We start from the raw sequence: 109,900 nt of genomic DNA on the forward strand, positions 1-109,900 counted from the left end.
GCTGGCCGCCGGCGTGAAGGACATGGTGCGCATTTCGGACGCGCGCATGAGCGGTACCGCCTACGGCACCGTGGTGCTGCACGTGGCGCCCGAAGCGATGGCCGGTGGCCCGCTGGGCATCGTGCAGGATGGCGACTGGATCACCCTGGACTGCGCCGGTGGCCTGCTGAACCTGGACATTACCGATGAAGAAATGGCGGCGCGCCAGGCGGTGCGCGTGCGCGGCAGCGCGCCGGGTCCGAAGACCGGCTACCAGCAGCTGTATATCGAACACGTGCTGCAGGCCGATGAAGGCTGCGACTTCGACTTCCTGGTCGGCCCGCGCGGTTCCGCCGTGCCACGCCATTCACACTAAGCGAGAGAACTGACATGTTGCTGATTCAATTCAAGAACGAAAACGGTGGCCGCCAAGTTGGCCTGCTGCAAGACGACAGTATCCGCGTCATCGACGGCTACGACACGACCTATGCGCTGGCGCGCGCGGCGATTGCTCAAAAGACCGGCATCGCCGAACTGGTCAATGCCAGCGTTGGCAGCATCACGCATTCCTATGCGGAAGTTGCCGCGGCTGGCCGCGTCTTGCCGCCGCTCGATCACTTTGATGAAGCCCACTGCTACGTGACGGGCACGGGCCTGACCCACCTGGGCAGCGCCGGCGCGCGTGACGCCATGCACAAGAAGATCGGCGGCGACGCCGAGTCCTTGAGCGACTCGATGAAGATGTTCCGCCTGGGCGTCGAAGGCGGCAAGCCTGCCGACGGCACGGCCGGCGCCCAGCCCGAATGGTTCTATAAAGGCGACGGCTCGATCGTGCGCGCCGGCGGCCAGCCGCTGGGCATGCCCGACTTTGCGCTGGACGGCGGCGAAGAGCCGGAAATTGCCGGCCTGTACGTGATCGGCGACGACGGCCAGCCGTATCGCGTCGGCTACGCCATCGGCAATGAATTTTCGGATCATGTGACCGAACGCCAGAATTATCTGTACCTGGCCCACTCGAAACTGCGCATGTGCAGCGTCGGCCCGGCCCTGCTGGTCGGTGAGTTGCCCGAGCATATCGACGGCACCTCGCGCGTGCTGGACGCTGCCGGCAAGGTGCGCTGGGAAAAGGCCTTTGTCAGCGGCGAAACCAATATGTCGCACACGATCGCCAACCTGGAACACCACCATTTCAAATATCCGCTGTTCAAACGCCCAGGCGATGTGCATGTACACTTCTTCGGCACGGCCACCTTGAGCTTTGCCGATGGCGTCAGTGTTGCGCCGGGCGAAACGTTTGAAGTCGAGGCACCGGCCTTTGGCCCTGCGCTGTCGAACCGCCTCGAAATCTTCCCTACCGAATTTGCGAAAGTGAGCACATTATGAGTTTCAATATCACGGGCGAAGCCCTGATCGGCGGCGTCGCCGTCAAAGCCAACGGCGCGTCCTTCGAAGCATGGGACCCGGCCGCGCGCGCGCATGTCGCGCCGTCGTTCCAGACCGTCGACGCGGCCCAGATCGATGAAGCCTGCCGCCTGGCAGAAGCCGCCTTCGACACCTACCGCGCCACCAGCGACGCCGAGCGCGCCGACTTCCTCGACACCATCGCCGAGCAGATCCTGGCCATCGGCGACGACCTGATCGTGCGCGCCATGACCGAAAGCGGCCTGCCGCGCGTGCGCCTGGAAGGCGAACGTGGCCGTACCGTGGGCCAGCTGAAACTGTTCGCCGGCCTGCTGCGCGAAGGTTCCTGGACCGACGCCCGCCTCGATACCGCCTTGCCGGAACGCACCCCGCCACGCCCTGACCTGCGCCTGCGCATGATCGGCCTGGGTCCGGTGGCCGTATTCGGCGCCAGCAACTTCCCGCTGGCCTTTTCGGTCGCCGGCGGCGATACCGCCTCGGCCCTGGCCGCCGGTTGCCCGGTAGTGCTCAAAGCCCACCCGGCCCACCCTGGCACCTCGGAACTGGTGGCGCGCGCCATCGTCAAGGCGGTCGAGATCGCCAAGCTGCCAGCCGGCGTATTCTCCCTGCTGACCGGCATCGGCAACGATCTCGGCCAGGACCTGGTGGCCCATCCCGCCATCCAGGCCGTCGGTTTCACGGGTTCGCGCGTGGGTGGCCTGGCGCTGATGAAAGTGGCGGCCAGCCGTCCGCAACCGATTCCTGTCTACGCAGAAATGAGCAGCATCAACCCGGTGTTCGTGCTGCCGCAGGCGCTGGTCGCCCGTGGCGCCGCGATCGCCGCCGGTTTTGCCGGTTCGCTGACGATGGGCGTGGGCCAGTTCTGCACCAATCCCGGCCTGGTGCTGGGTCTGGAAGGTCCTGAATTCACGGCTTTTGCCGCCGCCGCCGCCGAAGCGCTGGCGCCAGCGCCAGCCGCCACCATGCTGACGGCCGGCATCGCCAGCAGTTACGTGAAGGGCGTGGAAGCCCTGGCGCAGCATGCCGACGTGAAACCGCTGGTGCAGAACGCGGGCGAAGAAGGCAAGGGCGCCGCCGCCCTGTTCGTCACTTCGGGCGAGGCGTTTTTGGCCAAGCACGACCTGCGCGACGAAGTGTTCGGCCCCGTCTCGCTGCTGGTGGCCTGCCGCGATATCGCGCAACTGGTCGAGATCACGGAAAGCTTGGAAGGCCAGCTGACGGCCACCCTGCAAATGGACCAGGGCGACCTGGAAGACGCACGCCGTCTGCTGCCGGCGCTGGAACGTCGCGTGGGCCGCATCCTGGCCAACGGTTTCCCGACCGGCGTGGAAGTGTCGACCGCGATGGTGCACGGCGGCCCGTTCCCGGCCACCTCGGACGGCCGCAGCACCTCGGTCGGCACGGCCGCGATCAACCGCTTCCTGCGTCCGGTGTCGTACCAGAACCTGCTGCAGGACCTGCTGCCGGAATCGCTGCGTGACGGCAATCCGCTGGGCATCTGGCGCCGTAAAGACGGTGTATTGGGCAAAGAATAAGCGTCAATCGGTAAAACAGTGGAGAACAGATGAAGCAGTTGGCAAGGTATGACAGCCTGCGCGGCAAGCGCGTATTCATTACGGGTGGCGGCAGCGGCATCGGCGAATCGATGGTGGAGGAGTTTGCCGCCCAGGGTGCGCAGGTGGCGTTTGTCGATATCGCCCGTGATGCCAGCGAGGCCCTGTGCCGCCGCCTGGCAGAGGCTGGTTTGCCCGCGCCGCTGTTTCGCCACTGCGACATCACGGACATTCCCGCCTTGCAGGCCGTGATGGCCGGCTTTGTGGCCGAGATCGGCGACTTCGACGTGCTGGTCAACAATGCCGCCAACGACCAGCGCCACCAGGCCGAGGACGTCACCCTGGAATACTGGAACGAACGCATCGCGATCAACCAGCGCCCGATGTTCTTTACCTGCCAGGCCGTGTTCGAAGGCATGAAGCGCCGGGGCGGCGGCTCCATCATCAATGTCAGCTCGATTTCCTGGCACATGAAGTCGGGCGGCTATCCCGTCTATGCCACCACCAAGGCGGCCGTGGTGGGCCTGACGCGGGGACTCGCGCGCGACTATGGCGCGCACCATATCCGCGTCAATACCGTCACCCCCGGCTGGGTCATGACGCAGCGCCAGATCGACCTGTGGGTCGACGACGCGGCCGAGCTGGAAATCAGGAAAAGCCAGTGCTTGCCCAGTAAATTGATGCCGCAGGATATCTCGGCCATGGTGCTGTTCCTGGCCGCCGACGATGGCGCGATGTGCTCGTCGCAGGAATTCATCGTCGACGCCGGCTGGGTGTAAGTTCTTTTTTAATCCCCCGCAGCAAACGTTCGCTCCTGCCGGCCTCGCGCCGCAGGAGCTTTTTTTCGTTTACCCCGGACAGGACTTTGTATTTTCGATACCGATATATAAATCGATATCACAAGCGAAAAAGAATTGATTGGATGGCTATGTTGCTTTCTCCTACCATGGGTTCATAAAAAAACGCCCAGCCGGCATCCCGCTGTGTTGGTATTCCGATAATAATGGAGACTACAATGAAATTGACACGCCGCACACTGCTCGCCAGCGCCATCCTGCTTGCCCTGTCCAGCACGACGTCCGCCTTTGCCGCCAAGCCGCTGGTGATGGGTTTCTCGCAAGTGGGCGCCGAAAGCGAATGGCGTACCGCCAATACCGTGTCGATCAAGGATGCGGCCAAGAAAGATGGCGTCACCCTGAAATTTGCCGATGCCCAGCAAAAACAGGAAAACCAGGTCAAGGCTCTGCGCTCGTTCATTGCCCAGAAAGTCGACGTGATCGCGTTTTCGCCGGTCGTCGAATCGGGCTGGGATACCGTGCTGCGTGAAGCCAAGGCCGCCAAGATTCCCGTCATCCTGACCGACCGCGCCGTCAATGTCACCGACAAATCGCTGTATGTCACCTTTATCGGTTCGGACTTCGTGGAAGAAGGCCGCCGCGCCGGCCAGTGGCTGCTCGAGCACGCCAAGAAAACCCCGGACGCGCAACTGAACATCGTCGAATTGCAAGGCACGGTCGGTTCGGCGCCGGCCATCGACCGCAAGGCGGGCTTTGCGGAAGTGATCGGCAAGAATCCGAACATGAAGATCATCCGTTCGCAAACGGGCGACTTTACGCGCGCCAAGGGCAAGGAAGTGATGGAAGCGTTCCTGAAGGCCGAAGGCAAGAAGATCAACGTGCTGTACGCGCACAATGACGACATGGCGATCGGCGCCATCCAGGCCATCGAAGAAGCGGGCATGAAACCGGGCAAGGACATCATCATTATTTCGATCGATGGCGTCAAAGGCGCGTTCGAAGCGATGATCGCCGGCAAGCTGAACGTGACTGTCGAGTGCAGCCCGCTGCTGGGCCCGCAACTGATGTCGATCGCGCGCGATGTGGTGGCCGGCAAACCGGTGCCGAAACGCATCACGACGGTGGAAGGCGTGTTCCCCGCCGAAGTGGCCGCCAAGGAATTTCCTAACCGTAAATACTAAGCTTGCCGATGACTACGCAAGTGAATCATGACGCCGCGCCAGTGCCGTTGCTGGAACTGCGCGGCATCAGCAAGTCATTTCCCGGCGTCAAAGCCCTCAGCAATGTCGCACTGCGCCTGTATCCGGGCGAAGTGCATACCTTGATGGGGCAGAACGGCGCCGGGAAGTCGACCCTGATCAAGGTGCTGACGGGCGTCTACACGCCCGACAGCGGAGAAATCATGCTGGATGGCCAACCCATCGCGCCGGCCTCGACCTCGGACGCCCAGGCGCTGGGCATCAGCACCGTGTATCAGGAAGTCAATCTGTGCCCGAACCTGTCGGTGGCTGAAAACATCTTTATCGGCCGCTATCCGCGCCGCTTCGGAGCGCGCTTTGGCCCGATAGACTGGCGTTCCATGCAGCAGCAGGCGCGTGCCTTGCTGCAGCAATTGCAGATCGATATCGATGTCACGGCACAACTATCTGCTTATCCGCTGGCGATCCAGCAGATGGTGGCCATTTCGCGCGCCCTGAATATTTCGGCGCGCGTGCTGATCCTCGACGAACCGACCTCCAGCCTCGACGAGGCGGAAGTCAACCTGCTGTTTTCCGTGCTGCGCCGCTTGCGCGAGCAGGGCATGGCCATCCTGTTCGTCACCCATTTCCTCGAGCAGACCTATGCCATTTCCGACCGCATCACGGTGATGCGCAACGGCGAGCGCGAAGGCGAATACCCGTGTAGCGAACTGTCGCGCCTGGCGCTGGTCAACAAGATGATCGGCGTGGCGGCCGATACGCAGGCGCTGGCCGACGAACCGCTGCACGATGGCGCCGCCACCTTTGGCCCGAATGTGGTCGAAGCGCAGGGCCTGGGCCGCAAGGGTGCGCTGGCGCCGATGGATTTTCGTATCCGCCAGGGCGAACTGCTGGGCCTGGCCGGCTTGCTGGGCTCGGGCCGCACCGAACTGGCGCGGCTGCTGTTTGGCGCCGACAAGGCCGATACGGGCAGCATCCGCATCAATGGCAAGGAGAAGCACTTTGCCGTGCCGCGCGACGCCATCGGCGCCGACATCGGCTTCTGCTCGGAAGACCGCAAGCACGAGGGCGCCATTCTGTCGCTGTCGGTGCGCGAAAACATTATCCTGGCCTTGCAGGCACGCACGGGCTTGCTGCGTGCGATCCCGTTCAAGCGCCAGCAGGCGCTGGCCGATGAATACGTGAAGGCGCTGGGCATCAAGACGGCCAGCATCGAGACGCCGATCGGCAGCCTGTCGGGCGGCAACCAGCAAAAAGCGCTGCTGGCGCGCTGGCTGGTGACCAATCCAAAAATGCTGATCCTGGACGAACCGACGCGCGGCATCGATGTGCGCGCCAAGCAGGAAATCATGACGTATGTCACCAAGCTGTGCCGCAAAGGCATGGCGATCCTGTTCATCTCGTCCGAGCTGCCCGAGGTGCTGCGCTGCAGCGACCGCATCGTTGTCATGCGCGACCGCAAAGCCTGCGGCGAATATGCGCGTGGCGAACTCGACGACACCACGGTGCTGCAAGTGATCGCCGGCGACACCCACGCTGCGGGAGAAACCGCATGAGCATCTCCACACCGGCCGGCGCCGCGCGTCCGGCCTCCACCACGGATGGTTCCCCTTTGCATAACGTCCTGACGCATCCGCTCGGCCGCCCGGTGGGCGCGCTGGTCCTGCTGCTGCTGGTGGCCTTTTTCACCATCCCCGGCTTTTTCCACCTCGAAGTGCGCGACGGCCATCTGTACGGCAGCGTGATCGACATTATCAACCGCGCCGCGCCCCTGATGCTGGCGGCGCTGGGCATGACGCTGGTGATCGCCACGCGCGGCATCGACATTTCCGTCGGCGCCGTGGTGGCCCTGTCGGGCACCGTGGCCGCCATGCTGATCGGCGGCACCATGGTGATGGACAACGGCGTGCCGACCTACGTCAGCAATATGCCGATGGGCTGGGCGCTGGCCGCGGCCCTGGGCGCAGCCTTGCTGTGCGGCGCCTGGAATGGCGTGCTCGTCGCCGGCCTGGGCCTGCAGCCGATTGTCGCCACCCTGATCCTGATGGTGGCCGGGCGCGGCCTGGCCCAGCTGCTGACGGACGGCCAGATCGTCACCGTCTACTACCAACCGTTCTTCTTTATCGGCAGCGGCTATCTGTTCGGTCTGCCGTTTTCCCTGTACCTGGTGGCGGCGGTGTTCATCATGACCGCCTTGCTGATGAAAAAGACCGCGCTGGGCCTGTTTATCCAGGCGGTCGGCATCAATCCGGTGGCCGCGCGCCTGGCCGGCATCAGGACCGCCACCCTGATCTTTTTTGTCTACGTGTTCTGCGCCGCCTGCGCGGGATTGTCGGGCCTGATGATCAGCTCCAATATCAAGAGCGCCGACGCCAATAACGCCGGCCTGATGCTGGAGCTGGACGCCATCCTGGCGGTGACGCTGGGCGGCACCTCCCTGGCCGGCGGCAAGTTCAGCCTGGTGGGCAGCATGATCGGCGCGCTGATCATCCAGACCCTCACCTACACCATCTATTCGCTGGGCGTGCCGCCGGAAGTGAACATGGTGGTCAAATCGGTGGTCGTGTTCCTCGTCTGCATGTCGCAATCGTCGGAATTCAAGCAATTGCTGCAACGGAGGAAAGCATGAAGGGCTTGCTGCATACCCCTTATTTCACCTCGCTCGTCACCGTGCTGTTGCTGGTGGTGATGCTGGGCCTGGGCGGCGCCCTGTATCCGGGCCTGCTGTCGACGCAAGTGATTTTCAACCTGCTGATCGATAACGCCTTTCTGCTGGTGATCGCCGTCGGCATGACCTTCGTCATCGTCTCGGGCGGCATCGACCTGTCGGTGGGCTCGGTGCTGGCGCTGTCGACCATGATCGCCGCCTGGCTGCTGCAGGTGGCGCACTGGCCGCCGCTGCTGGTGATCGCCACCGTGCTGGCGCTGGGCTGCGTGTTTGGCGCCAGCATGGGCGCCTTTATCCACTACTTCAAGCTGCAGCCATTCATCGTCACCCTGGCCGGCATGTTCCTGGCACGCGGGCTGTGCTACCTGATCAGCATCAATTCGATCACCATCGACGACCCGCTGTACGTGGCCATGTCGCAGACGCAGTTGCAGTTCCTCGGCGGCTTTGTCTCGCCCGGCGTGGTGATCGCCGTGATCACTCTGCTGGTGGCCGTGTGGCTGGCGCACGCCACGCCGTTCGGCCGCGCCGTGTATGCGATCGGCGGCAATGAGCAGTCGGCGCTGATGATGGGCTTGCCAGTGGGCCGCACCAAGGTGCTGATCTATGCCTTCAGCGGCTTTTGCGCCTCGCTCGGCGGCGTGCTGTTTTCCTTCTACATGCTGTCCGGCTACGGCTTGCATGCGCAGGGCACGGAACTGGACGCGATCGCCGCCGTCGTCATCGGCGGCACCCTGCTCAGCGGCGGCTACGGCTATGTGGCCGGCGCCTTGTCCGGCGTGCTGGTGCTGGGCACCATCCAGACCCTGATCGCCTTCGACGGCACGCTCAGCTCGTGGTGGACCAAGATCGTCATCGGCGGCCTGCTGTTCGTGTTTTGCGTGGTGCAGCGCCTGATGGCGATGGGACAGAAGAAAACCGTCTGACCGCAGCTGATTTACATATGGCCATCGGCATCACCGCCGGTGGCTTTTTTTTGACCGTACCGGAGCTATAGCGATATCTATAATATCGATATCGATATCGAATAATTTCCGATATCGATCATGATATGATTTATTCATGGATACTCTCAACCCCAACTGGTTCTTGCGAGCCCGCCTGAAGACGCGGCAATTGCTGCTCCTGATCGCCCTTGACGAGCAGCGCAATATCCATCGCGCGGCCGAAGAATTGCACATGACCCAACCGGCCGCGTCCAAGCAAATCAAGGACCTGGAAGAGATGCTCGACGTGCGTCTGTTCGACCGCTTGCCGCGCGGCATGGAGCCGACCATCTTCGGCGAGACCATGATACGCCACGCGCGCATGGCGCTGACCAGCCTGTCGCTGGCGCATGACGATATCGTCGCCCTGAAGTCGGGCCTGACAGGCCAGGTCGAAGTGGGCATCATCATGACGCCGGCCATGGCCCTGCTGCCGCGCGCGATCGCCCGCATCAAGCAGCAGGCGCCCTTGATGCGCATCGGCGTGCATGTGGAGCACAGCAATACCCTGATGGACATGCTGCAGCATGGCAAGCTCGATTTCATGATCGGGCGCATCCTGGAAAAGGAGGGCAGCTCCGGCCTTGTGTACGAGGAATTGACGGAAGAGCCGGCCAGCGTGGTGGCGCGCAACGGCCATCCGCTGATGGCGCGCAAGAATTTGCAGTTGAAGGATATCTCGACCCATCCGTGGATCCTGCCGCCGCAAGGCAGCATCCTGCGCCACCGCTGCGACATGATGTTCCGCCGCGCCGGCCTGGAGCCGCCCGTCAACACGGTCGACACCACCGCCTTGCTCCTGATTACCTCGCTGCTGCAGCAAACCGATTCGCTGCACGTGATGCCGACCGAGGTGGCGCACTACTACCAGTCGCTGAACGTGCTGAGCATTCTGCCGATCGACCTGCCGTGCAAGATGGACGCCTTCGGCATCATCCGCCAGCGCGACCATCTGCTGTCGCCGGGGGCCGACATGCTGCTCAATGCGGTGCTGGCGGCGGCCAAGGACATGTATTAGTCGGGCACTTCGAAGAAAAACAGCTGCACCAGCCGGCCATTCTCGGGCGTGTCGCCAAACACATTGCTGAGCGAATGGAAATAATGGCCCTTGTACATGATCAGCCGGTTGTGGCGCATCGGTACTTCCAGCAGGGCCTGCCAGCTGTCGCGCCGTTCCTGCAAGTCATTGAATTTTTGCACGGTGCTGTTCGGCAGCCAGCGTTTCTGGAAATCCTTGAAGCTGGCGTAGCCGCCTGCCTTCACCTGGGCTTCGGGCAATCTGCGGTACCAGCCGCTGGGCTGGTGGCGCCAGAACGTGGTGCCGCCCTGGCACTGCTCGGGCGGATTCAGATACAGCACGCCCGCATAAAAATTGAAATTGCTGCCCGTTTCGTTGTCGACATGGATGTCGGTGCGCGCCATCGCGTCGGCATAGCTGAGGCGGTACGAGCCGTTGTCCGGTGAAATGAAGCGGATCTCGCGCCCCAGCGCGGTGGCGATGCGCTCCATGATGGCCTGGCAGGGCTGGCCGTCGGTCTGGCTGCCCGGATAATTCTGCCCCGCATAGCGCTGCTGTTCGAACGGCAGGGCCAACGCCTGGGCGCGCCAGGCGGCGGGGTCGGGCAGGAAGTCGTCGATGATATGCAGGTCGGTTTCACGCACAAAGTCGCGCAAATCGTCGGCCACCTCCAGTTCGGTCAGGCGCTCGGGCTGCTCCGGATTCGGGCTGGCAAAGCCGACCTTGCACACCTGCGCCAGCGCCGGGTGCAGCGCCAGCGCCTGTTCGTAGCGCACCAAAGCCAGTGCGCGCTGCCCCGTGCGGTAGTACAGCTCGGCCAAGCCCTGCAGGGTTTGCCAGCGTTCCGGGCGCAGGGCGCGCGCCCGTTCCAGTTCCGCTATCGTTTCCGGCACGCGCTGTTTGGCCAGCAGCAGCTCCGCGTGGACAATCGCATAGTCGTGTTCCTGCGGCGCCAGCCGGGCGGCCTGGGCGTAGCTGGCGAGCGCCGCGTCGTTGTCATTGCCGCGCATCACATTGCCCAGGTTATGGTGGAACAGGGCGTTATCGGGCTGCTGCTTGAGCGACAGCTTCAGCAAGCCCAGCCCCATCGCCGGCTGGCCCAGTTCCAGCATCGCCAGGCCCTGGAAATGCTGGGCTTCGGCCAGCGCCGGCTGTGCTTTATACGCCGCCTGGTAGGCATTGATCGCCTCGATCAGCTTGCCTTGCTGGTGCAGTTGGCGGCCCTTGCTCAGTTGCTGTTCGGCCAGTGTGTGTTTGCCCGTTTGTTCGCCCATTTCCCGCGTCTCCTTGAGTGTGGCGAACAGTGTAACCGAGCGTGCTTTTACATGGCGGGGCTGACGGGAATTTCTTCGCCGTTCAGCTTGATCGCCACCTTGACGATCTGTGCCTTGACCTGGCGCGCCGACATGTCCGCTTCCTGGGCGTAGGCATACACGACGATGGCGAAATTCTTGTAGCTGCTGCGCGCCGCTTCGATCTTGCGCGCCGCTTCCTGGTCGACTTTGAGCATGCTGTAGCCGTCGCCATTGCTGAAGCCCAGCTTGTAGTCGCCATTGTCGTACATGTAGTAGTAGGTGCCGGCCTCGGCGAACTTGGCGGGGAAGGCGCCCTTGTCCATCGCGTAGGGCGACAGCGCGCCCTGGCCGTTGATCTGGTAGCGCAGGTAGCGGCGGGTCTTCGCTTCGTTGACCTTGGCGTCGATCTGCGGCTTGATGGCGTCGAGCACTTCCTGCTTGCGGAAGGCGTCGTCGGTGCTCGTGTATTCACGCGAGATGCGCTGCGCCACGGCGGCGTAGTCGGGCGGCACGCCGGACAGGGCGATATAGCTGTACATCAGCTGGTTGCCGCTGGTGATGTCGACATAGCTGGCGCTTGGTGTGGCCGGGTCGGCTTGCGGCAGGCTGGCGGCCGCCGCTTTTACTTGTGCCTTGGCGGCCAGGTCGGCGGTGCTGGTGGCGACCGGAGCCGAGGCATCGGGCGTGGCGGTATCGGTTTCTTTCTTGCCGCAGGCGGACAGGATCAGGGCGATGGCGAACAGGGCGGGCAGGGTGCGTTTCATGATGTGGTTCCTTGTAAAAGTGGAGTAAGAGAAGAGTGGGTCAGACGATGCTTTTGCGTTTGAACTCGCCGTAGCCATAGGCCGCCAGCACGATGCTCGATGCCAGCACCAGGTAAAAGCCGATGCCGAACGACATCCCCTGCCACACCTGGCCCAGCATTTCGCTGGCCATCTGCTGCGCCATGCTGGCGGCGCGTGCACCGGCAATGCCGCTCATGGCGTCGCCCGCCTCGCTGATGGCGCCCTTGATCTTGATGTACAGCATGCCGGTGTGGACGACGATAAACAGCAGCGGCGCGCACTTGCCCAGCGCCGCTTTCGGGTGGCTGCTGGCCATGGTGGCAAAGCAGGCGGCGATCGCCAGCAGGAAAAAGAATTGGGCCGAGGTAAAACCACCGCCACCGCCGCGGGCAAAGCCTTCCAGGCTGTCGGCGGACAGGCCCAGCAGCTGCCAGTAGGAGCGCGAGACGGCGGCGAACAGCCGGATATTGATGGTGTTGAAGACAAAGGCGCCGGCCACCAGCACACCGACCGCGCCCAGCGCCTTGACGCCCAGGGTGGCGACGGCATTGCCCCACACCTGCTGGCCTTTTTCGCGCGCCAGCTTGGCGGCGGCGGCCATGTCTTCCTGGGTGATCTGCTGCGTGCTGACGAGTGTCAGGCTGTCGACCGCGCCAGCCTCAGTGAAACGCACGTCGACCGCGGCATTGATGGCGGGCGCCGTGTCGGAGCGCCAGTGGCTGGCGACGTCGAACGGATATTGCACGCCGGCGACGCTGACGGAACCTTGGCCGCCCGGCTGGTAGGCGAGGATGCGGCCCCGTGCGGCCGGGGTGGATGTTGCCGTGGTGTGCGGTGCTGTGTGCATTCTGTACTCCCTGGGAATTGGCATGCTTGATTGCATGTACCCTCCCTCAACGAGGGCGGTCCCGGGAAATACAAAAGTATTTTGAACTTATTTTTTGGCGCTGTCATCGAAACATGTGGGAACGCTCTGGAATTGCCGAGGTCTAACTGCTCAGATCTTTCCCTTCAGGAGTTCACCATGCGCCCAGACCAGTGGCAGGCATTTATCCGGCAATGCACGCAACTGTCGCACCGCCAGCGCCTGGCGGGCATGGCGCTCCTGCACAACGCAGCGTCACAAAATGCGGCCATCATCTTGATCGAGCAAACAGCGCAAGCGGACTTGCATTGCCCTGCCTGCCGTGCGACGCATTTCCACCGGCACGGCCAGGCACATGGACTGCAGCGTTATCGATGTGTACCCTGCGGCAAAACCTTCAATGCACTGACCGGCACGCCGCTGGCGCATCTGCACCATAAAACGCAATGGCTGGCCTATGCGGATTGCTTGCTGAATTCGTTTTCCGTGCGCAAGGCGGCCCAGCAAGTGCACATCCATCGCAACACCAGCTTTCGCTGGCGCCACCGCTTCCTGGCGCTGGCCAAAACCGACAGGCCGCGCTGCCTGCACGGCATTGCCGAAGCCGATGAGATGTATCTGCTGGAATCACAGAAAGGGTCACGGCACATGACGCGCCCGGCACGCCAGCGGGGTGGTGCTGCCGGCCAGCGCGGCATTTCGAACGAACAAGTCTGTATCCTGGTCGCGCGCGACCGCACCGGGCAAACCGTCGATTTCGTGACCGGCAGGGGCCAGCTGACCAAGGCAAAACTGCACGCTTGCCTGCCGCCGGTGATCGACCGCGACATCCTGCTGGTGAGCGATGGCCATCCCGCCTATCCCGTGTTTGCCAGGGAAATGGGCATCCTGCATGTGGCCGTCAATTTACGGGCCGGCATCCGTGTGCGCGGCACCGTCCATGTGCAAAATGTCAATGCGTATCACAGCCGCCTGCGGGAATGGCTGCGTGTATTTCACGGCGTGGCGACGCGCTATTTGCCCAACTACCTGGGATGGCGCTGGATACTCGACGCCCGGAGAATATTGTCGCCGGAAAGCTTGCTCAGAGCCACCTTGGGCTCGTTCCCACATTTGATGGTGACATAGCCTATTTTTTCGGTGGCTGCATGATGTCCTTGGCCGCGCCCTGGTAATCCTTCATCAGGCCCATGAAAGCGTCCTGCAGATGGCGCGCCGCTTCCTGCGGTGGCGCGCCGGTGCGCCGCGCCAGGTCGAATTTATAGGCGTGCGCGGGGCTGTAGCCGGCTTGCGAGGCGGCGTCCAGCAGCACGCCGGCGCGTTTCAGCGAGGCCGGGTCGCCTTTCACCATCAGCAGTTCGGCCAGGTAGGTCTGCGCCACCGGAAAGTCTTTCGCGGCCGCTTTTTCCAGCCACTGCATGCCGGCCTTCGGCTGTTTGACGCCGGCGTCTCCGCCGCCGATGCCGTAGCCCAGCGCCGTCAGCGCCACCAGGTCGCCGGTACGGGCGCGTTTTTCCAGCTGTTGGCGCGGAAATGGCCGCGCCGCGATCTGCATGCGGATTTCATAGTTGATGTCTTGCAGCACATTGCCGGGCCAGACCTTGGCGCCATTCGCCACCGCCGGCTTGCTTGCCGTGACCGCAGGGATGTCTGGCGCCGGTGCGCGCGTGCCGCCGTTGCCATTGGCCGCCAGCACGGCCGGCGATGGCTCGGGCGTGACCTTGCCGCTGCCCATGTTCAGCACCAGGCGCGCCGAGGTTTCGCCAAATGACACGCGCGGCTTTTGCACGTCGTGCGTCATGGTGGCCACGCGCGAGGCCACTTGCGAGAACAGTTCGCCCATCGGCAGGCCCGGTGCGTCGAGTGCGTCGAGCAGGGCGCTGGTATAGGGGCTGTTGCGCGAATCGGGTGACCAGAAGTCGCGCGCCAGCGCGCCGGGGCCGGCCGAATAGGCGATCACCACGCCGCGCGGCGCGCTGGTGTCGGCAAAGCCGTGGCTGGCGGCGCCGCTGCCATTGACGGGCAGTTGCTGGCCGCCGCGCGTGTATTCCGCGCGGCAGGCGTCGAGGATCAGCACGGCGCCGCGCGCGCCGCTGCGCTGCAGGTCGCCTGCCAGGCTGGCCACCGCGACGCCCTGCGATTGAATCGCCGCGCTGCTGAGCGCGTTCATGTTGGCGCCGATCGGCAGCACGTAATTGGCTTCGCCCGCCTGCGCGCCGTGACCGGCATAGAACACCAGGGCGATATCGGCGCCGCGTGCCTGGATGGAAAATTCGGCCGAGGCTTTTTGCAGCTGCGCGCTATTGATGTCGGTGCGCAGCAGCACTTCGAAGCCGAGCCGGCGCAAACGCTCGGCCATGGCGCGCGCATCGTTCACGGGATTTAACAGTGGCTGGGGATAGGCGGCATTGCCGATCACCAGCGCGATACGCTTGCCCGTGGCAGCGTGCGCAGCCATGGATTGCAGGAAAACCAGCGTCAGCAACAGCAGGAAAAGACGGCGCATCGCTCTCTCGGGGTTGTTGTGTGAGTAACAAAAAGTTAGCGATTTTCACATTGGTATGAGAAAATTGCCTCTGTGCATTTTACCTGACTGACAAGTTTTATTTGTCTGCAAGCGTATTTCTTCCCGGCCGCATGCAGGCGTTCCTGCTGCGGCGCGCCCCCCACACACGATCGGACCGGCTTTGCAATCGGAACAATTTGAACGTATCCAGGATTTCTGGAGCCGCCGCCAGCAGCTGACCCAGCACGAACTGGCGGAGTTTTATCAACGCACCATCGCCGCCCTGGCGCCCTGCCGTCCGCGCGAAGCGGCGTCGCTGGGCGACACCCTGGCCGACCTGCGCCACCATTTCTTTGTCGAAAAAGTCCTGGGCAGCGACAGTAGCTCGGTGCCGATCCATATCGGCGCGCTGTTCCTGTATTTCAAGCGTTTCATCATCGACCAGCTGCGCAAGCTGCCCGAGGGCGGCGGCGAGGACGATACCGCCTGCGACTTGCGCGCGCCCGACGACTATGCGCAAGTGCTGCGCGACTACCAGCTGACGCCGCAACAGGTGCGGGCCGCCGCCGAGACTTTCATCACCACCTTGCCGGACGACCTGGTCCTGCTGCTGCGCCATTGCGGCTGCGGCGGCATGCCGGTCAAGGAACTGGCCGAACAGATCGCCTCGGCCCATTACCACGGCGGCAAGCTGGGCCTGGTCCACAAGCAGAAGGGCGACGCCGGCAGCGCGGGCCGCCAGATCGTGCAGGCCTCCCACCGCGCCACCTTGCTCGGTGCCTGGGTCTTCAATCTGCTGAAACTGCGCGTCGGCGACAGCTTGACCGAGCTGGACATCGACGCGGCGCAAATAGTTTTGGATATCTTGTGCCTGGCTGCGTTAAACCAGCATGTGGATCCCGCATCCACCCAACCGAATTTGAATGAAAGGCCACCGGCATGACCGCGCTGACGCCCTCGCTGGCCATTGTTGCCGCCCGTCTGGAAACGGCCCCCGCCAGCACCGAGTTGCTGGCGGGCGAAGTTGCTGATGGCAATCCCCCCGACTGGCGCGGCATCGCCGTGCCGCCCCACCTGCTGGAACGTTTTGCCCGCCGCAGCGACGCCGCGCCCCTGGCGAACCGTCCCATCGGCGGCGGCCAGATTCATTTATTGGCGCGCCGCCCGGGCTTTGGCGCGGTGCTGCTCGATGCCTGGCAGCCAGCGCTGGGCCAGTGGCGCGGCTGGCTGGTGACGCCCGATACGTCCTATGCCGACGCCTGCGGCCTGGTGGTCGAAGAGCGCGACGCGCCCGCCGATCCGCGCGCCGGCCTGGTGCTGTGCGACATGCCGGTGACCGTGGCGGTGGCTGAGCTGGGCGCCTGCCTGGGTGTATTCAGCCAGGACCGCCTGCAGGCGGCGCGCTGGATCGAACTGCATGGCCAGGACAATGCGGCCGCCGCAGCCCCCGGCGTGGTGGCGCGGGTGGCGCTGCCGGACGGCTACGCGCTGACCGGCACGCCACTCGGCATGGCGGGCAAGGACCATCGTCATGCTTACCGCGAGCTGCTGCGCCAGGGCTTGCAGCAGCTACAGATTGGTCGGGCCACGCCAGCCACGCGCACAGCGGCAGCAGAAGCAGCAATTCCGGTGCTGCCGGCAGCGCCTGTCAAAGCGGCGAATGCCTCGCGCTGGCTGAAGATGGCGACCGCCGTGGCCGCCAGTGTGATGGTGGCGCAATCGGTCTGGATCTTCCTGCCGAGACAGGCGGCCATCGTCGACAACGCCGAATATCGCGGTGGCGGCAGCGGCGTCGAGACCGGCGTGCGCATCCGCGTGCTGTTCCGGGCCGACGCCACCGAGGCGGAAATCCGCACCTGGCTGCAGCGCGAGCGGCTCGATATCGTCAGCGGTCCCGACACCCTGGGCGCGTTTACCCTGCTCACGCGCGACCGCCAGAAAGTGTTGCCGCCGCCAGGTCCGGGCAATCCGCTGGCCGTGATCAATCCATAATATTGCACAAGACAACAGAAAGCCATCCAGCATGAACACGACTGAAAAATTTGCCTCCGCGCACTGGCGCAAACTGGCCGCCGGCATCGCCGCCGGCCTGCTGCTGACGGGCTGCGCCATGCAGCCGAATGGCCGTGGCGGCGTGCTGATGAGCGTCGATACGGCCGAGCTGTTCGGCACGCCGATCTCCACGTTCAAGCTGCGCGACGGCACCGAAGGCACCTTGCGCAAGGACCCGCAGGGCAAGTTCTCGATCAAGCTGTCGCAGGCGTTTCGCGTGGTGCCGCTGGCCAATGCCATCACGGCCCGCGTGGCGCGCGTGGAAAATGTCGGCGAGCGCACGGTGGTGATCGTCGAAACCCAGGAACGCGGCTGCGCCTACCGCTACGAGGTGCTGGCCTTCCAGGGCACCGACGTGCTGCAATGGACCATCGGCAACTGCAAGGACCGCCCGCGCGTGGAACTGGCGTCAGACGCCAGGTCGCTCAATATCGACTTCCCGAACTACAACCGCCTGTCGCGCCAGATCTATACCGACAGCCGCTTGCTCAATACCAGCGTGCCGGTGCCGCCCGGCGTCGATACGCGCACCGTGCCGTTTGCCGACGACGCCTTGCGCGGCACGGCCCCGGCGATCGTCAACATGCCGATCGGCGATGCTGCCGGGCGCGTGATTCCGGCGCCGCCGGCGCCCGCCGCCGCCCCGGTGGCCGCGCCGAAAGCCACCACCCGCAGCACGGCCAAGGCGCGCCGCCAGGAAGCGCCGGCCAAGGCCGCCGCGCCGGCCGCCATCAGCCTGCCGCTGCCGCGCGCCAGTACGCCCGCACCGGCGGCCGCGCCGATGATCTTCCAGACCGAAGAAATCAAGCCGGTCGTGATCGACCTGAGGAAATAAGATGGCGGCGAGCTTGCGCAGTCTGCAGATCCGGCAGACCCTGATCCTGATCGTCCTGACCATCGTCTACCTGTGCTTCGAACTGGGCTTCAATGCCCGCCTGCTCGACGTGGTCGGTGGCGACGTCAAGCCGCATGACGTGGAAGACGTGGAGTTCTACGGCCGCAGCCTGTCCGGCATCGCCGCCGCGCTGGTGGTGCTGCAACTGATGTGGCGCCGGCGCCTGAAGAATGGCGGCAAGGACGGCAGCGGCCCCAGCTGGAAGAAAATCATGCTGTGGTGCACGTTCACGGCGGTGCTGGTATTCATGGTGCTGAAGACCTTCGTGACGGTGCTGGTCAATACACGCGATGCCGAATTTCGCCGCATGGCCTTCAGCACCACCCTGATGCAGCGCTCGCTGGTTGGCGGCAGCCTGCAACTGAAAGGCCTGGTCGACGATCCCACGCTGTTTTCCAAGCCGGAAGGCAAGGCCTTCCTGGCGCTGTTCCCCATGCTGGCGGTGTCGGTCGGCCATCTCGACGAACGCATGGGGCCGGCCAAGGAGCAGCTGGTACGCGCCAATGTGCGCCGGCTGGCCGGTGGCGCCGGCGGCTATTACAAGAATTACGAAGACGCCATCAAGGAAGTGAACGCCAAGTGGAAGCTGTATTCCGGCATTATTCCAAATGACGATCCCGGCTTGCAGGCAAAGCAGCAATCGTCGTGGGACGACTATCGCCAGAGCCTGTCGCGCCACGGCTGGCAACCGACCAGCGTGCCGGCGCGCCGCCGCGCGGCCGTGGTCAGCAATGTGCGCAAAAAAGTGCCGGTGCCATCGAACTGGCATCCGGCCGACCAGCTGACATTCCGCATGGCCGTCAAGCAGCGCTATGCGTCCGAAGCGGCCAGCAAGGGCGTGACCGTGAAAGGCGACCGGATTCCGCCTGGCCTGTCTTTCCCTGCCTTCGTGGCGCGTCCCGGCATCCAGGCCGAATTGCGCGATGGCCTGAAGCTGCCGGCCAGCGCCAGCGTGCAAGCAGCCTATTCCAGCCCGGCCGAGTTCGGCATCCTGTTCGAGAAATTCCTCGACCGCCAGACGGCCGAAAAGCTGGTCGAATACCTGGCCAGCCGGCAGGACTTCGACGGCGGCGGGAAATACTTTGAAGAAGGCAAGGAAGCTTCGCGCGCCGCCATCGTGCCGCCGGTCGCCCTGTTCTTCTCCCTGCTGGGCGCCATCGGCCACTTCTCGAAACTGCTGTACCTGGTCGCCACCGTGGGCCTCTTGGTGCTGGCCGCGCGCCGCGGCGAACAGGCCGGCGAGGATGGCCAGCTGAGCCGCCGCTCGGCCTGGATCGCCACCGGCGTGCTGGCCGGGGCGTTCCTGGGAACCTGGGGCATCTTTACCCTCTCGGACAATAATGTCACGCGCAGCGAGCTGTTCCACCAGATGCTGGACTGGAACCGCCAGGCCGACGCCGACAGCACGCGCTGGAAAATCGCCGGCAAGGGGCTGCTGGCCAATTTCACGCATGTGGTGGCCGTGGGGCAGGGCTATAGCTACCCCGTCAATGAAGCAATCCGCATCAATATTTTGCAGGGAATGGAATATGGTTATCACCCGGAAAAAAAATAAGGCGGCCGCGCTGGCGCTGCTGCTCGGCATGCTGGCCGGCGGCGTACAGGCCGAATGCCTGGGCATGAAGCTGCAGGCCCACCGTGGCGCCGGCAATGCGCCGGAGAATTCCCTGAGCGCCTTGCGCAACGCCTATTTCGGCACCTGGGATGGCGTCGAGACGGACTTGCAGCTGCTGGGCGACGGCAGCTGGGTGGTGCACCACGACGTGCTGACGGGCCGGGTGGTCGATACCGGCCAGCCCTTGCCGGTGCGGCAGATGAACGCCGGGCAATGGCGCGCGGCCAGCATGAAAAACCGCGGCGTGATCACGGCCGAAACGCCGCCCTTCGTGACGGACATCGCCGACCTGGCCACGCCGTTTCCCGGCAAAACCCTGAATGCGGAAATCAAGGACGTGGTGCCCTCGTGCGCGCCGATCGAAGGGCTGGTGAGCCAACTGCGCGGCGGCATCGCGCACGGCAACTGGTTCCTGACCTCGGGCGTGCCGAACAACCTGGTCTGCGCGCGCCGCGCCGATCCGCAGGGCTACCTGGGCCTGATCGTGTTCGACGCGCGCAATGCGCAGGCGGCCGGCGCCAACCGCGTCAGCCGCTTTATCGCCAGGAATGCCCGCGCACCGAAACTCGACAAGCCCTGGCTGCAGCGGGTGCAGCAGCAGATCGGCATGCCGGTCGGCGTGCACGTCGACGCGCGCAGCCTGGACGCCAATCCCACCCTGCTGGCGGACGCGGCCGGCCTGAACATGCCCGTGTTCGTGTATGCGGTCGACGGCGATTCGGCGCTGGCGGCGTCCCTGTTGCGGGCGCAGAAGCGCAGCCATCGCTGGCCCAGCGGCGTCATCCTTGACGGCAGCGGCGATGCGTTTTGCGGCATGCTGCAGTAACGGATCCAGGCCGCCAAAAGCACACTGCCGGGTCGTATCCTGAGGCTGCGACCGGCTGACTCTCCCGCACCGCAACATCGAAAATGTTTGCATCCTGACGCACGCTGGCTTATAAATGTAATCGATTACATTTACTGAAGAAGCCCATGCCGCTCATCGTTCCGATTCCACCTGCGCCGGAGACCACCGTGTCGATCAGCGCCGTCGCCGCCCATGCCGGCGTGTCGGTGGCGACCGTGTCGCGCGTGATGAACGAGCACAGCAGCGTGCGGGCGCCGACGCGCGACAAGGTGCTCGCTTCCGTGGCGGCGCTGGGCTACCGCATGAACCACCTGGCGCGCAGCCTGCGCACGGCCGAGAGCCGCATGCTGCTGACCATGGTGCCCGACGTCGGCAACCCGTTTTATGCGCAGATCGTGCGCGGCATCGATACGGTGGCGCGCGAGCACGGCTATTTCGTGCTGCTGTGCGACACGGGCGCCGACGAGGGCCGCGAACGCTCGTATTTCGATTTGCTGCGCATGCATCGCGCCGACGGCGCCATCTGCCTCGACCCCGATACGGTGCAGCATGCGCTGTCGCATGAATCGATCAGCCTGCCATGGGTGGCCTGCTGCGAATTCGATCCCGCCGTGGCCGTGCCCTATGTCGGCATCGACAACCACCGCGCCGCCTCCGATGCGGTCGCGCATCTGCTGGCGCAGGGGCACACGCGCATCGGCCTGATCAATTCCGACGAGCGCTATCTGTATGCGCGCCAGCGCCGGCAGGGCTACCTGGATACGCTGGCCGCCGCCGGCGTGCAGGTGCAAGCACAATGGATGCGCACCGTGCAAAGCCTGGACTACGAGGCCGGCACGCAGGCGGCGCTGGACCTGATGGCGCAGAAAGATGCGCCGAGCGCCATCTTTGCCGTCTCCGATACGCTGGCCATTGGCGTGCTGAGTGCGCTGCGCCAGCTGAACAAACGCGTACCGCAAGACGTGGCCGTGATCGGCTTCGACGATATCGCGATTGCCGCGCAAATCGATCCTGGCCTCACCACGATTGCGCAGCCGATGCGCGAACTGGGCGAGACGGCCGCGCGCTTGTTGCTGCAGCGCCTGGCCGACCCTTCCGCGCGCGTACCGGGGGTGGTGCTGCAACATAATTTGGTGTTACGGGGGAGTGCATAGTGAGCGTTGCCGTCAGATTTGAAGCGATCTGCAAGGACTTCGGTCCGGTGCGGGTATTGCATGGCGTCAGTTTTGAACTGTCGCCGGGGAGGGTGTATGGCTTGCTTGGCGAAAACGGCGCCGGCAAGTCGACCCTGATGAAAATCCTGGCCGGCTATGAAGCGGTCAGCGAAGGGCAGTTGCTGATCGATGGCCAGCCGCAGCGATTTGCCAGTTCGCGCGCGGCGGAAGCCGCCGGCATCGTGCTGATCCACCAGGAATTCAACCTGGCCGAGCACCTGACGGTGGCGCAGAATATGTTCCTGGGCCATGAAAAAACGCGTGGCTGGCTGCTCGACGAGAAAGCCATGCACGAAGAGGCGTCGCGCTACCTGAAACAGGTGGGGCTGGAGGTGTCGCCTGCCACCAAGATCCGCGACCTGATCGTGGCGGAGAAGCAGCTGGTGGAAATCGCCAAGGCCTTGTCGCGCCGCGCCCGTTTCCTGATCATGGACGAGCCGACCGCCACCCTGACGTCGTCGGAAACCCGGCGCCTGTTCGCGGTGATGGCGCAGCTGAAAGCGGACGGCGTGACCATCCTGTATATCTCGCACAAGCTCGATGAAGTCGAGCGCAATACGGACGAGGTGATCGTCATGCGCGATGGCCGCTTTGTCACGCGTGAGCTGACGGCCAGCCTGACGCGCCAGCAGATGGCGAATTTGATGGTGGGGCGCGAATTGTCGGACATGTTCCCGGCAAAAGTGCCGCTGGCACCAAGCGCGCCGGTACTGCTGAAGGTCGATGGCTTGTGCGTGCCCGGCTGGTCGAACAACCTGTCGTTCGAGGTGCGCGCCGGCGAAGTGCTGGGCTTTGCGGGTCTGGTGGGCGCGGGCCGCACCGAGTCCTTCGAGGCGCTGCTGGGCTTGCGTGCGCGCAGCGCCGGCACGATTCATCTGAACGGCAAACCCGTCAATATCCGCACGCCGCGCGAGGCGATGATCAATGGCATGACCTATCTGAGCGAAGACCGCAAGGGCAAGGGCCTGCATGTCAACCTGGGCCTGCGCGAAAACCTGACCATGATGACGATGGAGCGCTACGCGAAGCCGTGGCTGGACCTGAAAGCGGAAAAGGCGGCATTGGCCAAGGCGGTCGAGGATTTCAATATCCGCACCGGCGACCAGGGCAGCCGCGCGCGCATGCTGTCGGGCGGCAACCAGCAAAAGCTGGCGCTGGCCAAATACCTGCATTCCGATCCGCGCGTGATCGTGCTCGATGAACCGAGCCGTGGCGTGGACGTGGGCGCCAAGCGCGACATCTACTTTTTGATCCATCGCCTGGCCGCCGAAGGGCGCGCCGTGATCGTGATCTCGTCCGAATTGATCGAACTGATCGGCCTGTGCCACCGCGTCGCGGTGATGCGTGCCGGTACTTTACAAACCACGCTCGGCGCCGAGCACCTGACCGAAGAGGAGTTGATTGCTCATGCAACCGGCACGCACTGACACCACCACCAGTTCCTTGTCCCAACTGGGCGCGCGCATCAAGGGCTTTGGTCCCGTGCTGGGCCTGATCGCCCTGTGCATCGCGGGCACCTTGCTCAACGGCGACTTCGCCACCATCGACAACCTGATGAACGTGCTCACGCGCACGGCCTTTATCGGCATTATCGCCGTCGGCATGACCTTCGTGATTATCTCGGGCGGCATCGATCTGTCGGTCGGCTCGATGGCGGCCCTGATCGCCGGCTGCATGATCTATTTCATGAACCAGCTGGCGATGGGCATGGGCGGCGACCTGGCGCCGATCACCATGCTGGTATTGGGAATCGGCATGGCGCTGGTGCTGGGCGCCGGCTTTGGCCTGATGCATGGCTTGTTGATCAGCAAGGGCAATATCGAGCCGTTTATCGTGACCCTGGGCACGCTCGGCATCTTCCGCGCGGTGCTCACTTACCTGGCCGACGGCGGCGCGCTGACGCTGGACTCGACCCTGTCCGACCTGTACAGCCCCGTCTACTACACCAGCGTGCTGGGTGCGCCGATTCCGATCTGGATCTTTCTGTTCGTGGCGGCGGCCGGCGCCATCATCCTCAACCGCACCACGTTTGGCCGCCATGTGCAGGCCATCGGTTCCAACGAGCAGGTGGCGCGCTATGCGGCCATCAATGTCGACCGCGTCAAGATCGCCACCTATATGCTGCTTGGCGTGTGCGTCGGCATCGCCACGGTGCTGTATGTGCCGCGCCTGGGTTCGGCCACGCCGACCACGGGCCTGTTGTGGGAACTCGAAGCGATCGCCGCCGTCGTGGTGGGCGGCACGGCCCTGAAGGGCGGCGAGGGCCGCATCGTCGGCACCGTGATCGGCGCCATCCTGCTGTCCGTGATCAGCAATATCCTGAATTTGACCAGCATTATCAGTGTCTACCTGAATGCCGCAGTGCAAGGTGTGGTGATTATCGCCGTCGCCTTCCTGCAGCGAGGCCGCAAATAAAAACACAGCGGCGTTCTGAAAGGGCGGCCCGCAGGCCGTCCATAACCTTGGAGGAGAGCAGCATGAAAAGCTTTATTCGTGTAGCAGGGATGGCGGTACTGGTGATGCAGGCATGGGCCGTGCCGATGGCGGCGCAGGCCGCCGAAAAACTGGTGGTGGGCGTGGCGATTCCGACCGCCACCCACAGCTTTACGTCGGGCATCGTGTGGTGGGCCAACCAGGCCAAGGCCGAGCTGGAAAAAGCCCATCCTGGCGTGAAGGTCATCGTCAAGACGGCCGCCACCGCGCCCGAGCAGGCGAACCAGTTGCAGGACATGTTGACGGTCAACAAGATCAACACCCTGGTGATTTTCCCGATCGAATCGGCCTCGCTCACGCAGCCGGTGGCGCAGGTGAAAAACAAGGGCGTCTACGTGACCGTGGTCGACCGTGGCCTGACCAACAAGGAATCGCAGGACGCGTATATCGCCGGCGACAACACGGCTTTCGGCAAGTTGCCGGCCGAATACCTGGCGAAAAGCCTGAACGGCAAGGGCAATATCGTGGTGCTGCGCGGCATGCCGACCACGCTCGACAACGAGCGCTTCGACGCCTTCAACGCGGTCATGAAGGGCCACCCGGAGATCAAGATTCTCGATGCCAAATATGGCAACTGGAACCGCGACGATGCCTTCAAGGTCATGCAGGATTATCTGACCCGCTTCAAGCAGATCGACGCCGTCTGGGCGGCCGATGACGACATGGCGATCGGCGTGCAGAAAGCCATCGCGCAAGCCAAGCGCACCGATATCAAGCAGGTATTCGGCGGCGCCGGCGCCAAGGGCGCGGTGAAGAAGATCATGGACGGCTCCGACCCGCAGATCGTCGCCAACGTGTCGTACTCGCCGAAGTTCATGTACGACGCCATCAAGCTGACCACGGAAGCGCGGTTGAAAGGCGAAAAACTGCCGGCCAACACGATCATCCCATCGGTGCTGATCACGCGCGAGAATGCCAAAGAGTTTTACTTTCCAAAGTCGCCGTTTTAATCTGATATTTCCCCGGAGCGAGCCTCCGGGGTGGAAAGGAGCAGCATGAAAACCATCCAGGGCCCGGCCATTTTCCTGGCCCAGTTTCTCGGCGACGAGCCGCCGTTCGATACGCTCGAGCACCTGGCGCAGTGGGCGGCCGGCCTTGGCTACAAGGGCTTGCAGTTGCCGACCGCGCCGCGTCTGTTCGACCTGGAGCAGGCGGCCGCCAGCCAGCAGTATTGCGACGATGTGATCGCGCTGCTGGCCAGGTACGGCTTGCAGGTGACGGAATTGTCGACCCATCTGCAGGGCCAGCTGATCGCGGTGCACCCCGCCTACGATGCGCTGTTCGACGGCTTTGCGCCCGAGCATGTGAAAGGTGATCCGGCCGCGCGCACGGCCTGGGCCACGCAGCAGTTGCTGTGGGCCGCGACCGCTTCGCAGCGCCTGGGTTTGAAAGCGCATGTGACGTTTTCCGGCGCGCTGGCCTGGCCGTATCTGTATCCGTGGCCACAGCGCCCGGGCGGCCTGGTGGAAACGGCGTTTGCCGAGCTGGCCAAGCGCTGGCTGCCGATCCTCGATGCGTTTGACGCGGCCGGCGTCGACGTTTGTTATGAGCTGCATCCGGGCGAAGACCTGCATGACGGCGTGACGTTCGAGCGCTTTCTCGCTGCCGTCAAGCAGCATCCGCGCGCCTCGATTTTGTACGACCCCAGTCACTTCGTGCTGCAGCAGCTCGACTACCTGGCCTTTATCGACATCTATCACGAGCGCATCAAGGCCTTCCATGTAAAAGATGCCGAGTTCCGTCCGAACGGCCGGCAAGGCGTATATGGCGGCTACGGCGACTGGCAGGACCGGGCCGGGCGCTTCCGCTCGCTGGGCGACGGCCAGATCGATTTCAAGGCCATCTTTTCAAAGATGGCGCAGTACGGTTTTCCCGGCTGGGCGGTGCTGGAATGGGAGTGCTGCCTGAAGCATCCGGAAGACGGTGCGGCCGAAGGCGCGCGCTTTATCCGCGACCATATTATCCGTGTGGCGGAACACGCCTTCGATGATTTCGCCGGCAGCGCGGTCGACCAGCATCAGATCAACAACTTGCTGGGCTTGAAACAGGGAGACTGAGATGCAGCGCAGAATACGGCTGGGCATGGTAGGGGGCGGGCAGGGCGCGTTTATCGGCGCCGTGCACCGGATTGCGGCGCGCATCGACGATCAATATGAGCTGGTGGCGGGCGCCCTGTCGTCCGATCCGGTACGTGCGCGAGAGAGTGGCCAGGCGCTGCATATCGCGCCCGAGCGCAGCTACAGCGATTACCGCGCCATGGCGCAGGCCGAGGCCGCGCGTGCCGACGGCATCGAGGCGGTGGCCATCGTCACGCCGAATTACCTGCACGCGCCGGTCGCCACGGCGTTCCTGGAAGCGGGCATTCACGTGATCTGCGACAAGCCGCTGGCCATTTCGCTGGCGGAAGGCAAGGCCCTGGCGGCGCTGGCGCAAGAAAAAAACCTGCTGTTTGCCCTGACCCACACCTACAGCGGCTATCCGCTGCTGCGCCATGCGAAAGCCATGGTCGAGGCGGGCGAGATTGGCGAACTGCGCCTGGTGCAGGTCGAGTATTCGCAGGACTGGCTGGCCGAGGCGATTGTTGCCGGCGGCATGGGGGAGGGCAACTGGCATAACGACCCGTCAAAAGCGGGCCCGGGCGGCACCTTGCTCGACGTCGGCGTGCATGCCTATCACATGGCACAGTTCGTCAGCGGACAGACGCCGCAGCAACTGCTGGCCGAACTGTCGACTTTTGTTCCAGACCGCACCCTGGACGACCATGTGCAGGTGATGCTGCGCTATGCGAACGGCGCCAGGGGCACCTTGTGGGCCAGCCAGGTGGCGACCGGGTGCGAAAACACGGTGCGCCTGCGCCTGTTCGGCAGCAAGGCCCAGCTCGACTTCGACCAGGAACAGCCGAACGCACTGTGGTTCACGCCGCAGGGCGGCAACCGCCAGCTGCTGCGTCCGGGCCGGGTCAATAGCGCCGCCGCGCAGCACGCCACGCGCGTGCCGGCCGGCCATCCGGAAGGCTACCTGGAAGCGTTTGCCCAGCTGTATCTGGATGCCGCGCTCACCATCCGCGCGCTGCAAGCGGGCGAGGCGATTCCCGCGGCGGCGCGGTCACTGCCGACGGTGATCGATGGCGTGGCGGGCCTGGTGTTTGCCGAAGCCGTGCTGCGCAGCCATGCGGCGGGCGCGCAGTGGACCTCCTTGGAAGGTTGAGACTGCTACACTGGGCGCATGCCTACCGTTACCATCCTCCCGCAGGGCTGGCAGTTTCCCGCCAGCCTGGACACCACCCTGCTGGCCGCCGCCGAACTGGCCGGCATCCGCCTGCTCAGTTCCTGCCGCAATGGTACGTGCCGCACCTGCCTGTGCCATATGCCGCAAGGCAAGGTGCGCTACACGGTGGACTGGCCCGGCGTCAGCCCTGACGAGCGCCTGGACGGCTATATTTTGCCTTGCGTGGCGGTGGCGGAAAGCGATGTCACCCTGCAGGCGCGGGCGGTGCGCCTCAGGCCTGACCACCCTTGAGCCGCTGCAGCAGCGCTTCCACGCTATCGCCCACCGGCAAGCCGTGGCGGCGCAGCAACTGAACGTGCAGCACCAGGTTTTCCAGCACCAGCTTGGCCGCCACGGCCAGCAGGGCCAGGTTGCGGTCTTCCGGCGTAAAGCTTTCCATGGCGTCGGCCATCTCGCACAGATGGTTGGCGATCAGGCCGCGCAACTCCTGCTCGTTGAACGGCAGGTCGGCGAAGTCGATCGGGTCGGCCACTTCCACTTCCTGCATCAACACGGCGAGCTGTTCTGGTGTAATGCTCATGGCAGGTCCCTTATTTGCTGACGCTGTAATAACAGAGAAACATGTCGACGGCGAGCGCGCCCACTTCGCGCTGGCGCTCCGGGGCCAGCAGTGGCTCGCCCAGGGTGATCTGCGGCCAGAAGGCAAAGGTTTTCAGGGGCGACATCAACAGGTGCGCCACTTCCAGCGTCTCGCCCGCCTTGATGCGGCCGTCCTGCTGGGCCGCGCGGATCCAGATATTCAGGCCGGTTTCCTTTTCATTCAGGCGCGCCACCATGGCCTGGGCGCGCGCCGGCGAATGGATGGTCTCGCCAAACACCACGCGCGCCAGGTCGATGAACGCCGGGTCGCACAGCAACACCATTTTCTGTTCGACCAGTGCCAGTACCTGCGGCCGCAGCGGCTGGTCCGCCATATAGGGCACGGCTGGCTGGGCCACGCTGCTTTCCCACATGCGCTGCAGGATTTCCGAGAACAGTTCGTCCTTGCTGGGGAAATGGTTGTACACGGTGCGCTTGGAAACAGCGGCCGTGGCGGCAATCTTGTCCATGCTGGTCGCATCAAAACCGTGCTCGCGAAACTCGGCGATAGCGGCATCGACGATGTCGACGCGCTTGCGGTCGGTCAAGCGTTGCGGTGAGGCCATGGCTGAAATCTCCTTTGAAAACAATATTTTACACCTCCTGGTTTACTTTGCCTGAAATTGGAACTACACTGTGTAGTGTAAATTTTCCTTGTATTTGACACGACGGGCCGCATATGTCCTTGCATCACATTATCTTTCTGGGAGTCTTGATGAGCATCAGTTCTTGCACTTTGCGCGCCGCGCCTGCCGAGCCTGCCGCACCGACCGTCTTGCAACGTGTAGACGGCAAGTTCCGCAATCCGGTCACCATGCAAAAATTGGGTGGACTCGATACCATGAAGCTGATGTGGGCCTTTGCCGTCGGCAAACCGGCCAGCACGGTGCCGACCAAGGCGGTGCCGGTCCTGGCCCTGACCCGGGCCCAGTTGCTGGCGGCGCCCGACGATACCCTGTTTCGCCTCGGTCATTCGACCTTGTTGCTGAAGCTTGACGGCCATTTCTTCCTGACCGATCCGGTGTTTTCCGAACGTGCTTCGCCGGTGCAATGGGCCGGGCCGAAGCGCTTCCACCAGCCGCCGATCAGCATCGATGAATTGCCACCGATCAAGGCCGTCATCCTGTCGCACGACCATTACGACCATCTAGATCATGCGGCCGTGCTGGCGCTGGCGGCCAAGACCGAGCATTTCCTCACGCCGCTGGGCGTGGGCGATACCCTGGTGGAATGGGGTGTGCCCAAGGCCAAGGTGCAGCAGTTTGACTGGTGGCAGGGCGTGACCATCGACGGTGTGCGCCTGGTGGCGACGCCGTCGCAGCATTTCTCGGGACGCGGCTTATTTGACGGCAACAAGACCCTGTGGGCTTCGTGGGTGATCGAGGCGCCGCAACTGCGCGTGTTTTTCAGTGGCGACTCCGGCTATTTCGATGGCTTCAAGCAGATCGGCGAAAAATATGGACCCTTCGACGTGACGATGATCGAAACGGGCGCCTATGACAAGCTGTGGCCGGATGTGCACATGCAGCCCGAACAGACTTTGCAGGCGCACCTGGATCTGAAAGGCAAGTGGCTGATGCCGGTGCATAACGGCACCTTTGACCTGGGACTGCATGCCTGGCATGAGCCGTTCGACCGCATCGCGGCGCTGGCCGCCAAGCGCGGCGTCGACCTGGCCACGCCGCGGATGGGCGAAGCCGTCAACTTGCGCCAGCCGCAGCGCGGCGAGAAATGGTGGCTGACGGTGGTGGAACAGGAAATGGCCGATTGATCCGCAACCACCTCATGCCGTTACATTGATCAGGCGGCCGATCGACTGTCCGAAACTGTTCAGCTGAGGCTGCAATGGCTGGGCGCTATTGGGACCGAGTTGCTGCGGCACCGCCACCTTGATCGCCTGGTCCAGCTGCGGCACCTTGATCGGCTCGGCGCTGCTGGCCTGCGCCTGCTGGCTGCTGCGCTGGGTATCGCTGAGCTGCTCTTTTTCCTTGATCAGCTGGCGGCGGCTGTCTGCCAGTTGCTCGCTGTCGCGCTGCACCTGGTTCTGGCCTTGTTCGACCCGCCGTTGCGCCGTTGCCAGGCTGGCCTGCAGGGAATTGATGGAAGAGAGGGAGGCCACAATAGTCACCTTGGGTATGCGCGGATCAGTGGGAACGGCTTAACCTGAATCAAGAGTAGGATAAATTTTCGCACATCGCCAGGAATCTGTGCTTTCTTGATAATCCAGGCGTGCGCTGCTTAACGCAGAGAGCAAAATGCCCGAGAAATGCCTGAAGTAAGTGCGTGCTATCGATGTCGCGATTGACTGGCATGGCGATAGTGATCCAGGCAGGCCAGCTTGATGGTATGCCCAGTCTCTTGCCAGGATGTCTTTTCCATATCAGTGGTAATGTTGTTTTTACACCATTCTTGCTGGCATCTGTCAGCGGTTTGCAAGGTTCTCTCGGCTATAATCGGTGGTTACCACAGCTTGATGGCCCTGCAGACAGGTAGTCAACATGAATCTCAAGAGCCTCGCCATCGCCCTGGGCATGTCCAAAACGACAGTCAGCAGGGCATTGAATGGCTATCCGGAAGTCAATTCCCGTACCCGTGAAATTGTCCTGGCCGCCGCCAAGAAAGTCGGCTACCGGCCCAATCCGCTGGCGCGCAGCCTTGCCGTCGGCCGCAGCAATGTGCTGGGCATGATTTTCCCCTTGCAGCCCAACGACCTGGGCGACAGCGTTTTCCTGTCGGTGGTCAACGGCATGTCCGACGCGGTGGAAGCGTCGAAAATGAGCTTGATCATCTCGCCCGTCTCGCCGCAAAACGAACTGCCGTCGTATGAAACCATGGTGCGCAGCCATCAGGTCGATGGCCTGGTGGTGGGGCGTACCAAGGTGAAGGATGAGCGCATCGCCTGCCTGATGCAGGCCGGTTTTCCGTTTGTCGCCCATGGCCGCACTTGCACCGACGCGCCATACGCGTATTTTGATTACGACCACGACACGGGCATCGACCTGGCCGTTTCCTTCCTGCTGGCGCATGGCCACCAGCGCATCGCCTTGCTGAGCGCACCGCAGGGCCTGCATTTCGCCTATCAGCGCAAGCAAAGCTTTCTGCGCTGCATGGCGCAAGCGGGCTTGCAGGCCGACCCGCGCCACCTGCTGGAGCAGGCCCTCGATCGCCGCAGCGGCTACCAGGCGATGCAGCAACTGCTGGCCGCAACGCCGCGCCCCACCGCCGTCATCGTCGACAACCATTTGTCCGGCGTGGGCGCGGTGCGCGCGCTGATGGACGCCGGCATCGCCATCGGCAAGGAAATCTCGGTGATCGTCTGGGGCAATGTGGAAGACAGCCTGATCGGCCTGGACGTCACCACCATCGCCCAACCCGATTTGCGCCGCGCCGGCGCCAAGATGGTCGAAATGCTGCAAGCCTTGCTGGCCGGCACCCCACCGGAAAAACTCCAGGAAATCTGGCAGCCGGTGCTGTTGCCGGGGGCGACGGTGGGGCGTTGCACCACAGAGTAGCTGTGGCTACATCTCAGGCCCAATACGGGACATATTCCGCGAATTTATTGCCACTGCTACTGTCCTTGCGTTTGATGCGTCCTGCCGCGACAGCATCGGCAATCAGATTGGTGATTTGATTGCGCTGGCGTTCGCTGACCTTGAAGCGTGCCCGCAAGGTGGTATTGGTCAAGGTCTGGCTGGAAAAATATTGGAGTACCGCATGCTGATAGCAGGCTTCCACGCGTTCGGCTTGCGACATGTCGGCAAACCGTCTTGGCGCATGCAGGGTCACTTGAAAGCCGTTTGCCAGCGGCGTGAAGACGACTGGCGGCATGCCGAACAATTCGATGGCCGAAACCACTTTCTGAAACCCCGTGCCGCGTTCCTCGCAGATACGATATTGGCGAAATTTGGAGGCCAGCAATTCATTGCGTGACTCGGGCGTCGTGCCGATCAGACGGTCCAGGCGCTTGCTGGGAAGCAGCTCGCCTGGATTGGTAAAAGTGATGCGGTCAGCGTAGATTTCAATCGTGGGGCCAGCCCCGGTGATACTGAAATCCTGGTGGATCAAGGCGTTTGCCGTCAGTTCACGCAAGGCGATTTCAGGGTACAGGCCGACACGCTCGCGCAAGGACTGCTGGATGACTTCGGAGTGTGGCAAGATGCGCAGCAAATAGGCGATTACGCTCTCAAAGCCAATCGCATATCCTTTGCTATCAAGCTGCTCGTCGATGGTATCGACCTTGTTGCGGCCAGCATAGCGGATGATACGGAGGCGTTTGCGGCCGAGATGGTCGAATTGCTCCAACTCATGAGCGGCGGCGATACCGCCAAAATTGGTGATGTAGTAGCCGCTGGCATCGAAGACGACCATGTTTTCCGCTTCCAGCCAGCGCATCAGCTCGTCCTGGCGCACTGGCAGCGGGCGTTGCAGGAGTGTCGATATGCTCGGCAGATCCAGGCGTGCAATGACCTGATCGACATCAAGCAGGGTTGTCGCGCGTAACTCTTCCCAGCGCGGCGCATGGCTATTGAGCAGCAGCGCGCCGACTTCCTGGCGGGATGCCTTGCGCGTTGTTCCGCCCGAACGCACCCATGTCTCGTCGATGTTTTTTCCACGCCGGTGTGCTGGTTTGGTCGTTTGTTCGCGTATGTAAATGAACAGCAAGGGTACCGCGCCCACTGTCATGACCGCATGATCGAGTAGCAGTGGTGGCTCCACTGCGTCGCGGCCCAGATGGGTGAGCTGCAAGATGGCATTTTGCACTTGTCCCTGATCGACGCCGGCCAGCATGGCACCGGCATCGCTGATGCCGTAGATTAGGTAGCCTCCCTGCGGATAGTTAGCAAAGGCAATCAGATGCTCGGTCAGCCGTTCCTTGTTATCGGACAAGCTGAGCTTCCAGTCCAGCTCGTTGATCTCGTGCGGCACCGGATCGCGGCTCGATTGCAGCAGCGCGATTGCCTGAGCGATCCAGTGCTTGGCCATGTGATAGCAACTATATGATTTATAAGGGGGAAATGGCTTTGTCGTTTTCCTAGTGTGATAGAAATTCAGCAAAGGGCTGCGCGAAGCACGCCCTACCTTAGAGCGTTAGGCCGCGTATTTGGTTCCAGCCGCCAGCACCGCCAGCAGCCGTGCCTGGTCCTTGCGATACGTTGCCACCGCCTGCTCCTTGACATGGCCAAAGCCACGGATTTTTTCGGGCAGGGCCGCCAGGTCCACGCAGGTGGTGTAGTTGTCGGCCGTCAGGTTCACCAGCAGGCCGGCCAGCAGTTCGCGGTACGCGACGATCAAAGCCCGTTCCATCTTGCGCTCGGCCGTGTAGCCGAACAGGTCAAACGCGCCGCCACGCAGGCCCTTGGCCTTGGCCAGCCAGGTGAAGGCATGCCACATCCAGGAACCGAACTCGGCTTTGACCAGGTGTCCCTTCGCGTCCTTTTTCGCAAACAGCGGTGGCGCCAGGTTGAATTTGACCGAGAAATTGCCTTCGAACTGCTGCTGCAGTTGCAGGGCGAAACGGCCATCCGTGTACAGGCGCGCGACTTCGTATTCATCCTTGTAGGCCAGCAATTTGAAGTAGCTTTTCGCCACCGCCATCGACAGTTTCTGGCCCAGCCCCAGCACGTTTTCGCGGTCGCGCACCTGGTTGACCAAGGTCTGGTAGCCGTGTGCATAGGCCGCGTCCTGGTAGGCGGTGAGAAACTCCACGCGCTGTTTGATCACGGCATCCAGGCTTTGCGGCATTTGCATGACGATCGCCTGCGATGGCGTGGCGATCTGCGTCACCTTGCGCACGTCGACGGCGGCACGCCGGCCCCACAGGAAACTTTTCTTGTTCGACTCGATGCCGACGCCATTCAATTCGATCGCGCGCAGCAGCGCCGCTTCGGTCAGCGGGATGCGGCCCTTTTGCCAGGCGTAGCCCAGCATGAACAGATTGGCGGCGATCGAGTCGCCCATCAGCGCGGTGGCCAGCTTTGTGGCATCGATGAAGTCGGCCGCGTCCACGCCGCCCACCGACTCCTCGATCAGCTGGCGCACCTGTGCGGTCGGGTATTGCCAGTCGGCGTTTTGCGCGAAGGTGCCTGGCGGCTGTTCGTGCAGGTTGACCACGGCCAGGCTGCGGCCCGGGCGCATTTTCGAGATGGCGTCCTGGGCACCGGCCGTCAGCATGTCGCAGCCCAGGATCAGGTCGGCTTCGCCAGTGGCGATGCGCTGGGCGCGGATCTGCGCGGGCGTGGCGGCGATCTTCACGTGCGAGGTGACGGAACCGTTCTTTTGCGACATGCCCGTCATGTCCAGCACCGACGCGCCCTTGCCTTCCAGGTGGGCCGCCATGCCCATCAGCGCGCCGACCGTGATCACGCCGGTGCCGCCGATGCCGTTGATCAGGATGTTGTACGGCGCGTCGCAGGCCGGCAGCACGGGCTCCGGCAAGGGGCCGAAATCATCCTGCTTGCTGGTGCCGGTTTTGGTCTTTTTCAGGCTGCCACCCTCGACCGTCACGAAGCTGGGGCAAAAGCCCTTGGCGCACGAGTAATCCTTGTTGCACGATGACTGGTCGATGGTGCGCTTGCGGCCAAATGGCGTTTCTTTCGGCAAGATCGAGACGCAGTTCGACTGCACGCCGCAGTCGCCGCAGCCTTCGCAGACGGCGTCGTTGATGACCATGCGCTTGGCGGCGTCGGGATACTCGCCTTTTTTCCTTCTGCGGCGCTTTTCGGCGGCGCAGGTCTGGTCGTAGATCAATACCGAAACGCCCGGGATTTCCCGCAGTTCGCGCTGCACCGCATCCATGTCCTTGCGGTCGTGCAAGGTCAAATGCGCCGGCAGGTTGGCGCGGTCCGCATAGCGTGACAGGTCTTCGGTCACCAGCGCGATGCGTTGTACGCCTTCGGCTGCCACCTGCTGCGCCATCATCGGCACGGTGATCAGGCCGTCGACCGGCTGGCCGCCCGTCATCGCCACCGCATCGTTGTACAGGATTTTATAGGTGATATTGACCTTGGCGGCCTGTGCGGCGCGGATCGCCAGATAGCCCGAATGGAAATATGTGCCGTCGCCCAGATTCTGGAACACATGGGGCAGGGTGGAAAACGCCGCCTGGCCTATCCACGGCGCGCCTTCGCCGCCCATATGGGTGGTCAGCTTGTTCATTTCCGGATAGATCGATGTCGCCATCACGTGGCAGCCGATACCGGCCAGCGCCAGGCTGCCGTCGGGCACCTTGGTCGAGGTATTGTGCGGGCAACCGGAGCAATAGAAAGCCGGACGGAACGGCGTGTCGACAGCCTTTTTCAGCACCGCATCCTTGGCATCCAGAAAGCTCAGCCTTGCCTTGATCAGGTCACAGGTAACCGGGTCCGAGATCAGCCGCGCGATGCGGCTGGCGATCACCCTGGCCACTTGCGAGACGGAAAAATCGGCCTTGGAGGTCAGCAGCCATTCGCCGCGCGGCGCCACCCATTCGCCCTTTTCGTCGAACTTGCCGATCACCCGCGGGCGCACGTCGTCGCGCCAGTTGTACAGCTGTTCTTTCAATTGATATTCGACGATCTGGCGTTTTTCCTCGACCACCAGGATTTCATCGAGCCCTTGCGCGAATTCGCGCACGCTGTCCGGTTCCAGCGGCCATGGCATGGCCACCTTGAACAGGCGCAGGCCGACTTCGGCCGCCATGGCTTCGTCGATGCCGAGTTCTTCCAGCGCTTCGAGCACATCCAGGTAGGACTTGCCGGACGCGATGATGCCCAGCCGGGCGTTCGGACTATCGATGGTGGTGTGGTTGAGCTTGTTCTCGCGCGCATACGCCAGCGCCGCATAGATTTTATAGTCCTGCATCAGCGCTTCCTGGTTGCGCGCCTGCTGGCCCAGCGGAATGTTCGACAGGCGCGCGTTCAGGCCGCCTTCGGGCATGACGAAATCGTGCGGGATTTTCACTTCCACGCGGAACGGGTCGGCATCGATCGACGCGGAGGACTCCACCGTATCTGCCAGCGCCTTGAAGGCGACGGTACAGCCGGAAAAGCGCGACATGGCCCAGCCGTGGATGCCCAGGTCCAGGTATTCCTGCACATTGCACGGGTACAGCAGCGGGATCATCGAGGCTGAAAACAGGTGGTCGGACTGGTGCGGCAGGGTCGATGAATACGCGCCGTGATCGTCGCCGGCCACCAGCAGCACGCCGCCGTGCTTGGCCGTGCCCGCATGGTTCATGTGCTTGAAGACATCGCCGCAGCGGTCCACGCCCGGACCCTTGCCGTACCACATGGCGAACACGCCATCGTATTTTGCCGGGCCGATCAGGTCGACCTGCTGCGAACCCCAGACGGCCGTGGCGGCCAGGTCTTCATTTACGCCGGGCACGAACTGCACATGGTGGGCTTCCAGCTGCGATTTCGCTTTCCACAGGTTTTCGTCCAGGCCACCCAGGGGCGATCCCCGGTAGCCGGAAATGAAGCCGGCCGTGTTCAGGCCCGCAGCCTGGTCGCGCAGGCGCTGCATCATCGGCAGGCGTACCAGGGCCTGGATGCCGGACAAAAAGATCGCGCCACTGGTGGCCGTGTATTTGTCGTCGAGACTGACGCTGGTCAAACGGGAAGATTCGGGGGGCGTAGATGGCGCGGCACCGGCGTTTCTGACGAACGCTGCGGAGCCGTTTTCCGCGGTCACGGACATGGCTGTCTCCAAAAGGGTGGCTCAGATGACGTCTGCGCAACGGCGGCGCCCGGTAAGGCGCGCGCTGGACAGACGGGATTGCCGCGTGTGTGCGGCTGCCTCAGTGTAGGGCGGGGAAGAGGGCGCGGCAAATACGCCTTGCCGATGGGGCTATAAGTTTTACTTATATGGCGGGTGGCAGCATATGGGCGCCCTGCCAGCGGCCGCTGTCGCACAGCTGTGCCGCCACCTGTCGCACCAGGTTTTTCACGGCGGCGCCGGCGTTGGTCAATGGAATGTTTTTCGAGGCGCACAAGGCGACCGTGCGTGTCAGGATCGGGCTATGGATGGCGTAGCTGCGCATGGCGCCGCTGCCCAGCTCGGCCAGCATGGGGGCGGCCGGCAGGATGGTCGCGCCCATGCCGGCAAGAATCGCCGATTTCAGGATGGCGATCGAATTGATTTCGATCACGTGCGTGGCCGTCAACCCGGCGGCGCGCGCGCGGCTGTCGATGCGCGGGCGCACCCCATGCTGCGGACCGGGCAGTATCAGGGTGGTGGCCAGTGCCTGCTGGAATGACATGGCCGGGCCGTCGGGCGCAAACGGCGCATCGCTGCGGCAGATGAAGCGCATCTCTTCCTCCACCAGCGCGCTGCTGGCAAACGGCGTCAGTTGCCCGTCGTCGAACAGCACCGCCAGGTTGATGCGGCCCGATTTGAGTTGCTCGGTCAGGTTGCCGGTGATTTCTTCGGTCAGTTGCAGGGTGATTTCGGGATACTGTGCGCGCGCGGCCAGCAGCAGCGGCAGGGCCAGCGCGCCGGAAATGCTGTGCGGCAGGCCCAGCGTCACATTGCCGGACGGGCGCGTGGCGCTTTGCGTGACGGCCGAGCGGGCGTCGGCCACCTGTTTCAGGATGGCCTGGGCGTGCTCGTAGAAGATCTTGCCGGCGTCGGTGCTGAGCACGCCCTGGGCCGAGCGGTGCAGCAGTTGCACGCCCAGTTCCTCTTCCAGCTGGCGCAGCTGTTGCGTCAGGGCCGGCTGCGCCACATGCAGGGTCAGGGCCGCGCGCGACAGCGAGCCGTGGTCGACGATGGCAACAAAGTAGCGAAGTTGACGCAATTCCATGGACGGCAATCTGGTGAGGGAAACGGGAGCGTGTGGCATAAAAACCATGCGCTGGCGGCGGCGTTGCCGGGGCTTGCAATTTTGCTATACTCATTCTAGCGCTTCTGGTGCGCCCCGGCGTGCACGCCGACCGACTCGTGGGATGAAAGCATGTTCAAAAAAGTCGATTCTTCCCAATTAAAAGTGGGGATGTATGTCCATGACCTCAGCTGCGACTGGATGACGCATCCTTTCATGCGCAACCGTTTCCTGTTGCGCAGCGACGAAGAAATCCGCAAGATCATCGCCGCCGGCATCCACGACGTGGTGATCGACAACAGCAAGGGCCTGGACGTGCAGGATGCGCCCACCGTGGCGCAGGCGGCGGCCGCCATCGAACGCGAGCTGGTGCAGATCGCCAGCGCGCCGCAACTGGTCACGCGCGTGTCGCTGGGCATGGAGCTGGCGCGCGCGACGCAGCTGCGCAAGCAGGCGACCGGCCTGGTGCGCACGGTGATGGCCGATGTGCGCCTGGGCAATGCGGTGGATATCGACCGGGTCGAGCCGATGGTGGAGGATATTACCGAATCGATCCTGCGCAATCCGGGCGCCCTGGTAGGGTTGCTGCGCATCAAGACCAAGGACGACTACACCTTCCTGCATTCGATCAGCGTGTGCGCGCTGATGGTGGCGTTTTGCCGCTCACGTGGCATGGATGCGGCCACCACCCACCAGGCGGGGCTCGGTGGCCTGCTGCACGATACGGGCAAGGCGCTGGTGCCGGACGCCATCCTCAACAAGCCCGGTCCCTTGAGCCCGGAAGAATTCGCCCTGGTGAAACGCCATCCGCGCGACGGCCATGCCATCCTGCTGCAAACCCCGGAGGTGGGGCCGATTCCGCTCGATATCGCCTTGCACCACCATGAGCGGCGCGACGGCAGCGGCTATCCCGACGGCCTGGCCGGCGACGCCATCGGCGAACTGGCGCAGATGGCGGCGATTGTCGACGTGTACGACGCGCTGACGTCCGAGCGCAGCTACCACAAGGCGATTCCGGCCGCCGATGCGCTGCGCAAGATCTATGAATGGAGCAAATTCCATTTCAATCCCGTCTTCGCGCAGGACTTCATGCGCTGCGTGGGTATCTATCCGGTAGGCACGATGGTCAAGCTGGAGTCGGGCCGCCTGGCCGTGGTGATCGAGGCCCACGAGAGCAATTTGCTGGCGCCCAAGGTGAATGTGTTCTTCAGTACCAGGAGCAACGCCTACATCAAGCCGGAAACGGTCGACCTGTCGCGCGGACTGGGCTTTGGCGGCGGCGACAAGATCGTCGGCCACGAATCGGCCGTCAAATGGCAGGTCGATCCGATGCGTTTCCTGTCGCTGGCGGACGCTTAAAAAAACTCGGCGGTATCGTTCGAGGCGACGGCCGTCAGCATGCCTTTTTCTACCAGTTCATCGTAGTGGCAGGCCAGGTTGCGACCGTGGCTTTTCGCGTAGTACAGCGCCTGGTCGGCGCGGCCGAGGATGATGACGGGCGCTTCGAAGGCACTGATGCTGACGAAACCGACGCTGACGGTGACCCGGCCCACTTGCGGAAAATCGTGGGTTTCGACGTTGATGCGGAAACGATCGATGATCTTCTGGGCATTTTCCAGGGTGATCGAGCGCAGCAGCACGACGAATTCCTCGCCGCCGAAGCGGAAGATGCGGTCTTGCGAGCGGAACGACGATTGCAGCAAGTTGGCGATCAGGATCAGCACTTCATCGCCATACAGGTGGCCGAACTTGTCGTTGACCAGCTTGAAATGGTCGACATCGACCACCGCCAGCCATTGCCGTTCGGTGTTGCCGTGATGGCGGCGCTCTTCGTCCGCCGGGCGCGCCGCTTCGCTGTCGAGTTCACCACGCGATTGCAGGATCTTGGCCAGCTGGTCGTCGAAGGTTTTGCGGTTCAGCAAACCGGTCAGCGAATCGCGTTCGCTGTAATCGAGCAGGTTCTGGAAATTGCGGTACACGCTGACGATGCCGCCGATCACCTGGATGGTGGCGCCCGTGTATGGCGTGGGGTTGGTGATTTCCAGGCAGGTGGTGACCTGGTCGCCGATCCAGATGGGCAGCCACAGCAGATGGCGGCCATCGGCGCACAGCGCATCGCAGCTGGTTTCATGGCGCGCGATGCAGGCCGCCAGCGCCGGATAGTCCGACAGCGGTTCGCCCGGCAGCGCGGGATCGAGATTGTCTTCCATGCGCGCCGGACTGCCCGCCACGATGATGGCCCGCGCCCGCACGAACACCTGGCCACGCACGCTGCTCAGCGCCAGCACGCGGGTTTGCGACGCGCAAGCGAGCTCCTGCACCGCCGAGATCACCGAGACGTCGAGCATGGTGTGATCGCGGTGGCCGGTCATGTCCACCATGTGTTTCAGTAGGGAATCCATCGTCGTTCTCTGGAAAGTGGTCACACAAGATTCTTCATACCAACATTGCGTCTAGCAATATACGTCCGTTACAAGAAGCCAAGGATTATTTGGTGGCACTAACCAGCGGCGAGAGGCCTTTCCAAAGAAGAGCTAAGCAGGATAATGTTTTTTTGCCTCATAGGCAATTACGTATGCAAGATTTCATGTAAATACATGAGATTCCTGCATCGCAGTGTCGGCTGCTGTCGCCATCGTCGCCCGGTCAGGCGCGATCCTCCCCCATTTCACGCAAGCTTGATAATTTCCATATGGAAACTTGTGACGCGTCAACTTGGCAAATTGCCCGCGATTTATAGTCATTGCAATGGCGCAGAAATTTACGGCAAGAAACATAGTAGCAGGAATGGGCAATGTTTCACACTCGATTGCGCCAGGGACTTGTGTTTCACTTTTGGGAGCCTGTCATGAATACCTTCCTGTCGGCAGTACAGCAATTTGTCAAGGATGAGGATGGCATTACGGCAATCGAATACGGCCTGATTGCGGCCCTGATGGCAACTGCCATCACGGCCGGTTTCTTGCTGATCAAGACCAACCTGCTGTCTGTCCTCACCGAAATTTCGAGCAATCTGGTGTTGACGCCTTAAGCGGGTGCCCGCCGCCGGGCAACCGGTGGCGGGTTTTTTGACGGGAGCTTTCTCATGTCCACAAGCGTGCTGTGCGACCTGCTGCTGCTGGTCTTCGTGACGGCCGCCGCCGTCAGCGATCTGATCCGCCGCAAGATTCCCAACCGGCTGGTACTGGCGGGCCTGCTGGCCGCGTTCTGCCTGCATGGCTGGCTGGCGGCGCCATCCTGGCCATGGAACAGCCTGGGCGGCATGGCCACCGGTTTCTTCCTGTTTTTACCTCTGTATTTGCTGCGCGGCATGGCCGCCGGCGACGTCAAGCTGATCGCCATGGTGGGTGCCTTTGCCGGCCCCTGGCCGACGCTGCTGATCTGCTTTGCCACGTTCGTGCTCGGTGGCCTGATGGCCTTGTTGATCGTGATCTGGCAAGGCAGCTGGCGTGCCTGCTGGCGCAATCTGCGCCAGTTGCTGTGGCCGCTGATGGTGCGCACCGCCGGCCTGGCGCTGGCGCCGTCGCCGCCCGCAAGCCAGCCCAGCGTCGGCAACATGCCGTATGGCCTGGCGATCGCGCTGGGCGCGTTGCTGGTACAGGGACGAAATTATTTCTGAAACGGATCATTGCTTCGAATCAATGTCGCTCTGAAGTTGCTCGCTAGAATGAAATTCTGCCTTTCGCAAGCTGGCCACGTTGGGAGAAATCGCATGACCGAAGTCGATTATTACACTGCCGAGACCAGCCGTCCGGCCGATGCGGCGCTGATGCCGCCCTTGCCGCCGCAGCCGAAAAGCCTGCACGAGACGGGACTGGAGCGCCAGCTGGTGGTGGAACTGATCGCCAAGGCCATGCTGGTGGGCGGCAAGAGCCATTTGTCGGTGCTCACCACGCGGCTGCGGCTGTCGATCAATGTGCTGCGCGAAGTGCTGGACTTCATGGTTGGCGAGCAACTGGCCGAAGTGGCCTGGCGTGGCGAATCCGAGATCGACGTGCAATATCAGCTGACGGGCGCCGGCAAGCAGCATGCCGCGGGTTTCATGGCGCGCTGCGCCTACCTGGGCGCGGCCCCGGTCACTTTGGCCGCGTACCGCGCCATGGTGGCGCGCCAGTCCTGGCGGGCGCAGGAGCAGCGCGTGGCCAGCGACGACCTGGCGGTGGTGCTGGGCGGCGCCCACGCCGGGCCGGGCCTGCTCGACACCATCGGCGCGGCCCTGCATTCCGGGCGTTCGCTGTTGCTGTATGGTCCGCCAGGCAGCGGCAAGTCCGCGCTGGCGCTGCAACTGGGCAAGTTGCTGCATGGCCTGGTGGCGGTGCCGCATGCCGTGGTGGCCGGGCGCGACATCATTTCCCTGTATGACCCGGCGGTGCACCTGCCGCCGGCACCGCATGGCAACCATGCGCGCCAGGCGCTCGAGCGCCGCAGCACCGATATCCGCTGGGTGCTGTGCCAGCGTCCCGTGATCCAGGTGGGCGCCGAGCTTGACGCCGGCATGCTGGAACTGCGCCATGACGAAGGTGGTGGCTGCTACCAGGCGCCGCCCCATGTGCGCGCCAACAATGGCATGCTGATCATCGACGACCTGGGCTGCCAGCGCCTGCCGGCGCCCCAATTGCTGACGCGGCTGATGCCGCCGGCCGCCTGCGGCCTCGATCAACTGGGCCTGCGTGGCGGCGCCAGCATCGGCATGCCATTCGACACTGCCCTGGTGCTGGCCACCAACCTGGCGCCGGCCGGCCTGTTTGACGCCGCGTTGCTGCGCCGCATCGGCTACAAGGTGCGGATCGGGCCGCTGGGCGAGAGCGCCTACCGCGTGCTGTTCCGCCAGCAATGCCGCGCCACCGGCATCGCCTTCGACGAGCAAGTGCTGCACCATTTGCTGCGCCAGCTGCATGGCGCCAGCGGACGGCCGCTGCTGGCCAGCACGCCGCGTGAATTGCTGGACCGCATCGCCGACTTTGCCGGCTTTGCCGGCAGCGAAGCGCAATTGACGGTGGCCACGCTGGAGCAGGCCTGGAGCAGTCTGTTTGCCGGCTGCGACGCGCAGGACGCCGTGCTCGACGAGAGCATCGCATGAAAAACCGCCGCGCACTGGTGATGATGGGGCTGGCCATCTTGCTGGGCTTGCTGGCGGTGCTGCTGGCCTCGCACTGGCTCTTGCGTCAGAGTCCTGCCGGCAAGGGCAGGATCGTGGTCGCCGCGGCCGACGTCAACCTGGGCCAGCGCCTGAGCCCGGACATGCTGCGGCTGGCCGAATGGCCGGCGGAAAGCCTGCCGGAAGGCGCGCTGCAAGACCCCCTGAAACTGTCGGGCCGGGTGCTGAAAAGCAGCGTGCTGCGCGGCGAACCGCTGAGCGAGGCGAAGCTGGCGCCGGCCGGCACCCTGGGTGGCCTGTCGGCCCTGATCACGGAAGGGCGGCGCGCCATCACCGTGCGCGTCAATGACGTGATCGGCGTGGCCGGCTTTGCCTTGCCTGGCAATTATGTCGACATCATCGTCAGCACGCAGCAGGATGCGGGCGACCGCACCTATCCGCAAAGCCGCAATATTTCCAAGATCGTGCTCGAACGCATCCTGGTGCTGGCGGTGGCGCAGGAGGTGGGGCGCGACGAAACCAAGCCGCGCGTGGTCAATGCGGTGACCCTGGAAGTGACGCCGGCGCAAGCGGAAAACCTGGACCTGGCGCGCAGCGTGGGCAGCTTGTCGCTGGTCTTGCGCAACCAGGTCGATCCGCAGCCGGGCGTCACCGGCGGCGCCACCAAATTGACCCTGCTGGGCGCGCCGTCGCCCGAGCCGGCGGCCGCGCCACCGGTGGCCGCCGCGCCGCCCGCTGCCGTCAAGCCGGCCGCGCCGCGCCGCGTGGCGGCGGTGGCGCCGCCACGGCATTGCAGCGGCCTGATCGACGGCACGCGCGCCTCGCGCGAGTGCTTCTAGCCGCCCGCCCCCAACCATGGATATCTTGCTATGAAACGCGCCCTGCCGATCTTGTGCCCGATCTTGCTGCTGTCGGCGGCGCCACCGCCGGCCGCCGCCGACAGCGCGCCGCGCTGCGGCGGCGCTGCCGCCACACCCGGCCACCTGCAACTCGAGGTCGGCAAGTCGAGCATGTTGCGCCTGCCCGAGCCGGTGCTGCAGCGCAGCGTCGGCAATCCTGCGGTGGCGCAAGCCATGCTGGTGGCGCCGGACACGCTGTATGTGGTGGGCGCCGACATCGGCAGCACCAACATGATTATCCAGGGCAAGAGTGGCGTGTGCAGCGTGGTCAATGTCACCGTCAGCATGGACCCGGCAGGCTTGCGCGCGACCCTGGCCGAACTGATACCGGAAGAAAAAGGCATCCGCGTCACGGCCGCCGCCGATACCCTGGTGCTGTCGGGCACGGTGCAGGATGCGGACGCGGTGCTGCGCGCCGTCGAGCTGGCGCAAGCCCATGTGCGGCGCGCCACCACCCCGCTGGCGCTGCCCAGGCCGGCCGATGGCGCCGCGCCGGCCATCCCGGCGGCGGCGGGCGCGGGCGGGGCCGCCAGCCGCATCATCAACATGCTCAACGTCAGTGCGCCGCAGCAAGTGATGCTGGCGGTGCAGATCGCCGAAGTCTCGAAGTCGCTGCTGGAACGGCTCGAAGTGGGCGCCACCTTGCGCTTTGCCTCGGGCAGCTGGGCCACCACCTTGCTGTCGAATTTCCTCACCGGCGCGGCCAATGGCCTGCTCGACCTGCGCAAGTCGAACGGCCAGCAGCTGACCATCGAAGCGCAGAAACAGGATGGCCTGGTGCGCATCCTGGCCGAACCGACCGTGATGGCGATCAGCGGCCAGGAGGGCAGCTTTCTCGCCGGCGGCAAGATTTTCATTCCGGTCGGCCAGGACAACAACAAGATCACGCTGGAAGAGCGCGAGTATGGCGTGGGCCTGCGCTTCACGCCGACCGTGCTGTCGGGCGGACGCATCAACCTGAAGGTGGCGCCGGAAGTGTCGGAGCTGTCGCGCGAAGGGGTGGGCATTTCCAGCGCCGGCGTCAGCGGCCGCTCCATCCTGCCGGTAATCACCACGCGGCGCGCTTCGACCACGGTGCAACTGTACGACGGCCAGAGCTATGCGATTGGCGGCCTGATCAAGAATAACCAGGTCAGCAACGTCACCGGCCTGCCCTGGCTCAGCGAGCTGCCCATCCTCGGTGCGCTGTTTCGCAGCACGGATTTCCAGCACGACCGCACCGAGCTGCTGTTCGTCATCACGGCCCACCTGGTCAAGCCGCTGCCGCCCGCCGGCGCAACTTTGCCGACGGCGCAGCTGGCGCCGCCATCGCGGATGGATCTGATGTTGAACGGCAAGATGGAAGGCGCGCCGCCGCCGCTGTCCGTGCCCGCCGCGCCGCCCACGGTGGGTGGCTTCGAATTGCAATAAGCCAGGGAGCCATGCCATGCGATCGATTTCACTCACCTTGACACGGCCCTCGGCACGGCTGGCGTGGCTGGCGCGCATGGCATTACTGGCGCCGCTGCTGCAGTTGGCCGGCTGCAGCAGCGGCAGCACGCCGCGCTTCGACGCGCGCTTCGGCGAGGCCACGCGCCTGGCCATGGCGCAGCAGGTACTGGACCCGGCCGCCGCCGGCAATACCACGCCGGCCAACGGCCTGGACGGCGCCAGCGCGCGTGCCGTGATGGAGCGCTACCGCGCCTCGTTTGCCGAGCCGAACGGGCAAGTACCGCCGCCGGTGACCTTCATGCTGGGAGGCGGCGGTGGAAAATAGAAGCCAGCTTCAGCACCAGCGGGGGGCGATGCTGATCATGTTTTCCATCCTGCTGATCGTGGTGCTGGGGTTTATCGGCCTGGCGCTCGACGTCGGTCAGGTCATCGGCCGCAAGACCGAATTGCAGAACCTGGCCGACAATGCGGCGCTGGCGGCCGCCCCCGAACTGGTGGGCACGGCCGCCGGGCTGGCCAATGCCGTCAACAAGGCAAAAGCCAGCGCGGCCGGCCAAAGCCTGTACCGGCGCCGCATGCAGGGCGCGCTGCTGTCCGACGACAGCATCCGCTTTGCCAGCGCGGCCGATGCGCCAGCCGGTGCATGGCATGCCGCCGGCGCCGTGCCCGACCCGGCCAGGGCGTTGTTCGTGCGGGTCGACACGCGCGACAACCTGCCGGCGCTGGGGCAGGTGACGACGGCGTTCCTGGGCGCCTGGTCGCCGGCCCTGCGCACGCTCGACACCAGCGGGCGCGCGGTGGCGGGCCGCAGCAGCCTGCGCATCACGCCGCTGGCGATCTGTGCGCTGTCGGCGGCGCCGGCGTCCTTGCGCACCAATCCGGGGCCGCCCGAGCGCCGCGAAGCGCTGGAATTCGGTTTTCGGCGCGGCGTGGCCTACAACCTGTTCAACCTGAATCCGCATGGGGCCGCGCCCGAGCATTTCTTGCTCAATCCGCTGGGTCCGCTGGGCGCCATCGGATCCTCCGCGCAATTGAGCGACGCCAGCGTCGAGCCCTTTATTTGCAGCGGCAGCGTGCTGCACACGGCGATTGGCGCCACGCCCATCCATGTGCACCGGCCGTTTCCCACCGCGCTGTGGCCAGCCTTCAATGCACGCTTCAACCAATATGGCGCCAACCGCTGCAACCCCGTGACGGCGCCGCCCGATACGAATATCCGCGCCTTTCCGAATGCCTTGTCGAACTGGTGGATGAACGTGCCGTCCGGCTCGAACGCGGTGGCCAGCGGTGGCACCCCCTTGCTGACGGTGGCCGACCTGCCGCCGCTGGCCGCCGGCACGCCCGCCAGCATTGCGCCCGCCAGCTACGGGCCGCTGTGGTCGTTTGCCAAGGCGGTGCAATATGCCGATCCCAAGCCGGCCGGCGACTACACGGCCTTTCCCAACAGCGCCTGGGCCAGCCTGTATCCGGGCCTGCCCGCGGCGCCGGCCAGCAACAGCTTTTATCCTGCCAGCGGCACGCCGTATGGTTCGTCCGCTTTCCTGACGGCGCCCGTCGGCAATGCGGGCGTGGCGCAGCGCCGCGTGCTGCATATCGCCCTGCTGGCCTGCCCCCTGCCGGTCGGCAGCGACGTGCTGGCCAACGTGCTGGGCATCGGCCGGTTTTTCATGACGGCGCCCGCCAGCGCCAGCGTATTGAGCGGTGAATTTGCCGGCATGGCCGACGAACTGGCGCTGGGCGGCCCGGCGGAGCTGCTGCGATGAGGCGCCATGTCCCGTGCCGCGCCAGCCGCCGCCAGAAGGGCGTGGCGGCGATCGAACTGGCGCTGATCATGCTGTTTTTCATGGGCCTGTTGCCGGTGGTGCTGCTGTTCGGACGCGCCCTGTTCATGTACACGATGGTGCAAAAAAGCGCGCAGGACGCGGCGCGCTACATGGCCACCTTGCCGCTGCAGCAGATGACGAATGATGTCCCTGCCACCCAGGCCGCCGCGTTTGCCACGCAGCTGGTGCAGCAGGCGCTGGCCGAGACGGGGCCGGTGCTCAATGCCAGCCGTATCCGCGTCGAATGCGTATACATCGATGGCGGCTATCCCTGCGGCTCCTATCCCACGCGGCCGCTGCAGGTCAGCGTGAAGTTTGTCGCCCAGCTGCCGATCGCTTTCCTGCCCGACCTGACCTTGCGCTGGCTGCCGCAGATGGCGCCGATTTCATTGCATGCCAACGCGGTGCTGCGCTATGCGAACTGAGGCCACACATGCGCGCCGCCGGCGCGAAGGCGGCGTGTTTGCCGTCGAATTCGCCATGCTGGCGACGCTGTTTTTCATTTTCCTGTTTGCGCTGCTGGAAGTGGCGCGCGCCGTCTACCTGTGGAACCTGGTGCCGGAAATGACCCGGCGCGCCGCGCGCGCCGCCGCCGTCACCGACTTCAGCAATGCCGGCGCGGTGCAGGCGGTGCGCGAGCAGGCCGTCCTGCGTTCGGCGCCCGGCCGCCTGCCGCTGGGCGGCGCCATCAGCGACGCGTATGTGCGCATCGATTACTTGTCGCAGTCGTCCGGTGGCGGCGGCGTGCCGGCGGCGCTGCCGGTTGGCGTGATGCCGGCTTGTCCGCAACGCAACCGCATCAACTGCCTGGACAATCCGCACGGCGCCAGCTGCATCCGTTTCGTGCGGGCGCAGCTGTGCCTGCCCGGCACGGGTGGCAGTTGCGAGCGGGTGCCCTACCGGCCGATCCTGCCGCTGCTGGAGATGCTGTTCCCTTCGGGCGCGCAGGCGGTGCGCCTGCCCAGCGGCGTCACGCTGGCGGTGGCCGAGTCGCTCGGCTACCAGGACAACCCCGCCTTTTGCCCTTGATCGCCGGACCGCCGTACCGTTATCTCTAAGGAAGTGCAATGAGAGCCTTGATGATTAGCCGTGACATCCCGCTGCACGATGAAATCGCCGCCCAGGGCGCGGCGCGCATGCCGGTGCTGCGCATCCTGGAGCGCCGCAGCGGCTTGCGCGACGCCGTCGACCGCATGTTGTCCGAGGCGCCCGAACTGGTGATCGTCGACGCCAGCGGCATCGACGCCGACGAGGCCGACCTGCTCGAACGCCTGGCGCGCCAGTATCCGGCGGCCGTGTTGATGCTGCTCACGCGCGGCCAGCAGCAGGATGTGCTGATCCGCGCCATGCGCGCCGGCATGCGTGAAGTGCTGCAGCTGCCCCTGGTGCACAAGGCCTTCCACGAAGCGATGGACCGGGTCGATATCCAGGCCGGCGTGACGCAAATGCGCGACGGCAAGGTGCTGGCGTTTATCTCCTGCAAGGGCGGCAGCGGCGCCACCTTCTTGTCGACCAACTTTGCCTACGCGCTGGCCGCGCTGGCCGGCTGCAAGGTGCTGCTGATCGACCTGCACGGCCAGTTCGGCGACGCCACCCTGTATGTCTCGGACCAGAAACCGGCCATGACCTTGTCCGATATCTGCGCCCAGATCTCGCGCATGGACGGCGCCTTTCTCGCGTCCTGCCTGGTGCATGTGACGCCGAACTTCGGCGTGCTGGCGGCGGCCGACGACCCTGCCCACAAGGTCGACATGCAGCCCGAGCACATGGACCGCATCCTGGCCGTGGCGCGCCAGCACTACGACTACATCGTGCTCGACGTGGGGCGCCAGATCGATGCGCTGTCGCTGCGCGCGCTCGACAGCGCCGACGCCATCTACCCGGTGCTGCAGCTGGCGCTGCCGGACATCCGCGACGGGCGCCGCCTGCTCGACATCTTCCGCTCGCTCGGCTATCCGGGCGAACGGCTGCGGCTGATCGTCAACCGCTACGAAAAGGGCGGCCGCTTGCGCCTGGCCGACCTGGAGCAGGCGCTGGGCGCGGCCGTGGTGCACACGGTGCCGAACGATTACCTGGCGGCCACCGACTCGGTCAACCAGGGCATCCCGCTGCTGCAGCTGTCGCGCACCAGCGCGGTGGCGCGCAGCCTGGCCGACCTGGTGGAACAAGTAACAAAGCGCCGCGTGACGGAAAGCCGCGGCCTGTTCGACCGCCTGTTCAGCCGCAGCGATACCTGACCAACCATCAAGGGAGACGAGATGACACTACGCGAACGCCTGGCGGCCAACGAAGCGCCGCGCCCGGCCATCCATGGCCATGGCGCGCTGGCGCTGCACGCCTACCAGGAGCTGAAGAAAACCATGCACCAGACGATACTCGACCGTATCGACCTGGAGCGCCTGAAGCGCCTGACGGCCGAGCAGTTCAAGCATGAACTGGCGCTGCTGGTGCAGCGCGTGATCGAGGAGGAACGCATCGTGCTGAACCAGCACGAGCGGCACAGCCTGGTGCTCGACATCCAGCACGAGATGCTGGGCTTCGGCCCGCTCGAACCCTTGCTGGCCGACCCGGGCGTGTCCGATATCCTGGTCAATACCTGCGACAAGGTGTACGTCGAGCGCGGCGGGCGGCTGGAGCTGACCGACGTCACGTTTCATGACAATGCCCACCTGATGAAGATCATCGAAAAGATCGTCTCGCGGGTCGGGCGCCGGGTCGACGAATCGAGTCCGATGGTCGATGCGCGCCTGCCCGACGGCTCCAGGGTCAACGCCATCATTCCGCCGCTGGCGGTCGATGGCCCGATCCTGTCGATCCGGCGCTTCGCGGTGCAGCCTCTGACGATCGCCAACATGCTCGACTATAAAAGCCTGACGCCGCCGATGGTGCAGGTGCTGCAGGCGCTGGGCCAGGCCAAGATCAATATCCTGATCTCGGGCGGCACCGGCAGCGGCAAGACGACCCTGCTCAACGTGCTGTCCGGCTTCATACCCGGCAGCGAGCGCATCGTCACCATCGAGGACGCGGCCGAACTGGCGCTGCGCCAGCCGCACGTGGTACGCCTGGAAACACGCCCGCCGAATATCGAGGGCAAGGGCGAAGTGAGCCAGCGCGCCCTGGTGCGCAACGCGCTGCGCATGCGGCCCGACCGCATCATCCTGGGCGAGGTGCGCGGCGCCGAGGCGCTCGACATGCTGCAGGCGATGAACACCGGCCATGAGGGCTCGCTGGCGACGATTCACTCGAACACCGCGCGCGACGCGCTGGCGCGGCTGGAAAACATGGTCGGCATGGCCAACGTGAACCTGACGCCGCGCGCCACGCGCCAGCAGATCTGTTCGGCCGTGACGGTGGTGATGCAGGTGTCGCGCCTGACCGACGGCGCGCGCAAGCTGGTCAGCCTGCAGGAGGTGACGGGCATGGAGGGCGAGATCATCGCCATGCATGAAATCTTCCGCTTCGAGCAGACCGGCGTGGACGCCAATGGCCGCGTACTGGGCCACTTCTGCGCCACCGGCGTGCGGCCGCGCTTCACGGAGCGCTTGCGCATGTTCGGCGCGCCGGTACCCGACAGTGTGTTCGACCCCGACCGCATCTACGAATAACAACATCTAACTGAACCTACTGCGCGTCGCGCTTTGCGGCTTGCGATGCTCACTGCCTCGGCGGCCCCGTGCATTCGCACAGCTGCGCTTCCCGGCCACAAATCACTTCCGCTCGCTACGGTTCTGTTAGACGTTTAAGGAGGAATTATGGACCAGGTGTTCTACGGTTTTGCCATCGTCCTGTTCGCCGCATGCATCCTGATGATGGAAGGCGCCTGGCTGTGGTGGTCGGGCACGCATGGCAGCGCCGCGCGGCGCATCAGCCGGCGCCTGCGCCTGATGGCCGCGCGCGGCGAGACGGGCGGCGAACGGGTCTCGATCCTCAAGCAGCGCCGCTACGCGCGCGCCCCTGGCCTGGAGCGCTGGCTGCGGAAAATGCCGCAATGCGAGGCGCTCGACCGCCTGCTGCTGCAGGCGGGCCTGGCGTGGTCGGTGGCGCAATTTCTGGCCGTCGCCGGCGGCGTGCTGCTGGCCGCGCTGCTGGTGCTGGCGGTCTGGCCGATGCCCTTGCCGGGCGTGTTGCTGCTGCTGGCGATGGCCGCCGGCGGGCCGCTGCTGTTCCTGCTGCGCGCACGCACGGCGCGGCTGCAGAAGATCGAGGCGCAGTTGCCGGAAGCGGCCGATTTCCTGGCGCGCGCGCTGCGTGCCGGCCACTCGTTTTCAAACGTGCTGCAAATGGTGGGCGACGAATTGAATGAACCGATCAGCGGCGAATTCAAGCTGGCCCATGAAGAGATCAATTACGGCGTGCCGATGAATGAAGCGCTGCAGAACCTGGCCGTGCGCATTCCGCTGACGGACTTGCGCTACCTGGTGATCGCCGTGCTGGTGCAGCGCGAATCGGGCGGTAACCTGGCCGAAGTGCTGGTGAGCATCGCGCGCATCATCCGCGCCCGCTTGAAGCTGCTGGGACAGGTGCGCGTGCTGTCGGCCGAAGGGCGCATGTCGGCCTGGGTGCTGGGCCTGATGCCGGTGGTGATGATAGGCGTGATGTCGCTGGTCAACCCGCAATACATCAGCCTGCTGTGGACCGATCCCAGCGGCATCCGCCTGCTGTGGTATGCGGCCGGCATGGTGGCGCTGGGCGTGATCTGGATGCGCAAAGTGATCAAGATTCGTATTTAAAACACCTGATTCGAGGGAGAGCGCCATGACCGGCCAGCAACTGCTGTTTCTTGTGATCGTGTTTGCCGTGGTGGCGGGACTGGCGGTGGCGGCGTCGCTGATTTTCTTTCCGGGCAGCTTGCGCCAGCGCCTGTTCGGCGCCACCGCGCCGGTGGCCAGTGCCGTGGCGCTGGAGCATGGCTGGGTGGAACGGGTGGCGCGCGTGGCCAAGCCGTTTTCGAAGTTGTCGCTGCCCGAGGAGGGCTGGGAGCGCTCGCCGCTGCGCACCCGCTTCATGAATGCCGGCTGGCGCCAGGCCAGCGCGCCGGCCCTGTATTTTGCCGCCAAGTCGGTGCTGGCCCTGCTGTTTCCCACCGTGCTGGGCCTGTATGCGGCCAGCAGCATGGCGGCCGGCATGCGCAGCGTCTTGTTATTTTTCCTGTGCATCAGCGCCACCGCCGGCTATTACCTGCCCAACCTGATCCTGGCCAGCACGGCCAGGCGGCGCCAGCGCGACATCTTCGAGAACATCCCCGACGCGCTCGACCTGCTGACGGTCTGCGTCGAAGCGGGCCTGAGCCTGGAACGCGCACTGGTCAAGGTGTCCGGTGAGATCCATATCAAGAGCATGGTGCTGGCGCAGGAACTGCAGCTGGTGCTGATGGAAATGCGCGCCGGCTTTACCAAGGAAAAAGCGCTGCGCAACCTGGCCCTGCGCAGCGGCGTGGAGGATGTCGATGTGCTGGTGGCGATGCTGATCCAGTCCGAGCGCTTCGGCACCAGCATGGGCGATTCGCTGCGCGTGCATTCCGACAATCTGCGCGGCAAGCGCAGCCTGCTGGCCGAAGAGGCGGCCGCCAAGATCGCCCTCAAATTGTTGTTCCCGCTGATCTTCTGCGTGTTTCCCACCTTGATGCTGGTGCTGATGGGCCCTGCCGTGATCGAAGTCTACCGCGTGCTGGTGCCGGCCATGGCCAACCGATAAAAGGAGTCCCATGTCGATTACCCTGCCGCGCCTGGCCGTTGCCGGCGCTTGTATCTTGCTGGGCGCCTGCGCCAGCCCCGTCACCGATCCTGGCCCGGTCCCGGTCCCGGCCCCGGTACCGGTCGCGTTTCCCGTTGATCCTGCCGAACGCAATGGCCAGGCCGTGCTGCATGCGCAGCGTGGCGAAGTGCGGCAGGCCATCGCCATCTGGGAGGCCCTGCTGGCCGGCGGCGCGCTGCGGGAGCCGCGCCATGCCTATCTGTTGCGCAACCTGGGTCATGCTTACAGGCTGGCAGGGCGCGATGCCGACGCCGTGACGGTGCTGGAAAAAGCCTGCCTGCTCGACCCGCGCAATGCGCTGGCCTGGCAACAGCTGGCGCAGGTGCTGGCCAGGCTGGGGCAGCACGAACGGGCGGCGCGCATGCAGGACCAGGCGCACAGCCTGCAGGCACGCGAGGTGCCGCGCGTCCGGGCCGAGGCCGAGGCCATGCCGGTGCCCGCGCCGGTGGCGCCGGTGATGGACCGCATCGACATTACGCAAAGTGCCGGCATGGCGGTGCTGCAGCGTGTGGCGGCGGCCAGCCCGCCGGACGCGCCGCGCCTGCGGCTGGAAATTCTCAATGGAAATGGCAAGCCGGGCATGGCGGCGGCGCTGGCGCGCAGCCTGGCCGGCAGCGACTTGCAGGTGGTTCGTACGGCTAACGCCTCGTCGTTCCGGGTGGCCCGCACGCGCGTGGAATACCGGCCGGCGCAGCGGCAGGCGGCGCGCCAGCTGGCCCGCCAGCTGGGCGGCAATATCGAATTCGCCGCCGCCGATTGCCCTGCCAGCGAACTGCGGCTGATCCTCGGGCGCGATATCGATCCTGCCGTGCTGCACCGCTACTATGTGCAGCAGCTGGAACTGGCGCGCCAGGCGCTGGCGCGGCTCGGGTAGGACGTTACGCCTGGCGCCGGCGCGTGCTCGCCAGCGCCGCCAGGCCAATGCCCAGCAGCAGCAGGGTACCGGGCTCCGGGACTTGCTGCACCACGACGATATCGGTGCGGGTGGACTTGGAAAAGTTCAGGGTGTAGCTGCCGGCCGGCAGGGCAAAATTCGAGGTCAGCGAAAACAGCGCAAAGTCGTTCGTGAACGTGCGCGAGGTGCGCGGATCGTTGGTGCCCGCCGTCACGTTCATGCTGAACGGATCGAGGCTGCCGGTGGTGTGGTTGCCGTTCACGTCGCTGCCATTGTTGGCGTCGCCATCGGGCGCGAACTGGAACACGATGCCGTCGGCGTTGGCGCGCGCGGCGCAGCCGGCGGGGCTGCCGGCATTGCAGGAAATGCTGAAGATATCCATGATCGACACATTCGACTTGTCGCCCAGGGTCGTCACGCTGCTGCGCAGGTCGCGGCGCGCCATGAAACTGAAGGTGATGAAGCCGGCGCTCGACAAGGTCAGGTTGACCGAGCCCGTCAGCGTATCGCCCGCCGTCGACGAGGCGGCGCCCACCGTATCGCGCTGCGCTTCCGACACGGCCCGCATGGTGGCGCCGGCGGTGGTCAGCATATTGCCGAAGGAATGGGCGTCGCCGCGTGCAAACTCCAGCACCGTGCTGTGCGCATAGTTGTTTTGTGGCAGGCCGCTACAACCACCGCCGGCGCATACCTGCAGCACATCGGCATTGGCGGCGGGGCCGGTGTTGACGGCACGCGGATTGACGGCGGCGGCATTTTCAAAATACGTGCTGTCGCTGGCGTTGCGGTTGGCGCCCGTCAGCGACAGGGTGCCGGCGCTGGTGGTGATGCGGAAATTGTTGATATCGTTGACGGCCAGGCCATACGCGCCGGCCTGCGCCTGGCCGGCGGCCAGCAAACCGGCTGCGGCGAGCGCGGCGAACAGGCCTAGGGTTTTGCTTCGTGGGTGATCGACGTTCATCGCAGCCTCGTTATCATGGTCGGTTCAGTCGGGGACATTCAGAAGGGGTATCCGAGTGTCGCTGTCGACGTTGATAAGCAGCTTGCGTGCCAAACAAAAAAATCCAAGTCGAATCAAGGACTTGCGTAAAGCGAACTGAAGGGAAATGCGCTGACTGTAAGAAACACCGACACTGTGCAAAAATAGGCGATGGCAAACAAAACCCCCACCTTTCCCGGCGCGCGCACGGGCCGCGGCCAGGTCCTCGCCGTGCTGCTGTCGAACCGCGACCAGTCCGGCGCCGAACCCCTGCAGGGCCGCGTCTCGCTGGCCGCCATCGTCAAGGCATTGAAACGCAAATATCACTGGCCGATCGAGACGCACAGCTTTCCGGCCAATACGGCGGACGGCCGCGCCAGCTGGGCCACCGTCTACAGCCTGCCGGAAAAAGTGATCGCCGTCGCCCTGGCGGTCGGCGGCCAGGAATGGCTCGACAGCCGCAAGGGCTAGGTTTTACTCCTGCGGCAGCAAGGCCAGCGCCGCGCTGAAGTCGCCCATCGGCTTGCCGCCATTGGCGACCAGTGCCTTGTCGCGCGTGCTCAAGCCGTCAAGCACCGGCAGCGAGAAGCGGTGGGTAATCGCGCGCAGGATCGAGGCCGAGTCGTATTGCGTATGGTCGACCAGGCCCTTCTTCACGTACGGCGAGACCAAAATCGCCGGCACGCGCGTGCCGGGACCCCAGCGGTCGCCCTTCGGTGGCGCGGCATGGTCATAGAAGCCGCCGTTTTCATCGTAGGTGACGATCACCAGCATGTTCTTCCACTGCGGGCTCTTTTTCAACTGCGCGATGACGCTGGCGATATGCGCGTCGCCATCGGCCACGCTGGCGTAACCGGCGTGCTGGTTCAAATTGCCCTGCGGCTTGTAGAAGGTCACCGGCGGCAGCTTGCCGGCGGCCGCATCCGTCATGAACTGGCTGTCGAAATCGCGCAAGTGGGCAGCGCGGTAGGCGGGCGCCTTGACCGGGTCCATGCTGGCGAAATAATTGAACGGCTGGTGGTGGAACTGGAAGTTTGGTGGGCTCGGGAAACTGCTGCCGCGCGCACTGGCCGTGGCCAGCGCCGTGGTGTCCTTCCAGGCGCCCGCATACCAGGCCCAGTCGATGTTCTTTCCGGATAACAAGTCGCCAATATTCGTCTGCGTCTGCTGCGGCAAGGTATTGGCCTTGGTGGTATCGGCATACAGCTTGCTGCTGTCGCCGGACGCCGGTGCATTGCTGCTGGGCTGGAAAGCCGGCTGCATGGTGTTGACGGCGTAGAACATGCCGCTGCTGTCGGCCGGCGTCAGCGTGTTGTCGTTGGCGTAGACTGGCGCGCCATTGAGCACCGTGGCCGGCGCGGTGGCGGCCGGCGTCAGGCGCACGAAGTTGCCCTTGGCGTCGACATCGATCTTCGAGATCGAAGCCTTGGCGACAGAGGTGTCCGCGTTCGGATAAGTCGGCGCGCAGGCGCAGATCAGGTACTGGTGCGTCAGGAACGAGCCGCCGAAGGCGCCGATGAACAGGTTGTCGGCCAGCGCGTACTGTTTGGCGATATCCCACAGCTTCATCTTGCTGCCGTCGTAGTAGCCCATGGTGAGGCCGCCCGCATCGGAATAGGCCGCGAACTTGTCGTTGGCGCCGCCATTGATCTGCATCTGGTTGTTGTAGAAGCGGTGCACCAGGTCGCGCGTGATCACCGATTGCGGCAGGCTGATCGGGCTGTTGGCATCGTCGATCTGGAACGGCTTGTTGGGCAGGTTGGCCGATTGCGCCTGCGTGATCACGGTGCTCTGGCCGGCGGCCGTCATGCCGCCCCAGGTCGGTGGCAGCACGGGCAGGGTGCTGTTGTCGATATCCTTTTGCGCCACATAGCCGCCGGTCGAAGTCGGGTTGACACCCGGCACGCCGTTGGCGCCCGGGAACAGGCCGTACAGATTGTCGAAGCCGCGGTTTTCCGCGTAGATCACGACGATGGTCTGGATATTGTTCAGCGCCAGGCCGCTGTTCAGGGCGGCCAGGGCGTCTGCGGGTGCGGCCTGCGCGCTGGCGCCGGCGATCACCGTGGTGACGCTGGTGTTTTCCGCTTTCAGCTTCGCCAGTTCATCGCCGCTGGCCTTGTTGAAGTCCGACGCCAGGGCAGTTTCCGACACGCCGATGCGCGCCGCCAGCTTGCTGCTGGCGGCAGCGAAATCGCCGCCATTGCCATCCATCACCTGTGCCAGTTCGGTCGACAGGGCGCTGACGAAGCCCGCGTGGCCGGCGGGGGCGCGCAGCAGCAGCTTTTGCGTGACCTTGCTGCCGGCGTCGCCCACCACTTCGTGGCGGATCGCATCGGTGCCGACCATGGCCAGCACGGCGCCTTCGCCTTCCACCGTGAAGCTGCCGTCGGCGGCCGTGCGCACGGGCGCCGAATCGCTGGCGCAGGTCAGTTTTGCCGTCGTGCTTTCCAGGCACACCTGGGCGTTTTCATAGTAGCTGCCGATCACCTGGCCCTTGGTGGTGGGCGCCAGGGCATAGTTGCTGCCACAGGCCACCAGGCCGGCGCCCAGCGCCAGCGACAATAAGACGGGGAGGGGGCGTAATCGGAGCGGGCGTAATACAGGTCTTGCGTGCGGTTTCATGCTCATGCCTTCTGGGTGTGAGGGTGGAAAAGCACGGATGCTAGGCAAGCAATATGTCCGCTGCGTGACATGTCCATGTTCCGTTACATGCGATACATGCCGTAATGTTGCGGCGGCATTGGCGGCCGATTTGTCACGCAGCGGTCATATGGCGTTGCTACGCTGGCCGCCCATGTTCACAGCTGTTCGATTGCCGCCATGATGAAGTTCACGCCCTTTTTATTGCTGCTGGCCGCCTGCCAGCCGCAGCAGCTTCCCAAGCCGGCCACCGCTGCCGCCCCGCCGGCCTATCTGAATGCCGCCTACGCGCCGGCCCGGAACCAGCCGTCGGTGGCGGACATGACGGCCATGGGCCGCGCCATGTTTTTCGAACCGAGCCTGTCCATCTCCGGCAAGCTGTCATGCGCCAGTTGCCACAGCCCGGATCACGCCTACGGCCCGCCGAATGGGCTGGCGGTGCAATTGGGCGGCCCCGAACTGAAGGATGCCGGCACGCGCGCCGCGCCTTCGCTGCGCTACCTGCAGAACGCGCCATCATTCACCGAACATTTCCATGACGACGATGGCGACGACAGCATCGATGCGGGCCCGACCGGCGGGCGCAACTGGGACGGCCGCGCCCAGTCTGGCCATGAACAGGCCTTGACGCCGCTGTTGGCCAAGCACGAGATGGGCAACGTTGACGCCGCCGCCGTGGTGGACAAATTGCGGCACGGTCCGCTGGCGGCGCAGTTCAAAAAAACCTATGGCGAGAACATCTTTGAACAACCGGAGCAGGCACTGCGCCGGGCCCTGATGTCGCTCGAAGTGTTCCAGGAAAGCCCGGCGGATTTTTATCCCTACACCAGCAAGTACGATGCCTTTCTGCGCAAGCAGGTCAAGTTGAATCCGCAGGAATTGCGCGGCCTGGCCCTGTTCAACGACGAGACCAAGGGCAATTGCGCCTCCTGCCATATCAGCCAGATCACGCCCGGCGGCGCCTTCCCGCAATTTACCGACTACGGCCTGATCAATATCGGCGTGCCGCGCAATAAAAAGCTGCCCGCCAACGCCGATCCGGCATTTTTTGACATGGGCTTGTGCGGCCCCGACCGCACGGATCTGAAAGATCACCAGGAATACTGCGGCAGCTTCAAGACCCCGACCCTGCGCAACGTGGCGCTGCGTAAAAGCTTCTTCCACAACAGCAGCTTCACCAGCCTGGAACAGGTGCTGCGCTTCTACGTGCAGCGCGATACGGCGCCGCAAAAATGGTATCCGAAAAATAGCGATGGCAGCGTGCACAAGTACGACGACCTGCCGCCCGGCCTGGAGGCGAACGTCAATGTCGAGCCGCCATTCGACCGGAAAAAGGGGCAGGCGCCGGCCCTGAACGAGCGGGAAATCGCCGATGTGATCGTGTTTTTGAAGACCTTGACGGATGGCTACAAGGTGCCGGCAGCTTAAGCCGCCAGCGGCGCCGGCGTGACCTGCATCGGGGCAATGGCGAAACGTTGCTGTGCCTGCCAGATGTCATAGGCGTTCTGTTCCGCCAGCCACAGGCGCGCCTCGCCCCCGCGCTCCTTGCCCAACCAGGCTTCGATGCGCAACGCCATCTCTGGTGAAATCGCCGCGTGGCCATTGAGGACGCGCGACAGCGTGACACGGTTGACATCCAGCTGCTGCGCCGCCTCGGTCACGGACACACCCAACGCGGGCAGCACGTCATCGCGTAGCGTCAGGCCAGGATGCGGCGGATTGAACATGTTTGTCATGATATTTTTCTCAATGATAATCTTGATAGTCGACCAGGATGGCGTCGCTGCCGTCAAACCGGAATGTCAGCCGCCAGTTGCCATTCACCCACACTGAAAAGTGGTCCTGCAGGGCTTTGCCCTTGAGTGCATGCGAGCGCCAGCCCGGCAGATTCATGCCTTGAGGATCACTTGCTTCGTTCAAGCGGCGCAGCATCGCACCCAGCTTCGGCGCATGGGCTGGCTGGATGCCGGCCATGCTTCCCGTCTCGAAAAAAACCTTCAAGCCTTTGTGCTGAAATGTCTTGATCATGCGCGATTGTAGCGTGTGGCGCTACGCGCTGCAATCTTTGCCTGCCCATGCCATGCATGCTGTGGCCAGAATTGAAAACAGGCTGACATTGCTGCAAGCCCTGCTGGCTGGGAGCAAAGGGATGACCCGTATCCATCGAACATAATCGGATGGCTTTGAACGCATCGGCTATCTTTTCTGCTCAGAAGGGGTGAATTTGCAGTTTCACCACACTCTTGCCATAAATGCCATGAATGGCAAATAGTTGACTTGACGCAATATGCTGCGCTGAGTTTAACTGTACGCGTGGCAGGCATAGCTGAATTCGGGCTTCGTGCTCGCACGACAGCGTGGACTTTTCTTGTTGGCTGCGTCCCTTTTTTCATTTTGGAGTTGCCATGTTCCACACTCTGCGTGCGCGCCTTATCGCCATCGCCATTGCCATCGTCGCGGTGGCGCTGGTGCTCCTTTCGCTGGTGACCTTCGTGACCGTGCGTGCCAATGTGCTGTCCTCGCTGGACAAGCAGATCAGCGATGTCACGCGCCAGTATGCGCGTGAGCTGACCGAGTGGGTGCAGGACAAGCAGCGCATTGCCAGCGCGCTGAAGGTGGCCGTAGTCCAGGCGGACCCGCAGCCCGCGCTCGATACGGCGCGCCAGGCCGGGGCCATGGATTCGGTGGGCTTTGCCTTGAGCGACAAGCGGGCTGTCTACAGCGGCTGGACGGTGCCACCGGACTTCGACGGCACGGCGCGCCCCTGGTACAAGCTGGCCGTGTCGACCGGCGGCCCCGCCATCACGCCCGCGTATGCCGATGCCAATACCGGCGAACTGTACGTGAGCTTCGTGGAACCCGTGTTCACGCAGGCTGGTGGTCCGCTCGCGGGCGTGGTCAGCGCCGACGCGAAGCTGACCTCGGTCGTCAGGAAAGTCAACGCCATCCACCCGACGGAAAAAAGTTTTGCGGTGCTGGTCGATGGCACCAACAACACCATCCTGGCCCACGCGCGCAAGGAATTGACGCTCAAGCCGCTGACCGAATTGGCCGCCGGACTCGATGCCGCGCTGCTGGCACGCCTGGTCCAGGGTGGCGATCACGCGGAACTGACGATCGACGGCGCCGCGCAGATGGTGTATGCCGCCAAGGTCGAGGGCACGCCATGGATACTGCTGACGGCCGTCGACCGCGACCTGGCCACCGCGACCTTGAGCACGATGCTGCGCATGACGGTCATCATCACGGTGCTGTGCCTGCTGGCTGCCGGTGGCCTGATGTCGGTGTTCGTCAGCCGCCAGCTGCGCCGCATGCTGCTGGTGCGCGACGCGCTGGAAGACATCGCTTCCGGCGAAGGCGACCTGACGCGGCGCATGGATGCGTCCGGCCGCGACGAACTGACGCAAATTGCCAGCGCCTTCAACCGTTTCGCCGACAAGATCGCCGCCGTGCTGCTGCAAATCCGTGTTGCGTCCGATACGGTACGCACGGCATCGGGCGAGATCGCCTCTGGCAATAGCGACCTGTCGATGCGCACCGAGTCGCAGGCGAGCGCGCTGGAGGAAACCTCGGCCGCCATGGAGGAACTGATGGCCACTGTCCAGCAGAATGCGGAAAACGCCCAGCAGGCCAACGAACTGGCCACCAGCGCCAGCCAGGTGGCCGGGCGTGGCGGCGAGGTGGTGCAGCAGGTGGTGCGGACCATGGGCGACATCAATCTTGCCTCGCGCAAGATCGTCGACATCATCGGCACCATCGACGGCATCGCCTTCCAGACCAATATCCTCGCCCTCAATGCCGCGGTGGAAGCGGCGCGGGCCGGGGAAATGGGCCGCGGCTTTGCTGTGGTGGCGACAGAAGTGCGCTCGCTCGCCGGGCGTTCGGCCGAAGCGGCCAGGGAAATCAAGGCGTTGATTGGCGACTCCGTGACGCAGGTCGACGCCGGCAGCCGGCTGGTGGAGAGCGCGGGCGCGACCATGACCGAGGTGGTCGACAGCATCCGCCAGCTGGCCGGCATCGTCAAGCAGATCAGCAGCGCCAGCCATGAACAAAGCAGCGGCATCACCGAAGTGGGCACGGCGGTGACGCAAATGGATGAAAACACCCAGCAGAATGCCGCCCTGGTCGAGCAGGCCGCCGCCGCCGCGCAATCGCTGCAGCAGCAGGCCAGCGCGCTGGCCGAAGTGGTTGCCGGATTCAAGCTGCCGCAGGCGCAGCAGGCCGCCACGCGCGATGCCCTGCGCCTGCAATAACAAGGGAGATTGACCATGTCTGCAAACTATCGTGGCGCGCTCCTGGCCGGGGCGTTGAGCTTGCTGTGTCACGCCGTATCGGCCGAGGAAGTGGCCAGTTCGCCCTGGACCGTCGGCGGTGCGGTCCGCTTCAATTATGTCTACAAGAGCTGGCAGGACGACTATCCGAGCGGTTTCGTCGGCCTGGATACGGCCCGACTGGACGTCAATTTTGACGACGGCACGCTGATCAGCTCGGCGCAATACCGCTACAACCGGTATCCGAAGGGGCAGGGCGGCTACTGGCAGCACTTCCTGCATCACGGCTGGGCCGGCGTGCGCTTTGCCGACAAGAGCACGGTGCAAGCGGGCCTGGTAAAAAATCCGTTCGGGCTGCAGCCGTTCGCGTCCAACAATTTTTACGAGTCGATGGCGTTCTACACCGGTTTCGAGGACAAGTACGACCTGGGCATGACCTATGCCAGCCGACCCGGCCCCGTCGAGTGGCAGCTGGGCTTTTTCCCGCGCGACGGCGGATCGTATGGCGGCGGGGGCAATACGGCCGCAGCCTCGAATCGCTACTCGTACAATATCGTGCCCGACGATGACCGGCAAGGGTATGCCACCGGCCAGCGCGACCGCGAGCGCATGACTTTTACCGGCCGCGTGGTGGCGCATATCGGCAGCAGTGGGCGGCACGAAGTGGGGCTGTCCGCACTCACCGGCACCATCCGTAACGAAACCCGCAGCGAAGGGCGCGATACCCGCCGCAATGCCGTGGCGCTGCACTACCGGGGCGGCACGGGGCCATGGAACATCATGCTGGAAGCCTTGCGCTACAGCTATGGCACCAGCCACGGCGCGAACCAGACCTATGGCGGTCTCGACCCGAACAGCTTTGTCATCCTGGGCGCCTTCGGCTATCCCTACCCGGTGGCGTCCAAAGGCGACATCTATATCGCCAACCTCAGCTACGACATCCCAGGAAAGCTGGGGCCGCTGGGCGGCTTCAAGCTGTACAACGACTACAGCATCCTGCGCAAGCGTGTCGGCAATTACAAAAGTTCAGTGCAGAATGTCAGTGGCCTCAGCTTTTCATCCGGCAAATGGGTGTTCTATGCCGACTTCATGCTGGGCAAGCACCACCCCTACCTGTCGCCGGACGGCGGCGGGCTGGCATCGACCTCCAGCGTGCACGATGGCTACACGCGCAGGATCAACCTGCAGGCGGGGTATTATTTCTGAACCAGGGAAAAAACATGGCAAACAACCCGCAGCATCCAGATGGCCACTGGCGCCGCTTTGGCCACGGCATGCTGCTCGCGCTGCTGATCGTGGTGGTCTGGAGCGCCATTTGCTGGAACCTGCGCGACTACAGCGGGCCGTTCTGGATGGAACTGGACCACATCGGCCTCTTCCCCATGTATGTCCTGGCCATGCTGGCGCAGATGGTGGTGGCCCTGCTGCTGGCGCGCTGGAAAAGCTGGTGGTGGAGCGCCGGCATCATCTGCGGCACGCTGCTGGGCATGGCCGGCCCGATTGCGCTGGCGCTGATCGCCGCCAGCGGCATGCCGGCGATGCGGTATTGAGGCAGGCCGGGCGGGATGCGGTGGGCATTGCCCGGGGCAATCGGCTGGCGCGCTGGTCTTGTCTCCAGAAAGCAAAAAGCCCAACCTGAAAGGCTGGGCTTTTTGCTGGATGTTCTTGGTGCCGACTGCCGGTTTCGAACTGGCCACCTGATGATTACAAATCAACTGCTCTACCAAATGAGCTAAGTCGGCAAAAACTGCGCGTTGCGAATTATACGCTATTTAATACGGGTCAGGGTCGGGCGGCCGCCTTTTTTTGGTGGCTCGTCGTCGCCTGGCGGCGTGTTGCCGTCGCGTTGTTCGGTGTTGCCGGTCGGAACTGACGACAGGGTCGGGCCGGTCGCTGCCGGGGCGGGCGGCGGTGGGGCGTCGGCTGAGGCGGGGCTGTCGGTCGGCTGGCCGTGCGGGTCGTCGTTGCCGAGGACCGGCTCGAACGCCATGCCCTGGCCGTTTTCGTTGGCGTAGATGGCCATCACGTTGTCGACCGGCACGTAGATTTCGCGCGAGACGCCGCCGAAGCGGGCGTGGAAGCGCACGGCGTCGTTGTCCATCTTCAGGCCGCTGGTGGCGCCGAAGCTGATGTTCAGGACGATTTCGCCTTTCTTCACGTATTCCATCGGTACCGTGGTGCGCGAATCGACTTTGACCGCGAGGTAGGGCGTGTAGCCGCTGTCGGTGCACCACTCGTAGATGGCGCGCAGCATATAAGGTTTGGTTGAGATTTCAGACATGATAGGCACGGTGAGGCGGGAGCGCCGCCGGCAACAACATGGGCGGGCGCACCGGTAAGTCAATGAAACAGAGCAACTGGAAATAATCCAAGATGCCCCAGAAAGCGTAGCGAGCAAGCCCGATATCGGCTTGAGTAACGCAGCCGTACTTTAGTACGGCGAGTAACGCCAAGTCGAGAGCGGGCTGCGCAGTAGCTTTATGGGGATATCTTAACGGCGCATGACCTTTTCTGATGGGGTCAGCGCTTCGATATACGCCGGACGCGAGAAGATGCGTTCGGCGTATTTCATCAGCGGCGCGGCCGTTTTCGACAGTTCGATGCCGTAGTGGTCCAGGCGCCACAGCAGCGGCGCGACAGCCACGTCGAGCATCGAGAATTCGTCGCCCAGCATGTACTTGTTTTTCAGGAACAGCGGCGCCAGCGTCGTCAGGCGGTCGCGGATTTCCGCGCGCGCCTTGTCGTGGCTCTTGTCGTTGCTCTTGGCGCGTTCGCTTTCCAGCACGTGCACGTGCACGAACAGTTCTTTTTCAAAGTTGAACAGCATCAGGCGCGCGCGGGCGCGCATCAGCGGATCGGCCGGCATCAGTTGCGGATGCGGGAAGCGCTCATCGATGTACTCGTTGATGATGTTCGATTCATACAGAATCAGTTCGCGCTCGACCAGGATCGGCACCTGGCCATACGGGTTCATGGTCGAAATGTCTTCCGGCTTGTTGAACAGGTCGACGTCGCGCACTTCGAAGTCCATGCCTTTTTCAAACAGGACCAGGCGGCAGCGTTGCGAAAATGGGCAGGTTGTACCCGAATAGAGAACCATCATTTTTTATAGTTCCTTAGAAACAAAGGGGGTGAAGCCGCGAACGGCTCACCCCAGGTCGCTTGTCCACTCATGCGGACAACGCAGAAACAGGCATTAACCGGCCTTCAGCCGGTGCCTCACTTATTTGACTTCCTTCCAGAACGACGCATTCAGGCGCCATGCCAGCAGAGCAAAAGCCGACAGGAACAGCAGTACCCAAACGCCCAGGCGCTTGCGTGTCTGTTGTGCCGGTTCGGCCATCCACTCCATGTAGCCGACCAGGTCGGCCACCGCAGTGTCATACTCGATCTTGTTCAACGTGCCTGGCTTGACTTGTTCGAAGCCGACAAATTTGTGGATTTTCTTGGCCGCATCATGCGGATCAGTCTCTTCCACGAACTTGGCAGTCTGGATACCTTGCAACTCCCATAACACATGCGGCATGGCAACATTTGGCACGACCATATTGTTCCAGCCGGTCGGCCGCGTGTCGTCTTTATAGAACGTACGCAGGTAAGTATACAGGTAGTCGCCGCCTGTGCCAGCGGAAGATGATTTCGCGCGCGAAATTACCGACAAATCCGGCGGTACCACGCCGAAAAAGGCCTTGGCATCCTTCGGCGCCAGCGCGGTGGTCATCAAGTCGCCCACTTTATCACCGGAGAACAACAGATTCTGCTTGATCTGGTCTTCTGTCAGGCCCAGGTCTTTCAGGCGGTTGTAGCGCATCGAGACGGCGGCGTGGCAATTGAGGCAATAATTGACGAACAGTTTGGCGCCATGTTGCAGCGCCGCCATGTTGGTCTGGCGATCAGGCGCCTTGTCCAGCGGAAAGCCGCCTTCGCTGGCCAGGGCCAGGGCGGGCACGAACGCCAGGATGGCGAGCAGTTTTTTTGCAATCTTCATTTGATGTATGTCCTTTGAGCGTGGCGTGGGATCGGCTTAGTGCGCGTGAAACGTCACACGCGACGGCACGGTCTTGAACTTGCCCATTGCACTCCACCATGGCATCAGCAGGAAAAAGCTGAAGTAAATCAGGGTGCACACTTGCGACACGATGGTCTTGGCGTCGGTTGGCGCCTGGGTACCGAGGTAGCCGAGGATCAGGAACGACAGGCCGAAGATGGCATAGATATATTTGTGCCAGGTCGGACGGTAGCGGATCGACTTCACCGGTGAATGGTCGAGCCATGGCAGGAAGGCCAGGATCACCACCGAGCCGCCGAAGAACACCACGCCCCAGAATTTCGCATCGAGCACCTGTGGCAGCATGCCGACGATGGCCAGCAGGGCGATCACGGCGATCGCCGCCTTGACCTTGGTCGACAGGCGCGACTTGAGCCAGATAAACACCACGTAGGCGGCGACGGCGCCCATCAGCACGTACATGAAGTCGGCCGTGGTGGCGCGCAGCACCGAGTAGAACGGCGTGAAGTACCAGGTTGGCGCGATGTGCAGCGGGGTCTTCAGCGAGTCGCCCGGCAGGAAGTTGTTGTATTCGAGGAAGTAGCCGCCCATTTCCGGCGCAAAGAACACCACCGCGCTGAAAATTACCAGGAAGATCGACACGCCGAACAGGTCGTGCACGGTGTAGTAAGGGTGTGACGGGATCGAATCGAGCGGATGGCCGTCGGCGCCCAGGGTTTCTTTTACCTCGATGCCGTCCGGATTGCTGGAGCCGACTTCGTGCAAGGCGATCAAGTGCGCCGCGACCAGGCCCAGCAGGACCAGCGGGATGGCGATCACGTGGAAGGCGAAGAAGCGGTTCAGGGTGGCGTCGGACACCACGTAGTCGCCGCGGATCCACAGCGACAGGTCAGGACCGATGAACGGGATCGCGCCGAACAGGTTGACGATCACCTGGGCGCCCCAGTACGACATCTGGCCCCATGGCAGCAGGTAGCCGAAGAACGCTTCGGCCATCAGGCACAGGAAGATGGCGAAACCGAACAGCCAGATCAGTTCGCGTGGCTTGCGGTAGGAACCGTACAGCAGGCCGCGCGTCATGTGCAGGTAGACGATGATGAAGAAGGCCGAGGCGCCGGTCGAGTGCATGTAGCGCACCAGCCAGCCCCATGGCACTTCGCGCATGATGTATTCGACCGAATTGAAGGCCAGCGCCGCATCGGGCTTGTAGTGCATGGTCAGGAAGATGCCTGTGACGATCTGCAGCACCAGCACCAGCATCGCCAGCGAGCCGAAGATGTACCAGAAGTTGAAGTTTTTCGGGGCGTAGTATTTGCCCCACTGATCGTTCCACAGCTTGGTCAGGGGAAAGCGGTCATCGACCCAGCCCAGCGCTTTTTCGGCGGCCGGGGCATCGGCCGGGAATTTGGTTTCTTTGAAAGCAGCCATGATCAAGCCTCGCCTTTCTCGTCTTTACCAATCACCAATTTGGTGTCGCTCAAGTACATGTGGCGCGGCACTTGCAGGTTGTCCGGCGCCGGCTTGTTCTTGTACACGCGGCCGGCCATGTCGAAGGTGGAGCCGTGGCAAGGACACAGGAAGCCGCCTTCCCAGTCATCGGGCAGGGAAGGTTGGGGACCGGGGGTAAATTTCGAGGAAGGCGAGCAGCCGAGGTGGGTACAGATACCGACCGCGACGAGGATTTCAGGTTTGATGGAACGCGCTTCGTTCATGCAATACGAGGGCGTGAATTCGGCGGGATTGCGTTGCGAATTGGCATCGGCGACCTTGCCGTCGGTTTTCTTCAGCGACGCGATCATTTCCGGCGTGCGCTTGAGGATCCAGACCGGTTTGCCGCGCCATTCGACGGTGCGCATTTCGCCGGGCTGCAAGGTGGCGATGTCTACTTCGACCGGCGCGCCTGCGGCTTTCGCTCGCTCCGACGGCTGGAAGGTGCTTACCAAGGCTCCCGCGGTTGCCAACCCGACTACACTGCCCGCCGCGCACGTGGCGACGAGCAAGCCGCGGCGGCCTGAATCGACCTGCTTTTCGTTACTCATGCAAACCCCAATCAGTCAAAATGCGAATCTTTATTATGAATGGCAGCCGCGAAACATCCGTCGCCGAAGCGCTTTCCCACTGTTTGCCAGCCTGCGTCTCTTTGTACGCTAACGTGGCAATATCCCTGCGGAACTTCGGTCAATGGCGCAGCCCGTACCATTTTCTTGTTAATCGCCACAGGGCAAAAAAGCCCCTGCTGGCAACCGCAAATTATAAGTGAAGCAAACAACGAATAAAACCAAAACGTTGCTTGTACCATAATTTATATACTTTTGCAGGGAGTGGCTAGTTCTTTCGAACTAGAAAGCTTGAGGCGCACCGGAATGCTGCGACCGCACATGCAAAATCTCGCTGCAAATGGAATCAATAGTATGATCGTCATGTTTTTTATACATTCCGAAGGAGAAAAAAATGGCGATGATGAAAGAATTTAAAGAGTTTGCAATGAAGGGCAATGTCGTCGACCTGGCGGTCGGTGTCATCATCGGCGGCGCCTTCGGCAAGATCGTCGATTCATTGGTGCAAGACGTCATCATGCCGCCGATCGGCCGCATTTTTGGCGGCCTCGATTTCGCCAATTACTACCTGCCCCTGAATGGCCAGGCCACCACCATGACCCTGGTGGAAGCGAAGAAAGCCGGCGCCGTGCTGGCCTATGGTAACTTCATCACCATCTTGCTCAACTTCATTATTCTGGCCTTTATCATCTTCCAGATGGTCCGCCTGATGAACAAGGCCCGCCGCGCCCATACGCCGCCGCCGGCGCCGGCCGCGCCACCGGTCACGCCGGAAGACATCATGTTGCTGCGCGAGATACGTGACTCGCTCAAGGGCGCACCAAAAAACAACGATCTGGCACAATAAGCCGTTCCGGCAATGGGCCGGCTGACCTGGGTGGAGTTTTATGCGACGTTTCTGGTTGTTGTTTGCGCAAACCGTGACCATCGCGCTGGCGCTGTACTTCGTGTACGGCGCATTGCGCCCGGCCAGCCGGGTCCAGCAGCTGGGCTCGCCCGCCACGCCGATCCCGGTGGTGGAAACGGCGTCGAGCAGCCTGGCGCCCGGTTCCTTCCGCGATGCGGCGGCGCGCGCCATGCCGGCGGTGGTCAACATCCTGACCACCCAGGCGCCCAAGCGCGGCAGCCACCCCCTGATGCGCGACCCCTTCTTCAAGCGCTTTTTCGGCGAACGCACGCCGGACATGGAGGAAGAGGGCGGCGCGATGAAAAACAGCCTCGGCTCGGGCGTGATCGTCAGCCATGAAGGCTATATTCTCACCAATAACCATGTGGTCGAAGGCGCCGACGAAATCGAAGTCGTGCTGACCGACGGGCGCAAGGCGCCGGCGCAGGTGGTGGGCCTGGACCCGGAAACGGACCTGGCCGTGATCAAGGTCAAGCTCGACAAGCTGCCGGTGATCGTGCTGGGGCAGTCGGAGCAGGCGCGCGTGGGCGACGCCGTGCTGGCGATCGGCAACCCCTTCGGCGTGGGCCAGACGGTGACCATGGGCATTATTTCCGCCCTGGGCCGCAACAACCTGCATATCAACAGTTTTGAAAACTTTATCCAGACCGACGCGGCCATCAACTTCGGCAATTCGGGCGGCGCCCTGGTCGACACGCGCGGCAATTTGATCGGCATCAATACCGCCATCTATTCGCAAAGCGGCGGCTCGGTCGGCATCGGCTTTGCCATTCCCGTCTCGACCACCAAGACGGTGATGGAAGCGATCATCAAGAACGGCCACGTGGTGCGCGGCTGGATCGGCGTGGAAACCCAGGATATCACCAAAGAGCTGGCCGAAAGCTTCGGCCTGCAGCGCAGCACCGGCGCCATCATTGCCGGCGTGGTGCGCGGCGGCCCGGCCGACAAGGCCGGCATCAAGCCGGGCGACATCCTGCTCAACGTCGACGGCAAGCCGGTCGGCGACACCACCGAAATGCTGAACCTGATCGCCCAACTGCCACCGGGTGAAAAAGCTAAAATGACGGTGCTGCGCAAGAGCCGCGAGGCGGCGCTCGACGTGGTGGTGGGCAAGCGTCCCATCCCCAAGGACCTCAACAAATAGCCGCGAATCGGAAACTGACACATGCATGTGCGTGATTTGACCCAATTTTTACGTGAACTGAGCGAAAACAACAACCGTCCCTGGTTTGTCATGAACAAGCCCCGTTACGATATCCTGCGCGAGGAATTCCTGGCGCTGGTGACTTCATTGATTGCCGAACTCGGCAAGTTCGATCCGGCCGTGAAGTTCTGCAATCCCAAGAAAGCCATGTTCCGCATCAACCGCGACGTGCGCTTTGCGCATGACAAGAGCCCGTATAAAACGCGTTTCTCGGCGGCGATCGCGCCGAACGACATGCGCCGTCCCAGCAAGGCCGGCGGCCCCACGTATTATGTGCAGATCGATGGCCACGGCAACATGCTGTTCGGCGCCGGCGAATACATGCCGCCGCCAGGCCGGCTGAAGGCGCTGCGCGAGCATATGGTCAACGATGCGCCAGGGTTTGCCAAAGTGCTCAAGAATAAGCGCCTGAAGGCCCGCTTCAGCACCATCCAGGACGAGGGTAAATTGCAGCGCCCGCCCAAGGGTTTTGACGCCGACGCAGAGCATATCGAATTCATCAAGTTGAAAAGCTTTTTTGTCTGGAGCGAGCTGCCGTTGCCCTTGAACGATCCGGACCAGTTGTTGTCGATGATGGCGGAGGGATTGAAGGATGCCTATCCGCTGGTGCAATGGATGCGCAGCGCCAAAGAAGAGCTAGAGGAAGCGGCCGACTAACACGACTGGGAGCAGATGATGGCACTTGAGCATGCAAAGTCAGGACAGGTAATCACGGTGCAGCACGGGGACGGGCACGATTTGTCGCAGTTTTCCGCCATCGCGCTGGCCAAGACGGACGAGCTGGAACTGATCCGCATGTGCATGCCCAAGGGCAAGACCATGCCGGAGCATCATGTGTTGGGGGAAATCACCCTGCTGTGCCTGCAAGGCCAGGTAGCGCTCGACGCCCACGGCAGCGTGCAGCTGCTGGGGCCGGGCCAGATGGTGTATTTGAACGGCGGCCAGGCCCACGCGCTCGAAGCGTGCGAAGACAGCCTGTTATTGCTGACCATCTTGATGGCCAAGGCCGGCCGCTAAGCCTGCTTATACCCGGTTGGCTTCGTCGCGCGGATCGCGCGCCAGCAGTTGCTGCACCATTTCCTGCGGCAAGTCGCCATCGAACAGCACGCCGGCCACCGCATTGGTGATCGGCATCTCGACCTGCATGCGCTGCGCCAGCTCGCGCACGGCCTTGGCGCAGGGCACGCCTTCGGCCACATGGCCCAGCTCGGCCACGATGGCGGGGAGCAGCTTGCCTTGCGCCAGCCCCAAGCCGACCCGGCGGTTGCGCGACAGATCGCCGGTGCAGGTGAGGATCAGGTCGCCCATGCCGGTCAGGCCCATGAACGTTTCGGTCTGGCCACCCAGGGCCGTGCCCAGGCGCGTGATTTCGGCCAGGCCGCGCGTGATCAGCGCGGCACGCGCGTTCAAGCCCAGGCCCAGGCCGTCGGCCACGCCGGTGGCGATCGCCAGCACGTTTTTCACGGCGCCGCCCACTTCCACGCCCACCAGGTCATCGCTGGCATAGACGCGGAAATTGCCGCCATGTAAGGCCGACACCACGCAGGCGCGCAGCACCGGGTCGTGCGAGGCGATGGTCAGCGCGCACGGCAGGCCGCGCGCCACTTCCTGCGCAAACGACGGCCCGGACAGGGTGCCGCCGGCGACCTTGCCGCCCAGGATATCCTGGACGATCTGGTGCGGCAGCAGGCCGGTGCCGTTTTCAAAGCCCTTGCACAGCCACACCAGGTTGGGAATAGACTTGTGTTTCAGTTGCTGCAGCAGCGGGCGCAGGCCGGCCACCGGGCAGGCGGCGATCAGCAGCGCCTGTTCGCCGCTGGCGTGCGCGACGGCCGCGTCGAAATCGGCACTGATCGCCAGTTGTGGCGGCAGCGCAAAGCCGGGCAAATAAGGGTTCTCGCCGCTGGCGGCCATGGCGGTCATGGCGTCGGCGTTGCGGCCCCACAACATCACGTCGTGGCGGGCGGCCAGCGCCATCGCCACCGCCGTGCCCCAGGCGCCGGCGCCGAGGATGGTGATGCGGCGGCGTGCGCCGGCGGCATTGCTGTCTTGAACGGTCATGTGCTTACAGACCCCACACTTCGCTGGTCTTGACGTAGCCGGTCTGGCCATCCTTGTGGCGCACCTTGATCCAGCCGCTGCTGGGCTGTTCGCTCATTTCCAGCAGCACGCCCTTGTCGAGCAGCAGCACCGCCGACGAGGTGTCGTCGGGACTGGCGCGCACTTTCAGGTTGGCGGCGCGCGCCACCAGGTTGCGTTTGGCGGACAGGCCCTTGGCCTCGGTCCAGGCCATTTCGCCGCTGGCGTCGCGGACCTTGACCCATTCGCCGTAGCTGAGCACGACTTCGAGCGGCATGCCGCGCGGCGCCACATACAGCTTGCCGCCCTTGGCGGACGGCGCGTCGTACAGGATCACGGGCGCCGCGCCCACGGTCTTGAAGTCGACGGCGTGGCTGGTGGCGGTGGCCAGCAACAGCATCGCGCCTGACATCCAACGGAATTTGCTCATGACCGTACTTTTCAACATGATGTTTGGTGAACCTTGAATGAAACACGGCGGCTTGAATAACCGAGCCGCCGTGTCGGGCCAACCCAGGACGGGGTGGCGAAGTGATACTGAAACTTAGTTGATGGTTTCGTTAGGTGCTGCTGCGGCGGCGTCAGCAATCGCTTGCAGACGTTGCTGGTAGAACACTTCGAAGTTGATCTCGGCCAGGTGCACTGGCGGGAAGCCGGCACGGGTGATCACGTCGGCGATGTTGGCGCGCAGGTAAGGGTAGATGATGTTCGGGCAGCCGATACCCAGCAGCGGATCGAGTTGATCGGCAGGGATGTTGCGTGCTTCGAAGATACCAGCTTGCTTGCCTTCAACCAGGAAAGCGACTTTTTCGCCAACCTTGGCCGTCACGGTGATGGTCACGGTGGCTTCAAAGATGCCGTCGGCCAGCGGCTCGGCGCCCACGTCCAGCGCGACTTCGATGGCCGGCGCTTCTTGTTCCAGGAAGATGGCTGGGGAATTCGGTTGTTCCAGCGACATGTCTTTCAGGTAGACGCGTTGGATTTGGAAGACTGGTTGCAGATTTTCGTCAGACATGGAACGCTTTCGTTGTAATGGACAAGAACGGCACACCGTTCAAATAGGGTGCATGCAAATACGGTGCTTGCGGCAAGCCGCGCCGGATAGGCGCAACGTGCAGGGGTGCGAGGGCAATTGTATCAAAACAATACCGCCAAAAACCAAGCAATTTCTCGACCCCACTTTATATCAGGTTGCCGTGCCATTTAACAAGGGGTCCAGCTTGCCGGCTTGATCCAGCGCATACAGGTCATCGAAACCACCGACATGGGTGTCGCCGACATAAATTTGCGGGACGGTGCGGCGGCCCGTGCGTTCCATCATTTTGACGCGCTCGGCAGGATCGAGATCGACGCGCACCTTTTGCACGGTCACGCCTTTGGCTTCGAGCAAGCGCTCGGCGCGGATGCAGTATGGGCACACGGCGGTGCTGTACACGATTACGGGGACGGACATGGTGTTCTCCTTGTGTGATTGCTCGGTGGCAAAGTGGCGGGCCTTATTTGGCCAGCGACGGTTTGGCCAGCGACAGCGTTTTCAACGGCAAGCCTTGCTTGGTCCATTCGTCGATGCCGCCTTCCAGGCTCGTTGCTTCAGCGAAACCAGCTTTGGTCAGCGCCGCAACCGCGGTTGCAGAGCGCGAGCCTTTCTGGCAAACCACTACAATGGGGCGTGTTTTGAATTTTTCCAGCTCGCCCATGCGTTTTGCCAGTTCTGCCACTGGAATATTTTTCGCGTCCGGCAGGTGACCCTTGGCGAATTCGTCCGCCGTGCGCACGTCGACCACGATGGTCTTGCCACGATTGATCAACTGGGTCACTTCGAGTACGGTGGCGCGTTTGCCGCGCATCGACAGCAGTGGCCAGAGCAGGGCGCCGCCCGACAGGATGACGATGGCAAACAGAAAAATATGGTCGATAATGAATTTCACGAAGTGTCCAATGGTTTAAGTCAATGCGCGCATTATAAAATAGAAGCCGGAACAGTTCTTTTTTACCTTTGCTTTTTTGATTGAAACCTTTTAGAAGATAGAACCATGTACAAAATCGTTTTCATGCGTCACGGCGAGTCCACCTGGAACCTCGATAACCGCTTCACCGGCTGGACCGACGTCGATCTGACGGCCAAGGGAATCAACGAAGCCAAGGCCGCCGGCCAGATCCTGAAGGAAGAAGGCTTTACTTTCGACGTGGCCTATACCTCGGTGCTCAAGCGCGCCATCCGCACCCTGTGGCTGGCACTGGACGAAATGGACATGATGTACCTGCCGGTGAAGAACGACTGGCGCCTGAACGAGCGTCATTACGGCGCCCTGCAGGGCCTGGACAAGGCGGAAACGGCCGCCAAGTATGGCGACGAGCAAGTATTGGTCTGGCGCCGCAGCTACGACACTCCGCCGCCTGCGCTGGAGGAAAGCGACGACCGTGCCTCGTTCAACGACCCGCGCTATGCGGGCTTGCCGAAAGCGTCGATCCCGCTGACCGAATGCCTGAAGGATACCGTGGCGCGCGTGATGCCGGCCTGGGACGAGGAAATCGCACCGGCGATTCGCGCTGGCAAGAAGATCATTATCTCGGCCCACGGCAACAGCCTGCGCGCCCTGATCAAGATGCTGGACGGCATCAGCGACAGCGACATCGTCGGCCTGAACATCCCGAACGGCCAGCCGCTCGTGTATGAACTGGACGCCGACCTGAAACCGATCCGCCATTACTACCTGGGCGACCCGGCAGCGATTGCGGCGGCCCAGGCTGCCGTGGCGAACCAAGGGAAGGCCAAGTAACTTTGCAGTCTTTCTTCCGTGGCACAGTGATCGCCCCCTCTGCTGAACGTCCCCTGCCGGCCTGGCGTGCCGGCGCCGTGTTGTGCCTGGCGCTGCTGCTCTCTTGCGGCGCCGCGCATGGCGCCAGACCCACCGAACGCAGCAAGCAGAAGGCGGCCGCGGAATTGCAACGTGCCGGCCTGCAGCAAAAGCTGACGGCCCTGAAACGCGACATCAGCCAGACCGAAAGCGCCAAGGACGACGCGGCCGATACCCTGGCCGAGTCGGAAGAGGCGATCTCCAACGCCAACCGCGCCCTGCGCGACCTGGCGCAGGAGCAAAGCGAGACCAGCGTCAAGCTCAATGCGCTGGGCAAGGAACACCGTGAGCTGACGGCGACGGTGGAAAAACAAAAAGGACAATTGTCGAAATTGCTGCGCGAACAATATGTCGCCGGCAATGAAGACCGCATGAAGCTGCTGCTGTCGGGCGACAATCCGAACCGCATCAACCGCGATCTGCAACTGATGGCCTATGTGTCGCAGGCACAGGCGCGCCTGCTCGAATCGCTGCGCGCGAACTTGCTGGCGGTGGAAAAGAACCAGGCCGACGTGCAGAACGCCAAGGACGAGCTGGAAGAGATCGCCCAGGAAGAGCGCGACCAGAAAGTGGTGCTGGAACAGGAAAAGGCGCGCCGCGCCAGCATGCTGGCCAATCTGTCGCAGCGCCTGGTGGCCAAGCGCAAGGAAGCGGGCAGTGTCGAGCGCGACGAGCAGCGCATGGGCAACCTGGTCGACAAGCTGGCCAAGCTGATCGAAGAGCAGGCGGCCGCGGCTGCCGCTGAAAAGAAACGCCAGCAATTGCTGGCCGAACAACGCGCCGCCGCGAAAGCGGCCGCCGCCGCCAGGGCCGCCGAAGAAAAACGTGAGCGCTTGCTCGCCGCGCGCGCCAAGGTGGAAGCCCAGGCGCAGGCACGGGCGCAAGCGCGCGCGCTGGCCGAACGCGAACGCCTGGCCAAAGAACAGCAGAGCAAATCGGGAAAAATTCAGCCGCAAACCCAGCCCGTGCCGGTCCCGGTCCCGGTCCCGGTCCCGGTCCCGGTCCCGGCGCCGCCGGTGAAACTCGAACCGATCGACAACGACGAGCCGCCGCAGATCGCCAAGGTCGAGCCGAAGCCGGAGCCAAAACCGGAACCGAAGCCGGAGCCGAAACCCGAGCCGGCCCGCCCGACCCTGGCGCCCGCGCCGCCGGACGGCGCCTTTGCTAGTCTGAAAGGGCAGTTGCGTCCGCCCGTGGCCGGCCGGATCGCGGCCCGCTTTGGCAGCAAGCGCGGCGATGGCCCCACCTGGAAGGGCGTGTTCATCAAGACCGGCGAGGGCAGCGACGTGCATGCCGTGGCCGCCGGCCGCGTCGTGTTTTCGGACTGGATGCGCGGCTTCGGCAACCTGATCATCGTCGACCATGGCGGCCAGTACCTGAGTATTTATGGCAATAACCAGTCCTTGCTGAAACGCGCCGGCGATAGCGTCAAGAGCGGCGACGCGATTGCCAGCGCGGGCAACAGCGGCGGCAACGAAGAATCGGGGCTATACTTTGAGCTACGCCATCAGGGCCGTGCCTTCGATCCCGCCACCTGGGTCAAGTTTTAAGTACCACTTGCAGATTGCGAATCAGATATGGGCATCAAAGTAAAAAGTATAGGCTTGATCGGCTTGGGCCTGCTGGCCGGCATCGGCGCCACGCTGCAGTTCCCGGCCATCGCCCAGAAGGTCGGCGCGCCGCTGCCGCTCGACGAGCTGCGCCAGCTGTCCGACGTGTTTGGCCTGATCAAGAGCGATTACGTTGAAAAGGTGGAAGATAAAAAACTGCTGTCCGAAGCGATCGCCGGCATGGTGTCGTCGCTGGACCCGCATTCCGTCTACCTGGACAAGAATGCCTTCAAGGAAATGCGCGAAAGCGTGCAGGGCAAGTTCGTCGGCATCGGCATCGAAGTGAGCATGGAAGACGGCTACGTGAAAGTGGTCTCGCCGATCGAGGACAGCCCCGCCGCCAAGGCCGGCATCGCCGCCGGCGACGTGATCACCCGCCTCGACAACGTGCCGCTCAAGGGCCTGCAGTTAGACGAAGTCATCAAGCGCATGCGCGGCCAGCCGAACAGCAAGCTGGTGCTCACCATCTCGCGCAAGGGCGACAGCAAGCCGCTGGTGTTTCCCATCGTGCGCGAGGAAATCCGCGTGCAAAGCGTCAAGGCCAAGATGGTCGCGCCCGGTTACGCCTGGCTGCGCATCGCCCAGTTCCAGGAGCCGACCGTCGACGACATGGTCAAGAAAATCAACGCCCTGTATGCGCAGGACCCCAAGCTCAAGGGCCTGGTGCTGGACTTGCGCAACGACCCGGGCGGCGTGGTGCCGGGCGCCATCGGCGTCTCGGCCGCTTTTTTGCCGGGCGATTCCGTGATCGTGTCGACCAGCGGCCAGTTGCCGGAATCGAAACAGGTGTTCTATGGCCGGCGCGAGTTTTACGCGCCGCCCGGCGCCAAGACCGACCCGTTGGCCAAGCTGCCGGCCGCGCTGAAAACCGTGCCGCTGGTGGTGCTGGTCAACGCCGGTTCGGCCTCGGCTTCGGAAATCGTCGCCGGCGCACTGCAGGACTACCAGCGCGCCACCGTGATCGGCACGCAAACCTTCGGCAAGGGTTCGGTACAGACCTTGCGCCAGCTGACGGCCGACACCGCCGTCAAGCTGACCACGGCGCGCTACTACACGCCGAAAGGGCGCTCGATCCAGGCGCGCGGCATCGTGCCCGACATGCTGGTCGATGAAACGGCTGACGGCGATGGCTGGAACAGCCTGCGCGTGCGCGAAGCGGACCTGGAAAAACACCTGAACAGCGACGACGGCAAACCGGAGGCGGCCGCGCCGACCCTGGGCACCGTGCAAAGCCAGCTGGAAGAAGAGCAGCGATTGATCGCCACGGCGAAAAAGCGCAAGCCGCTCGAATACGGCGCCAAGGACGATTTCCAGTTGCAGCAGGCGCTGAACCACTTCCAGGGCTTGCCGGTGCAATTGTCGAAGGCGGGCGCCAAGCCGGACGCCAAGGCGGTCAAGATCAGCGACAAGCCCGAGATCAAGTCCGATATCAAGGCGGAAGACAAGAAGATCCCCGTCCAGAAACCGTGAACGACGACCAGCTGCTGCGCTACTCGCGCCATATCCTGCTGGACCAGATCGGCATCGAAGGCCAGCAGGCCTTGCTCGACGCGCAGGTGCTGGTGATCGGCGCCGGCGGCCTGGGCTCGCCGGCCGCCATGTACCTGGCCGCGTCCGGCGTTGGCCGGCTCACGCTGGTCGATGACGACACGGTCGACCTGACCAATCTGCAGCGCCAGATCGCCCACACCACGCAGCGCGTCGGCCAGCCCAAGGTTGTTTCGGCGCATACCACGCTGGCGGACATCAATCCTGACATCGAAGTCATCGCCTTGCAGGAGCGCGTGAGTGACGCGCGCCTGGCCGAGCTGGTGGCGGCTGCCACCGTGGTGCTGGACTGCACCGACAACTTCGCCACCCGCCACGCCGTCAACCGTGCCTGCATGGCGCACAAGGTGCCGCTGGTGTCGGGCGCCGTGATCCGCTTCGATGGCCAGGTCAGCGTGTTCGATCCGCGCACGGGCACGCAGCCCTGTTATTCCTGCCTGTTCCCGCAGGACCAGCAGTTTACCGACGAAGCCTGTTCCACCATGGGCGTGTTCGCGCCGCTGGTCGGCGTGGTCGGCAGCATGCAGGCGGCCGAAGCGCTCAAGCTGATCATGGGCATCGGTGCGTCGCTGGCCGGGCGGCTGCTGCTGCTCGACGGCCTGCACATGGAGTGGAGCAGCATGCGCGTGGCGCGCGACCCGGCCTGCCCGGTATGTGGCGATGAATCTGCCCACTGCGCCTTGCCGGTTTGAACACGCCGGTATAAATTTTCTTAAATTTTCCCTGTATGACAGGCTTTGTCATATTTCGGCTTTATACTCTGCACTCCACTGACCTACTTCTCTCTCTTCTTATGCAAAACGCAGCAACCCGTTCGATACCGCAGCGCCGCGCGCGCGGCTTCACGCTGATTGAAATCATGGTGGTGGTGGTGATCATGGGCATCCTGGCCTCGCTGGTGGTGCCCAAGCTGATCGCCCGCACCGGTGAATCGAAGGTGGCGGCGGCGAAAGTCGACATCGCCACCGTGATGCAGGCATTGAAACTGTACCGCCTGGACAACCAGCGCTATCCGACCACCGAGCAGGGCTTGCGCTCGCTGGTGGAAAAACCGACCGTCGGCCCGGCCGCGAATGGCTGGAAGGCGGGCGGCTACCTGGAAAAAATGCCGAAAGACCCATGGGGCAATCCTTACCAGTATCTGTCGCCGGGCCTGAAGGGCGAAGTCGACATCATCTCGCTGGGCGCCGACGGCCAGCCTGGCGGTAGCGGCGACGACGCCGATATCGGTTCCTGGGACCAGTAAGCTCTTATTTCATGCCCGCCATGAGTGCCAAACGCCAGTTGCGCCAGCGCGGCTTCACGCTGATCGAACTGCTGGTGGTGATGGTCATCATCGGCATCACGCTGGGCCTGGTGTCGCTCAACGCCATGCCGAACGGCCAGCAGGCGCTGCAAAAAGAGGCCGAACGCATCGCCCTGCTGCTGCAGCTGGCGCGCGATGAAGCCATCGTGCGCAGCCGGCAGGTGGCGTTCGAAGCCGATGAAAACCAGTACCGTTTTTTGGTCCTCAATGAAAAGCTGTGGCAAGCCGTGACGAAGGATGACTTGCTGCGCGAGCGCAGCTTCGCCAATACGCCGATGCTGCTCAGCGTGCAGCCGTCGACCAGCGCGGCCCAGCCGCTGCGCATCGTCTTCGGCCGCGAGCCGGTCGACAAACCGTTCGTGCTGACCATGTCCAGCGGCGAGCGCAGCGTGGCTATCCGCGCCGACGGCATCGGCCACTTCACGGTCGAGCAATAATGACATTCTTCCCACCCCGCCCGCAGTTGTGTGCATCGCAGCGCGGCTTCACCCTGCTCGAAGTACTGGTGGCGCTGGTGATCGTCGGTACCGCGCTGGGCGCGTCCTTGCGCGCCGTCGGCAGCCTGACGCAGAACAGCGATGGCCTGCGCAGCGCCATGATGGCCACCTGGTCGGCCGAAAACCACCTGGTGCGCTTGCGCCTGGAGAAAAAATTCCCGCAGACGGGCAAGCGCACCGAGGATTGCCCGCAGGGCGACCTGAAACTGATTTGCGAAGAGGAAGTGGTGGCTACGCCGAACCCGCGCATGCGCCAGGTGCGCGTGAACGTCTATGACGCGCAGTACCCGGCCCGGCGCATCGTGCGCCTGGTCCTGTTGTCGTTCAACGACTGATGGCGCGCCCACGCTCCGCCGCCGGCTTCACGCTGATCGAGCTCCTGGTGGCGATCGGCATCCTGGCCATGGTCGCCTTGCTGGGCTGGCGTGGCCTGGACAGCATCGTGCGCTCGCGCGAGGTACTGAACGCCCAGCTCGAGCAGTCGCGCGGCATGCAGCTGACGTTCGCGCAGATGCAGAGCGATTGCGACCACCTGGCCGGCGCCAGTTCCGTCAATGCGGCAAGCAATACCCTCCTCAATGGCCGCGCCAACCTGTCGGCCGAGACCGACCGCCTGATCCTGGTGCGCCAGGCCGCCTCCGAGCAGCAGCCGCAGCAGCTGCAAGTGGTCACCTATCGCCTGGTCGGCGGCGTGCTGACACGGCGCGAGTCGAACGGCACGCGCGACCTGGCCGTGCTCGACACCCTGTGGCAGGCGGCGCGCGACGATACCGATAGCGGCAATGCCAACGTGGTGCTGCTGCGCGGCGTCGACAGCATGGCGATGCGCGGCCAGCGCAAACTGACCAGCAACGCGGCGCCCGACTGGATCACCCTGGCTGCCGGCAGCAAGACCGACGACCTGGCCGGCCTGGAAGTGACCTTGCAACTGCCGGGACAGGCCGCCGGCCTGTCCAAAGTCTTCTTGCTGGGGCCGGGATGAAGCCGTTTCATGTGCCCACCCGCCAGCGTGGCGTAGCCGTCATCACGGCCCTGCTGCTGACGGCGCTGGCCATCACGGTGGTGGCCAGCCTGTTCTGGCAGCAGCAGGTGCAGGTGCGGTCGATGGAAAACCAGCGCCAGCGCCTGCAGACGCAGTGGGCCATGCGCGGCATGGTCGACTTTGCCCGCTTCTGGCTGCGCCAGGACAATCCGTCCCTGACGGCGACGGACGGCGTCTGGGCCACGCCGATCGAGGAAGCGCGGCTCGACGATTACGTCGACCGTGAAAAGGTCGAGATGGAAAAATTCGACGCCACCGTCTCGGGCCGCGCGCTCGACGCGCAGGCGCGTTTCAATCTAACCAACCTGGTCGATATCACGGGTGCGCCCAATCCCGGACAGCTGCAGGCCTACCAGCGCTTGCTGGGCAACTTGCAACTCGATAGCGGCCTGGCGCGGGCCACGGCCGACGCAGTGGTGCGCGCACGGCCCAAGGCGCGCGCCGCTAACGACAACAGCGACAGGAAAACCGACACCGGTACCGGCGGCAGCAGCGAGCCGGTGGCCATGACGCAGATCGAGGATTTGCTGGCGATACCGGGCTATACCCCGCAAGTGATCGAAAAGCTGCGCGATTACGTGATCGTGCTGCCGCAGGTGACCCCCGTCAACGTCAATACCGCCTCGGCCGAAGTGCTCGCTGCCGTCACCGACATGTCGGTTTCCGAAGCGAGCGCGCTGACACTGTCGAATCCGCGCAAAAAGTTTGTCGATACGGGCAATTTCAAGAATAATATTAATGGCAAGAATGTGATCGACGGTGTGGAGATCGATGTGAAAAGCCAGTACTTCCTCACCGTGATCCGGGTGCGGCTGGACCGCGCCGCGCTCGACGCGCAGGCGCTGGTGTGGCGCCAGCCGAACCCACAGCGCACCACCAGCCTGGTCTGGTTGCGGGAAAATTAAAACCTGAAAGCGAGTCCCTTTGATAACTTTGTATATCCGCCACCCGGCCAAGGCCTCCACCGATAGTGCGGCCGCATGCGCCTTCGTGCTGGCCGGCGACGGCGGCGCGCTGCAGCAGCAGGGCAGTGCCGCCCTGGGCAGCCTGGGCCAGCTGATCGCCGGCGCACAACGCGTGGTGCTGCTGCTGGCGGCGGCCGACGTCACCTTGCTGCGCCTGAAAACCCCGCCGCTGGCCGGCGCGCGCCTGCGCGCGGCCCTGCCTGGGCTGGTGGAAGAACATATCCTGGGCGACGCGCAGGACTGCGTGCTGGCCGCCGGCGCGCCCGACGCCGCCGGCCTGCGCACGGTGGCCGTGGCGCAGCGCGCCTGGGTCGAAGTGCTGGTGCAGGCCTTGCTGGCGCAGGGTGCGCGCAAGGTGGCCGTGCTGCCATCGCAACTGTGCCTGCCCTTGCCGCCCGGTGGCGTATCGGCCAGCCTGCAGACGGGCAGCCAGGGCATCGAACTGGCCTTGCGCCAGGCGCCGCAAGAGGGCCTGGGCCTGGTGCTGCCGTTCGACGCGCAACAGGCGCTGGCCACCACGCGCGCGTTTGCCGGCGACGTGCCGCTGACCATTTACGTGGCGCAGGATGAACTGGCGCCATACCAGCAGCTGGCGCAGGACGTGGCCGGCGTGACGGTGGAGCCTGACCATTGGGCGCACTGGATCGCCGCCAGCCGCACTGCCGCCCTGGACCTGGCGCCGGCGCTGGGCGCGGGCGGCAGCGCCGCGCGCGACTGGGCGCGCTGGCGCTGGCCGTTGCGCCTGGCGCTGGCAGCCGTGATCGTCAACCTGGTCGGCATCAATATCGAATGGTCGCGCCTGAAGCGCGAAGTGGCCACCGTCAACACCTCGATGCTGCAGACCTTCAAGGCGGCCTACCCGAATGAGGCGCCGGTATTCGGCCTGGAAGAGGAACAGATGCGGCGCAATATCGCCGCCGCCAAGCTGCAGGGCGGCCAGGCCAGCATGGACGACTTTACCAGCATGAGCGCGGCGCTGGGCGAGGCCCTGGGTGGCCTGGCCGGGCGCGGCGTGGTGGCCTCGCTGGAATACCGCGAGCGCAGCCTGATCGTGCGCATCAAGCCCGACATGGTCGACGCCAGCGCCCAGGCGCAGGTGAAACAGGGGCTGGCCGCGCGCAAGCTGGACCTGAACGAGACCGAGCCCGGTATCTGGAAAATCACGGTCGCCACGGTCGCCAAGGGAGCAGCAGCATGAGCATCGCATTGAACAAGGGCCGGGCGGCACTGGCCACGCGCCAGCAGGCCATGCAGGCCTTCTGGGCCGAGCGCACGGCGCAGGAGCGCAAGCTTCTCTCCATCGGCGCGGTGGTGGCCGGCGTGGCGCTGGTGTATGCGGTGTTTTTTGAACCGGCCTGGAACGGCCGCATCGCGCTGCAAAAAAGCCTGCCCGAGCTGCGCCAGAAGGCCGCCGTGCTGCAGTCGCTGGCGCGCGAAGCGGAAGACTTGTCGCGCCAGGCGCCGGTGCAGGTGGCTGCCATGAACCGCGAGGGCCTCGATGCGTCGCTCAAGGCGCGCGGACTGGCGCCCCAATCGCTGTCGCTGACCGGTGAATATGCGCGCGTGCAGCTCAATGGCGTGCCGTTTGCCAGCGTCATGCTGTGGCTGGACGGCTTGCGCCGCGAAGGCCGCATCGCGGTGCAGGACGCGAAGATCACCGCGCAAAGCAAGGCCGGGCTGGTCGACGCCACCATCTCGCTGCACCAGAGCCCGGGCGTGACCCGATGAAGCGCATGCTGCTCTGGCTGCTGGCGATCATCGTCAGCGTCGGCCTGACCCTGCTGGTTTTCTTTCCGGCCGCCTGGGTGGCCTCCATCGTCGAAAAGCAGACCGGCGGGCGTTTGACCTTGGGCGACGCGCAAGGTACCCTGTGGCGCGGCTCGGCCTTTGTCGGCGGCGCGGCCAGTGCCGGCGGCGCCGTCACGCCGCTCTTGCCCGGCCGCTTCAGCTGGCGCATTGCGCCGTCGGTGCTGTGGGGTTCGGTCGACGTCGAGCTGCAAAACGCCGAGGCGCTGTCGCAGCCGGTCAATCTGCGTGGCTCGTGGTCGCACTGGCAGGTCAGCCCGGCGGCGCTGCTGCTGCCGGCCGATGGCCTGGGCGGCCTGGGCGCGCCCTTGAATACGGTGGCGCCGACCGGCAGCATGCGGCTGTCGTGGAGCACCTTGCAACTGGCCCTGGAGCAGCAGCAGTTTTCGGCCATCGGGCGCACCACCTTGCAGATGACCGACATGGCCTCGCGCCTGTCGTCGCTGCGCCCGCTGGGCAGTTATGAACTCGATTTCGACTGGCAGGGGCAGCAGGCCCGGTTGACCTTGCGTTCCATGAAGGGCCCCTTGCTGCTCGACGGCAGTGGCAGCCTGAATCAGGGGCGCATGCAGTTTTCCGGCCAGGCCCAGGCCGCAGCAGGATATGAAGAGACCTTGGCGAGTTTGTTGAATTTGCTGGGACAGCGCCGTAGCAATAGCGAAAAAAACATCATCGCCCTAGAGTTTAGACAATGAAAAAATCATCCGTGAGCCCAATCAAACCATCCTTTTCGCTGCGCCGCCTGTCCGCCGCCGCCCTGTTGTGCTGTTCGGTGGCCGGCCTGCCGGCACCCGCCTGGTCCGCGCCCGGCGACGAGGCGGCGCTCAACTTTGTCGCCGCCGATATCGAGTCGGTGATCAAGGCGGTGGGCCATTACACCAACATCAATTTCGTGATCGACCCGCGGGTCAAGGGCACGATTACCCTGGTGTCGGAAAAATCGATCAGCAAGACGCAGGCCTTTGCGCTGCTGGCCTCGGCCCTGCGCCTGCAAGGCTATGCGGTGGTGTCGGGCGACGGCTACGCCAAGGTGGTGCCGGAAGCGGACGCCAAGCTGCAGTCGGTGCCGACCCAGGTCGGCAATGGCGCGGCCCAGGTCAAGGGCGACCAGATCGCCACCCAGGTGTTTTACCTGAACTACGAATCGTCGGCCAACCTGCTGGCCGTGCTGCGCCCGCTGATTTCGCCGAACAACACGATCAACGCCAACCCGGGCAACAACTCGCTGGTGATCACCGACTACGCCGACAACCTCAAGCGCATGGCGAAAATCATCGCCGCGCTCGACGTGCCGGCATCGACCGACCTGGACGTGATCCCGGTGCGCTATGCGATCGCCTCCGACCTGGCGTCGATGGTGAACAAGCTGATGGAGGGCGGCAACGCCGGCGCAGGCACGGCTGTCGATACGGGCAAGGTGTCGGTGCTGGCCGACCCGCGCACCAACTCGCTGGTGCTGCGCGCGCCGTCGGCGGCGCGTGCCAACCTGGCCAAGTCGCTGATCGCCAAGCTGGACCAGCCCACCACGCAGCTGGGCAATGTGCACGTGGTCTACCTGAAGAACGCCGACGCCACCAAGCTGGCGCAGACCCTGCGCGCGGTGGTGACCTCGGACGGCTCGGCCGCCACCGCGCAGCAGGGCACCAATACCAATAACAGCTCGCAGGGTAACAACAACCAGACCCAGAATATCAGTGGCATCAACAGCTCCGGCATGGGCGGCAACACGCAAGGCGGCACCAGCGGCGGCGCGTCGCTCAACAATGCGCCGCAGCAGCTGTCCTCGGGCGGCGCGGCCGGTTTCATCCAGGCCGACGCGTCGACGAATACCCTGATCTTGACGTGCAACGAAGCCGTGTACCGCAACCTGCGCGCCGTGATCGACCAGCTCGACGTGCGCCGCGCCCAGGTCTATATCGAGGCGCTGATCGTCGAAGTGACGTCGGCCAAGGCCTCCGAATTCGGCGTGCAGTGGCTGGGGCTTTCCGGCGACAGCAGCAGCAACTACCGCGTCGGCGCCCTGCAATCGTTCGCCACCGGCACCACCAACAATATTGGCGCGCTGGCGACCGGCAAGGGCGCCGTGCTGCCGACCGGTGGCCTGACGCTGGGTATTTTCAAGCAGATCAACGGCGCGCTGGGTCTCGGTGCGCTGGCCCATGCGCTTGAATCGGACGGCAACGCCAATATCCTGTCGACGCCGAACCTGATCACCCTGGACAATGAACTGGCCACCATGCAAGTGGGCCAGAACGTGCCTATCCTGACGGGCCAGTACACCAGCACGGCCGGCACCAACAGCAATCCGTTCCAGACCATCGACCGCAAGGACGTCGGCCTGACCCTGAAAGTGCGTCCGCAGATTTCCGAAGGCGGCACCATCAAGATGGCGATTTACCACGAGACGTCGAGCGTGGACAAATCGACCACCAACGCGGTCAGCGGCATTACCATCAACAACCGCGTGATCGAAAACAATGTGCTGGCCGACGACGGCCAGATCATCGTGCTCGGTGGCCTGATCGAGGACAGCACCGGCGACAATGCGGAAAAAGTGCGCGGCCTGGGCGATATTCCCGTGCTGGGCAACCTGTTCAAGTACCAGACGCGCGAACGCAAGAAAACCAATCTGATGATCTTCTTGCGCCCGGTGATCGTGCGCAGCAAGGAGCAGAGCGGCAGCCTGGCGGCCGACCGTTACGACTACATGCGCGCGGCCGAAACGGCCGCCGTGCCGGCCACCGGCAACCTGATGCTGAAAGACCTGGGCACGCCCGTGCTGCCGGCCTTGCAGAACGGCCAGCCGGTGGGCGGCAATATGGTCACGCGTCCGGTGCCGCCGGCGCCGTTGCCGCCACCGGGTGCGCCGGCCAATGCGGCCACGCCGCTGCTGCAGCAGTACCAGCAGCAAAATCCGCAGCAAAACCCGCAACAGTGATCGGCCAGTCATGAGTAATTTGCTTCCTTACGCCTACGCGCGCGATTTCGGCCTGCTGGCCCGGGCCGGCGCGCAGGACGGCGGCGCGGTCGAGGTGCTGGTGGCCGTGTCGACGGCGCCGTCGGCGATCGCCGAAGTGTCGCGCCGTTTCGGCCAGATTCAATTGAAGGTCCTGCCGCGCGAGGAACTCGATGCGGCGATCGCCGGCGCCTATGCCGGCGGTGGCGGCAACGCGACCCAGATGGCCGATGAATTCGACGCGGACCTCGATCTGACCAAGCTGCTGCAGGACGTGCCGGCGATCGAGGACCTGCTCGAATCGTCCGACGACGCGCCGGTGATCCGCATGATCAACGCGCTGCTGACGCAGGCGCTGCGCGAAGGCGCCTCCGATATCCATATCGAACCGTTCGAGCAGACCTCGGTGGTGCGTTTTCGCATCGACGGCAGCCTGCGCGACGTGGTGCGTCCCCGCAAGGCCATCCACGGTTCGCTGATTTCACGGATCAAGATCATGGCGCAGCTCGACATCGCCGAAAAGCGCCTGCCGCAGGACGGCCGCATCACCCTGCGCGTGGGCGGCAAGCCGGTCGATGTGCGCGTCTCGACCCTGCCCACCGGCCATGGCGAGCGGGCCGTATTGCGCCTGCTCGACAAAGAGGCGGGCCGGCTCGACCTGCAGCACCTGGGCATGAGCGCGCCGATGCTGGGGCAGTTCGACGGCCTGATCAACCAGCCGCACGGCATCGTGCTGGTCACCGGGCCGACCGGCTCGGGCAAGACCACTACCCTGTATGCGGCGCTGTCGATGCTGAACGCCACCACCACCAATATCCTGACGGTGGAAGACCCGATCGAGTACGACCTGGCGGGCGTCGGCCAGACGCAAGTGAACCCGCGCATCGACATGACCTTTGCCAAGGCCCTGCGCGCGATCTTGCGGCAGGACCCGGATGTGATCATGATCGGCGAGATCCGCGACCTGGAAACGGCGCAGATCGCCGTGCAGGCTTCGCTGACGGGCCACCTGGTGCTGGCCACCCTGCACACCAACGACGCCTCGGCGGCCGTGACGCGCCTGCTGGACATGGGGATCGAGCCGTTCCTGCTGTCGTCGTCGTTGCTCGGCGTGCTGGCGCAGCGGCTGGTGCGCAAGCTGTGCGGCTCCTGCAAGACCTTCGATCACCAAAGCGGATACTGGCAGGCGGTCGGCTGCGAGCAGTGCGGCCAGACCGGCTACCAGGGCCGCGTGGGCGTGTATGAACTGCTGCGCACCACCGAGCAGATCCGCGCGCAGATTCACAACCGCGCCTCGGAAGCGGACGTGCGCGCCGTCGCCCTGCAGGACGGCATGACCGGCATGCGCGAGGACGGCGAACGCTGGCTGCGCGACGGCACCACCACGCAAGCCGAGCTGCTGCGCGTGACCAAAGACTAGGCCCGCCACCATGCCCGCATTCCGTTATGAAGCCGTCGACGCCGTGGGCGCCACCCGCAAGGGCGTGCTCAATGCCGACAGTCCGCGCGCCGCGCGCGCCGAACTGCGCCTGCAAGGCCTGGTGCCGCTGGCCGTCGACCTGATCGCCGCGCAAGTCGATGCGGCCGGCGTCACCAGGCGGCGCGGCTTCGGCGAGCGCCTGTCGACCACCGAACTGGCGCTGTTTACGCGCCAGCTGGCCAGCCTGCTGGAAGCGGGCCTGCCGCTGGAGCAGGCCTTTTCCGCCTTGCTGGAACAGGCCGAGCGGCCGTATTTGCGCGACCTGATCGCCTCGATCCGCTCCGAAGTGATCGGCGGCGCCGCGTTTTCCGACGTGCTGGCGCGCCATCCGCGCGACTTTGCCGAGATCTACCGCGCGCTGGTGGCGTCGGGCGAGCAGATCGGCCACCTGTCGCGCGTGCTGTCGCGCCTGGCCGACTATATCGAGCGCAGGAATGCGCTGGTGCAGAAGGTCAAGCTGGCGTTCACCTATCCCGCGATCGTCACGGTGGTGGCGTTTTCCATCGTGATCTTCCTGCTCACCTACGTGGTGCCGCAGATCGTCTCGGTGTTTGCCAATACCAAGCAGAAGCTGCCGATGCTGACGGTGATCATGCTGGCGCTGTCGGACTTCGTGCGCAACTATGGCCTGGTGGTGGGCATCGCGCTGATCGGCGCCTGGGTGGCCTGGCGCCGCGCCCTGCAGCAGCCGGCCCTGAAACGGCGCTGGCATACCTGGCTGCTGACGGCGCCGCTGTACGGCAAGTTCGAGCGCAGCCTGAACACGGCGCGCTTTGCCAGCACCCTGGCCATCACCACCGGCTCGGGCGTGCCGATTTTGCGCGCGCTCGACACCAGCCGCGACACCCTGACCAATGTGGCGATGCAGGAGCTGGTGGCTGATGCCAGCGGCGCGGTGCGCGAAGGCGTCAGCCTGGCGCGCGCGCTGTCGGCGCAAAAGCATTTTCCGCCGATGCTGATCCACATGATACGGGCCGGGGAAATCACCGGCGAGTTGCCGGCCATGCTGGAGCGCGCCGCCAGCGCCCAGGAGCAGGACCTGGAACGCCGCACCCTGACCATCGCCGGCCTGCTGGAGCCGGCCCTGATCCTGGCGATGGGCGTGGTGGTGCTGCTGATCGTGCTGGCCGTGCTGATGCCGATTATCGAAATCAATCAGTTAGTGCGTTAAAAAAGAATCTGGAAAATCATGAAGCGTCTGCCTCAATTTGTAACTTTGCTCGCCCTGGTGGCGCTGTCCGTGTCGCTGGCCTATTGGGCCATGCAGCTGTTCAAGGCGCCGCAACGGCCGATCAATCCGCCGCCGGTGCCTGTCGTGCAGGATGCCAGCGTGGAGGCGGGCGCCGCGCTGTTCGGCGGCCAGGTCAGCGTGGCCACTGCCAGCAACTACCAGTTGCGCGGCGTGGTGGCGCCTGCCAATGGCCGCGGCGCCGTGGCCATCATCGCCACCGACGGCCAGCCTGCCAAGGCCTACCCGACCGGCTTTGAGGTGGCGCCCGGCGTGACGGTGCGCGAAGTGCAGGCGCGCTACGTGCTGCTGCAGGACGGCGGCGTGAGCAAGCGCATCGACCTGGTGGCCGACGACAAGGCGCTGGCGCTGCCGTCGATGACGCCGCTGCCAGTGGCCACGCCGGCGCCGCCGGCGCAGGCCCCCAACAATGCGCTGGTGCCGCCGCCGCTGCCGATGGAGCGTCCACCGGTGACGGTGGCGCCCGCCGGCCAGGTCACCACCAACCAGCCGCCGCCGAATTCGCCGGCAAATTGAGTCCGCGCGCCATTCTCCCGGGAGTACCCATGTTGTCACTGCGTGCCGTCCTTGCCGGCTGCATGGCGGCGCTGTGCTGCCTGCCGTTCGCTGCGGTCCATGCCGCGCCTGAAACCGATGCCGCCGCCGCAGCAACCGCAGCGCCAGCCCCTCCGGCGCGCCCGCGCGTGGCGCTGGTGCTGTCGGGCGGCGGCGCGCGCGGCTTTGCCCATATCGGCGTGCTGAAAGTACTGCAGGAACTGCATGTGCCGGTCGACATGGTGGTCGGCACCAGCATGGGCGGCGTGGTTGGCGGCGCCTACGCGGCCGGCGCCTCGGTGGCGGACCTGGAAAAGATGGCGCGCGAAACCGATTGGCAGCGCGTGGTGGCCGACCGTCCGCCGCGCGAGGAACTGGCGTTCCGGCGCCGCGAGGAAGACCTGCTGCTGGCGTCGCGCATCGAATTTGGCGTCAGCCGCGACGGCATTTCAACGCCGCCGGCCGCCGCCAGCAATGCGGCGCTGGAGATGGCCCTGACCCGTTTGCTGCCGCCGGGCATGCGCGACCGCCCCGCCAGCGCCTTGCCGCTGCCGTTCCGTTCGGTGGCTTCGGACCTGGTCAATGGCGAACTGGTGGAACTGGTCGACACGCCCTTGTTCCTGTCGATGCGCGCGTCGCTGGCCGTGCCGGGCGTGTTTTCGCCGGTGCGCGTCAACAACCGGCTGGTGGTCGATGGCGGCCTGGTGCGCAATCTTCCTGTGGACATGGCGCGCGCCATGGGCGCCGACATCATCATCGCCGTCAACGTCGGCACGCCGCTGGCGCCGGAAAAAGAGCTGGGCAGCGCGATCGGCGTGGCGCAGCAGATGCTGCAGATCCTGACCGAACAGAACGTGCAGCGCTCGCTGAAGGAACTGCGCCCCGGCGATATTCTGGTGGCGCCCGACCTGGGTGGCGTGAGTTTTCTCGATTTTGCCAATCATGCGCGCGCCATGCGCGCCGGCGAACAGGCGGCGCAGGCGCTGGCCGCGCGCCTGGCGCCGCTGGCGCTGCCGCCGGAACAATACGCGGCGCGCGAGCAGCTGCGCCTGGCCGCGCCGGCCCTGCTGGACGTGGCCTTGCCGCTGACGCGCCTGGCCGTCGAAAGCGAAGGCGACATCAATCCGCGCACCCTGCAGGCGCAGTCGGGCCTGGTGCAAGGCCAGCTGGTCAGCCAGGCCGACGTGCAGACGGCGGCGGCGCGCCTGTATGGCCGTGGCGACATCGCCCGCGTGGAGACCTTGGTGGTCGACGCCGGCGAGCAGCGCACGGTGACCATCAACGCGGTCGAAGCGCCGTGGGCCAGCAACCGCCTGCGCGTGGGGCTGGAATTGGGCAGCGACTTCAAGGACAGCAACACGTTTGCCCTGAAACTGCTGCATGTGGCGTCGAACCTGAACAGCTGGGGCGGCGAGCTGCGCAGCATGGCGCAGATCGGCACCACGCGCGACTTCGGGGTGCAGTTCTGGCAGCCGCTCGGGGCCGGCAACCCGTGGTATATCGCGCCCACCCTGCAATACACCTCGTCGGCGGTCGACCTGTTCGACAAGGGCCGGCGCAGCGCCCGCATGGCCTATCGCGGCCATGGCGCCTCGCTGGTGCTGGGCCGCCAGTTCGGCTACTGGGGCGACCTGCAGGTCGGCGTCACGCGCAGCAAGGTCAAAGGCAGCCTGGTGATCCCCGCCGACCCCGGCGCGCCGGAAGAACGCGCGCTCGGCACCAACCAGTTTGTGCAGTTCCGCATCGACACGCTCGACGGCACCGGTTTCCCCACCCGCGGCGTGCTGCTGGACGCCACCTGGATGCACTCGCCATCGCCCGGCGTCGGCGAGGCGGGCCTGGGCCGTTCGGCCGTCACGGGCCTGAAGGCCTTCGGGCGCGGCAACTGGGCCGGCCACGTGTATGGCGAATGGGCGCGCGCCCAGCATGGCGAGGCGCCGCTGAACCTGGGCGGCTTCCTGCGCCTGTCGGGCACGCAGTTCGAATCGGTGACGGGGCGCAGCGTGGCGCTGGCCAGGGTGGTGATGGCGCGCCGCATCGGCGCGCTGCCGGCCACTTTCGGCGGCGCCGTGCGGGCCGGCTTTTCACTCGAGATGGGCGGCGGCTTCGACCAGAGCGAACGCTGGAAGGCCAGCAAATTCACCCAGGCCGCCAGCGCCTTCATTTCGGTCGACACCCGCTTCGGCCCCGTGTACGTGGCCGGCGGCGCGTCGAAGGGCGGCGAGGGGACGCTTTATCTGTTCCTCGGGCCGGCCTGGTGATGCGGCGCCGCTGCCGCCGGCGCGGGCCGGCGCAGCGCGGTAAACGCGGCAAACTCCCATGAGCGGAAACCGAGCAGCAGGGTAAACCCATCGCGCTCGAGCGGGGCCAGGCGGCGGTCGCTTTGGTGCAGCCGCGCCAGTTCCTCGGCCAGCTGGCGGATCTTTTGCACCATCTCCTGCGCGCTGGGCAGGCTCAGGCGGGCCGGGATGCACATCAGCGTTTCGCCGGCGCCGTCGAAATGGCCGCTGAAATAATCGGCCACCACATGCTCGCGGAAGTACTGCTGCACCGGGCCGTCGGCCAGCCAGTGAAAGGCGTTCGACACGCGCAGGCTGTAGCGGTTCAGCGGCTTCAGTTCGATCAGGCCCAGGCGATCCAGTTCGGCCAGGTAGACGATGCATTCGGCCTGCGTCAGCGCATAGGTTTCCACCACCTGCTCCAGGTTCCAGTGCCCCAGGCAGCAGATTGCCACCAGCAGCAATCGCGGCTGCGCCACCAGCGATTTTTCCTGCACCAGGGTCAGCGTGTCGGCATGCGGCGTGATGTCGGCCGCGCCGCGCAGCACGTCTTCCATGGCGATGCCGGCCGCCTTGCAGATCAGGGCCAGGCGCGACAGCGACATGTCGTGCTGGCCAAACATGCGCTTGACGCTCGACTCGCTCATGCCGATGCGCCCGGCCAGCACCTTGTAGGTCATGCCGACGGCGCGCAGCTCGGTGCGCAGCACGCGCAGCACCAGTTCGGGTGAGCTCATGGTCTATCCTTTTTTGCAATGTTGGTGGCGTATGACGGTACTGAATGTAGCTGTTTATGCCACTTTGCACAAGGTAATAGTACTTTGCGGAAAAAGCGCCGACACTGTGCTTCCCCCATCCGCCGAGGCTTCCATGTCCTTCCATCCGCTCCTTGCCAGCCTGCTGCTGGCGCTGGCCGCCAGCGCACCCTGGCCTGTCCAGGCGCAGACGCAGGAAAAGGGACAGGTGGAGGCGGGCGCCAGCCGCACCTTTCGCGAAGGCGACGGCAAGGCATGGCTGGCTTACCGTTTCGCTGCGCTGCCGTTCCGCGGCGGCGTCGCCGTGCCTGCGCTTGAGGTGGTGGGGTATGCGGGGGCGGCCCATGGCGACGCGCGCCGCAAGTTCGCCGGCGCTGGCCTGCAAGGTGCCGTCAACTACCAGTTCGATGCTTTTACCCTGAGTGGACGGGCCGGCATGGGCTATACGCGCGGCAGCGGCAAGCGCGCCGATGGCGACAGGGACGGGAAAAAACGGCTGGGGATATTGTATGGACTGGGCACGGCGTATGCCGTGACGGACAACTGGAGCGTGCACTTCGACTGGGACCGCGTGCCGGTGCGCTACAACGGCCAGCAACAAGCCACGGTGGACCTGTTTTCGCTGGGCCTGTCATACCGTTTCTGACGGTGCGGCAGGCCGGCATTCGATGGCCTGATCGCGGACGCCCCACCGGGGGCGTCCGCAGGCGGCCTGGCCTATGGCTTACAACACGTAGCGCGACAGGTCTTCGTTGACCGACAGCGCTTCCAGGCGCTCGTTCACGTACGCCGCGTCGATCACCAGCAGGTTTTCGCCGGTGCTGCTGCCTTCGCTGGCCGTAAACGACACTTCTTCCAGCAGCTTTTCCATCACCGTATGCAGGCGGCGCGCGCCGATGTTTTCGGTGCGTTCATTGACCGAATAGGCGATTTCGGCCAGGCGCGTGATGCCTTCGGGCGCGAACTGCAAGGTCAGGTTTTCGGTGGCCAGCAGGGCTTCGTACTGCATCGTCAGGCAGGCGTCGGTGCTGGTCAGGATACGCTCGAAATCCGAGATCGACAGCGATTCGAGTTCCACCCGGATCGGGAAGCGCCCCTGCAGTTCCGGGATCAGGTCCGACGGTTTCGACAAATGAAACGCGCCCGAGGCGATGAACAGGATATGGTCGGTGCGTATCATGCCGTACTTGGTATTGACGGTGGTGCCTTCGACCAGCGGCAGCAGGTCGCGCTGCACGCCGGCGCGCGAGATATCGGCGCCGCCGGACTCGGAACGCGAAGCGATCTTGTCGATCTCGTCCAGAAACACGATGCCGTTCTGCTCGACGTTCTGGATCGCCTTCTGTTTCAGCTCATCTTCGTTGACCAGCTTGGCCGCTTCTTCCTCGACCAGCAGTTTCAGCGCTTCCTTGATCTTGACCTTGCGCGCCTTCTTGCGCGCACCGCCGCCCGCGCCGGAAAACATCGACTTGATCTGCTCCGTCATCTCTTCCATGCCCGGTGGCGCCATGAATTCGATTTGCGGGCCCGCTTCGGCCAGGTCGATCTCGATTTCCTTGTCGTCCAGCTCGCCCTGGCGCAAACGCTTGCGGAAGGTCTGGCGCGTGCTGTCGCCGCTGCCCGAGTCCACCGCCGCGGCCGTGTTCGGCGTAAAGCCGAAGTCGCGCGCCGGCGGCACCAGGATATCGATCACGCGGTCTTCGGCCGCGTCTTCGGCGCGCGCGCGCACCTTCTTCATTTCCAGCGAACGGGTCTGCTTGATGCCGATATCGATCAGGTCGCGGATGATGGTGTCGACATCGCGGCCCACATAACCGACTTCGGTAAATTTGGTCGCCTCGATCTTGATGAACGGTGCCTCGGCCAGCTTGGCCAGGCGGCGCGCGATTTCCGTCTTGCCGACGCCGGTGGGGCCGATCATCAGGATGTTCTTCGGCGTGATTTCATGGCGCAGCGGCTCGGCCACCTGCTGGCGGCGCCAGCGGTTGCGCAAGGCGATGGCGACGGCGCGCTTGGCCTTGGCCTGTCCCACCACGTGTTTGTCGAGTTCGGTAACGATTTCCGACGGGGTCATGTTCATGATCATATTCTGCTCAGCTTTCCGACTTAATCCAAAGTCTCGATAATGTGCGACATATTTGTGTAAATGCAGAGCTCGGCGGCGATGGTCAGCGATTTCTTGACCACTTCGGCCGGCGACAAGTCCGTGTTTTCCTGCAGCGCCTTGGCGGCCGACTGGGCATAGGTGCCGCCCGAACCGATGGCGCCGATGCCGTCTTCCGGTTCCAGCACGTCGCCGTTACCGGTGATCACCAGGGTCGACTCGCTGTCGGCCACCAGCAGCATGGCTTCGAGGCGGCGCAGCACGCGGTCGGTGCGCCAGTCCTTGGCCAGCTCGACCGAGGCGCGCAGCAAATTGCCCTGGTGTTTTTCCAGCTTGCCCTCGAAGCGGTCGAGCAGGGTGAAGGCGTCGGCGGTGCCGCCGGCAAAGCCGACCAGGACCTTGCCCTGGTATAGCTTGCGCACCTTGCGGGCCGTGCCCTTCATGACGATATTGCCCAGGGTGACCTGGCCGTCGCCGCCGAGGGCCACTTGCTTGCCGCGCCGTACGCAGAGGATGGTGGTGCCGTGAAATTGTTCCATAGTGACCTCAAAAAGTGTGCTGCAGATGCGCGCGGAATGGCGTCATTGCGCGCCGATGGTTCAAACGTGGGGATGGATCAGGCAATTGCAAGCGATACGGCAATGGTCGGGGCCGGGACGAAAAAAAAGCATGCGGCCGTGGCTGCATGCTTTTTTCCTGCATCAATGCAAGGCAATAATCAGTCGCCGTACAGTTTCTGTTTCAGTTCGCGCCGTTGCTGGGCTTCCAGCGACAGGGTGGCGGTGGGGCGCGCGATCAGGCGCGGAATGCCGATCGGCTCGCCCGTTTCTTCGCACCAGCCATAGTCGCCGCCGTCGATGCTGGCGATCGATTGCTGCACTTTTTTCAGCAATTTGCGCTCGCGGTCGCGCGTGCGCAGTTCCAGCGCATGCTCTTCCTCGATGGTGGCGCGGTCGGCCGGATCGGGCACGAGCACGGTTTCGCGCAGGTGTTCGGTGGTTTCGCCGGCGTTTTTCAGCAGCTCTTTTTCCAGCTGTTGCAGGCGCGCCTTGAAGAATGCCAGTTGTGCCGGATTCATGTAGTCATCCTCGCTCATGGCGCGAATCGCTTCTTCGCTGATGACGGGGATGTCCTGATTGGCGGCCGGGGTCGATTTATTAGTTTTGGTCATGACTTCGCTTACCTTCGATACGACAGAGTTTTCAAATTGATCAGTTGATGCGGCGATGCCGAGCAACTGTACAGGTTCCGCTGGGCATTACTGTCCGGATGTACTGCTTGCGACCTTGGCTTGCCGGCACAGGCCAGGACTGCCGTCCGGCCATAATGCCATGTTGATAACTTTTTACCGCTTTATCCAGTCTCGCTCTATGCGCGTTGACGGGCGTGTTGGGTGGATCGGTTTCATGCCTGGCGTGCGGCCATCGGCAGTTTGCCAGCCTTTCATGACAGGCTCACGACAGGGGCCGTTTTCGTCGCTGATTTTGGCACGCTTTGCGGTATATTGCCATCCCGATTTGTTGCCGGAGCGATCATCTGTCGCCCCGTCTCGGTTTATTCCGGCAAGTTTGCCTGCGGACGGCGGGAAAGCATGCTTGACTAACCCTTTTATTTGCCTGTTTGCAATGGGTAAATCGCAAAACCCGGCTAGTTTATACCAAACATTGTTCGAGTCCGCGAATAAAAATATCTTTTGGTAGATTTTTACCAATAAACACCATTTTGCTGCCGCGCACTTCTCCCTCGCCCCATTTGGCGCCCAGGTCGCTGCCCATCAGCTGGTGCACGCCCTGGAACACCACCTTGCGTTCGGCGCCCTGCATCAGCAATACCCCCTTGTAGCGCAGCATGCGCGGACCATACACCTGCACCAGGCCACCGAGGAATTCATCGAGCTTGGCGCTGTCGAACGGTTGCGTGCTTTTGAAGACAAAGGCGGCGATATCGTCGCTGTGGTGGGCATGGTGGTGGTCGGCATGGCCGCAATCGGTGGCGCAGGCGTCGCCGTGCTCATGCTTGTGTGCATCATGCGCGTGCCCATGCCCATGGTCGTGAGGATGGTCGTGATCATGGACGTGCGCCGTTTCGGTGGCCAGGAAGTCCGGGTCCAGTTCCAGCTTTTCGTTCAGGTTGAAGCCGCGGATGTCGAGCACTTCGGCCAGCGGCGCGCGGCCGAAATCGACTTTGGCTATCGGTGCGCGCGGATTGATGCGTTTCAGGCGGCGGCTCAGGATGTCCAGCTCGTCTTCACTGACCAGGTCGGTTTTCGACAGCAGTAGCTTGTCGGCAAAGCCCACTTGCCGCTGTGCTTCCTCGTAATCGTCCAGTTGCTGCATGGCATGGCGCGCGTCGACCACGGTGATGATGGCGTCCAGCATGTAATGGCTGCCCACTTCTTCGTCGACAAAAAAGGTTTGCGCCACCGGCCCCGGATTGGCCAGGCCCGTCGTTTCGATGACGACACGGTCGAACGACAAGGTACCCGCATCGCGCTTTTGCGCCAGCGCCGTCAGCGCCACGATCAGGTCGCCGCGCACGGTGCAGCAGATGCAGCCGTTGTTCATTTCAATGATCTGCTCGCTACTGTCCTGCACCAGGATTTCATTGTCGATGTTTTCCTGACCAAATTCATTTTCGATCACGGCGATGCGCATGCCGTGGTCTTCCTGCAAGATGCGATTCAACAAAGTGGTTTTGCCGGCGCCCAAAAAGCCGGTGAGGATGGTAGCGGGGATCATTGCCATGTAGAGTACCTGTGCGGTGAGTCGGTGTTGCCGCCTGCCAGCGGGCGTATCCGGACGATTATGCCGGAATTTTACAAATGCTTGCAAATGCGGCGGAATCGGCTTGATATGGATCACACCAGCAACTGGCGGCCCGCTATTTGACCTTGGCGCGCGGATGCGTCTTGTCGTACACCTCCGACAGATGCTGGAAGTCGAGCGCCGTATAGACTTGGGTCGACGTGATGCTCGAGTGCCCCAGCATTTCCTGCACCGCGCGCAGGTCACCCGACGATTGCAGCACATGCGAGGCGAACGAGTGGCGCAGCACGTGCGGATGCACATTGGCGGGAATGCCGGTGGCCAGCGCATGGGCTTTCAGGCGCAGCTGCAGCACGCGCGGCGAGATGCGCGTGCCGCGCGTGCTCAGGAACAGCGCCGCGCTGCCGTCGAGCGGGGGCGGGCGCACCGCCAGCCAGCTTGACAGGGCCACCAGGGCGGCCTTGCCGACAGGCACCTTGCGCATCTTGTCGCCCTTGCCGGTGACCACCACTTCGAAGCTGGTCATGTCGACCCAGCCCAGCGCCGCAGGACCATGCGCGTCGGCCTTGCGGTAATGGGTGTCGAGGCTGGTCAGCTCGGAAACGCGCAGGCCGCTCGAATACAGCAGTTCGAACATGGCGCGGCTGCACAGTTCTTCAAGCTCCGCCTTGCCCTCCTGGTGCGGCGCGGGCGCGACCAGGCGCACGGCGTCGTCCACCGACAGGGCTTTCGGCAAGGTTTTTGAGCGTTTTGGCGCGCGGATGCCGTCGACCGGGTTGGCGGCCAGCAGAGTCTCGCCGGCCAGCCAGTCGAAAAAGCCGCGCCAGGACGACAGTTTGCGGGCGATCGAGCGCGGCTCCAGGCCGCTGGCGTGCAGTTTCGAGGTATAGCGGCGCACTTCCTGATGCGCCAGCGCCTGCCAGGCGGTCTCGCCGCTCAGCACCAGCAATTCGCGCAGGTCGCGCCCGTAGGCCGCCACCGTGTGCGGCGACAGCTTGCGCTGGGTTGCCAGCTGGGCCAGCCAGGCGTCCAGCCACTCGGCCTTGCTGCGCGCCAGGCTCATGGCGTGTTACGGCGCGGCGCGCAAGGCGGCCAGCGCGGCGCTGGCGGTGGCGCCGATATGCACCAGGAAATCGGTGCCCATGCTGGCGGTAAACCGCTCGCTTTCGGGCGAACCCAGCACCAGCAGGCCGAAGGTGCCGCTGCCGCCCGGCGCGCGCAAGGCGATCATCACGGTCGATGCGATCTTGTCCGACTGCAGCCAGTGCACGGCTTCAAAATCGCGGTTGCTGCCGCAATACGGGGTTTGCAGGCCATTGGCGAACATGCGCACATCGGCCGTCACGTCCTGGGCATACCAGGCGTCGGCGAAGTCGGGCGCCAGCTGCCACAGCCGCAGGCTGGCGTGGGGCACGTCGAAATGGCTTTGCAGGGCGTCGACCAGCACGCGCGGCATGGCGCCGTCTTCGCGCACCTGCAGCATGGCCTGGTTCCAGCCGTGGAATTTATTGGCGATGGCGCCGTTTTCCTGGGCCACGCGGCTGAGGTTGGACATGCGCAGCTCGAGCGCCTTGTACTTGTCGCGCATCACTTCCATCTGGCGTTCCTGCAGCGAGATGGTGCGGCCCGTGATCGGGCTGCTCAGCTTGACCTCACCGAGCAGGCTGGTGTGTTCTTCGAAAAAGTTCGGATGCTCGCTCAGATACTGGGCGACGGTGCTTGAGTCGAGTGGTGCGGTCATTGATGGATGCAATCAGTAGTCATGGAAATCGCCTGATTCTAACCGACAGCGCGCCGTGATACGGTTCAACAGCGCGCGGCCATGAAAAAAGCGGCATGGTTGCCCATGCCGCTTTGTATTCCATGTCCCTGCCGCCGGTCAGGCGTGGCGGCTCAGGTCATCAGAAGTTGTGATGCAAGCCGATGCCGACGTAATTGTCGGTGCGCGAAACATTATAGTTGCCGGAATAGACGCCGCCGACGGCCGAGTAGTTGGCCAGTTTCTTGTTCGAAATATCAGCGTAGACGTAGGTGCGTTTCGACAGATTGTAGTCATAGCCCAGCGATGCCTGTTTGGTCTTGACCACGCCGTCTGGCGTTTTCTGACCGTAACCAGCACGAATCTTGCCAGGGCCCACGTCATAGTTCATGCCCAATACCCATGCCTTGGTATCGGTATTGACGATCTTGAAGTTGCCGTCATCCTGATTCTGGTACGACGCCATCAGTTTCAGTTCTGGCGCCACGTTGAACGATGCTGCAACCGACCAGAGTTTGGCTTGCAAACCATTACGCTCGTAGGCGCCCATGGCAGCGAACTGGCCGTAGTTATAGGTGAGCGACATCGAGTACGGGTTCGATGCTGGAACGACGTTGGCTGGCACGGCGAAGTTGCCGTTCGGGTTGCTGATCAGGTTGCGTACTGAGGTATTGACGATAGCGTTGCTGTTCGCTTCCTTGGCGGCGACGGTGGCGTTGAACTGGAAACCGCTGAACACTGGCGAGTTGTAGAACACGGCGTTCGAGAAACGGTTTTGCGAGTTGCCTGGCGCGCTCAGCGGATCACTGGTGTAGCCAGCTACTTGCAGGTCGGTCTGGAAGCCGGCTTTCGTCGGCATGCCCGACCATGGTTCGAACGCGGTGACCGACTCCTGGAAGGCGGTCAGGCCACGGCCCAGGCGGACGGTACCGAAGTCGCCTTGCAGGCCGACGCGGCTTTGACCCTGGAACAGCGGACGGCTGTTGCTTTCCAGCGTGCCGGTGTCGGATTCATAGCGAATTTCCAGTTGGAAAATAGCTTTCAGGCCATTGCCCAGATCTTCCGTACCCTTGAAACCCAGTTTGTTGTTGTCGCGCTTGGTGACGGCTGCGCTTGAACCGGTCGTCTTGCCCAGGCCGGCATCGATGGTGCCGTAGATTTGCACGGACGATTGTGCTTGCGCAGTGGCGGCAAAGGCGCCGAACAGTGCGAGGGCAACGAGTGATTTTTTCATGTCTTTTTCCCTAGTTAAAGTGGTTTCCGTCAGAGATCCGAGCAGAGTGAAAGGCGCTGATTGCCGCGTTTCGATGAGTCAACCTTAAGTCCTCGGCGCGGCGCACGTGTGGGATTGGTCAAATATGGATGAAAAAATTGGTGGAAAGCCTGACAAGCAGCCTGCGCTGTTGTATTTTCGTAACGCCGGGTTTTTCCCGTGTGCGCCAGTAACTGCTGCCACTCCCTCTCGCCACGCCACCATTTGATGCCGTCCGGATAGCGCGCAAGCGAAGAAAATATTGCGGTTAATCAATTTTCCTTTGTCCCATGGCGGATTTGGCACGCAAGGAAGTTACACTATGTAACAGTTTGCATGCCATGACAGCGTTTTCGGACGCGCCGTGCCGTTGCGAACCAGGAGACAGCAGATTATTAGAATCATTGACTCAATATAGAGAATCGATGGCAAATCGCGAAATTTTAGGATTGATCAAGGGAGCGCGTGCGGGCGACGTCGTTTGCCAGCTGGCGCTGGGAAGAGTGTATCTGTTTGGCCACGGCGTGCCGAAAAGCGTGCCGACGGCCTTGCATTGGCTGGCGCGCGCGGCGCAGGAAGGCAGCGAGGAAGCGTGCTTGTTGATCGGCACGCATGTGCCTTTCGAGCTGGCGCAAGCGGCGGCCAAGGCGCTCATCCCCTATTATCAACAGGCGTTTGACGCCGGCCTGGCGCAAGCCGGCCTGGTGCTGGCGCAACTGGTGCTGGCCGACTGCGCCAACCACTGCGAGGCGGTGCGCGCCAAGGCCAGGCAGGGGCTGGAAGCGGCGGCCCGGGCCGGTTTGCCCGATGCGCTGTGGCTGCTGTCGCGCCAGGATGGCGCGCAGGACCAGGCGGAACAGCGCGGCGGCGACGCCTGGCTGGAGCAGGCCTGGCTGTCGGGCGACCAGGCCGGTTTCCTCACGCATGCGATGCCGCTGGCGCGGGAATTGTTGCAGCGCCAGGCGATCCATGGCGCGCGCGGCATCAGTCTGACGCCAGCGCAAGTATTGCTCCTGTCGCGCTGCGCGCTGGCGCTGGCGCCCACCGGCGGCACCGAGAGTTGGCAGTGCTGCGAGCTGGCGGCGCATGGTGGCGACCGGGCCTCGCAGCTGGAACTGGGCCTCGGTTATGCGCGCATGGACGCCCATGGCCGCAAACTGGCCGCGCGCAACGGCGCGGCCAATTTCAAGCGTGCCGTGCGCTGGTTGACGCAAGCCGGCGAACAGGGCCTGGCCGAAGCGTGGTTCGTGCTGTCGCGCATTTATACCAAGCCTGAATTTTCCCAGCGGAATGTGGTCGAAGCCCATTGCTGCCTGGAGCGCGCAGCCGACCTGGGCCACGGACCGGCCCAGCTCGAATGCGGCATGCACGCCTGGCGTAACCGCCGCGAAGGCGTCAACAGCGATGTGCGCGCCGCCTACTGGCTGTTGCAGGCGCAGTCGCAAGGCAGCGGCGAGGCCGAAGCGGTGCTGGCGAAAATCGCGCCGCGCGCCGAGCCGGGCGAGTGGGGCCAGTTTGCCGGCGCCGACAGCCCTGGGCTCAGGCGCGAACTCGATCAAAGCCAACCCTTGCTGGCCGGGCGCATGGCGCTGGCACGCTGCTTTCACCTGACACGCGCCGAAGCGCTGCTGCTCGACGTGCATGCGGCCGACCAGGGGCATTGTCTGCTGATCGATATCAGCGCCACGCATGGCCGCGGCAAGCGGCGCCTGGTGCTGATCCGCTCGGCGCAGGAACGCCAGGTGCTTGATCAGGTGCTGCGCACGTTCGAGCGCGTCGATTGCGGTATCGACGGCCCGGAAGGCAATTACCGGCAGCGTCTGTACCGCCTGAAGTGCTATCTGGCGGAACTGGACGCGCCGCAGGAACAGCAGTTCCTGGCGGCTTAGCCTTACACCTCGATCTGGCCTTCGAAAACCGTCACCGCCGGTCCTGTCATCAGGACCGGCTGGCCTGGCCCTTGCCAGGCGATCGACAGTTCACCGCCGCGTGCGCTGATATGCACCGGCGAGTCGAGCAGGCCGCGCAGGATGCCGGCCACGGCGGCGGCGCAGGCGCCGGTGCCGCAGGCCAGCGTTTCACCCGCCCCGCGCTCATACACGCGCAGTTTCACGTGATGGCGGTCGATCACCTGCATGTAGCCGGCATTGACCCTGCGCGGAAAGCGCGGATGGTGTTCGATCAGCGGCCCTGATGCTTCGAGGTTTTCTGCATCGACATCGCCGACCACCTGCACCGCGTGCGGATTGCCCATCGATACCACCGACACCAGCACCGTGGCGTCCTGCCCCGGCAGCGCCAGGTCCAGCGGCCAGATGGTGTCGTCGCCTTGCTGCACGCCATCGAGTCCGTCCGCCGTAAATGGCACCAGCGCCGGTTCCAGCACCGGCGCGCCCATGTCGACCGTGATGCTGCCGTCGAGTTCCAGCCGTGGCGCGATCACGCCGGCCATGGTTTCCACGCTGATGCTGCTTTTGGCGGACAAGCCTTTTTCGCTGACGAATTTGACAAACGCGCGCGCGCCGTTGCCGCACTGTTCCACTTCGCCGCCATCGTTGTTATAGATGCGGTAGCGGAAATCGCAGCCGGGCAGGCGGGCTTTTTCCACCACCAGGATCTGGTCGGCGCCGATGCCGAAACGGCGGTCGGCCAGGCGCTGCCATTGTGCCGGCGTGAAATCGATCTGCTGGCTAATGGCGTCGATGACGATGAAGTCGTTGCCGGCGCCGTGCATCTTGGTAAAGTTCAGTTTCATGCTGTTCAGTCTTGTTGTTGCTGGTGATAGAACGAGGCTTCGCCCGCGGGACGCGTCTTGAAGCGTTTGTGGGTCCAGAAATATTCGGCCGGCGCCTCGCGCACGCGCTCCTCGATGAATTCGTTCATGCGGCGCGTGGCGGCCGTGATGTCGTCGCCCGGATAATCGTCCCAGGCCGGATAGTAGGTCACCTGCCAGCCCTGGTAATTGGGCAAAAAGGTGGCGATCACGGGGATCACCTGGGCGCGGGCCGCCATCGCCAGGCGCGCCGTGGCAGTCAGGGTGGCGGCCGGCACCCCGAAGAAGGGCACGAATTCGGCGTCTTTTTCACCGAAATCCATGTCCGGCAGCATGAAATACGGCAGGCCGTCGCGCAGTGCGCGCAGAATCGTCTTGATGCCGTCCTGGCGCGTAAACAGCCGCGACGGCTTGAAGCGCGAGCGGCCGTCGCGCAAGGCCTTGTCGAACACGGCGTTCTTTTGCTGCACATACATCGACGACGCTTCGATTTCCATCGCGGTGGCGGCGCCGGCCACATCCAGGCAGACAAAGTGCGGACACAGCAGGATGGTTGGCTTGCTGGCGATCTGCATTCCTGGAAACGCCGGCACCTTCCTGATCAGGCGATTGAGGCGCGCTTCCGAGGCCCACCACAGAATGCTGCGTTCCCACACGCTGCGCGAGTAGGCCTGGAAATGCTGGCGCGCCAGGGTGCGGCGCTGCGATTCCGTCAGTTCCGGCATGCACAGGCGCAAGTTGGTCAGGGCGATCTCGCGCCGCGGCCCCATCACCAGGAACAAGATATTGCCGATGCCGGCGCCGAAGCGGCCCAGGATGGGCAGCGGCAGCCAGTGCAGCAGCCACATAAAGCCGATCAGCAGCCTCATGATGGCGCTCCGTCGGCGGCCGGCGCCGCCGGCGTTGGTGGCGGCGCGCCGCGCGGCACCTTGAAGCGGTTGTAGCTCCACAGGTATTGGGCCGGGCTGCGCGCGATCAGCTGTTCCATCGCCGCATTGATGGTGCGCGCCTGTTCGGCCGAGCTGCCGTCCAGGGACTCCGTAAACGGCACGAAGTGCACGCGGTAGCCGCGTCCGCCCGGCAGGCGCTCGGCGTAGGTGATGATGACTTCGGCGCCGCCCATCTGCGCCAGCTTGGCCGGCAGGGTCATGGTGTAGGCGGGGCGGCCAAAGAACTCGGCCCACACGCCTTCGCCTTCCTGCGGCACCTGGTCGGGCAGCAGGCCGATCGGCTGGCCCTTCTTGAGGCATTTGGCAAAGATGCGCACGCCCGACATATTGGCCGGCGCCAGCATCAGGTTTTCACGCGCGCGCGCGCCTTCGATCAGCGGTTTCAGGGCGGCGCGCTTGGGCGGGCGGTACATCACGGTCAGCGCCGTGCGCAGGGCGATCTGCTGGGCGACGATTTCAAAGCAGCCCAGGTGAGGCGTCAGGAACACGATGCCGCGGCCATGCGCCAGCGCCCGCTCGACCAGTTCCCAGTTTTCCACCGTCGCATGGCGCGCCACGCGTTCGGCTGGCGCGCACCAGATAAAGGGCAGTTCCAGCACGCTCTTGCCCGCTTCGGCCACGGCCGCATGCAAGTGTTGCGAAAACCCCGCACCTTGCATGTTCTCGCGCATGCGGCGGCGGTAGGACGGTGAAATGGCGTAAATCACCCAGCCCATCGCAGCGCCAAGCGCATGCAGAAAGGGCAGGGGAAACAGCGATAAAAAGCGGAAGATGGGGACGAGCATGAATGATCTGTTTCTAAAGTATGGCGTGTTGCACTGCCAAAATTTTTTAAGAAGCGTAAAATACCACGTTGTAGTATCCGCTGAGTTAATAGACAACTTGCGAAGCGGAATATAAATATCGCTAAAGCGTCGCAGGCAAATCCTCTTTACTGCGACAGAACATTCACATAGTAAACAGGAGCTTGCATGTCCAACGATTATCTCTTCACGTCCGAATCCGTCTCGGAAGGCCACCCCGACAAGGTTGCCGATCAAATTTCCGACGCCATTCTCGACGCCATCCTGACCCAGGACCCGAACGCCCGCGTGGCCGCCGAAACGCTGTGCAACACCGGCCTGGTGGTGCTGGCGGGTGAAATTACCACCCACGCCAATGTGGATTATATTCAAGTTGCGCGCGAGACCATCAAACGCATCGGTTACGACAACACCGAATACGGCATCGACTACAAGGGTTGCGCCGTGCTGGTGGCCTACGACAAGCAGTCGCCGGACATCGCGCAAGGCGTCGATGAAGGTGCCGGCATCGACCTCGACCAGGGCGCCGGCGACCAGGGCCTGATGTTCGGCTACGCCTGCGATGAAACGGCCGAGCTGATGCCCGCCGCCATCCACTACGCGCACCGTCTGGTCGAGCGCCAGTCGCAATTGCGCAAGGATGGCCGCCTGCCATGGCTGCGTCCGGACGCGAAATCGCAAGTGACCTTGCGCTATGTCGACGGCCGCCCTGTCGGCGTGCACACGGTGGTGCTGTCGACCCAGCATGCGCCGGAAATGACGCATGCGCAGATCGAAGAAGCCGTGATCGAGGAAATCATCAAGCCGATTTTGCCGCGCGAGTGGCTGACGGAAACCAAATTCCTCGTCAACCCGACCGGCCGCTTCGTCATCGGCGGCCCGCAAGGCGATTGTGGCCTGACCGGCCGCAAGATCATCGTCGACACCTACGGTGGCGCGGCCCCGCACGGCGGCGGCGCGTTCTCGGGCAAGGACCCCTCGAAAGTCGACCGTTCGGCCGCCTACGCCGCCCGCTACGTGGCGAAAAACATCGTCGCCGCCGGCCTGGCGCGCCAGTGCCAGGTGCAGGTCAGCTACGCCATCGGCGTGGCCAAGCCGATCAATATCACCGTCTATACCGAAGGCACGGGCGTGATTCCCGACGCGGAAATCGCGAAACTGGTGCTGGCTCACTTTGACCTGCGTCCGAAAGGCATCGTGCAGATGCTGGACCTGCTGCGCCCGATCTACCAGAAGAGCGCCGCCTACGGCCACTTCGGCCGCGAAGAGCCGGAATTCACGTGGGAGCGTACCGACAAGGTCGCCCTGTTGCGTGATGCGGCTGGCCTGAAGTAAAGCCCTTTCAATGCGTGAGAGAGCACTTGCTTTGGGGTGCTTTCGACGTTAAATCCAGCGGGCCGGAGACGCAGGCCCGAGAAAATGCCGATGGCGGCGTTGCAGCTTCCTTGCCGTACATTCGTACTGTCTGCGTCGCTGCGCCTTGCCCTCGACATTTTTCGGCCACGCTTGGCCCGAGAGCCAGTGCTGGCGACTTGGGTGCTGGCATTGCAGTCTGACAAGTGGCGCGAATTTGATTGGCGCGCCGACCTTGACAATGTTAAAATCCGGCGTCCGAGGAGCGTTGCGACGAAGAAATTCGCCAGGCTCGGAATATCCTGCAACTGCGCTCACGTACCTTTTTCACAACTGAAAGGAGGGCGTGATGAACGCCGTACTCAAATCGCAACACGACTACACCATCGCCGATATCACCTTGGCCGCATGGGGCGACAAAGAAATCAAGATTGCTGAAACGGAAATGCCTGGCCTGATGGCCATCCGCGAGGAATTCGCGGCAGCGCAGCCATTGAAGGGCGCGCGCATCACCGGTTCCATCCACATGACCATCCAGACCGCCGTGCTGATCCAGACCCTGGAAGCACTGGGCGCGCAAGTGCGCTGGGCGTCGTGCAACATCTATTCCACGCAAGACCACGCCGCCGCCGCCATCGCCGCCGCCGGCACGCCGGTATTCGCCGTCAAGGGCGAGTCGCTGGACGACTACTGGGAATACACGCACCGCATCTTCGAATGGCCTTCGGTCGACGGCAAGGCGGTCTACTCGAACATGATCCTCGACGATGGCGGCGACGCGACCCTGCTGCTGCACCTGGGCGTGCGCGCCGAGAGCGATGCTTCCGTGCTGTCGAACCCGACCTCGGAAGAAGAGATCTGCCTGTACAACTCGATCAAGCAGCGCCTGGCCGTCGATGCCACCTGGTACTCGAAGCGCCTGCCGGAAATCCTCGGCGTGACCGAAGAAACCACCACCGGCGTGCACCGCCTGTACCAGATGCATAAAGAAGGCAAGCTGGCCTTCCCTGCGATCAACGTCAACGACTCCGTCACCAAGTCGAAATTCGACAATCTGTACGGCTGCCGCGAATCGCTGGTCGACGGCATCAAGCGCGCCACCGACGTGATGATCGCCGGCAAGGTTGCCGTGATCGCCGGTTATGGCGACGTCGGCAAGGGTTCGGCCCAGGCCATGCGCGCGCTGTCGGCGCAAGTATGGGTGACGGAAGTCGATCCGATCTGCGCCCTGCAGGCGGCGATGGAAGGCTACCGCGTGGTGACCATGGATTACGCCTGCGAACACGGCGACATCTTTGTCACCTGCACCGGCAACTACCATATCCTGACGCACGATCACCTGACGCGCATGAAAGACCAGGCCATCGTCTGCAACATTGGTCACTTCGACAATGAAATCGACGTCGCCTCGCTCAAGCAATACGAGTGGGAAAACATCAAGCCGCAAGTCGACCACATCATCTTCCCGTCGGGCCGCCGCATCATCCTGCTGGCCGAAGGCCGCCTGGTCAACCTCGGTTGCGGTACCGGTCACCCGTCGTATGTGATGAGCTCGTCGTTTGCCAACCAGACGATCGCCCAGATCGAACTGTACGCCAATACGGCCAACTACCCGGTCGGCGTCTACACGCTGCCGAAACACCTCGATGAAAAAGTCGCGCGCCTGCAACTCAAAAAGTTGAATGCGCAACTGACGGAACTGACCCAGGAGCAAGCTGACTACATCGGCGTGCGTACGGAAGGTCCATACAAACCGGAACACTATCGTTACTAATCGGTAGGCTGGGCTGTACATCACCCTCCCGGGGCCGGCGCCCGCCGCCGGCCTGACTCTTCTTTTGACAGGCTAAAGAAATGCGCTTGCTTCTGATCTGGTTTATCAATGCGGCAGCCCTGTTTGCCGTGCCTTACCTGATGCATTCGATCACCATGAGCAGCGGCTGGACCGCGCTGCTGGCCGCTGCCTTGCTGGGGCTGGTCAATGCCCTGATCCGTCCGCTGCTGGTCGTGCTGACCCTGCCGGTGACCTTCGTGTCGCTGGGCCTGTTTATCCTGATTATCAACGGCTTTCTGTTCTGGCTGGTGGCGCAGGTGGTCGATGGCTTCCATGTCGCCAGTTTCTGGTCGGCCGTGGGTGGCGCCATTCTGTACAGCATCATTTCCTGGGCCTTGTCGACCTTACTTTTGAGTAAAACCGATGGCAACCCATAACTTCAGTATTGAGTTTTTCCCGCCGAAAACCCCGGAAGGGGCGGAAAAATTGCGTGTCACGCGCGCCAGGCTGTCCGAACTGCAGCCGAAGTATTTTTCGGTGACGTTCGGCGCCGGCGGCACCACGCAGCAGGGCACGCTCGACACCGTGCGCGACATCCTGGCGGCCGGCGAAGAAGCCGCACCGCATCTGTCCTGCGTCGGCGGTTCGCGCGAGTCGATCCGCGCCGTGCTGGCCGATTTCAAGGCGGCCGGCGTGAGCCGCATCGTGGCCTTGCGCGGCGACTTGCCGAGCGGCTATGGCGCATCGGGCGAGTTCCGCTACGCCAACGAGCTGGTGGAATTCATCCGCGCCGAGACGGGCGACCATTTCCATATCGAAGTGGCGGCCTATCCCGAAGTGCATCCCCAGGCCCGTTCGCCGCAAGACGACCTGCAGGCGTTTGCGCGCAAGGTGCAGGCCGGCGCCGATGCGGCCATTACCCAGTATTTTTATAATGCTGACGCGTATTTCCAGTTTGTCGAGCAGACGCAGAAGATCGGCATCAACGTGCCCATCGTGGCCGGCATCATGCCGATCACGAACTACACACAGCTGATGCGCTTCTCCGACATGTGCGGTGCAGAAATTCCACGCTGGGTGCGGCTGAAACTGGCCAGCTTCGGCGACGACAGCGCCTCGATCAAGGCCTTTGGCCTCGATGTGGTGACCAGCCTGTGCGAACGCCTGCTCGAAGGCGGCGCACCGGGCTTGCATTTCTATAGCATGAACCAGGCGGCGCCCACCACCGCCTTGTGGCAGCGGCTGGTCAAGTAATCCCGTTCTGATTTCTTCAGAGCAGATCGCCCTCGGTCACGATGTGATCGAGGGCGATGTCATATGGGCCGCTGGCAAACTGCGCCTGCAGGCAGCCATAGGCGATGCCCAGGGTACGCGGGCGCGGCGCCTGTTCCAGCGTGCGGTCATAGTAACCGCCGCCATAACCGAGCCGGTAGCGCTCCGGATTGAAACCCAGGCACGGTACCAGCAGGGTCGCCGGGGCGGTCCGCAAGCGCAGCTCGGCCGGCACGGCCACGCCCATGCCGTCCTTGACCATGAGCTCGCCCGGCGTCCAGCTTGTAAACGCCAGCGGCGCATGCTTTT

Annotated in this window: 108 protein-coding genes, 1 tRNA gene and 1 riboswitch (2 of these 110 cut by a window edge); of the genes, 71 read left to right on the forward strand and 38 right to left on the reverse strand. The window is 63.8% G+C overall.

Annotated elements, in window-relative coordinates; translation table 11 throughout:
• The 9 genes from Q8L25_RS02280 to Q8L25_RS02320 all read left to right on the forward strand — a co-directional run.
• On the forward strand, window positions 1–355 hold the 3' portion of the coding sequence (locus Q8L25_RS02280) for an IlvD/Edd family dehydratase (RefSeq protein WP_308923373.1). 1,388 nt of this gene lie to the left of the window's left edge; the window shows 355 of its 1,743 coding nt (coding positions 1,389–1,743); its start codon lies off the left edge, out of view; it ends in the stop codon at window positions 353–355.
• A gap of 14 nt (window positions 356–369) precedes the next feature.
• On the forward strand, window positions 370–1,362 hold the full coding sequence (gene araD1 / locus Q8L25_RS02285) for an AraD1 family protein (protein ID WP_308923374.1): 993 nt from the start codon (window positions 370–372) through the stop codon (window positions 1,360–1,362).
• Window positions 1,359–2,936 carry an aldehyde dehydrogenase (NADP(+)) gene (locus tag Q8L25_RS02290; protein ID WP_308923375.1) on the forward strand — a complete coding sequence of 526 codons (1,578 nt, stop codon included), beginning with the start codon at window positions 1,359–1,361 and terminating at the stop codon, window positions 2,934–2,936. Before araD1 ends, Q8L25_RS02290 begins: the two co-directional genes overlap by 4 nt.
• A gap of 29 nt (window positions 2,937–2,965) precedes the next feature.
• Window positions 2,966–3,733, forward strand: coding sequence for an SDR family oxidoreductase (locus Q8L25_RS02295; protein WP_308923376.1), 768 nt, complete (start codon window positions 2,966–2,968; stop codon window positions 3,731–3,733).
• A 236-nt stretch (window positions 3,734–3,969) separates the two neighbouring features.
• Window positions 3,970–4,932: an ABC transporter substrate-binding protein gene (locus Q8L25_RS02300; protein ID WP_308923377.1), complete on the forward strand. Its 963-nt coding sequence runs from the start codon at window positions 3,970–3,972 to the stop codon at window positions 4,930–4,932.
• A gap of 8 nt (window positions 4,933–4,940) precedes the next feature.
• On the forward strand, window positions 4,941–6,506 hold the full coding sequence (locus Q8L25_RS02305) for a sugar ABC transporter ATP-binding protein (RefSeq protein ID WP_308923378.1): 1,566 nt from the start codon (window positions 4,941–4,943) through the stop codon (window positions 6,504–6,506).
• Window positions 6,503–7,579 (forward strand): ABC transporter permease, encoded by a 1,077-nt coding sequence (locus Q8L25_RS02310; RefSeq protein ID WP_308923379.1) that lies wholly within the window; start codon window positions 6,503–6,505, stop codon window positions 7,577–7,579. Before Q8L25_RS02305 ends, Q8L25_RS02310 begins: the two co-directional genes overlap by 4 nt.
• Entirely contained in the window at window positions 7,576–8,544 is a 969-nt protein-coding gene (gene yjfF / locus Q8L25_RS02315; protein WP_308923380.1) for a galactofuranose ABC transporter, permease protein YjfF, read from the forward strand. Before Q8L25_RS02310 ends, yjfF begins: the two co-directional genes overlap by 4 nt.
• A gap of 136 nt (window positions 8,545–8,680) precedes the next feature.
• A complete protein-coding gene (locus Q8L25_RS02320) occupies window positions 8,681–9,622 on the forward strand; it encodes a LysR family transcriptional regulator (protein ID WP_308923381.1) in 942 nt (313 codons plus the stop codon).
• Here the strand turns inward: Q8L25_RS02320 and Q8L25_RS02325 are convergent.
• The 3 genes from Q8L25_RS02325 to Q8L25_RS02335 are packed head-to-tail and all read right to left on the reverse strand — an operon-like array spanning window position 9,619 to window position 12,549.
• Window positions 9,619–10,896 (reverse strand): DUF6445 family protein, encoded by a 1,278-nt coding sequence (locus Q8L25_RS02325; RefSeq protein WP_308923382.1) that lies wholly within the window; start codon window positions 10,894–10,896, stop codon window positions 9,619–9,621. The genes Q8L25_RS02320 and Q8L25_RS02325 overlap by 4 nt on opposite strands.
• 47 nt (window positions 10,897–10,943) lie before the next feature.
• The gene (locus Q8L25_RS02330; protein WP_308923383.1) at window positions 10,944–11,681 is read right to left on the reverse strand and encodes a hypothetical protein; all 738 of its coding nucleotides are present in this window, start codon (window positions 11,679–11,681) and stop codon (window positions 10,944–10,946) included.
• A 40-nt stretch (window positions 11,682–11,721) separates the two neighbouring features.
• Complete coding sequence (locus Q8L25_RS02335) at window positions 11,722–12,549, reverse strand: hypothetical protein (protein WP_308923384.1); 828 nt, start codon at window positions 12,547–12,549, stop codon at window positions 11,722–11,724.
• Window positions 12,550–12,726: 177 nt separating this feature from the next.
• On the opposite strand from Q8L25_RS02335, the gene Q8L25_RS02340 reads away from it, so the two are divergent.
• Complete coding sequence (locus tag Q8L25_RS02340) at window positions 12,727–13,695, forward strand: IS1595 family transposase (RefSeq protein ID WP_308923385.1); 969 nt, start codon at window positions 12,727–12,729, stop codon at window positions 13,693–13,695.
• A gap of 1 nt (window position 13,696) precedes the next feature.
• On the opposite strand, the gene Q8L25_RS02345 is transcribed toward Q8L25_RS02340, so the two are convergent.
• A complete protein-coding gene (locus Q8L25_RS02345) occupies window positions 13,697–15,073 on the reverse strand; it encodes a caspase family protein (RefSeq protein ID WP_308923386.1) in 1,377 nt (458 codons plus the stop codon).
• A gap of 181 nt (window positions 15,074–15,254) precedes the next feature.
• Between Q8L25_RS02345 and Q8L25_RS02350 the strand changes: the two genes are divergently transcribed.
• The 12 genes from Q8L25_RS02350 to Q8L25_RS02405 all read left to right on the forward strand — a co-directional run bounded on the left by Q8L25_RS02350 (window position 15,255) and on the right by Q8L25_RS02405 (window position 27,708).
• Complete coding sequence (locus Q8L25_RS02350) at window positions 15,255–16,016, forward strand: hypothetical protein (protein ID WP_308923387.1); 762 nt, start codon at window positions 15,255–15,257, stop codon at window positions 16,014–16,016.
• Complete coding sequence (locus Q8L25_RS02355; protein WP_308923388.1) at window positions 16,013–17,065, forward strand: hypothetical protein; 1,053 nt, start codon at window positions 16,013–16,015, stop codon at window positions 17,063–17,065. The genes Q8L25_RS02350 and Q8L25_RS02355 overlap by 4 nt, the downstream gene beginning before the upstream one ends.
• 31 nt (window positions 17,066–17,096) lie before the next feature.
• A complete protein-coding gene (locus tag Q8L25_RS02360; RefSeq protein WP_308923389.1) occupies window positions 17,097–17,960 on the forward strand; it encodes a hypothetical protein in 864 nt (287 codons plus the stop codon).
• 1 nt (window position 17,961) lies between these two features.
• Window positions 17,962–19,575, forward strand: coding sequence for a hypothetical protein (locus Q8L25_RS02365; protein WP_308923390.1), 1,614 nt, complete (start codon window positions 17,962–17,964; stop codon window positions 19,573–19,575).
• Complete coding sequence (locus Q8L25_RS02370) at window positions 19,550–20,461, forward strand: glycerophosphodiester phosphodiesterase (protein WP_308923391.1); 912 nt, start codon at window positions 19,550–19,552, stop codon at window positions 20,459–20,461. The genes Q8L25_RS02365 and Q8L25_RS02370 overlap by 26 nt, the downstream gene beginning before the upstream one ends.
• Before the next feature lie 146 nt (window positions 20,462–20,607).
• Window positions 20,608–21,636, forward strand: coding sequence for a LacI family DNA-binding transcriptional regulator (locus Q8L25_RS02375; RefSeq protein WP_308923392.1), 1,029 nt, complete (start codon window positions 20,608–20,610; stop codon window positions 21,634–21,636).
• The gene (locus tag Q8L25_RS02380) at window positions 21,636–23,123 is read left to right on the forward strand and encodes a sugar ABC transporter ATP-binding protein (RefSeq protein ID WP_308923393.1); all 1,488 of its coding nucleotides are present in this window, start codon (window positions 21,636–21,638) and stop codon (window positions 23,121–23,123) included. The genes Q8L25_RS02375 and Q8L25_RS02380 overlap by 1 nt, the downstream gene beginning before the upstream one ends.
• The gene (locus tag Q8L25_RS02385) at window positions 23,104–24,111 is read left to right on the forward strand and encodes an ABC transporter permease (protein ID WP_308923394.1); all 1,008 of its coding nucleotides are present in this window, start codon (window positions 23,104–23,106) and stop codon (window positions 24,109–24,111) included. Before Q8L25_RS02380 ends, Q8L25_RS02385 begins: the two co-directional genes overlap by 20 nt.
• Window positions 24,112–24,215: 104 nt before the next feature.
• Window positions 24,216–25,139, forward strand: coding sequence for a substrate-binding domain-containing protein (locus Q8L25_RS02390; protein ID WP_374694286.1), 924 nt, complete (start codon window positions 24,216–24,218; stop codon window positions 25,137–25,139).
• Window positions 25,140–25,184: 45 nt separating this feature from the next.
• The gene (locus tag Q8L25_RS02395) at window positions 25,185–26,246 is read left to right on the forward strand and encodes a sugar phosphate isomerase/epimerase (RefSeq protein WP_308923395.1); all 1,062 of its coding nucleotides are present in this window, start codon (window positions 25,185–25,187) and stop codon (window positions 26,244–26,246) included.
• Between the two features lies 1 nt (window position 26,247).
• Window positions 26,248–27,396: a Gfo/Idh/MocA family oxidoreductase gene (locus tag Q8L25_RS02400; protein WP_308923396.1), complete on the forward strand. Its 1,149-nt coding sequence runs from the start codon at window positions 26,248–26,250 to the stop codon at window positions 27,394–27,396.
• Between the two features lie 18 nt (window positions 27,397–27,414).
• Window positions 27,415–27,708, forward strand: coding sequence for a 2Fe-2S iron-sulfur cluster-binding protein (locus tag Q8L25_RS02405; RefSeq protein WP_308923397.1), 294 nt, complete (start codon window positions 27,415–27,417; stop codon window positions 27,706–27,708).
• Here Q8L25_RS02405 and Q8L25_RS02410 read toward each other — a convergent pair.
• On the reverse strand, window positions 27,689–27,997 hold the full coding sequence (locus Q8L25_RS02410; protein WP_308923398.1) for a hypothetical protein: 309 nt from the start codon (window positions 27,995–27,997) through the stop codon (window positions 27,689–27,691). The genes Q8L25_RS02405 and Q8L25_RS02410 overlap by 20 nt on opposite strands.
• A 10-nt stretch (window positions 27,998–28,007) precedes the next feature.
• Window positions 28,008–28,622, reverse strand: coding sequence for a TetR/AcrR family transcriptional regulator (locus tag Q8L25_RS02415; RefSeq protein ID WP_308923399.1), 615 nt, complete (start codon window positions 28,620–28,622; stop codon window positions 28,008–28,010).
• Between the two features lie 149 nt (window positions 28,623–28,771).
• Between Q8L25_RS02415 and Q8L25_RS02420 the strand changes: the two genes are divergently transcribed.
• Window positions 28,772–29,827: an MBL fold metallo-hydrolase gene (locus Q8L25_RS02420; RefSeq protein ID WP_308923400.1), complete on the forward strand. Its 1,056-nt coding sequence runs from the start codon at window positions 28,772–28,774 to the stop codon at window positions 29,825–29,827.
• 12 nt (window positions 29,828–29,839) lie between these two features.
• On the opposite strand, the gene Q8L25_RS02425 is transcribed toward Q8L25_RS02420, so the two are convergent.
• The gene (locus Q8L25_RS02425; RefSeq protein WP_308923401.1) at window positions 29,840–30,175 is read right to left on the reverse strand and encodes a hypothetical protein; all 336 of its coding nucleotides are present in this window, start codon (window positions 30,173–30,175) and stop codon (window positions 29,840–29,842) included.
• Between the two features lie 379 nt (window positions 30,176–30,554).
• Here Q8L25_RS02425 and Q8L25_RS02430 point away from each other — a divergent pair, with 379 nt between their 5' ends.
• Window positions 30,555–31,568 carry a substrate-binding domain-containing protein gene (locus Q8L25_RS02430; protein ID WP_308923402.1) on the forward strand — a complete coding sequence of 338 codons (1,014 nt, stop codon included), beginning with the start codon at window positions 30,555–30,557 and terminating at the stop codon, window positions 31,566–31,568.
• Between the two features lie 13 nt (window positions 31,569–31,581).
• Here the strand turns inward: Q8L25_RS02430 and Q8L25_RS02435 are convergent, their stop codons facing one another.
• The 3 genes from Q8L25_RS02435 to Q8L25_RS02445 form a co-directional block, all read right to left on the reverse strand.
• Complete coding sequence (locus tag Q8L25_RS02435; RefSeq protein WP_308923403.1) at window positions 31,582–33,039, reverse strand: ATP-binding protein; 1,458 nt, start codon at window positions 33,037–33,039, stop codon at window positions 31,582–31,584.
• 105 nt (window positions 33,040–33,144) lie between these two features.
• Window positions 33,145–36,732 carry an indolepyruvate ferredoxin oxidoreductase family protein gene (locus Q8L25_RS02440; RefSeq protein WP_308923404.1) on the reverse strand — a complete coding sequence of 1,196 codons (3,588 nt, stop codon included), beginning with the start codon at window positions 36,730–36,732 and terminating at the stop codon, window positions 33,145–33,147.
• A gap of 163 nt (window positions 36,733–36,895) precedes the next feature.
• Complete coding sequence (locus tag Q8L25_RS02445; RefSeq protein ID WP_308923405.1) at window positions 36,896–37,837, reverse strand: LysR substrate-binding domain-containing protein; 942 nt, start codon at window positions 37,835–37,837, stop codon at window positions 36,896–36,898.
• Between the two features lie 150 nt (window positions 37,838–37,987).
• Here Q8L25_RS02445 and Q8L25_RS02450 point away from each other — a divergent pair, with 150 nt between their 5' ends.
• On the forward strand, window positions 37,988–39,214 hold the full coding sequence (locus tag Q8L25_RS02450; protein WP_308923406.1) for an HD-GYP domain-containing protein: 1,227 nt from the start codon (window positions 37,988–37,990) through the stop codon (window positions 39,212–39,214).
• Here Q8L25_RS02450 and Q8L25_RS02455 read toward each other — a convergent pair.
• Entirely contained in the window at window positions 39,211–40,257 is a 1,047-nt protein-coding gene (locus Q8L25_RS02455; protein WP_308923407.1) for a GGDEF domain-containing protein, read from the reverse strand. The two genes, Q8L25_RS02450 and Q8L25_RS02455, sit on opposite strands and share 4 nt — an antisense overlap.
• A gap of 446 nt (window positions 40,258–40,703) precedes the next feature.
• On the opposite strand from Q8L25_RS02455, the gene Q8L25_RS02460 reads away from it, so the two are divergent.
• From Q8L25_RS02460 to Q8L25_RS02525, 14 genes are all read left to right on the forward strand, one after another.
• Window positions 40,704–40,886 (forward strand): Flp family type IVb pilin, encoded by a 183-nt coding sequence (locus Q8L25_RS02460; protein WP_065310268.1) that lies wholly within the window; start codon window positions 40,704–40,706, stop codon window positions 40,884–40,886.
• 54 nt (window positions 40,887–40,940) lie between these two features.
• Complete coding sequence (locus tag Q8L25_RS02465; protein WP_308923408.1) at window positions 40,941–41,474, forward strand: A24 family peptidase; 534 nt, start codon at window positions 40,941–40,943, stop codon at window positions 41,472–41,474.
• Window positions 41,475–41,567: 93 nt separating this feature from the next.
• Window positions 41,568–42,935: an ATP-binding protein gene (locus Q8L25_RS02470; protein ID WP_308923409.1), complete on the forward strand. Its 1,368-nt coding sequence runs from the start codon at window positions 41,568–41,570 to the stop codon at window positions 42,933–42,935.
• Window positions 42,932–43,792 carry a Flp pilus assembly protein CpaB gene (gene cpaB, locus Q8L25_RS02475; RefSeq protein ID WP_308923410.1) on the forward strand — a complete coding sequence of 287 codons (861 nt, stop codon included), beginning with the start codon at window positions 42,932–42,934 and terminating at the stop codon, window positions 43,790–43,792. The genes Q8L25_RS02470 and cpaB overlap by 4 nt, the downstream gene beginning before the upstream one ends.
• 30 nt (window positions 43,793–43,822) lie before the next feature.
• Window positions 43,823–45,262, forward strand: coding sequence for a type II and III secretion system protein family protein (locus Q8L25_RS02480; protein WP_308923411.1), 1,440 nt, complete (start codon window positions 43,823–43,825; stop codon window positions 45,260–45,262).
• A gap of 16 nt (window positions 45,263–45,278) precedes the next feature.
• Window positions 45,279–45,608 carry a hypothetical protein gene (locus Q8L25_RS02485; RefSeq protein ID WP_308923412.1) on the forward strand — a complete coding sequence of 110 codons (330 nt, stop codon included), beginning with the start codon at window positions 45,279–45,281 and terminating at the stop codon, window positions 45,606–45,608.
• A gap of 37 nt (window positions 45,609–45,645) precedes the next feature.
• Window positions 45,646–47,046, forward strand: coding sequence for a pilus assembly protein TadG-related protein (locus Q8L25_RS02490; protein ID WP_374694227.1), 1,401 nt, complete (start codon window positions 45,646–45,648; stop codon window positions 47,044–47,046).
• A complete protein-coding gene (locus tag Q8L25_RS02495) occupies window positions 47,043–47,531 on the forward strand; it encodes a pilus assembly protein (RefSeq protein WP_308923413.1) in 489 nt (162 codons plus the stop codon). Before Q8L25_RS02490 ends, Q8L25_RS02495 begins: the two co-directional genes overlap by 4 nt.
• A complete protein-coding gene (locus tag Q8L25_RS02500; RefSeq protein WP_308923414.1) occupies window positions 47,521–48,135 on the forward strand; it encodes a TadE/TadG family type IV pilus assembly protein in 615 nt (204 codons plus the stop codon). The genes Q8L25_RS02495 and Q8L25_RS02500 overlap by 11 nt, the downstream gene beginning before the upstream one ends.
• Window positions 48,136–48,173: 38 nt before the next feature.
• Window positions 48,174–49,343: an AAA family ATPase gene (locus Q8L25_RS02505; protein ID WP_308923415.1), complete on the forward strand. Its 1,170-nt coding sequence runs from the start codon at window positions 48,174–48,176 to the stop codon at window positions 49,341–49,343.
• 21 nt (window positions 49,344–49,364) lie between these two features.
• Window positions 49,365–50,711, forward strand: coding sequence for a CpaF family protein (locus Q8L25_RS02510; protein WP_308923416.1), 1,347 nt, complete (start codon window positions 49,365–49,367; stop codon window positions 50,709–50,711).
• Window positions 50,712–50,858: 147 nt separating this feature from the next.
• Window positions 50,859–51,836: a type II secretion system F family protein gene (locus tag Q8L25_RS02515; protein WP_308923417.1), complete on the forward strand. Its 978-nt coding sequence runs from the start codon at window positions 50,859–50,861 to the stop codon at window positions 51,834–51,836.
• Window positions 51,837–51,861: 25 nt separating this feature from the next.
• Window positions 51,862–52,800: a type II secretion system F family protein gene (locus tag Q8L25_RS02520; RefSeq protein WP_308923418.1), complete on the forward strand. Its 939-nt coding sequence runs from the start codon at window positions 51,862–51,864 to the stop codon at window positions 52,798–52,800.
• 10 nt (window positions 52,801–52,810) lie between these two features.
• Window positions 52,811–53,734 (forward strand): LytR C-terminal domain-containing protein, encoded by a 924-nt coding sequence (locus Q8L25_RS02525; RefSeq protein WP_308923419.1) that lies wholly within the window; start codon window positions 52,811–52,813, stop codon window positions 53,732–53,734.
• Between the two features lie 4 nt (window positions 53,735–53,738).
• On the opposite strand, the gene Q8L25_RS02530 is transcribed toward Q8L25_RS02525, so the two are convergent.
• Window positions 53,739–54,716, reverse strand: coding sequence for an EDSAP-1 family PEP-CTERM protein (locus tag Q8L25_RS02530; RefSeq protein ID WP_308923420.1), 978 nt, complete (start codon window positions 54,714–54,716; stop codon window positions 53,739–53,741).
• A gap of 189 nt (window positions 54,717–54,905) precedes the next feature.
• Here Q8L25_RS02530 and Q8L25_RS02535 point away from each other — a divergent pair, with 189 nt between their 5' ends.
• Window positions 54,906–55,205, forward strand: coding sequence for a hypothetical protein (locus Q8L25_RS02535; protein ID WP_308923421.1), 300 nt, complete (start codon window positions 54,906–54,908; stop codon window positions 55,203–55,205).
• Between the two features lie 3 nt (window positions 55,206–55,208).
• Here the strand turns inward: Q8L25_RS02535 and acpA are convergent, their stop codons facing one another.
• Window positions 55,209–57,356: an acid phosphatase gene (acpA, locus tag Q8L25_RS02540; RefSeq protein WP_308923422.1), complete on the reverse strand. Its 2,148-nt coding sequence runs from the start codon at window positions 57,354–57,356 to the stop codon at window positions 55,209–55,211.
• A 201-nt stretch (window positions 57,357–57,557) separates the two neighbouring features.
• Here acpA and Q8L25_RS02545 point away from each other — a divergent pair, with 201 nt between their 5' ends.
• The gene (locus tag Q8L25_RS02545) at window positions 57,558–58,802 is read left to right on the forward strand and encodes a cytochrome c peroxidase (RefSeq protein ID WP_308925636.1); all 1,245 of its coding nucleotides are present in this window, start codon (window positions 57,558–57,560) and stop codon (window positions 58,800–58,802) included.
• On the opposite strand, the gene Q8L25_RS02550 is transcribed toward Q8L25_RS02545, so the two are convergent.
• Both Q8L25_RS02550 and Q8L25_RS02555 read right to left on the reverse strand, forming a co-directional pair.
• The gene (locus Q8L25_RS02550; protein WP_308923423.1) at window positions 58,799–59,110 is read right to left on the reverse strand and encodes a HigA family addiction module antitoxin; all 312 of its coding nucleotides are present in this window, start codon (window positions 59,108–59,110) and stop codon (window positions 58,799–58,801) included. The two genes, Q8L25_RS02545 and Q8L25_RS02550, sit on opposite strands and share 4 nt — an antisense overlap.
• 10 nt (window positions 59,111–59,120) lie before the next feature.
• The gene (locus Q8L25_RS02555; RefSeq protein ID WP_308923424.1) at window positions 59,121–59,402 is read right to left on the reverse strand and encodes a type II toxin-antitoxin system RelE/ParE family toxin; all 282 of its coding nucleotides are present in this window, start codon (window positions 59,400–59,402) and stop codon (window positions 59,121–59,123) included.
• 377 nt (window positions 59,403–59,779) lie between these two features.
• On the opposite strand from Q8L25_RS02555, the gene Q8L25_RS02560 reads away from it, so the two are divergent.
• From Q8L25_RS02560 to Q8L25_RS02570, 3 genes are read left to right on the forward strand one after another with little or no spacing between them, the layout of a single operon-like run.
• Window positions 59,780–61,627 (forward strand): methyl-accepting chemotaxis protein, encoded by a 1,848-nt coding sequence (locus Q8L25_RS02560; protein ID WP_308923425.1) that lies wholly within the window; start codon window positions 59,780–59,782, stop codon window positions 61,625–61,627.
• Window positions 61,628–61,642: 15 nt separating this feature from the next.
• Window positions 61,643–62,851, forward strand: a complete 1,209-nt coding sequence (locus Q8L25_RS02565; RefSeq protein ID WP_308923426.1) for a hypothetical protein — start codon at window positions 61,643–61,645, stop codon at window positions 62,849–62,851.
• 14 nt (window positions 62,852–62,865) lie between these two features.
• Window positions 62,866–63,195, forward strand: coding sequence for a hypothetical protein (locus Q8L25_RS02570; RefSeq protein ID WP_308923427.1), 330 nt, complete (start codon window positions 62,866–62,868; stop codon window positions 63,193–63,195).
• Window positions 63,196–63,311: 116 nt separating this feature from the next.
• On the opposite strand, the gene Q8L25_RS02575 is transcribed toward Q8L25_RS02570, so the two are convergent.
• From Q8L25_RS02575 to petA, 6 genes are all read right to left on the reverse strand, one after another.
• Window positions 63,312–63,387: transfer RNA gene (locus Q8L25_RS02575), tRNA-Thr, on the reverse strand.
• A gap of 26 nt (window positions 63,388–63,413) precedes the next feature.
• Window positions 63,414–63,926 carry a ClpXP protease specificity-enhancing factor gene (locus tag Q8L25_RS02580; protein ID WP_308923428.1) on the reverse strand — a complete coding sequence of 171 codons (513 nt, stop codon included), beginning with the start codon at window positions 63,924–63,926 and terminating at the stop codon, window positions 63,414–63,416.
• 210 nt (window positions 63,927–64,136) lie between these two features.
• The gene (locus Q8L25_RS02585) at window positions 64,137–64,748 is read right to left on the reverse strand and encodes a glutathione S-transferase N-terminal domain-containing protein (RefSeq protein WP_008443913.1); all 612 of its coding nucleotides are present in this window, start codon (window positions 64,746–64,748) and stop codon (window positions 64,137–64,139) included.
• Between the two features lie 120 nt (window positions 64,749–64,868).
• Window positions 64,869–65,633, reverse strand: coding sequence for a cytochrome c1 (locus Q8L25_RS02590; protein WP_308923429.1), 765 nt, complete (start codon window positions 65,631–65,633; stop codon window positions 64,869–64,871).
• Window positions 65,634–65,669: 36 nt separating this feature from the next.
• Window positions 65,670–67,082 carry a cytochrome bc complex cytochrome b subunit gene (locus Q8L25_RS02595; RefSeq protein WP_308923430.1) on the reverse strand — a complete coding sequence of 471 codons (1,413 nt, stop codon included), beginning with the start codon at window positions 67,080–67,082 and terminating at the stop codon, window positions 65,670–65,672.
• Window positions 67,083–67,084: 2 nt separating this feature from the next.
• The gene (gene petA, locus Q8L25_RS02600) at window positions 67,085–67,693 is read right to left on the reverse strand and encodes a ubiquinol-cytochrome c reductase iron-sulfur subunit (protein WP_308923431.1); all 609 of its coding nucleotides are present in this window, start codon (window positions 67,691–67,693) and stop codon (window positions 67,085–67,087) included.
• Window positions 67,694–68,105: 412 nt separating this feature from the next.
• Here petA and mscL point away from each other — a divergent pair, with 412 nt between their 5' ends.
• From mscL to Q8L25_RS02620, 4 genes are read left to right on the forward strand one after another with little or no spacing between them, the layout of a single operon-like run.
• Window positions 68,106–68,558: a large conductance mechanosensitive channel protein MscL gene (gene mscL / locus Q8L25_RS02605; protein ID WP_308923432.1), complete on the forward strand. Its 453-nt coding sequence runs from the start codon at window positions 68,106–68,108 to the stop codon at window positions 68,556–68,558.
• A gap of 40 nt (window positions 68,559–68,598) precedes the next feature.
• A complete protein-coding gene (locus Q8L25_RS02610; RefSeq protein ID WP_308923433.1) occupies window positions 68,599–69,762 on the forward strand; it encodes a Do family serine endopeptidase in 1,164 nt (387 codons plus the stop codon).
• Window positions 69,763–69,783: 21 nt separating this feature from the next.
• On the forward strand, window positions 69,784–70,479 hold the full coding sequence (locus tag Q8L25_RS02615) for a DUF2461 domain-containing protein (protein WP_308923434.1): 696 nt from the start codon (window positions 69,784–69,786) through the stop codon (window positions 70,477–70,479).
• A gap of 15 nt (window positions 70,480–70,494) precedes the next feature.
• The gene (locus tag Q8L25_RS02620; RefSeq protein WP_308923435.1) at window positions 70,495–70,839 is read left to right on the forward strand and encodes a hypothetical protein; all 345 of its coding nucleotides are present in this window, start codon (window positions 70,495–70,497) and stop codon (window positions 70,837–70,839) included.
• Window positions 70,840–70,845: 6 nt separating this feature from the next.
• Here Q8L25_RS02620 and Q8L25_RS02625 read toward each other — a convergent pair whose 3' ends face one another.
• The 5 genes from Q8L25_RS02625 to Q8L25_RS02645 form a co-directional block, all read right to left on the reverse strand.
• Entirely contained in the window at window positions 70,846–71,883 is a 1,038-nt protein-coding gene (locus Q8L25_RS02625) for an NAD(P)H-dependent glycerol-3-phosphate dehydrogenase (protein ID WP_308923436.1), read from the reverse strand.
• Window positions 71,884–71,887: 4 nt separating this feature from the next.
• Window positions 71,888–72,331, reverse strand: a complete 444-nt coding sequence (locus Q8L25_RS02630) for an SH3 domain-containing protein (protein WP_308923437.1) — start codon at window positions 72,329–72,331, stop codon at window positions 71,888–71,890.
• A gap of 114 nt (window positions 72,332–72,445) precedes the next feature.
• Complete coding sequence (gene secB / locus Q8L25_RS02635) at window positions 72,446–72,916, reverse strand: protein-export chaperone SecB (RefSeq protein ID WP_308923438.1); 471 nt, start codon at window positions 72,914–72,916, stop codon at window positions 72,446–72,448.
• A 171-nt stretch (window positions 72,917–73,087) separates the two neighbouring features.
• Window positions 73,088–73,354, reverse strand: a complete 267-nt coding sequence (gene grxC / locus Q8L25_RS02640) for a glutaredoxin 3 (protein WP_308923439.1) — start codon at window positions 73,352–73,354, stop codon at window positions 73,088–73,090.
• A 43-nt stretch (window positions 73,355–73,397) separates the two neighbouring features.
• Window positions 73,398–73,829: a rhodanese-like domain-containing protein gene (locus Q8L25_RS02645; protein WP_308923440.1), complete on the reverse strand. Its 432-nt coding sequence runs from the start codon at window positions 73,827–73,829 to the stop codon at window positions 73,398–73,400.
• Window positions 73,830–73,934: 105 nt separating this feature from the next.
• Between Q8L25_RS02645 and gpmA the strand changes: the two genes are divergently transcribed.
• The 17 genes from gpmA to Q8L25_RS02730 all read left to right on the forward strand — a co-directional run bounded on the left by gpmA (window position 73,935) and on the right by Q8L25_RS02730 (window position 92,013).
• Window positions 73,935–74,681: a 2,3-diphosphoglycerate-dependent phosphoglycerate mutase gene (gpmA, locus tag Q8L25_RS02650; protein WP_308923441.1), complete on the forward strand. Its 747-nt coding sequence runs from the start codon at window positions 73,935–73,937 to the stop codon at window positions 74,679–74,681.
• 77 nt (window positions 74,682–74,758) lie between these two features.
• A complete protein-coding gene (locus Q8L25_RS02655; RefSeq protein ID WP_308925637.1) occupies window positions 74,759–76,309 on the forward strand; it encodes a peptidoglycan DD-metalloendopeptidase family protein in 1,551 nt (516 codons plus the stop codon).
• A gap of 27 nt (window positions 76,310–76,336) precedes the next feature.
• Entirely contained in the window at window positions 76,337–77,839 is a 1,503-nt protein-coding gene (locus tag Q8L25_RS02660; protein WP_308923442.1) for a S41 family peptidase, read from the forward strand.
• Window positions 77,836–78,609 carry a molybdopterin-synthase adenylyltransferase MoeB gene (locus Q8L25_RS02665; RefSeq protein WP_308923443.1) on the forward strand — a complete coding sequence of 258 codons (774 nt, stop codon included), beginning with the start codon at window positions 77,836–77,838 and terminating at the stop codon, window positions 78,607–78,609. The genes Q8L25_RS02660 and Q8L25_RS02665 overlap by 4 nt, the downstream gene beginning before the upstream one ends.
• Before the next feature lie 101 nt (window positions 78,610–78,710).
• On the forward strand, window positions 78,711–79,163 hold the full coding sequence (gspG, locus tag Q8L25_RS02670) for a type II secretion system major pseudopilin GspG (RefSeq protein ID WP_308923444.1): 453 nt from the start codon (window positions 78,711–78,713) through the stop codon (window positions 79,161–79,163).
• Window positions 79,164–79,174: 11 nt separating this feature from the next.
• A complete protein-coding gene (gene gspH / locus Q8L25_RS02675) occupies window positions 79,175–79,660 on the forward strand; it encodes a type II secretion system minor pseudopilin GspH (RefSeq protein WP_308923445.1) in 486 nt (161 codons plus the stop codon).
• Complete coding sequence (gspI, locus tag Q8L25_RS02680; RefSeq protein ID WP_308923446.1) at window positions 79,660–80,055, forward strand: type II secretion system minor pseudopilin GspI; 396 nt, start codon at window positions 79,660–79,662, stop codon at window positions 80,053–80,055. The genes gspH and gspI overlap by 1 nt, the downstream gene beginning before the upstream one ends.
• Window positions 80,055–80,702 carry a prepilin-type N-terminal cleavage/methylation domain-containing protein gene (locus Q8L25_RS02685; RefSeq protein ID WP_308923447.1) on the forward strand — a complete coding sequence of 216 codons (648 nt, stop codon included), beginning with the start codon at window positions 80,055–80,057 and terminating at the stop codon, window positions 80,700–80,702. Before gspI ends, Q8L25_RS02685 begins: the two co-directional genes overlap by 1 nt.
• On the forward strand, window positions 80,699–81,667 hold the full coding sequence (gspK, locus tag Q8L25_RS02690) for a type II secretion system minor pseudopilin GspK (protein WP_308923448.1): 969 nt from the start codon (window positions 80,699–80,701) through the stop codon (window positions 81,665–81,667). Before Q8L25_RS02685 ends, gspK begins: the two co-directional genes overlap by 4 nt.
• A 19-nt stretch (window positions 81,668–81,686) precedes the next feature.
• Entirely contained in the window at window positions 81,687–82,925 is a 1,239-nt protein-coding gene (gene gspL, locus Q8L25_RS02695) for a type II secretion system protein GspL (protein WP_308923449.1), read from the forward strand.
• The gene (gspM, locus tag Q8L25_RS02700; RefSeq protein WP_308923450.1) at window positions 82,922–83,455 is read left to right on the forward strand and encodes a type II secretion system protein GspM; all 534 of its coding nucleotides are present in this window, start codon (window positions 82,922–82,924) and stop codon (window positions 83,453–83,455) included. Before gspL ends, gspM begins: the two co-directional genes overlap by 4 nt.
• A complete protein-coding gene (locus tag Q8L25_RS02705) occupies window positions 83,452–84,228 on the forward strand; it encodes a type II secretion system protein N (protein ID WP_308923451.1) in 777 nt (258 codons plus the stop codon). Before gspM ends, Q8L25_RS02705 begins: the two co-directional genes overlap by 4 nt.
• Window positions 84,225–86,471 carry a type II secretion system secretin GspD gene (gene gspD / locus Q8L25_RS02710; protein WP_308923452.1) on the forward strand — a complete coding sequence of 749 codons (2,247 nt, stop codon included), beginning with the start codon at window positions 84,225–84,227 and terminating at the stop codon, window positions 86,469–86,471. The genes Q8L25_RS02705 and gspD overlap by 4 nt, the downstream gene beginning before the upstream one ends.
• Before the next feature lie 10 nt (window positions 86,472–86,481).
• The gene (gene gspE / locus Q8L25_RS02715; RefSeq protein ID WP_308923453.1) at window positions 86,482–87,909 is read left to right on the forward strand and encodes a type II secretion system ATPase GspE; all 1,428 of its coding nucleotides are present in this window, start codon (window positions 86,482–86,484) and stop codon (window positions 87,907–87,909) included.
• Between the two features lie 10 nt (window positions 87,910–87,919).
• On the forward strand, window positions 87,920–89,140 hold the full coding sequence (gspF, locus tag Q8L25_RS02720) for a type II secretion system inner membrane protein GspF (protein WP_308923454.1): 1,221 nt from the start codon (window positions 87,920–87,922) through the stop codon (window positions 89,138–89,140).
• Between the two features lie 18 nt (window positions 89,141–89,158).
• Window positions 89,159–89,734 (forward strand): type II secretion system protein N, encoded by a 576-nt coding sequence (locus tag Q8L25_RS02725; protein ID WP_308923455.1) that lies wholly within the window; start codon window positions 89,159–89,161, stop codon window positions 89,732–89,734.
• A 29-nt stretch (window positions 89,735–89,763) separates the two neighbouring features.
• Window positions 89,764–92,013 carry a patatin-like phospholipase family protein gene (locus tag Q8L25_RS02730; protein WP_308923456.1) on the forward strand — a complete coding sequence of 750 codons (2,250 nt, stop codon included), beginning with the start codon at window positions 89,764–89,766 and terminating at the stop codon, window positions 92,011–92,013.
• Here Q8L25_RS02730 and Q8L25_RS02735 read toward each other — a convergent pair.
• Complete coding sequence (locus tag Q8L25_RS02735; RefSeq protein ID WP_308923457.1) at window positions 91,986–92,768, reverse strand: helix-turn-helix transcriptional regulator; 783 nt, start codon at window positions 92,766–92,768, stop codon at window positions 91,986–91,988. The two genes, Q8L25_RS02730 and Q8L25_RS02735, sit on opposite strands and share 28 nt — an antisense overlap.
• Before the next feature lie 133 nt (window positions 92,769–92,901).
• On the opposite strand from Q8L25_RS02735, the gene Q8L25_RS02740 reads away from it, so the two are divergent.
• Window positions 92,902–93,432, forward strand: a complete 531-nt coding sequence (locus Q8L25_RS02740; protein ID WP_308923458.1) for an outer membrane beta-barrel protein — start codon at window positions 92,902–92,904, stop codon at window positions 93,430–93,432.
• Window positions 93,433–93,510: 78 nt separating this feature from the next.
• On the opposite strand, the gene hslU is transcribed toward Q8L25_RS02740, so the two are convergent.
• From hslU to Q8L25_RS02775, 7 genes are all read right to left on the reverse strand, one after another.
• Complete coding sequence (hslU, locus tag Q8L25_RS02745; RefSeq protein WP_308923459.1) at window positions 93,511–94,866, reverse strand: ATP-dependent protease ATPase subunit HslU; 1,356 nt, start codon at window positions 94,864–94,866, stop codon at window positions 93,511–93,513.
• A gap of 26 nt (window positions 94,867–94,892) precedes the next feature.
• Window positions 94,893–95,429, reverse strand: coding sequence for an ATP-dependent protease subunit HslV (gene hslV / locus Q8L25_RS02750; protein ID WP_010394217.1), 537 nt, complete (start codon window positions 95,427–95,429; stop codon window positions 94,893–94,895).
• A gap of 179 nt (window positions 95,430–95,608) precedes the next feature.
• Window positions 95,609–96,061 (reverse strand): RNA polymerase-binding protein DksA, encoded by a 453-nt coding sequence (gene dksA, locus Q8L25_RS02755; RefSeq protein WP_308923460.1) that lies wholly within the window; start codon window positions 96,059–96,061, stop codon window positions 95,609–95,611.
• A gap of 481 nt (window positions 96,062–96,542) precedes the next feature.
• The gene (locus Q8L25_RS02760) at window positions 96,543–97,634 is read right to left on the reverse strand and encodes a GTP-binding protein (RefSeq protein ID WP_308923461.1); all 1,092 of its coding nucleotides are present in this window, start codon (window positions 97,632–97,634) and stop codon (window positions 96,543–96,545) included.
• Window positions 97,635–97,770: 136 nt separating this feature from the next.
• Window positions 97,771–98,718: a tyrosine recombinase XerC gene (locus tag Q8L25_RS02765; RefSeq protein WP_308923462.1), complete on the reverse strand. Its 948-nt coding sequence runs from the start codon at window positions 98,716–98,718 to the stop codon at window positions 97,771–97,773.
• A 6-nt stretch (window positions 98,719–98,724) separates the two neighbouring features.
• On the reverse strand, window positions 98,725–99,396 hold the full coding sequence (locus Q8L25_RS02770; RefSeq protein WP_308923463.1) for a DUF484 family protein: 672 nt from the start codon (window positions 99,394–99,396) through the stop codon (window positions 98,725–98,727).
• A gap of 160 nt (window positions 99,397–99,556) precedes the next feature.
• A complete protein-coding gene (locus Q8L25_RS02775) occupies window positions 99,557–100,648 on the reverse strand; it encodes a porin (protein ID WP_308923464.1) in 1,092 nt (363 codons plus the stop codon).
• Between the two features lie 443 nt (window positions 100,649–101,091).
• Here Q8L25_RS02775 and Q8L25_RS02780 point away from each other — a divergent pair, with 443 nt between their 5' ends.
• On the forward strand, window positions 101,092–102,555 hold the full coding sequence (locus tag Q8L25_RS02780) for a hypothetical protein (RefSeq protein ID WP_308923465.1): 1,464 nt from the start codon (window positions 101,092–101,094) through the stop codon (window positions 102,553–102,555).
• A 2-nt stretch (window positions 102,556–102,557) separates the two neighbouring features.
• On the opposite strand, the gene dapF is transcribed toward Q8L25_RS02780, so the two are convergent.
• From dapF to Q8L25_RS02795, 3 genes are read right to left on the reverse strand one after another with little or no spacing between them, the layout of a single operon-like run.
• Window positions 102,558–103,421 carry a diaminopimelate epimerase gene (gene dapF / locus Q8L25_RS02785; RefSeq protein WP_308923466.1) on the reverse strand — a complete coding sequence of 288 codons (864 nt, stop codon included), beginning with the start codon at window positions 103,419–103,421 and terminating at the stop codon, window positions 102,558–102,560.
• Window positions 103,422–103,426: 5 nt separating this feature from the next.
• A complete protein-coding gene (locus tag Q8L25_RS02790) occupies window positions 103,427–104,308 on the reverse strand; it encodes a lipid A biosynthesis acyltransferase (protein WP_308923467.1) in 882 nt (293 codons plus the stop codon).
• Complete coding sequence (locus Q8L25_RS02795) at window positions 104,305–105,174, reverse strand: lysophospholipid acyltransferase family protein (RefSeq protein ID WP_308923468.1); 870 nt, start codon at window positions 105,172–105,174, stop codon at window positions 104,305–104,307. The genes Q8L25_RS02790 and Q8L25_RS02795 overlap by 4 nt, the downstream gene beginning before the upstream one ends.
• 186 nt (window positions 105,175–105,360) lie before the next feature.
• Here Q8L25_RS02795 and metK point away from each other — a divergent pair, with 186 nt between their 5' ends.
• From metK to metF, 4 genes are all read left to right on the forward strand, one after another.
• A complete protein-coding gene (gene metK / locus Q8L25_RS02800) occupies window positions 105,361–106,527 on the forward strand; it encodes a methionine adenosyltransferase (RefSeq protein WP_308923469.1) in 1,167 nt (388 codons plus the stop codon).
• A 273-nt stretch (window positions 106,528–106,800) separates the two neighbouring features.
• A riboswitch (S-adenosyl-L-homocysteine riboswitch) is annotated at window positions 106,801–106,868 on the forward strand.
• A 26-nt stretch (window positions 106,869–106,894) separates the two neighbouring features.
• Entirely contained in the window at window positions 106,895–108,319 is a 1,425-nt protein-coding gene (gene ahcY, locus Q8L25_RS02805) for an adenosylhomocysteinase (RefSeq protein ID WP_308923470.1), read from the forward strand.
• 80 nt (window positions 108,320–108,399) lie between these two features.
• Entirely contained in the window at window positions 108,400–108,756 is a 357-nt protein-coding gene (locus Q8L25_RS02810; RefSeq protein ID WP_308923471.1) for a phage holin family protein, read from the forward strand.
• Window positions 108,743–109,573 (forward strand): methylenetetrahydrofolate reductase [NAD(P)H], encoded by an 831-nt coding sequence (metF, locus tag Q8L25_RS02815; RefSeq protein ID WP_308923472.1) that lies wholly within the window; start codon window positions 108,743–108,745, stop codon window positions 109,571–109,573. Before Q8L25_RS02810 ends, metF begins: the two co-directional genes overlap by 14 nt.
• Window positions 109,574–109,589: 16 nt before the next feature.
• Here metF and Q8L25_RS02820 read toward each other — a convergent pair whose 3' ends face one another.
• Window positions 109,590–109,900, reverse strand: the 3' portion of a protein-coding gene (locus Q8L25_RS02820) for a 5-formyltetrahydrofolate cyclo-ligase (RefSeq protein WP_308923473.1). It continues 289 nt past the right edge of the window; 311 of the gene's 600 nt are visible here — the last part of the coding sequence; its start codon lies off the right edge, out of view; its stop codon occupies window positions 109,590–109,592.

The sequence above is a fragment of the Janthinobacterium sp. J1-1 genome (genome assembly GCF_030944405.1).
GTDB lineage: Bacteria > Pseudomonadota > Gammaproteobacteria > Burkholderiales > Burkholderiaceae_D > Janthinobacterium.

What these genes read in the sequence shown, in the direction of transcription:
- hslV (WP_010394217.1), bottom strand. Translation starts at nt 95,429, where the DNA reads ATGGAACAATTTCACGGCACCACCATCCTCTGCGTACGGCGCGGCAAG.
- Q8L25_RS02345 (WP_308923386.1), bottom strand. Translation starts at nt 15,073, where the DNA reads ATGCGCCGTCTTTTCCTGCTGTTGCTGACGCTGGTTTTCCTGCAATCC.
- Q8L25_RS02460 (WP_065310268.1), top strand. Translation starts at nt 40,704, where the DNA reads ATGAATACCTTCCTGTCGGCAGTACAGCAATTTGTCAAGGATGAGGAT.
- Q8L25_RS02620 (WP_308923435.1), top strand. Translation starts at nt 70,495, where the DNA reads ATGATGGCACTTGAGCATGCAAAGTCAGGACAGGTAATCACGGTGCAG.
- Q8L25_RS02810 (WP_308923471.1), top strand. Translation starts at nt 108,400, where the DNA reads ATGCGCTTGCTTCTGATCTGGTTTATCAATGCGGCAGCCCTGTTTGCC.
- dksA (WP_308923460.1), bottom strand. Translation starts at nt 96,061, where the DNA reads ATGACCAAAACTAATAAATCGACCCCGGCCGCCAATCAGGACATCCCC.
- Q8L25_RS02415 (WP_308923399.1), bottom strand. Translation starts at nt 28,622, where the DNA reads ATGGCCTCACCGCAACGCTTGACCGACCGCAAGCGCGTCGACATCGTC.
- Q8L25_RS02450 (WP_308923406.1), top strand. Translation starts at nt 37,988, where the DNA reads ATGTTCAAAAAAGTCGATTCTTCCCAATTAAAAGTGGGGATGTATGTC.
- gpmA (WP_308923441.1), top strand. Translation starts at nt 73,935, where the DNA reads ATGTACAAAATCGTTTTCATGCGTCACGGCGAGTCCACCTGGAACCTC.
- Q8L25_RS02765 (WP_308923462.1), bottom strand. Translation starts at nt 98,718, where the DNA reads ATGAGCCTGGCGCGCAGCAAGGCCGAGTGGCTGGACGCCTGGCTGGCC.
- araD1 (WP_308923374.1), top strand. Translation starts at nt 370, where the DNA reads ATGTTGCTGATTCAATTCAAGAACGAAAACGGTGGCCGCCAAGTTGGC.
- Q8L25_RS02530 (WP_308923420.1), bottom strand. Translation starts at nt 54,716, where the DNA reads ATGAACGTCGATCACCCACGAAGCAAAACCCTAGGCCTGTTCGCCGCG.
- Q8L25_RS02555 (WP_308923424.1), bottom strand. Translation starts at nt 59,402, where the DNA reads ATGATCAAGACATTTCAGCACAAAGGCTTGAAGGTTTTTTTCGAGACG.
- Q8L25_RS02515 (WP_308923417.1), top strand. Translation starts at nt 50,859, where the DNA reads ATGGACCAGGTGTTCTACGGTTTTGCCATCGTCCTGTTCGCCGCATGC.
- Q8L25_RS02595 (WP_308923430.1), bottom strand. Translation starts at nt 67,082, where the DNA reads ATGGCTGCTTTCAAAGAAACCAAATTCCCGGCCGATGCCCCGGCCGCC.
- Q8L25_RS02780 (WP_308923465.1), top strand. Translation starts at nt 101,092, where the DNA reads ATGGCAAATCGCGAAATTTTAGGATTGATCAAGGGAGCGCGTGCGGGC.
- Q8L25_RS02570 (WP_308923427.1), top strand. Translation starts at nt 62,866, where the DNA reads ATGGCAAACAACCCGCAGCATCCAGATGGCCACTGGCGCCGCTTTGGC.
- Q8L25_RS02400 (WP_308923396.1), top strand. Translation starts at nt 26,248, where the DNA reads ATGCAGCGCAGAATACGGCTGGGCATGGTAGGGGGCGGGCAGGGCGCG.
- gspM (WP_308923450.1), top strand. Translation starts at nt 82,922, where the DNA reads ATGAGCATCGCATTGAACAAGGGCCGGGCGGCACTGGCCACGCGCCAG.
- Q8L25_RS02480 (WP_308923411.1), top strand. Translation starts at nt 43,823, where the DNA reads ATGAAACGCGCCCTGCCGATCTTGTGCCCGATCTTGCTGCTGTCGGCG.
- Q8L25_RS02395 (WP_308923395.1), top strand. Translation starts at nt 25,185, where the DNA reads ATGAAAACCATCCAGGGCCCGGCCATTTTCCTGGCCCAGTTTCTCGGC.
- Q8L25_RS02560 (WP_308923425.1), top strand. Translation starts at nt 59,780, where the DNA reads ATGTTCCACACTCTGCGTGCGCGCCTTATCGCCATCGCCATTGCCATC.
- Q8L25_RS02385 (WP_308923394.1), top strand. Translation starts at nt 23,104, where the DNA reads ATGCAACCGGCACGCACTGACACCACCACCAGTTCCTTGTCCCAACTG.
- Q8L25_RS02585 (WP_008443913.1), bottom strand. Translation starts at nt 64,748, where the DNA reads ATGATGGTTCTCTATTCGGGTACAACCTGCCCATTTTCGCAACGCTGC.
- Q8L25_RS02660 (WP_308923442.1), top strand. Translation starts at nt 76,337, where the DNA reads ATGGGCATCAAAGTAAAAAGTATAGGCTTGATCGGCTTGGGCCTGCTG.
- Q8L25_RS02290 (WP_308923375.1), top strand. Translation starts at nt 1,359, where the DNA reads ATGAGTTTCAATATCACGGGCGAAGCCCTGATCGGCGGCGTCGCCGTC.
- metK (WP_308923469.1), top strand. Translation starts at nt 105,361, where the DNA reads ATGTCCAACGATTATCTCTTCACGTCCGAATCCGTCTCGGAAGGCCAC.
- petA (WP_308923431.1), bottom strand. Translation starts at nt 67,693, where the DNA reads ATGAGTAACGAAAAGCAGGTCGATTCAGGCCGCCGCGGCTTGCTCGTC.
- Q8L25_RS02465 (WP_308923408.1), top strand. Translation starts at nt 40,941, where the DNA reads ATGTCCACAAGCGTGCTGTGCGACCTGCTGCTGCTGGTCTTCGTGACG.
- gspE (WP_308923453.1), top strand. Translation starts at nt 86,482, where the DNA reads ATGAGTAATTTGCTTCCTTACGCCTACGCGCGCGATTTCGGCCTGCTG.
- mscL (WP_308923432.1), top strand. Translation starts at nt 68,106, where the DNA reads ATGGCGATGATGAAAGAATTTAAAGAGTTTGCAATGAAGGGCAATGTC.
- Q8L25_RS02470 (WP_308923409.1), top strand. Translation starts at nt 41,568, where the DNA reads ATGACCGAAGTCGATTATTACACTGCCGAGACCAGCCGTCCGGCCGAT.
- gspD (WP_308923452.1), top strand. Translation starts at nt 84,225, where the DNA reads ATGAAAAAATCATCCGTGAGCCCAATCAAACCATCCTTTTCGCTGCGC.
- Q8L25_RS02410 (WP_308923398.1), bottom strand. Translation starts at nt 27,997, where the DNA reads ATGAGCATTACACCAGAACAGCTCGCCGTGTTGATGCAGGAAGTGGAA.
- Q8L25_RS02770 (WP_308923463.1), bottom strand. Translation starts at nt 99,396, where the DNA reads ATGACCGCACCACTCGACTCAAGCACCGTCGCCCAGTATCTGAGCGAG.
- Q8L25_RS02320 (WP_308923381.1), top strand. Translation starts at nt 8,681, where the DNA reads ATGGATACTCTCAACCCCAACTGGTTCTTGCGAGCCCGCCTGAAGACG.
- Q8L25_RS02795 (WP_308923468.1), bottom strand. Translation starts at nt 105,174, where the DNA reads ATGCTCGTCCCCATCTTCCGCTTTTTATCGCTGTTTCCCCTGCCCTTT.
- yjfF (WP_308923380.1), top strand. Translation starts at nt 7,576, where the DNA reads ATGAAGGGCTTGCTGCATACCCCTTATTTCACCTCGCTCGTCACCGTG.
- Q8L25_RS02705 (WP_308923451.1), top strand. Translation starts at nt 83,452, where the DNA reads ATGAAGCGCATGCTGCTCTGGCTGCTGGCGATCATCGTCAGCGTCGGC.
- Q8L25_RS02295 (WP_308923376.1), top strand. Translation starts at nt 2,966, where the DNA reads ATGAAGCAGTTGGCAAGGTATGACAGCCTGCGCGGCAAGCGCGTATTC.
- ahcY (WP_308923470.1), top strand. Translation starts at nt 106,895, where the DNA reads ATGAACGCCGTACTCAAATCGCAACACGACTACACCATCGCCGATATC.
- Q8L25_RS02525 (WP_308923419.1), top strand. Translation starts at nt 52,811, where the DNA reads ATGTCGATTACCCTGCCGCGCCTGGCCGTTGCCGGCGCTTGTATCTTG.
- Q8L25_RS02685 (WP_308923447.1), top strand. Translation starts at nt 80,055, where the DNA reads ATGGCGCGCCCACGCTCCGCCGCCGGCTTCACGCTGATCGAGCTCCTG.
- Q8L25_RS02495 (WP_308923413.1), top strand. Translation starts at nt 47,043, where the DNA reads ATGAGGCGCCATGTCCCGTGCCGCGCCAGCCGCCGCCAGAAGGGCGTG.
- Q8L25_RS02520 (WP_308923418.1), top strand. Translation starts at nt 51,862, where the DNA reads ATGACCGGCCAGCAACTGCTGTTTCTTGTGATCGTGTTTGCCGTGGTG.
- Q8L25_RS02510 (WP_308923416.1), top strand. Translation starts at nt 49,365, where the DNA reads ATGACACTACGCGAACGCCTGGCGGCCAACGAAGCGCCGCGCCCGGCC.
- dapF (WP_308923466.1), bottom strand. Translation starts at nt 103,421, where the DNA reads ATGAAACTGAACTTTACCAAGATGCACGGCGCCGGCAACGACTTCATC.
- Q8L25_RS02565 (WP_308923426.1), top strand. Translation starts at nt 61,643, where the DNA reads ATGTCTGCAAACTATCGTGGCGCGCTCCTGGCCGGGGCGTTGAGCTTG.
- gspI (WP_308923446.1), top strand. Translation starts at nt 79,660, where the DNA reads ATGACATTCTTCCCACCCCGCCCGCAGTTGTGTGCATCGCAGCGCGGC.
- Q8L25_RS02625 (WP_308923436.1), bottom strand. Translation starts at nt 71,883, where the DNA reads ATGACCGTTCAAGACAGCAATGCCGCCGGCGCACGCCGCCGCATCACC.
- Q8L25_RS02790 (WP_308923467.1), bottom strand. Translation starts at nt 104,308, where the DNA reads ATGAGGCTGCTGATCGGCTTTATGTGGCTGCTGCACTGGCTGCCGCTG.
- Q8L25_RS02405 (WP_308923397.1), top strand. Translation starts at nt 27,415, where the DNA reads ATGCCTACCGTTACCATCCTCCCGCAGGGCTGGCAGTTTCCCGCCAGC.
- Q8L25_RS02505 (WP_308923415.1), top strand. Translation starts at nt 48,174, where the DNA reads ATGAGAGCCTTGATGATTAGCCGTGACATCCCGCTGCACGATGAAATC.
- Q8L25_RS02775 (WP_308923464.1), bottom strand. Translation starts at nt 100,648, where the DNA reads ATGAAAAAATCACTCGTTGCCCTCGCACTGTTCGGCGCCTTTGCCGCC.
- Q8L25_RS02615 (WP_308923434.1), top strand. Translation starts at nt 69,784, where the DNA reads ATGCATGTGCGTGATTTGACCCAATTTTTACGTGAACTGAGCGAAAAC.
- Q8L25_RS02500 (WP_308923414.1), top strand. Translation starts at nt 47,521, where the DNA reads ATGCGAACTGAGGCCACACATGCGCGCCGCCGGCGCGAAGGCGGCGTG.
- Q8L25_RS02340 (WP_308923385.1), top strand. Translation starts at nt 12,727, where the DNA reads ATGCGCCCAGACCAGTGGCAGGCATTTATCCGGCAATGCACGCAACTG.
- Q8L25_RS02355 (WP_308923388.1), top strand. Translation starts at nt 16,013, where the DNA reads ATGACCGCGCTGACGCCCTCGCTGGCCATTGTTGCCGCCCGTCTGGAA.
- Q8L25_RS02725 (WP_308923455.1), top strand. Translation starts at nt 89,159, where the DNA reads ATGAAGCGTCTGCCTCAATTTGTAACTTTGCTCGCCCTGGTGGCGCTG.
- Q8L25_RS02330 (WP_308923383.1), bottom strand. Translation starts at nt 11,681, where the DNA reads ATGAAACGCACCCTGCCCGCCCTGTTCGCCATCGCCCTGATCCTGTCC.
- gspF (WP_308923454.1), top strand. Translation starts at nt 87,920, where the DNA reads ATGCCCGCATTCCGTTATGAAGCCGTCGACGCCGTGGGCGCCACCCGC.
- Q8L25_RS02735 (WP_308923457.1), bottom strand. Translation starts at nt 92,768, where the DNA reads ATGAGCTCACCCGAACTGGTGCTGCGCGTGCTGCGCACCGAGCTGCGC.
- Q8L25_RS02490 (WP_374694227.1), top strand. Translation starts at nt 45,646, where the DNA reads ATGTTTTCCATCCTGCTGATCGTGGTGCTGGGGTTTATCGGCCTGGCG.
- Q8L25_RS02535 (WP_308923421.1), top strand. Translation starts at nt 54,906, where the DNA reads ATGGCAAACAAAACCCCCACCTTTCCCGGCGCGCGCACGGGCCGCGGC.
- Q8L25_RS02740 (WP_308923458.1), top strand. Translation starts at nt 92,902, where the DNA reads ATGTCCTTCCATCCGCTCCTTGCCAGCCTGCTGCTGGCGCTGGCCGCC.
- Q8L25_RS02325 (WP_308923382.1), bottom strand. Translation starts at nt 10,896, where the DNA reads ATGGGCGAACAAACGGGCAAACACACACTGGCCGAACAGCAACTGAGC.
- hslU (WP_308923459.1), bottom strand. Translation starts at nt 94,866, where the DNA reads ATGAACATGACCCCGTCGGAAATCGTTACCGAACTCGACAAACACGTG.
- Q8L25_RS02300 (WP_308923377.1), top strand. Translation starts at nt 3,970, where the DNA reads ATGAAATTGACACGCCGCACACTGCTCGCCAGCGCCATCCTGCTTGCC.
- grxC (WP_308923439.1), bottom strand. Translation starts at nt 73,354, where the DNA reads ATGTCCGTCCCCGTAATCGTGTACAGCACCGCCGTGTGCCCATACTGC.
- Q8L25_RS02550 (WP_308923423.1), bottom strand. Translation starts at nt 59,110, where the DNA reads ATGACAAACATGTTCAATCCGCCGCATCCTGGCCTGACGCTACGCGAT.
- Q8L25_RS02390 (WP_374694286.1), top strand. Translation starts at nt 24,216, where the DNA reads ATGCAGGCATGGGCCGTGCCGATGGCGGCGCAGGCCGCCGAAAAACTG.
- metF (WP_308923472.1), top strand. Translation starts at nt 108,743, where the DNA reads ATGGCAACCCATAACTTCAGTATTGAGTTTTTCCCGCCGAAAACCCCG.
- gspK (WP_308923448.1), top strand. Translation starts at nt 80,699, where the DNA reads ATGAAGCCGTTTCATGTGCCCACCCGCCAGCGTGGCGTAGCCGTCATC.
- Q8L25_RS02730 (WP_308923456.1), top strand. Translation starts at nt 89,764, where the DNA reads ATGTTGTCACTGCGTGCCGTCCTTGCCGGCTGCATGGCGGCGCTGTGC.
- Q8L25_RS02435 (WP_308923403.1), bottom strand. Translation starts at nt 33,039, where the DNA reads ATGGCCAAGCACTGGATCGCTCAGGCAATCGCGCTGCTGCAATCGAGC.
- Q8L25_RS02310 (WP_308923379.1), top strand. Translation starts at nt 6,503, where the DNA reads ATGAGCATCTCCACACCGGCCGGCGCCGCGCGTCCGGCCTCCACCACG.
- Q8L25_RS02430 (WP_308923402.1), top strand. Translation starts at nt 30,555, where the DNA reads ATGAATCTCAAGAGCCTCGCCATCGCCCTGGGCATGTCCAAAACGACA.
- Q8L25_RS02370 (WP_308923391.1), top strand. Translation starts at nt 19,550, where the DNA reads ATGGTTATCACCCGGAAAAAAAATAAGGCGGCCGCGCTGGCGCTGCTG.
- Q8L25_RS02375 (WP_308923392.1), top strand. Translation starts at nt 20,608, where the DNA reads ATGCCGCTCATCGTTCCGATTCCACCTGCGCCGGAGACCACCGTGTCG.
- Q8L25_RS02420 (WP_308923400.1), top strand. Translation starts at nt 28,772, where the DNA reads ATGAGCATCAGTTCTTGCACTTTGCGCGCCGCGCCTGCCGAGCCTGCC.
- Q8L25_RS02545 (WP_308925636.1), top strand. Translation starts at nt 57,558, where the DNA reads ATGAAGTTCACGCCCTTTTTATTGCTGCTGGCCGCCTGCCAGCCGCAG.
- Q8L25_RS02590 (WP_308923429.1), bottom strand. Translation starts at nt 65,633, where the DNA reads ATGAAGATTGCAAAAAAACTGCTCGCCATCCTGGCGTTCGTGCCCGCC.
- Q8L25_RS02485 (WP_308923412.1), top strand. Translation starts at nt 45,279, where the DNA reads ATGCGATCGATTTCACTCACCTTGACACGGCCCTCGGCACGGCTGGCG.
- Q8L25_RS02455 (WP_308923407.1), bottom strand. Translation starts at nt 40,257, where the DNA reads ATGGATTCCCTACTGAAACACATGGTGGACATGACCGGCCACCGCGAT.
- Q8L25_RS02630 (WP_308923437.1), bottom strand. Translation starts at nt 72,331, where the DNA reads ATGAGCAAATTCCGTTGGATGTCAGGCGCGATGCTGTTGCTGGCCACC.
- Q8L25_RS02360 (WP_308923389.1), top strand. Translation starts at nt 17,097, where the DNA reads ATGAACACGACTGAAAAATTTGCCTCCGCGCACTGGCGCAAACTGGCC.
- Q8L25_RS02440 (WP_308923404.1), bottom strand. Translation starts at nt 36,732, where the DNA reads ATGTCCGTGACCGCGGAAAACGGCTCCGCAGCGTTCGTCAGAAACGCC.
- Q8L25_RS02610 (WP_308923433.1), top strand. Translation starts at nt 68,599, where the DNA reads ATGCGACGTTTCTGGTTGTTGTTTGCGCAAACCGTGACCATCGCGCTG.
- Q8L25_RS02580 (WP_308923428.1), bottom strand. Translation starts at nt 63,926, where the DNA reads ATGTCTGAAATCTCAACCAAACCTTATATGCTGCGCGCCATCTACGAG.
- Q8L25_RS02445 (WP_308923405.1), bottom strand. Translation starts at nt 37,837, where the DNA reads ATGGAATTGCGTCAACTTCGCTACTTTGTTGCCATCGTCGACCACGGC.
- gspH (WP_308923445.1), top strand. Translation starts at nt 79,175, where the DNA reads ATGCCCGCCATGAGTGCCAAACGCCAGTTGCGCCAGCGCGGCTTCACG.
- secB (WP_308923438.1), bottom strand. Translation starts at nt 72,916, where the DNA reads ATGTCTGACGAAAATCTGCAACCAGTCTTCCAAATCCAACGCGTCTAC.
- gspG (WP_308923444.1), top strand. Translation starts at nt 78,711, where the DNA reads ATGCAAAACGCAGCAACCCGTTCGATACCGCAGCGCCGCGCGCGCGGC.
- cpaB (WP_308923410.1), top strand. Translation starts at nt 42,932, where the DNA reads ATGAAAAACCGCCGCGCACTGGTGATGATGGGGCTGGCCATCTTGCTG.
- Q8L25_RS02335 (WP_308923384.1), bottom strand. Translation starts at nt 12,549, where the DNA reads ATGCACACAGCACCGCACACCACGGCAACATCCACCCCGGCCGCACGG.
- Q8L25_RS02305 (WP_308923378.1), top strand. Translation starts at nt 4,941, where the DNA reads ATGACTACGCAAGTGAATCATGACGCCGCGCCAGTGCCGTTGCTGGAA.
- acpA (WP_308923422.1), bottom strand. Translation starts at nt 57,356, where the DNA reads ATGAAACCGCACGCAAGACCTGTATTACGCCCGCTCCGATTACGCCCC.
- Q8L25_RS02760 (WP_308923461.1), bottom strand. Translation starts at nt 97,634, where the DNA reads ATGGCAATGATCCCCGCTACCATCCTCACCGGCTTTTTGGGCGCCGGC.
- Q8L25_RS02365 (WP_308923390.1), top strand. Translation starts at nt 17,962, where the DNA reads ATGGCGGCGAGCTTGCGCAGTCTGCAGATCCGGCAGACCCTGATCCTG.